The sequence below is a fragment of the Mycobacterium hainanense genome, from assembly GCF_041890355.1.
Taxonomy (GTDB): Bacteria; Actinomycetota; Actinomycetes; order Mycobacteriales; family Mycobacteriaceae; genus Mycobacterium; species Mycobacterium hainanense.
Window position 1 is genome coordinate 5641659 of sequence record NZ_CP169059.1, and the last position, 115343, is coordinate 5757001.

Annotated in this window: 100 protein-coding genes and 3 pseudogenes (1 of these 103 only partly in view); 50 read left to right on the forward strand and 53 right to left on the reverse strand. The window is 68.3% G+C overall.

Annotated features, from left to right (window positions below; genetic code table 11):
- The 5 genes in view from ACEL92_RS26590 to ACEL92_RS26610 are tightly spaced (at most 27 nt apart) and all read left to right on the forward strand, a layout consistent with a single transcriptional unit that may run on beyond the window.
- Window positions 1-1714 carry the 3' portion of a flavin-containing monooxygenase gene (locus ACEL92_RS26590; RefSeq protein ID WP_374023531.1) on the forward strand. Its footprint begins 134 nt before the window's first position, so 1714 of the gene's 1848 nt are visible here — the last part of the coding sequence; the start codon falls outside the window, past its left edge; the stop codon is at window positions 1712-1714.
- A complete protein-coding gene (locus tag ACEL92_RS26595; RefSeq protein WP_374023532.1) occupies window positions 1711-2661 on the forward strand; it encodes an SDR family NAD(P)-dependent oxidoreductase in 951 nt (316 codons plus the stop codon). The genes ACEL92_RS26590 and ACEL92_RS26595 overlap by 4 nt, the downstream gene beginning before the upstream one ends.
- Window positions 2654-3820: a CaiB/BaiF CoA transferase family protein gene (locus ACEL92_RS26600; protein ID WP_374023533.1), complete on the forward strand. Its 1167-nt coding sequence runs from the start codon at window positions 2654-2656 to the stop codon at window positions 3818-3820. Before ACEL92_RS26595 ends, ACEL92_RS26600 begins: the two co-directional genes overlap by 8 nt.
- A gap of 27 nt (window positions 3821-3847) precedes the next feature.
- Window positions 3848-5566 carry a thiamine pyrophosphate-binding protein gene (locus tag ACEL92_RS26605; protein WP_374023534.1) on the forward strand — a complete coding sequence of 573 codons (1719 nt, stop codon included), beginning with the start codon at window positions 3848-3850 and terminating at the stop codon, window positions 5564-5566.
- Window positions 5567-5591: 25 nt separating this feature from the next.
- The gene (locus ACEL92_RS26610) at window positions 5592-7028 is read left to right on the forward strand and encodes an aldehyde dehydrogenase family protein (protein ID WP_374023535.1); all 1437 of its coding nucleotides are present in this window, start codon (window positions 5592-5594) and stop codon (window positions 7026-7028) included.
- A 14-nt stretch (window positions 7029-7042) separates the two neighbouring features.
- Here the strand turns inward: ACEL92_RS26610 and ACEL92_RS26615 are convergent, their stop codons facing one another.
- Together ACEL92_RS26615 and ACEL92_RS26620 are read right to left on the reverse strand one after the other, a co-directional pair.
- Entirely contained in the window at window positions 7043-7504 is a 462-nt protein-coding gene (locus ACEL92_RS26615) for an SRPBCC family protein (RefSeq protein ID WP_374023536.1), read from the reverse strand.
- On the reverse strand, window positions 7501-8367 hold the full coding sequence (locus ACEL92_RS26620) for a rhomboid family intramembrane serine protease (RefSeq protein ID WP_374023537.1): 867 nt from the start codon (window positions 8365-8367) through the stop codon (window positions 7501-7503). Before ACEL92_RS26620 ends, ACEL92_RS26615 begins: the two co-directional genes overlap by 4 nt.
- 101 nt (window positions 8368-8468) lie before the next feature.
- On the opposite strand from ACEL92_RS26620, the gene ACEL92_RS26625 reads away from it, so the two are divergent.
- The gene (locus ACEL92_RS26625) at window positions 8469-8828 is read left to right on the forward strand and encodes a nuclear transport factor 2 family protein (protein ID WP_374023538.1); all 360 of its coding nucleotides are present in this window, start codon (window positions 8469-8471) and stop codon (window positions 8826-8828) included.
- 59 nt (window positions 8829-8887) lie between these two features.
- Window positions 8888-9112, forward strand: coding sequence for a hypothetical protein (locus ACEL92_RS26630; protein ID WP_374023539.1), 225 nt, complete (start codon window positions 8888-8890; stop codon window positions 9110-9112).
- Between the two features lie 100 nt (window positions 9113-9212).
- Here ACEL92_RS26630 and ACEL92_RS26635 read toward each other — a convergent pair whose 3' ends face one another.
- Both ACEL92_RS26635 and ACEL92_RS26640 read right to left on the reverse strand, forming a co-directional pair.
- Window positions 9213-9950 carry a DUF899 domain-containing protein gene (locus ACEL92_RS26635; RefSeq protein ID WP_374023540.1) on the reverse strand — a complete coding sequence of 246 codons (738 nt, stop codon included), beginning with the start codon at window positions 9948-9950 and terminating at the stop codon, window positions 9213-9215.
- 28 nt (window positions 9951-9978) lie between these two features.
- Entirely contained in the window at window positions 9979-10749 is a 771-nt protein-coding gene (locus ACEL92_RS26640; protein ID WP_374023541.1) for an SDR family oxidoreductase, read from the reverse strand.
- Window positions 10750-10896: 147 nt separating this feature from the next.
- On the opposite strand from ACEL92_RS26640, the gene ACEL92_RS26645 reads away from it, so the two are divergent.
- Both ACEL92_RS26645 and ACEL92_RS26650 read left to right on the forward strand, forming a co-directional pair.
- Window positions 10897-11853, forward strand: a complete 957-nt coding sequence (locus ACEL92_RS26645) for a sigma-70 family RNA polymerase sigma factor (protein ID WP_374023542.1) — start codon at window positions 10897-10899, stop codon at window positions 11851-11853.
- 150 nt (window positions 11854-12003) lie between these two features.
- Window positions 12004-16827: an HAD-IC family P-type ATPase gene (locus ACEL92_RS26650; protein WP_374023543.1), complete on the forward strand. Its 4824-nt coding sequence runs from the start codon at window positions 12004-12006 to the stop codon at window positions 16825-16827.
- 11 nt (window positions 16828-16838) lie between these two features.
- Here ACEL92_RS26650 and ACEL92_RS26655 read toward each other — a convergent pair whose 3' ends face one another.
- Window positions 16839-18404, reverse strand: a complete 1566-nt coding sequence (locus tag ACEL92_RS26655; protein WP_374023544.1) for an AMP-binding protein — start codon at window positions 18402-18404, stop codon at window positions 16839-16841.
- Window positions 18401-19294: an SDR family NAD(P)-dependent oxidoreductase gene (locus tag ACEL92_RS26660; protein WP_374023545.1), complete on the reverse strand. Its 894-nt coding sequence runs from the start codon at window positions 19292-19294 to the stop codon at window positions 18401-18403. The genes ACEL92_RS26655 and ACEL92_RS26660 overlap by 4 nt, the downstream gene beginning before the upstream one ends.
- 290 nt (window positions 19295-19584) lie before the next feature.
- Between ACEL92_RS26660 and ACEL92_RS26665 the strand changes: the two genes are divergently transcribed.
- The gene (locus tag ACEL92_RS26665; protein WP_374023546.1) at window positions 19585-20325 is read left to right on the forward strand and encodes a cutinase family protein; all 741 of its coding nucleotides are present in this window, start codon (window positions 19585-19587) and stop codon (window positions 20323-20325) included.
- A gap of 39 nt (window positions 20326-20364) precedes the next feature.
- On the opposite strand, the gene ACEL92_RS26670 is transcribed toward ACEL92_RS26665, so the two are convergent.
- Window positions 20365-21735: an aldehyde dehydrogenase family protein gene (locus ACEL92_RS26670; RefSeq protein WP_374026399.1), complete on the reverse strand. Its 1371-nt coding sequence runs from the start codon at window positions 21733-21735 to the stop codon at window positions 20365-20367.
- Between the two features lie 35 nt (window positions 21736-21770).
- Window positions 21771-22862, reverse strand: coding sequence for a phenazine antibiotic biosynthesis protein (locus ACEL92_RS26675; protein ID WP_374023547.1), 1092 nt, complete (start codon window positions 22860-22862; stop codon window positions 21771-21773).
- A gap of 283 nt (window positions 22863-23145) precedes the next feature.
- Here ACEL92_RS26675 and ACEL92_RS26680 point away from each other — a divergent pair, with 283 nt between their 5' ends.
- On the forward strand, window positions 23146-23580 hold the full coding sequence (locus tag ACEL92_RS26680; protein WP_374023548.1) for an SRPBCC family protein: 435 nt from the start codon (window positions 23146-23148) through the stop codon (window positions 23578-23580).
- A 46-nt stretch (window positions 23581-23626) separates the two neighbouring features.
- On the opposite strand, the gene ACEL92_RS26685 is transcribed toward ACEL92_RS26680, so the two are convergent.
- Window positions 23627-24595: an oxygenase MpaB family protein gene (locus tag ACEL92_RS26685; protein WP_374023549.1), complete on the reverse strand. Its 969-nt coding sequence runs from the start codon at window positions 24593-24595 to the stop codon at window positions 23627-23629.
- Between the two features lie 120 nt (window positions 24596-24715).
- On the opposite strand from ACEL92_RS26685, the gene ACEL92_RS26690 reads away from it, so the two are divergent.
- The 3 genes from ACEL92_RS26690 (at window position 24716) to ACEL92_RS26700 (ending at window position 27573) form a co-directional block, all read left to right on the forward strand.
- Complete coding sequence (locus tag ACEL92_RS26690) at window positions 24716-25312, forward strand: TetR/AcrR family transcriptional regulator (protein WP_374023550.1); 597 nt, start codon at window positions 24716-24718, stop codon at window positions 25310-25312.
- A gap of 40 nt (window positions 25313-25352) precedes the next feature.
- On the forward strand, window positions 25353-26729 hold the full coding sequence (locus ACEL92_RS26695) for an adenylate/guanylate cyclase domain-containing protein (RefSeq protein ID WP_374023551.1): 1377 nt from the start codon (window positions 25353-25355) through the stop codon (window positions 26727-26729).
- Between the two features lie 97 nt (window positions 26730-26826).
- Window positions 26827-27573: a methyltransferase domain-containing protein gene (locus ACEL92_RS26700; protein ID WP_374023552.1), complete on the forward strand. Its 747-nt coding sequence runs from the start codon at window positions 26827-26829 to the stop codon at window positions 27571-27573.
- 28 nt (window positions 27574-27601) lie between these two features.
- On the opposite strand, the pseudogene ACEL92_RS26705 reads toward ACEL92_RS26700, so the two are convergent.
- Window positions 27602-28064: pseudogene (locus ACEL92_RS26705) on the reverse strand (SRPBCC family protein).
- A 235-nt stretch (window positions 28065-28299) separates the two neighbouring features.
- Window positions 28300-29001 carry an SDR family oxidoreductase gene (locus ACEL92_RS26710; RefSeq protein ID WP_374023553.1) on the reverse strand — a complete coding sequence of 234 codons (702 nt, stop codon included), beginning with the start codon at window positions 28999-29001 and terminating at the stop codon, window positions 28300-28302.
- 84 nt (window positions 29002-29085) lie between these two features.
- Between ACEL92_RS26710 and ACEL92_RS26715 the strand changes: the two genes are divergently transcribed.
- Window positions 29086-29688 (forward strand): CGNR zinc finger domain-containing protein, encoded by a 603-nt coding sequence (locus ACEL92_RS26715; protein ID WP_374023554.1) that lies wholly within the window; start codon window positions 29086-29088, stop codon window positions 29686-29688.
- Between the two features lie 436 nt (window positions 29689-30124).
- Here ACEL92_RS26715 and ACEL92_RS26720 read toward each other — a convergent pair whose 3' ends face one another.
- The 5 genes from ACEL92_RS26720 to ACEL92_RS26740 form a co-directional block, all read right to left on the reverse strand.
- Window positions 30125-30976 (reverse strand): SDR family oxidoreductase, encoded by an 852-nt coding sequence (locus ACEL92_RS26720; RefSeq protein ID WP_374023555.1) that lies wholly within the window; start codon window positions 30974-30976, stop codon window positions 30125-30127.
- A 35-nt stretch (window positions 30977-31011) separates the two neighbouring features.
- Window positions 31012-31776, reverse strand: a complete 765-nt coding sequence (locus tag ACEL92_RS26725) for a DUF2127 domain-containing protein (RefSeq protein WP_374023556.1) — start codon at window positions 31774-31776, stop codon at window positions 31012-31014.
- A gap of 45 nt (window positions 31777-31821) precedes the next feature.
- Window positions 31822-33228: an MmgE/PrpD family protein gene (locus ACEL92_RS26730; protein ID WP_374023557.1), complete on the reverse strand. Its 1407-nt coding sequence runs from the start codon at window positions 33226-33228 to the stop codon at window positions 31822-31824.
- A gap of 92 nt (window positions 33229-33320) precedes the next feature.
- On the reverse strand, window positions 33321-34250 hold the full coding sequence (locus tag ACEL92_RS26735) for a LysR family transcriptional regulator (protein ID WP_374023558.1): 930 nt from the start codon (window positions 34248-34250) through the stop codon (window positions 33321-33323).
- Between the two features lie 9 nt (window positions 34251-34259).
- Entirely contained in the window at window positions 34260-35123 is an 864-nt protein-coding gene (locus tag ACEL92_RS26740) for a helix-turn-helix domain-containing protein (protein WP_374026400.1), read from the reverse strand.
- Window positions 35124-35270: 147 nt separating this feature from the next.
- Between ACEL92_RS26740 and ACEL92_RS26745 the strand changes: the two are divergent.
- From ACEL92_RS26745 to ACEL92_RS26765, 5 genes and pseudogenes are all read left to right on the forward strand, one after another.
- Window positions 35271-35378 (forward strand): annotated as a pseudogene (locus tag ACEL92_RS26745) (zinc-binding dehydrogenase); the annotation flags it as partial.
- 10 nt (window positions 35379-35388) lie between these two features.
- Window positions 35389-35802 carry a nuclear transport factor 2 family protein gene (locus ACEL92_RS26750; RefSeq protein WP_374023559.1) on the forward strand — a complete coding sequence of 138 codons (414 nt, stop codon included), beginning with the start codon at window positions 35389-35391 and terminating at the stop codon, window positions 35800-35802.
- On the forward strand, window positions 35803-36621 hold the full coding sequence (locus tag ACEL92_RS26755; protein ID WP_374023560.1) for an SDR family NAD(P)-dependent oxidoreductase: 819 nt from the start codon (window positions 35803-35805) through the stop codon (window positions 36619-36621). It begins immediately after the preceding gene.
- A 260-nt stretch (window positions 36622-36881) separates the two neighbouring features.
- Window positions 36882-38174, forward strand: coding sequence for a sodium:proton exchanger (locus ACEL92_RS26760; RefSeq protein ID WP_374023561.1), 1293 nt, complete (start codon window positions 36882-36884; stop codon window positions 38172-38174).
- Between the two features lie 35 nt (window positions 38175-38209).
- The gene (locus tag ACEL92_RS26765; protein ID WP_374023562.1) at window positions 38210-39046 is read left to right on the forward strand and encodes an SDR family oxidoreductase; all 837 of its coding nucleotides are present in this window, start codon (window positions 38210-38212) and stop codon (window positions 39044-39046) included.
- Window positions 39047-39057: 11 nt separating this feature from the next.
- Here the strand turns inward: ACEL92_RS26765 and ACEL92_RS26770 are convergent, their stop codons facing one another.
- From ACEL92_RS26770 to ACEL92_RS26790, 5 genes are all read right to left on the reverse strand, one after another.
- Entirely contained in the window at window positions 39058-40824 is a 1767-nt protein-coding gene (locus tag ACEL92_RS26770; RefSeq protein WP_374023563.1) for a SulP family inorganic anion transporter, read from the reverse strand.
- 15 nt (window positions 40825-40839) lie between these two features.
- Window positions 40840-41907 (reverse strand): sulfate ABC transporter substrate-binding protein, encoded by a 1068-nt coding sequence (locus ACEL92_RS26775; RefSeq protein WP_374023564.1) that lies wholly within the window; start codon window positions 41905-41907, stop codon window positions 40840-40842.
- 136 nt (window positions 41908-42043) lie between these two features.
- Complete coding sequence (locus tag ACEL92_RS26780; protein ID WP_374023565.1) at window positions 42044-43687, reverse strand: flavin-containing monooxygenase; 1644 nt, start codon at window positions 43685-43687, stop codon at window positions 42044-42046.
- Window positions 43684-45483: a flavin-containing monooxygenase gene (locus ACEL92_RS26785; RefSeq protein WP_374023566.1), complete on the reverse strand. Its 1800-nt coding sequence runs from the start codon at window positions 45481-45483 to the stop codon at window positions 43684-43686. Before ACEL92_RS26785 ends, ACEL92_RS26780 begins: the two co-directional genes overlap by 4 nt.
- 62 nt (window positions 45484-45545) lie before the next feature.
- Window positions 45546-46181, reverse strand: a complete 636-nt coding sequence (locus ACEL92_RS26790) for a TetR/AcrR family transcriptional regulator (RefSeq protein WP_374023567.1) — start codon at window positions 46179-46181, stop codon at window positions 45546-45548.
- Between the two features lie 143 nt (window positions 46182-46324).
- On the opposite strand from ACEL92_RS26790, the gene ACEL92_RS26795 reads away from it, so the two are divergent.
- Window positions 46325-46999 (forward strand): TetR/AcrR family transcriptional regulator, encoded by a 675-nt coding sequence (locus ACEL92_RS26795; protein WP_374023568.1) that lies wholly within the window; start codon window positions 46325-46327, stop codon window positions 46997-46999.
- On the opposite strand, the gene ACEL92_RS26800 is transcribed toward ACEL92_RS26795, so the two are convergent.
- On the reverse strand, window positions 46923-47372 hold the full coding sequence (locus ACEL92_RS26800) for a DUF417 family protein (RefSeq protein WP_374026401.1): 450 nt from the start codon (window positions 47370-47372) through the stop codon (window positions 46923-46925). The two genes, ACEL92_RS26795 and ACEL92_RS26800, sit on opposite strands and share 77 nt — an antisense overlap.
- Before the next feature lie 113 nt (window positions 47373-47485).
- Window positions 47486-47956, reverse strand: a complete 471-nt coding sequence (locus ACEL92_RS26805) for an SRPBCC family protein (RefSeq protein WP_374026402.1) — start codon at window positions 47954-47956, stop codon at window positions 47486-47488.
- Between the two features lie 139 nt (window positions 47957-48095).
- Here ACEL92_RS26805 and ACEL92_RS26810 point away from each other — a divergent pair, with 139 nt between their 5' ends.
- The 5 genes from ACEL92_RS26810 to ACEL92_RS26830 all read left to right on the forward strand — a co-directional run bounded on the left by ACEL92_RS26810 (window position 48096) and on the right by ACEL92_RS26830 (window position 53974).
- Entirely contained in the window at window positions 48096-48917 is an 822-nt protein-coding gene (locus ACEL92_RS26810; RefSeq protein ID WP_374023569.1) for a mycofactocin-coupled SDR family oxidoreductase, read from the forward strand.
- Between the two features lie 77 nt (window positions 48918-48994).
- Window positions 48995-49207, forward strand: a complete 213-nt coding sequence (locus ACEL92_RS26815) for a heavy-metal-associated domain-containing protein (protein WP_374023570.1) — start codon at window positions 48995-48997, stop codon at window positions 49205-49207.
- Window positions 49204-51444 (forward strand): heavy metal translocating P-type ATPase, encoded by a 2241-nt coding sequence (locus tag ACEL92_RS26820; protein ID WP_374023571.1) that lies wholly within the window; start codon window positions 49204-49206, stop codon window positions 51442-51444. The genes ACEL92_RS26815 and ACEL92_RS26820 overlap by 4 nt, the downstream gene beginning before the upstream one ends.
- 134 nt (window positions 51445-51578) lie before the next feature.
- On the forward strand, window positions 51579-52970 hold the full coding sequence (locus tag ACEL92_RS26825; protein WP_374023572.1) for an alpha/beta hydrolase: 1392 nt from the start codon (window positions 51579-51581) through the stop codon (window positions 52968-52970).
- 194 nt (window positions 52971-53164) lie between these two features.
- Window positions 53165-53974: a polysaccharide deacetylase family protein gene (locus tag ACEL92_RS26830; RefSeq protein WP_374023573.1), complete on the forward strand. Its 810-nt coding sequence runs from the start codon at window positions 53165-53167 to the stop codon at window positions 53972-53974.
- Window positions 53975-54054: 80 nt separating this feature from the next.
- On the opposite strand, the gene ACEL92_RS26835 is transcribed toward ACEL92_RS26830, so the two are convergent.
- Window positions 54055-55431 (reverse strand): FAD-binding oxidoreductase, encoded by a 1377-nt coding sequence (locus ACEL92_RS26835; protein ID WP_374023574.1) that lies wholly within the window; start codon window positions 55429-55431, stop codon window positions 54055-54057.
- 157 nt (window positions 55432-55588) lie between these two features.
- Between ACEL92_RS26835 and ACEL92_RS26840 the strand changes: the two genes are divergently transcribed.
- Window positions 55589-58498 (forward strand): AAA family ATPase, encoded by a 2910-nt coding sequence (locus ACEL92_RS26840; RefSeq protein ID WP_374023575.1) that lies wholly within the window; start codon window positions 55589-55591, stop codon window positions 58496-58498.
- Between the two features lie 5 nt (window positions 58499-58503).
- On the opposite strand, the gene ACEL92_RS26845 is transcribed toward ACEL92_RS26840, so the two are convergent.
- A complete protein-coding gene (locus tag ACEL92_RS26845) occupies window positions 58504-58773 on the reverse strand; it encodes a DUF4242 domain-containing protein (RefSeq protein WP_374023576.1) in 270 nt (89 codons plus the stop codon).
- 77 nt (window positions 58774-58850) lie between these two features.
- On the reverse strand, window positions 58851-59309 hold the full coding sequence (locus ACEL92_RS26850) for a MarR family winged helix-turn-helix transcriptional regulator (protein ID WP_374023577.1): 459 nt from the start codon (window positions 59307-59309) through the stop codon (window positions 58851-58853).
- Window positions 59310-59382: 73 nt separating this feature from the next.
- Between ACEL92_RS26850 and ACEL92_RS26855 the strand changes: the two genes are divergently transcribed.
- The 3 genes from ACEL92_RS26855 to ACEL92_RS26865 all read left to right on the forward strand — a co-directional run bounded on the left by ACEL92_RS26855 (window position 59383) and on the right by ACEL92_RS26865 (window position 62327).
- Window positions 59383-60330, forward strand: coding sequence for a PHB depolymerase family esterase (locus tag ACEL92_RS26855; RefSeq protein ID WP_374023578.1), 948 nt, complete (start codon window positions 59383-59385; stop codon window positions 60328-60330).
- 71 nt (window positions 60331-60401) lie between these two features.
- Window positions 60402-61691, forward strand: coding sequence for a lipase family protein (locus ACEL92_RS26860; RefSeq protein WP_374023579.1), 1290 nt, complete (start codon window positions 60402-60404; stop codon window positions 61689-61691).
- 69 nt (window positions 61692-61760) lie between these two features.
- Window positions 61761-62327 carry a TetR/AcrR family transcriptional regulator gene (locus tag ACEL92_RS26865; protein ID WP_374026403.1) on the forward strand — a complete coding sequence of 189 codons (567 nt, stop codon included), beginning with the start codon at window positions 61761-61763 and terminating at the stop codon, window positions 62325-62327.
- 3 nt (window positions 62328-62330) lie between these two features.
- Here ACEL92_RS26865 and ACEL92_RS26870 read toward each other — a convergent pair whose 3' ends face one another.
- Window positions 62331-62939 (reverse strand): TetR/AcrR family transcriptional regulator, encoded by a 609-nt coding sequence (locus ACEL92_RS26870; protein WP_374023580.1) that lies wholly within the window; start codon window positions 62937-62939, stop codon window positions 62331-62333.
- Window positions 62940-63006: 67 nt separating this feature from the next.
- Between ACEL92_RS26870 and ACEL92_RS26875 the strand changes: the two genes are divergently transcribed.
- Both ACEL92_RS26875 and ACEL92_RS26880 read left to right on the forward strand, forming a co-directional pair.
- Window positions 63007-63837 (forward strand): alpha/beta fold hydrolase, encoded by an 831-nt coding sequence (locus tag ACEL92_RS26875; RefSeq protein ID WP_374023581.1) that lies wholly within the window; start codon window positions 63007-63009, stop codon window positions 63835-63837.
- 31 nt (window positions 63838-63868) lie between these two features.
- A complete protein-coding gene (locus tag ACEL92_RS26880) occupies window positions 63869-64633 on the forward strand; it encodes an SDR family NAD(P)-dependent oxidoreductase (protein ID WP_374023582.1) in 765 nt (254 codons plus the stop codon).
- 126 nt (window positions 64634-64759) lie between these two features.
- On the opposite strand, the gene ACEL92_RS26885 is transcribed toward ACEL92_RS26880, so the two are convergent.
- Window positions 64760-65731 (reverse strand): hypothetical protein, encoded by a 972-nt coding sequence (locus ACEL92_RS26885; protein WP_374023583.1) that lies wholly within the window; start codon window positions 65729-65731, stop codon window positions 64760-64762.
- Between the two features lie 224 nt (window positions 65732-65955).
- Here ACEL92_RS26885 and ACEL92_RS26890 point away from each other — a divergent pair, with 224 nt between their 5' ends.
- Together ACEL92_RS26890 and fadD1 are read left to right on the forward strand one after the other, a co-directional pair.
- A complete protein-coding gene (locus ACEL92_RS26890) occupies window positions 65956-66090 on the forward strand; it encodes a hypothetical protein (RefSeq protein WP_374023584.1) in 135 nt (44 codons plus the stop codon).
- A gap of 530 nt (window positions 66091-66620) precedes the next feature.
- Complete coding sequence (gene fadD1, locus ACEL92_RS26895; RefSeq protein WP_374023585.1) at window positions 66621-68264, forward strand: fatty-acid--CoA ligase FadD1; 1644 nt, start codon at window positions 66621-66623, stop codon at window positions 68262-68264.
- Here fadD1 and ACEL92_RS26900 read toward each other — a convergent pair.
- The 10 genes from ACEL92_RS26900 to ACEL92_RS26945 all read right to left on the reverse strand — a co-directional run bounded on the left by ACEL92_RS26900 (window position 68203) and on the right by ACEL92_RS26945 (window position 79709).
- On the reverse strand, window positions 68203-68856 hold the full coding sequence (locus ACEL92_RS26900; protein ID WP_374023586.1) for a MarR family transcriptional regulator: 654 nt from the start codon (window positions 68854-68856) through the stop codon (window positions 68203-68205). The genes fadD1 and ACEL92_RS26900 overlap by 62 nt on opposite strands.
- A complete protein-coding gene (locus tag ACEL92_RS26905) occupies window positions 68853-69275 on the reverse strand; it encodes a Zn-ribbon domain-containing OB-fold protein (protein ID WP_374023587.1) in 423 nt (140 codons plus the stop codon). The genes ACEL92_RS26900 and ACEL92_RS26905 overlap by 4 nt, the downstream gene beginning before the upstream one ends.
- A complete protein-coding gene (locus tag ACEL92_RS26910) occupies window positions 69272-70441 on the reverse strand; it encodes a thiolase family protein (RefSeq protein WP_374023588.1) in 1170 nt (389 codons plus the stop codon). Before ACEL92_RS26910 ends, ACEL92_RS26905 begins: the two co-directional genes overlap by 4 nt.
- A 21-nt stretch (window positions 70442-70462) precedes the next feature.
- A complete protein-coding gene (locus tag ACEL92_RS26915; protein ID WP_374023589.1) occupies window positions 70463-70792 on the reverse strand; it encodes a hypothetical protein in 330 nt (109 codons plus the stop codon).
- Between the two features lies 1 nt (window position 70793).
- On the reverse strand, window positions 70794-73127 hold the full coding sequence (locus ACEL92_RS26920; RefSeq protein ID WP_374023590.1) for a CoA transferase: 2334 nt from the start codon (window positions 73125-73127) through the stop codon (window positions 70794-70796).
- A gap of 2 nt (window positions 73128-73129) precedes the next feature.
- Window positions 73130-74467, reverse strand: a complete 1338-nt coding sequence (locus ACEL92_RS26925) for an amidohydrolase family protein (RefSeq protein WP_374023591.1) — start codon at window positions 74465-74467, stop codon at window positions 73130-73132.
- A gap of 248 nt (window positions 74468-74715) precedes the next feature.
- A complete protein-coding gene (locus tag ACEL92_RS26930) occupies window positions 74716-75591 on the reverse strand; it encodes a DUF4436 domain-containing protein (protein WP_374026404.1) in 876 nt (291 codons plus the stop codon).
- A gap of 254 nt (window positions 75592-75845) precedes the next feature.
- A complete protein-coding gene (locus ACEL92_RS26935) occupies window positions 75846-76259 on the reverse strand; it encodes a Zn-ribbon domain-containing OB-fold protein (protein ID WP_374023592.1) in 414 nt (137 codons plus the stop codon).
- Between the two features lie 6 nt (window positions 76260-76265).
- Window positions 76266-77474, reverse strand: coding sequence for a thiolase family protein (locus ACEL92_RS26940; RefSeq protein WP_374023593.1), 1209 nt, complete (start codon window positions 77472-77474; stop codon window positions 76266-76268).
- A gap of 9 nt (window positions 77475-77483) precedes the next feature.
- Window positions 77484-79709 carry an acyl-CoA dehydrogenase family protein gene (locus tag ACEL92_RS26945; RefSeq protein WP_374023594.1) on the reverse strand — a complete coding sequence of 742 codons (2226 nt, stop codon included), beginning with the start codon at window positions 79707-79709 and terminating at the stop codon, window positions 77484-77486.
- 209 nt (window positions 79710-79918) lie between these two features.
- Between ACEL92_RS26945 and ACEL92_RS26950 the strand changes: the two genes are divergently transcribed.
- On the forward strand, window positions 79919-80500 hold the full coding sequence (locus ACEL92_RS26950) for a TetR/AcrR family transcriptional regulator (protein ID WP_374023595.1): 582 nt from the start codon (window positions 79919-79921) through the stop codon (window positions 80498-80500).
- Window positions 80501-80510: 10 nt separating this feature from the next.
- On the opposite strand, the gene ACEL92_RS26955 is transcribed toward ACEL92_RS26950, so the two are convergent.
- Window positions 80511-81095: a TetR family transcriptional regulator gene (locus ACEL92_RS26955; protein ID WP_374023596.1), complete on the reverse strand. Its 585-nt coding sequence runs from the start codon at window positions 81093-81095 to the stop codon at window positions 80511-80513.
- A gap of 61 nt (window positions 81096-81156) precedes the next feature.
- Between ACEL92_RS26955 and ACEL92_RS26960 the strand changes: the two genes are divergently transcribed.
- From ACEL92_RS26960 to ACEL92_RS26970, 3 genes are all read left to right on the forward strand, one after another.
- A complete protein-coding gene (locus tag ACEL92_RS26960; protein ID WP_374023597.1) occupies window positions 81157-82254 on the forward strand; it encodes a DUF1214 domain-containing protein in 1098 nt (365 codons plus the stop codon).
- Complete coding sequence (locus tag ACEL92_RS26965) at window positions 82251-83423, forward strand: sulfotransferase (RefSeq protein WP_374023598.1); 1173 nt, start codon at window positions 82251-82253, stop codon at window positions 83421-83423. The genes ACEL92_RS26960 and ACEL92_RS26965 overlap by 4 nt, the downstream gene beginning before the upstream one ends.
- Window positions 83424-83500: 77 nt before the next feature.
- Window positions 83501-84583: a DUF190 domain-containing protein gene (locus ACEL92_RS26970; protein WP_374023599.1), complete on the forward strand. Its 1083-nt coding sequence runs from the start codon at window positions 83501-83503 to the stop codon at window positions 84581-84583.
- Window positions 84584-84644: 61 nt separating this feature from the next.
- On the opposite strand, the gene ACEL92_RS26975 is transcribed toward ACEL92_RS26970, so the two are convergent.
- Both ACEL92_RS26975 and ACEL92_RS26980 read right to left on the reverse strand, forming a co-directional pair.
- Window positions 84645-85538 (reverse strand): fructose bisphosphate aldolase, encoded by an 894-nt coding sequence (locus ACEL92_RS26975; protein ID WP_374023600.1) that lies wholly within the window; start codon window positions 85536-85538, stop codon window positions 84645-84647.
- 114 nt (window positions 85539-85652) lie between these two features.
- Window positions 85653-85847: pseudogene (locus tag ACEL92_RS26980) on the reverse strand (cytochrome b); the annotation flags it as partial.
- An 829-nt stretch (window positions 85848-86676) separates the two neighbouring features.
- On the opposite strand from ACEL92_RS26980, the gene ACEL92_RS26985 reads away from it, so the two are divergent.
- The gene (locus ACEL92_RS26985; protein WP_374023601.1) at window positions 86677-88074 is read left to right on the forward strand and encodes a PPE domain-containing protein; all 1398 of its coding nucleotides are present in this window, start codon (window positions 86677-86679) and stop codon (window positions 88072-88074) included.
- A gap of 56 nt (window positions 88075-88130) precedes the next feature.
- Window positions 88131-89501: a PPE domain-containing protein gene (locus tag ACEL92_RS26990; RefSeq protein ID WP_374023602.1), complete on the forward strand. Its 1371-nt coding sequence runs from the start codon at window positions 88131-88133 to the stop codon at window positions 89499-89501.
- Between the two features lie 59 nt (window positions 89502-89560).
- On the opposite strand, the gene ACEL92_RS26995 is transcribed toward ACEL92_RS26990, so the two are convergent.
- Together ACEL92_RS26995 and ACEL92_RS27000 are read right to left on the reverse strand one after the other, a co-directional pair.
- Entirely contained in the window at window positions 89561-90139 is a 579-nt protein-coding gene (locus ACEL92_RS26995; protein ID WP_374023603.1) for a cytochrome b, read from the reverse strand.
- Complete coding sequence (locus ACEL92_RS27000; RefSeq protein ID WP_374026405.1) at window positions 90136-91158, reverse strand: catalase family peroxidase; 1023 nt, start codon at window positions 91156-91158, stop codon at window positions 90136-90138. Before ACEL92_RS27000 ends, ACEL92_RS26995 begins: the two co-directional genes overlap by 4 nt.
- A gap of 441 nt (window positions 91159-91599) precedes the next feature.
- Here ACEL92_RS27000 and ACEL92_RS27005 point away from each other — a divergent pair, with 441 nt between their 5' ends.
- Both ACEL92_RS27005 and ACEL92_RS27010 read left to right on the forward strand, forming a co-directional pair.
- The gene (locus ACEL92_RS27005) at window positions 91600-91977 is read left to right on the forward strand and encodes an STAS domain-containing protein (protein WP_374023604.1); all 378 of its coding nucleotides are present in this window, start codon (window positions 91600-91602) and stop codon (window positions 91975-91977) included.
- 56 nt (window positions 91978-92033) lie between these two features.
- Window positions 92034-92477 carry an ATP-binding protein gene (locus tag ACEL92_RS27010; RefSeq protein WP_374026406.1) on the forward strand — a complete coding sequence of 148 codons (444 nt, stop codon included), beginning with the start codon at window positions 92034-92036 and terminating at the stop codon, window positions 92475-92477.
- On the opposite strand, the gene ACEL92_RS27015 is transcribed toward ACEL92_RS27010, so the two are convergent.
- Window positions 92478-93560: a phosphotransferase family protein gene (locus tag ACEL92_RS27015; protein ID WP_374023605.1), complete on the reverse strand. Its 1083-nt coding sequence runs from the start codon at window positions 93558-93560 to the stop codon at window positions 92478-92480.
- Entirely contained in the window at window positions 93557-94687 is a 1131-nt protein-coding gene (locus ACEL92_RS27020) for a hypothetical protein (protein ID WP_374023606.1), read from the reverse strand. The genes ACEL92_RS27015 and ACEL92_RS27020 overlap by 4 nt, the downstream gene beginning before the upstream one ends.
- Window positions 94688-94765: 78 nt before the next feature.
- On the opposite strand from ACEL92_RS27020, the gene ACEL92_RS27025 reads away from it, so the two are divergent.
- The 5 genes from ACEL92_RS27025 (at window position 94766) to ACEL92_RS27045 (ending at window position 100311) form a co-directional block, all read left to right on the forward strand.
- The gene (locus ACEL92_RS27025) at window positions 94766-95386 is read left to right on the forward strand and encodes a TetR/AcrR family transcriptional regulator (protein ID WP_374023607.1); all 621 of its coding nucleotides are present in this window, start codon (window positions 94766-94768) and stop codon (window positions 95384-95386) included.
- 111 nt (window positions 95387-95497) lie between these two features.
- On the forward strand, window positions 95498-96634 hold the full coding sequence (locus ACEL92_RS27030; RefSeq protein WP_374023608.1) for a phosphotransferase: 1137 nt from the start codon (window positions 95498-95500) through the stop codon (window positions 96632-96634).
- 117 nt (window positions 96635-96751) lie between these two features.
- The gene (locus tag ACEL92_RS27035) at window positions 96752-98512 is read left to right on the forward strand and encodes an amidohydrolase family protein (RefSeq protein WP_374023609.1); all 1761 of its coding nucleotides are present in this window, start codon (window positions 96752-96754) and stop codon (window positions 98510-98512) included.
- Between the two features lie 10 nt (window positions 98513-98522).
- On the forward strand, window positions 98523-99881 hold the full coding sequence (locus ACEL92_RS27040) for an aromatic ring-hydroxylating dioxygenase subunit alpha (protein WP_374023610.1): 1359 nt from the start codon (window positions 98523-98525) through the stop codon (window positions 99879-99881).
- A gap of 52 nt (window positions 99882-99933) precedes the next feature.
- Entirely contained in the window at window positions 99934-100311 is a 378-nt protein-coding gene (locus ACEL92_RS27045; protein WP_374026407.1) for a hypothetical protein, read from the forward strand.
- Between the two features lie 16 nt (window positions 100312-100327).
- On the opposite strand, the gene ACEL92_RS27050 is transcribed toward ACEL92_RS27045, so the two are convergent.
- Together ACEL92_RS27050 and ACEL92_RS27055 are read right to left on the reverse strand one after the other, a co-directional pair.
- Complete coding sequence (locus ACEL92_RS27050) at window positions 100328-100990, reverse strand: response regulator (RefSeq protein ID WP_374026408.1); 663 nt, start codon at window positions 100988-100990, stop codon at window positions 100328-100330.
- A complete protein-coding gene (locus tag ACEL92_RS27055; RefSeq protein ID WP_374023611.1) occupies window positions 100990-102207 on the reverse strand; it encodes a sensor histidine kinase in 1218 nt (405 codons plus the stop codon). The genes ACEL92_RS27050 and ACEL92_RS27055 overlap by 1 nt, the downstream gene beginning before the upstream one ends.
- Before the next feature lie 134 nt (window positions 102208-102341).
- On the opposite strand from ACEL92_RS27055, the gene ACEL92_RS27060 reads away from it, so the two are divergent.
- Together ACEL92_RS27060 and ACEL92_RS27065 are read left to right on the forward strand one after the other, a co-directional pair.
- The gene (locus ACEL92_RS27060; RefSeq protein ID WP_374023612.1) at window positions 102342-102722 is read left to right on the forward strand and encodes a hypothetical protein; all 381 of its coding nucleotides are present in this window, start codon (window positions 102342-102344) and stop codon (window positions 102720-102722) included.
- Entirely contained in the window at window positions 102715-105576 is a 2862-nt protein-coding gene (locus ACEL92_RS27065) for an RND family transporter (protein ID WP_374023613.1), read from the forward strand. Before ACEL92_RS27060 ends, ACEL92_RS27065 begins: the two co-directional genes overlap by 8 nt.
- Here ACEL92_RS27065 and eccCa read toward each other — a convergent pair.
- The 6 genes from eccCa to ACEL92_RS27095 form a co-directional block, all read right to left on the reverse strand.
- A complete protein-coding gene (gene eccCa, locus ACEL92_RS27070; protein ID WP_374023614.1) occupies window positions 105557-109756 on the reverse strand; it encodes a type VII secretion protein EccCa in 4200 nt (1399 codons plus the stop codon). The two genes, ACEL92_RS27065 and eccCa, sit on opposite strands and share 20 nt — an antisense overlap.
- A gap of 3 nt (window positions 109757-109759) precedes the next feature.
- Window positions 109760-111247, reverse strand: coding sequence for a type VII secretion protein EccB (eccB, locus tag ACEL92_RS27075; RefSeq protein WP_374023615.1), 1488 nt, complete (start codon window positions 111245-111247; stop codon window positions 109760-109762).
- A 2-nt stretch (window positions 111248-111249) separates the two neighbouring features.
- The gene (locus ACEL92_RS27080) at window positions 111250-112080 is read right to left on the reverse strand and encodes a transglycosylase (RefSeq protein ID WP_374026409.1); all 831 of its coding nucleotides are present in this window, start codon (window positions 112078-112080) and stop codon (window positions 111250-111252) included.
- A gap of 230 nt (window positions 112081-112310) precedes the next feature.
- Entirely contained in the window at window positions 112311-113252 is a 942-nt protein-coding gene (locus ACEL92_RS27085) for a hypothetical protein (protein ID WP_374023616.1), read from the reverse strand.
- A 144-nt stretch (window positions 113253-113396) separates the two neighbouring features.
- Window positions 113397-114068, reverse strand: coding sequence for a DUF5631 domain-containing protein (locus ACEL92_RS27090; protein WP_374023617.1), 672 nt, complete (start codon window positions 114066-114068; stop codon window positions 113397-113399).
- Between the two features lie 614 nt (window positions 114069-114682).
- Window positions 114683-114817, reverse strand: a complete 135-nt coding sequence (locus ACEL92_RS27095) for a hypothetical protein (RefSeq protein WP_374023618.1) — start codon at window positions 114815-114817, stop codon at window positions 114683-114685.
- Window positions 114818-114980: 163 nt separating this feature from the next.
- On the opposite strand from ACEL92_RS27095, the gene ACEL92_RS27100 reads away from it, so the two are divergent.
- Window positions 114981-115178, forward strand: a complete 198-nt coding sequence (locus tag ACEL92_RS27100) for a hypothetical protein (RefSeq protein WP_374023619.1) — start codon at window positions 114981-114983, stop codon at window positions 115176-115178.
- Window positions 115179-115343: the final 165 nt, after the last annotated feature.

A 115343-nucleotide genomic window follows, 5' to 3' on the forward strand; every position in this document is an offset into this window, starting at 1 on the left:
CGAAGACGACTTCGCCGGCTACTACGAGGTGGACCCGTACACGCCCGTGACGCCCCGGGACCCGATCAACGAGGACATCGACGTCGCGGTGCTCGGGGGCGGCTTCGGCGGCCTACTGTCGGCGGCCTACCTGCGCAAGGCGGGCGTCGACGACGTGCGGGTCATCGAGCTCGGCGGTGACTTCGGCGGCGTCTGGTACTGGAACCGCTATCCAGGCATCCAATGCGACAACGAATCCTACTGCTACATACCGCTTCTGGAAGAGCTCGATTTCATGCCGTCGAAGAAGTTCGCCGACGGCGCCGAGATCTACCAGCACTGCCGCAACATCGGCAAGCATTTCGGCCTCTACGACTCGGCGATCTTCTCCACCCAGGTGCACGATCTGCGGTGGGACGAGGACATCAAACGCTGGCGCATCGGCACCAACCGCGGCGACGACATCCGCGCCCGCTTCGTCGTGATGGCCTCCGGCCCGTTTCACCGGCCGAAGTTGCCCGGAATTCCCGGCATCAAAGACTTCAAAGGACACAGCTTCCATTCGTCGCGGTGGGATTACGCCTACACCGGCGGCGACGCCCGGGGCGGACTGGACAAACTGGCCGACAAGCGCGTGGCCGTGGTCGGCACCGGCGCCACCGGCATCCAGATCGTGCCGTTCCTGGCGCGCCACGCCGGACACCTCTACGTGTTCCAGCGCACGCCGTCGACCGTGGACGCCCGCAACAACACACCGACCGATCCAGAGTGGGTCAAGACGCTCAAACCGGGCTGGCAGAAGGAACGTCAGCGCAACTTCCACTCGTGGACCTTCGAGGGCATGGCGCTCGGTCAGCCGGATCTGGTGTGCGACTTCTGGACCGAGCTCGGCCGCAACACCGCGGCCCGGGTTCTCGCGCTGGACGATCCGGCGGCCCTGACTCCCGAACAGTTCATGGCGATCCGGGAGGAGGAAGACTACAAGGTCATGGAACGGCTGCGCCGGCGCGTCGAGGCGATCGTCGAGGACGAGGCGACCGCCGAGGCCCTGAAGCCCTACTACCGGTTCCTGTGCAAGCGGCCGTGTTCCAACGACGATTACCTGGCGACGTTCAACCGGCCCAACGTCACGCTGGTCGACGTGTCGTCGAGCAAGGGGGTCGAGCGCGCCACCGAAAAGGGCCTTCTCGCAAACGGTGTCGAGTACGAGGTCGACTGCATCATCTACGCCAGCGGATTCGAGATCACCACCGAAATCAGCAGGCGCTACTCGATCGAGACGATCCAGGGACGCGACGGGCTATCGCTGTTCGACTACTGGCGCGACGGGTACAAGACGTTGCACGGCATGACCAGCCGCGGGTTTCCCAACCAGTTCTATACCGGGTTCACCCAGGTCGGCATTTCCGCCAACATCGCCGCCAACTACGAGGTGCAGGGCGAACACATCGCCTACATCATCGCCGAGGCCCTGGCGCGCGGTGTGAGCACCGTCGAGCCCAGCCAGGAGGCCCAGGATGCCTGGTGCCAGACGATCCGCGAGACGGCGGTCGACAACTCGGCGTTCGACGCTCAATGCACACCCGGCTACTACAACAACGAGGGCGGCGGGGGCGGAGAGGGAATCCGGTCCCACCTGGGTGAGCCCTACGGCCCCGGCTTCTATGCCTTCGACGACCTGTTGCGCGTCTGGCGGGACAAGGGCCACCTGGAAGGTCTGGTCCTGGGGACGTGAACGAGACCTTGTCCGCAGAACTGAGATTCGACGGCCGCGTCGCCGTGGTGACCGGCGCCGGTCGCGGACTGGGCCGCGCATACGCCCAACTGCTCGCCGCGCGGGGCGCGAAGGTCGTGGTCAACGATCCAGGCGGCGGCCTGACCGGGGAGGGCACCGATCCCGGCCCGGCCGAGCGCGTCGCGGCCGAGATAACGACGGCGGGCGGTACAGCGGTCGCCTCAACCGCGTCGGTCGCGACCCGCGAAGGCGGTGAAGCGATCATCGAGACGGCCGTGCAGCGCTACGGCCGCGTCGACATCCTCATCCACAACGCCGGCAACGTCCGCCGCGGGTCGCTCAAGGACATGAGCTACGAGGATTTCGACGCGGTGCTCGACGTCCACCTGCGCGGCGCGTTCCACGTTGTCCGGCCGGCCTTTCCGCTCATGTGCCGGGCGGGCTACGGGCGCATCGTGTTGACGTCGTCGATCGGCGGCCTGTACGGCAACCGGGGTGTGGCCAACTATGCGGCCGCGAAGGCCGGCGTCATCGGGCTGGCCAACGTCGCGGCGCTCGAAGGCGCCGGCGAGGGTGTGACGTGCAACGTCATCGTCCCGGCGGCGGTGACCCGGATGGCCGACGGCATCGATGTCTCCGCCTACCCGCCGATGGGCCCGGAACTCGTTGCGCCCGTGGTCGGCTGGCTCGCGCACGAGTCGTGCTCGGTGACCGGGGAGGTGTTCATCGCCCTGGCGGGTCGGGTGGCGCGGGCGGTCGTCGCCGAAAGCCCCGGCGTCTACCGGCCCTCGTGGACGGTCGAAGACGTCGGCCGGCACCTGGAGGCGATCCGCTACGTGGAGGCGCCGTTGATCTTTCCGGTCACACCCGACGGGCACGACCGGCACATTCGCTACAGCTTCGAATTGGCGCACCGCTCAAGCGATCAAGGAGCCCTGCATGGCTGATGCGACGGGCCCACTCGCCGGGGTGCGGGTGATCGACCTCACCGCCATGGTGATGGGACCGTACTGCACGCAGATCATGGCCGACATGGGCGCCGATGTGATCAAAGTCGAACCACCGGAAGGGGATAACACCCGCTACATCTCGGTGGGCCCGGCGCCCGGCATGAGTGGCGTGTTCGTCAACGTCAACCGCGGCAAGCGCAGCGTGGTGCTCGACCTGCGAACCGACACCGGCGCGGCAGCGTTGCGCGCGCTGCTCGAGACGGCGGACGTCTTCATCCATTCGATGCGCGCCAAGGCGATCGCCAAGCTGGGTTTCGGCTACCCCGAGGTCGCCGCGCTCAACCCGCGGATCGTCTACACCAATTGCTACGGCTACGGCAGGCGTGGACCCGAACGGGATCGGCCCGCATACGACGACACCATCCAAGCCGAGTGCGGCCTGCCCGCGGTGCAACAGCAGCTGACGGGCGAGGCCGACTACGTCGGGACCATCATGGCCGACAAGGTCGCCGGCCTGACCGCGCTGTACGCGACGACCATGGCGTTGTTCCACCGGGAGCGCACCGGGGAGGGGCAAGAGGTCGAGGTCGCGATGTTCGAAACCATGGCCTCGTTCATGCTCGTCGAACACGCCAACGGCGCCATGTTCGACCCCCCGCTGGGGCCGGCCGTGTATCCGCGCACCGTGGCGCCCAACCGCCGCCCGTATCGCACCAGCGACGGCTACATCGCCGCGTTGATCTACAACGACAAGCACTGGAACGCCTTCATCGACGCCGTGCAGCCGCCGTGGGCCAATGGCTCGTATTCGACGCTGGAGCAGCGCGCACGCCAGATCGACGCCGTCTACGGCTTATTAGCCGAGACGATGAAACAGCGCTCGACCGAGGAATGGTTGGCGCTGTTTCGCGACCTCGAGATACCGGCCGCACCGCTCAACACGCCTGGCGCGCTGTTCGACGACCCGCATCTCAACGCCGTCGGCATGTTCGAGACCGTGGACACCCCGCATGGTCCGGTGCGCTTCCCGGGCGTCCCCACCTGGTTTTCGCGAACGCCGGGCCGGGTCGCGGGCCCGGCCCCCGAGCTCGGCGCCGACACCACGCAGATCCTGGACGAACTGCGGCTCGCGACCGACGTGAAATCGACCGGCTGACCGTCAAACCACAGAGGAGTCTTGACCATGGGTGTGCCCGTCTACAAGCGCATTCTGGACCTGTTCGAGGCCGAGGGGGTCAATACCCTGTTCGGCATCCCGGACCCGAACTTCGTGCACATGTTCGCCGAGGCGGATGCTCGGGGCTGGTCGGTGGTCGCACCGCATCACGAACTGAGCGCGGGATTCATGGCCGAAGCGGCGTCGCGGATGACCGGTAACCCCGGCCTGTGCATCGGCACGCTCGGACCGGGCATGGCCAACATCGCGGGGGCCATCCAGTGCGCGAAGGTGGAGAACTCGCCGGTGATCTTCATCGGCGGCCAGCGGGCCCGCATCACCGAGCGCCGGGTCCGACGCGGCCGGATTCAATTCGTCCGGCAGGAACCGCTCTTCGCGCCCTCGGTCAAGTACAGCGCCTCGATCGAGTACGCCGACCAGACCGATGAAATCATTCACGAGGCGATCCGCCGGGCCATGTCCGGCACGCCCGGCCCGGCCTACATCGAGTACCCGTCGCACGTCATCCTCTCCGAGCTCGACGTGCCGGATCCGCTGCCGCCCAACAGGTATCGATTGGTCAACCAGACCGCCGGTGAGCGCGAGGTGGCCGAGGCGGCAAAGCTGATCCGGGCGGCCGAGAGCCCGATCCTGTTGGTCGGTCACGGGGTGCACACGTCGCGCACCGGCGCGGCGGTCCGCGAACTGGCCGACCTCATGGCGTGCCCGGCGATCCAGACCTCGGGCGGCACGTCGTTCATCGAGGGCCTCGAGGACCGCACCTTCGCCTACGGGTTCTCGCCCGCGGCCGTCGAGGCGGTGGTGAAGTCAGACCTGTGCGTGGCACTCGGCACGGAGCTCGGCGAGCCTAGCCACTACGGCAGGACACGCCATTGGGCGCAGAACGACGCGAAGCGCAAATGGATTCTGGTCGAACAGGATCCGGCGGCCATCGGGGTCAACCGCCCGATCGATGTCCCACTGGTCGGCGACCTTCGCGGTGTGGTGCCTCAGCTGGTGGACGCGCTTCGCGGCAACCCGCGTAAGGCTTCGGCCGCCGCCAAGGCCGACCTCGACCGCTGGATCGCCGACGACGCGGCGGAACTGGCGCAGCTCGCGGAGAACGCGCCGTCGGGACGGACGCCGGTGCATCCGGCGCGGTTCGTCGTCGAGGCCACCCGGGCGTTCCCCAAGGACGGCATCATGGTCCGCGACGGCGGGGCGACCGTGATCTTCGGTTGGACCTACTCGCAGGCCAAACCGCGCGACGTCATCTGGAACCAGAACTTCGGCCACCTCGGCACCGGCTTGCCGTACGCGGTAGGGGCCTCCGTCGCCGACGGCGGTAAGCGCCCGGTGATGCTGGTGACCAGTGACTCGGCGTTCCTGTTCCACATCGCCGAGTTGGAAACTGCCGCGCGACAGCGGCTTCCGCTGGTATGCGTGGTCGGCGTCGACCACCAGTGGGGCCTGGAGGTCGGCGTCTACAAGCGCACCTTCGCCCAGCCGTCGCCGCAGCCCGGCGTGCACTGGAGCAAGGACGTCCGTCTCGACAAGGTGGCCGAGGGCTTCGGCTGCCACGGCGAGTTCGTCGAGAAGGAGGAGGAGATCGGTCCGGCGATCGAGCGGGCCTATGCGAGCGGCAAGGCCGCCGTCGTCCACGTCTGCATCGACCCCAAGGCGAACTCCGAGGAGATGCCGAAATATGACGAATTCCGCACCTGGTACGCCGAAGGCACCCAGTAGTTGAAGGATCCCCGAAGGAGGAGCCATGCGCGATTACCTGAAGTTCTACATCGACGGGCAGTGGGTTGACCCGGCCCGGCCCAACAGTTTTGACGTCGAAAACCCGGCAACCGAACAGGTTTCGGGAAGGATCTCGCTCGGGTCATCCGAGGATGTGGATGCGGCGGTGAGCGCGGCCCGGCGAGCCTTCGCCGACTGGTCACAGTCCAGCCGCGAACAGCGGCTGGAACTGCTGGAGGCCATCCTTGCCGAATACCAGCGACGCGCGGGCGAGCTCGCCGATGCGGTGACCGAGGAAATCGGCGCGCCGCCGTCGTTGGCCGCAGGCCCCCAAGTGCAACTCGGGATCGGTCACCTGGTCACGGCGATCGATGTGTTGAAGAATTTTCCCTTCGAGGAACAGCACGGGGCGGCGCTGATCGCCAGGGAGCCCATCGGCGTCTGCGGGCTGATCACGCCGTGGAACTGGCCGCTGAACCAGATCGCCGTCAAGGTGTATCCGGCGTTGGCGACGGGCTGCACGATGATCCTGAAACCGTCCGAGGTGGCACCGTTTTCGGCCTACATCTTCGCCGAGATCCTCGACGCCGCAGGCGTGCCGGCCGGGGTGTTCAACCTGGTGAACGGTGACGGCCCCGGCGTGGGCATGGCGATTGCGGGCCACCCCGACATCGACATGGTGTCGTTCACCGGCTCCACCCGCGCCGGGATCGAGGTGGCGAAGACCGCCGCCCCGACGGTCAAGCGGGTGACCCAGGAGTTGGGCGGCAAGAGCCCCAACATCGTCCTCGACGACCCCGGCTTCGCCGACAGCGTGCGGGCCGGCATCGCCAACATGATGCCGAACTCAGGACAAAGTTGTAATGCGCCGTCGCGCATGCTGATTCCGAACGCACGCATGGACGAGGCCATCGCGATCGCGCGGGAGACCGCCGGGCAGGTGAAGGTCGGCGACCCCGGCGACAAGACCGCGATCGGGCCCGTGGCGTCCAAGGCGCAGTTCGACAAGGTGCAACGTCTCATCCAGAGCGGCATCGATGGGGGTGCGACCGTGGTCGCCGGCGGCCCGGGCCGGCCGGACGGGCTGACCAACGGCTACTACGTTCGGCCGACCGTCTTCGCGAACGTCACCAACGACATGACGATCGCACGGGAGGAGATCTTCGGGCCGGTGTTGTGCATGCTCGGCTACGACGACCTCGACCAGGCCGTCGATATCGCCAACGACACCGATTATGGCCTCGCGGGCTACGTTTCGGCGGCCGACCTCGACAAGGCGCGCGCGGTGGCGCGGCGTATCCGGGCCGGCTGGGTGACCATCAACCACGCGTTCGACATGAGCGCGCCGTTCGGCGGCTACAAGCGCAGCGGCAACGGCCGGGAGTGGAGCGAGTTCGGGTTCCACGAGTACCTGGAGGTCAAGAGCATCTTGGGCTACGCGCCGGAGAAGGGCGGCCAGTAGCGGCGCCGCGCTGATCAGCCGGTCTGGAAGTGGCGGCGGATGCCGGCCAGCATCGCGATGTGCGCCTTGACGGCTTCGCGAGTGGTGATGGGCGCCAGCGGCCGGGGCGCCGCGATCCGGATTCGCTCGGTGACGCGCGTGCCCGTAGCGGTCGGTTCGAAGCTGACCCGCCCGCGCAGGCGTACCCCCGGCGACTGGTCCGCCTCCGTCAGCACGTCGCCCTTCGCCGGCACCTGCAGCCGAGCCCGGTAGGTGATCGTCATCCTTAAGGCCCCCAACGGGATCCGGTCCCGCACCCGATAGCTGACGGTGACCCCGTCGGGGGTTTCGCCGCGCGACAACATCTCCACGGACACGATCAGCGGGTGCACCAGCTTGATGTTGTCCAGATCCACATAGAAGTCGCGGACCTCGCCCGGGGGCGCGGGCACCTCCTCCGTCAACGTGCGCTCCGCGTGCGCGACCCACCAGGTCATGCCGAGAACTCTAGGAGCAGCTGCCCCGTCCGCCACCAGATCAGCACGGCGAACGCCGCCAGCACGATGATGGTGACCGCGGCCTGAATCCCGTTGCGGCGCTCCCTCGGCGGGTAAACGTAGGCCGCGGCGACCAGCACACCCGTGACCAGCCCACCCGCGTGCGCCTGCCAGCTGATGCGTTGCGAACTGAACAACGGCACCAGGAACGTGTAGGCCAGGTTGACCGCGATCACCGCCGCCACCCAGCGGACGTCGGAGGCCAGCCGCTTGCCCACCACGAAGGTGGCGCCGAACAGGCCGAAGATCGCGCCCGAGGCGCCCGCCGTCGCAGTGTCGAGCGGTGATACCAGATAGACCAGCACCGAACCGCCCAGCCCGCTCAGCGCGTACAGCGACCCGAAACGCAGCCGGCCCAGCGACATTTCGAGGGGCGGGCCCACCACATACAGCGCCCACATGTTCAACAGCAGATGCGTGGCGCCATAGTGCAGGAACGCCGACGTCACCAGGCGGTAGAACTGGCCGTCGGCGACGGCCGCGGGCCACAGCGCGAGCTGCTTCTCCAGGTTCCCCGACGCCATTTGCGCCACGAAGGCCAGCACGTTGATGCCGATCAGGACGAAGGTGAGCACCGGGGTCGCCGACCGCTGCCGCCCGCCGAACCGGGTGCGGGGCTGCCGCACCGTCCGCGCTCCAGCCCGGACGCACGCCACGCACTGGTGACCGACGGCGGCGCTGCGCATGCAGTCGCCGCAGATGTAGCGCTCGCAGCGGTTGCAACGGACGTATGTCGGGCGGCCCGGATGCCGATAGCAACTCGGAGCCGCGGGCGGCGAATCCGGTGTGCTGGGCGCGCTCATCGCCCTATTCTGGCCCGCGCCGCCGGGCCCGGCGCAGCGCTTTGGCGAACCTGTTTTCTACGCACCCCCAGTGCGCCTACTGTTTTCTGCGTGGAGTCGAGATGAGCGCCGGAGTGGTCGAGCGCTACCTGGAGTGCTTGGCCGCACACGACTGGGACGGCCTTGCCGCGACGATCGCCGACGACGGGTTGATCCGCGAGGGCCCGTTCTGCGATGTCGTCGAGGGCAAGCAGCACTACGTCGCCTATCTGCGCAAGGTCCTGACCAACCTGGATGGCCACCGGCTGGAGGTGCAGCGGGTCTCGCATGTCGACACTCACCTGTCGTACGTGGAGCTGACGGAGTCATTCGTGATCGACGGCGACGACAAGCGGTGGCCCGAGTGCATCCTCTTCGAGCGGGGCGACGACGGACTCATCTCTCACGTCAGCGTCTTCTTCAAGCAGCCCGCCGCGCGGTGAATCGCCCGGGCGAACCGAAACTATTCCCTCATCCGCGAATTTGACCTAGCGTGTGATGGGTGGAATCAAACGGAAGCCCGGAATTGGTGCCCGTCGAAACATTGCACTCAGGTGATCCGATCATGGATCGCGGCCAGCGGTACATAGTCCTCGAATCGAAGGCCGTCGGCGACAGCTGCGTGGTGCTCGAGCTCGAATCCAGGGTGGACCACCAACTGCAGGTCATCGAGAAGTCCTTCCCCGCGGGATACCACGTCAACAGGGCGAACCACCGAATCTTATAGCCTGAATTTGCTCGGCCGAATATTGCGCGAGTAGCCGTTGGACGGCTACCGCGCATTCGTGTTATTCGGGCTCAAAACGACGAATATCGGTCGGGCGTATTTAGCGCCCGCGCGCCGGCCGCGGGTCGTTGGGATTGTCGGGATCGGGATCGCCGAACCACCGCGACGGCGGCCGCTCGCCGTACGCGTCATGCCATTCCCACCACTCGTACGGCGCGGTTTGCGGGTACCCGTCGGGCGAGTCCTCCCACGATTCCTGGCGCCCGAGCGCGGTCATGTCGAGGTAGCTCCAGGTGTTGCCCAGCGCTTCGTCACCCCGGTTGTTGATGAAGTAGGTGCGGAACACGCGGTCACCGTCGCGGATGAACGCGTTCGTGCCGTGCCATTCGTCCACGCCGAAGTCGGCGTCGAAGCCATCGGTGATCGTGTACCACGGCATCTGCCAACCCATCCGCGCCTTGAGCCGGGCGATGTCGGCTTGTGGCGCCCGGGAAGCGAACACCAGGGTGGTGTCGCGGGCGTTCAGGTGGGCGAGGTGCCCCACATGGTCGGCGATCATCGAGCAGCCGCGGCACGCGTGGTCGGGCCAGCCGTCCACGCCCGGCTCGAAGAAAGCGCGGTAGACGATCAGCTGACGCCGGCCCCCGAACAAACCCAACAGGCTGACCGGGCCTTCGGGTCCCTCGAACGCGTACTCCCGCTCGACGGCCAGCCAGGGCATCCGCCGCCGGGCCGCCGCCAGGGCGTCGTGGGCCCGCATCACTTCCTTTTCTTTCCCCAGCAGCTGTTCGCGCGCGGCGGCCCAGTCCCGGGCCGACACGATAGGGGGCGTGTGCATGTCGTTGTCCTCCTTGGGTTTCGCGGTCTCAGGCCACCGCAGCCAGGCCGGCTGATGTGAGCAGGTACGCGTCCGGTGTCGCAGTGTCCTCGGTGGCGATGGCCAGCACCGAGCGGCCCACCTGCTCGGCGGTGAGCGCGGGCCCGGCGGTCCGCACGAACGAGTCGACGTCAACCCCTTGCCGTTCGGCGTACGCCGCGACCGCTTTGGCGCCCAGGTCCGTCGCCGGCGTCAACCGCGGCAGGACGGACACGAAACGGATGCCCAACCCGGCCCGCTGCGACTCGATGGCCGCGTAGCTGGCGATGAACCGGACCGCCGCCTTCGCCCCCGCGTAGCCGCCACTCAGGGGTGACCCGGCGAGGGCGGCACCGCTGGACATGACGATCACCGAGCTGCCCGGGGCCAGTGGACGTCGCAGCGCGTGGCGGGTCCAGTGAAAGGCTTGCGCGACATCGACATTCCAGTTCTGGCTGAAGCTGTGCCAGCTTTGCTCCTGCAGCGGGCCCATGTGGGGCGCGGCCCCGGCGCAGAGAACCACCGTGCGCGGCAGGTATTCGTCGATGAGCTGCTGCGCCGTCGAAGGGTCGGCGGCGTCGGCGGCCACCGGGACGAAGCCGTCGCCGAGCTCGGCGCGCGCGTCCTCGAGGCCGGAAACGCTGCGCGCGACGCCGACCACCTCGGCCCCGGCCGCCGCCAGGGCGCCCGCGATGGCGCGGCCAAACCCGCGGCTCGCCCCGGTCACGACTGCCGTGGTGCCGGCCAGGCCACCCGATGGGAATGTCAGTGGCTCGTTCATGTTCGTCCTCGCTCTCAACCAAAGGTGCGTTCACCAATTGAGATGCGGCGCGGCCCGCGAATTCATCGCCGCTGTGCCGATGATTTTCGGCCGGGCGCGGTCTCTGTACTGGAGTAGCGTTCGAACTCAGCCCAGACAGGAGGGGCCGTGCCGGCCCAAGAGGACTTCATCGCGCAGGCGGCGCCGTTTCGTGCCGAGCTGATCGCACACTGTTATCGCATGCTCGGGTCGGTGCACGACGCCGAGGACCTCGTCCAGGAGACCTATCTCAACGGCTGGCGCGGCTACCAGGCGTTCGAGGAACGCGCGGCGTTGCGGACGTGGCTGTATCGGATCGCGACGACCGCGTGCCTGCGGGCGCTGCAGAACCGCGCGCGCCGGGTGCTGCCGGCCGGGCTCGGCGGCGGATCGATCGATCCCGACGCCAGCCTCGACGCGACCGGCGGCGTGCACGAGTGGCTCGAACCCATCCCCGACTCGTTGACGTTCCCTACCCCCGAGGACAACGTCGCCGCACGACAAAGCCTGCGGCTGGCCGTCATGACCGCGCTGCAAGAGCTGCCCGCCCGTCAGCGCGCGGTGCTCATCCTGCGCGACGTGGTGCAGTTCAGCGCCGCCGAGGTCGCCGAGCTGCTGGAGACCACACCCGCCGCGGTCAACAGCTCGCTGCAGCGGGCACGGGGCCGCCTCGCCGAGCTCTCCCCCACCGAGGAGGGCCTCTCGGAGCCCGACGACGCCGAGCGCCGTGCGCTGCTCGACCGCTACTGCGCGGCATTCGAGAACGCCGACATGGCCGCCCTCACCGCGCTGCTGCAAGCGGATGTGAAACTCGAAATGCCACCTCTCCCTGTCTGGTTCGCCGGTCGCGACCCGGTGTTGCGCTTCCTCGCGGCGCGCGCGTTCGCCGAGCCCGGTGAAATCGCGATGATCGCGACGGCCGCGAACACGCAACCCGCGGTGGCCGAGTACCGCTGCGACGCGGACGGGACGATGCGCGCCCACTCCATTCACGTCCTCACGGCCGGCGCCGACGGGGTCGCCACCATCACCGTCTTCCTGGACCCCGGCCTGTTCAGCAGGTTTGGATTTCCACCCAGCCGGTAACCTGTCCGCAGGGACGCGACGGCATCGCCGGCTAGGAGAAAGAAGGCCCAACCCCCGGAGTCCCCGGTGTCGCCGCAGCGTCCAAATGTGGACAGGTCCCCTGCGCCCCAGGATCATTAGGCGCGGTAGACGCAATCGAAGGGTGACTGAGTGAGGATTCCGGGCGTTGCCAGCGTCGTCGCGGGCGTGACCGACGGAGCGGCGCAGGTGGTCCGAGCGGGCGTGTCCACCGCGGCCGGGGCCGCGGGTGCGCTGCAGACGTTGGCCAGCCCGGTCGCCGAACTGGCGGTCCCGGTGGTGCAGTCGGTGGCCCAAACGACCGGCCGGGCAATCGGTTTGACCGGTTCGACGAACGGTTCCGGTCCCGCCGTCACCCCGCCGATTCGGTGGCAGAGCGGGCGGCGGGTGCATCTGGACCTCGATCCCCTGCTGCCGTTTCCGGGCTGGCACGAGCACGCGCCGGCGGTGGAGGAACCGGTCCGCCGGGTTCCGGGAGTGGCCTCCGCCCACGTCGAGGGGGCCCTCGGCCGGTTGGTGATCGAATTCGACAACGAAGCCGACGTCGACGCCGCCCTGGACCGGGTCCGGGACACGGTCTGCGGCGTGGCGGCGGATCTGAGGCTGGTCACCTCCAAGGACGCCCCCCGCACCGCGCCGTTCGCCGATCCCGGAAACCCGTTGGCGATCCTGGTTCCCTTCAGCGCCGCGGCGATGGACGTGGCGGCCGTCGGCGCCGCGGTGACCGGCTGGTTGGGCCGGCTCCCGGTCGCGCCGCGCAGTGCGCGCGCCGCCGCCGCGCTGCTCAACCACCAACCGCGGGTGGTCGCGGTGCTCGAGTCGCGGCTGGGCCGCGTCGGCACCGACATCGCGCTCAGCGCGTCGACCGCTCTGGCCAACGGGCTGACGCAGGCGGTCGGCACACCGTTGCTGGATCTGGCGCAACGCAGCCTGCAGGTATCCGAGGCGGCGGCGCACCGCCAGCGATGGCGGGAACGCGAACCGGAGCTGGCCTCGCCCAACCGCCCGCAGGCCCCGGTGGTCCCCGTCATATCGTCGGCCGGGCCGAGATCGCAAGCGCCGCGGCATAATTCGGCCGCCACCGCCGCGGGAGAAGCGTCTCATGTGGTGGTGGGCGGTGCGATCGACGCCGCCATCGACACCGCGAAGGGGTCGATGGCCGGGCCGGTGGAGGAGTACGCCGACCAGGCCGCCAACGCCTCGTTGGTGGCCGCCGCGGGTGCGCTGTTGGCCGGCGGCGGCACCGAGGACGCGGCCGGCGCCCTGCTGGCCGGCGTGCCCCGGGCGGCGCACGCGGGCCGGCAGGCCTTCGCGGCGGTGTTGGGCCGCGGACTGGCCAACGCCGGTCAGTTGTTCCTCGACCCGGGCGCCTTGCGGCGGCTGGACCGGGTCAAGGTGGTCGTCGTCGACGGCGCCGCGCTGCGCGGCGACAACCGCGCCGTGCTGCAGGCGCGGGGCGACGTACCCGGGTGGGACGAGGACCGCGTCTACGAGGTCGCCGACGCGCTGCTGCACGGCGAGGAGGCGCCCGAACCGGATCCCGACGAGTTGCCGGCCACCGGCGCGCGCCTGCGGTGGGTCCGGGCACAGGGCTCGTCGGCGACGCCGGCGCAGGGTCTCGAACATGCCGACCTCGTGGTCGACGGGGAGCGCGTCGGCAGCGTCGATGTCGGCTGGGAGGTCGACCCGTTCGCCGTCCCGCTGCTGCAGATCGCGAACCGGACCGGCGCGCGGGTGGTATTGCGCCACGTCGCCGGCACCGAGGACCTGACCGCCAGCGTCGCCGTCAGCCACCCCCCGGGCACGCCGCTGCTGCAGTTGGTGCGCGACCTGCGCACCGACCGCGGGCCCGTGCTGCTGATCACCGCGCTGCACCGTGACTTCGCGTCGACCGACACCTTGGCCGCGCTGGCCATCGCCGATGTCGGCGTCGCGCTCGACGACCCCCAGGCCGCGACGCCGTGGACCGCGGACATCATCACCGGCACGGACCTGGCCGCCGCGGTGCGCATCCTGTCGGCGCTGCCGGTGGCCCGGGAGGCAACGGAGTCGGCGGTGCGCCTGGCCAAGGGCGGCAGCACCCTGGCGGGTCTGTTGCTGGTCACCGGCGACCCGCGCACGCTGAGCCCGTTCGCCGTGCAGCGCTGGCTCAACCCGGTCAACGCCGCCGCCGCAGCCGCGCTGATGCAGGGCACGTTCGCGGCCTCGCGGGTGCTGCGGCTGGCCGACCCGACACCCCAACCGCTGACCGCGTGGCATGCCCTGGACCCGGAGATTGTCTACTCCCGGTTGGCCAGCCGCACCCGGCCCCTGGCCGTCGAGCCCGGCGTCGCGCCCTGGCGGCAGCTCCTCGACGACCTGTCCTACAACCCGATAGTCGCGCCGCTGCGCGGGCCCGCCAGCCGCGTGGGGCGGCTGCTCACCGCGACGCGCGCCGAGCTGGCCGATCCGCTGACGCCCATCCTGGCCGTCGGCGCGGCGGCCTCGGCGATCGTCGGCAGCAGCGTCGACGCGCTGCTGGTGGCGGGCGTGATGACCGCGAACGCGGTCGCGGGTGGAGTGCAGCGGCTGCGGGCGGAGGCCGCCGTCGCCGAGTTGTTCGCCGAGCAGGACCAGTACGCCCGGCGCGTGGTTCTGCCCGCGGTCGCCACCGCGAACCGCCGGCTGGAGGCCGCCCGCACTGTCGAGCGGACGGTGTCGGTGAGCGCGAAGTCGCTGCGGCCCGGCGACATCATCGACCTGGCCGCCCCGGAGGTCGTGCCGGCGGACGCGCGCCTGCTGGTCGCCGAGGACCTCGAAGTCGACGAGTCCTTCCTCACCGGCGAGTCGCTGCCGGTGGACAAGCAGGTCGAGCCGGTCGCCGTCGCTGACTCCGACCGCGCCAGCATGCTGTTCGAGGGCAGCACCATCGTGGCCGGGCACGCCCGGGCGATCGTCGTGGCGACCGGTGCGGGCACCGCCGCGCAGCGCGCGATCTCGGCCATCGCCGACGTCGACTCGGCGGCCGGGGTGCAGGCGCGGTTGCGAGAGTTGACCAGCAAGGTCCTGCCGCTCACGCTGGCCGGTGGCGCGGCGGTCACCGCGTTGGCCCTGTTGCATCAGGGATCATTGCGCCAGGCCGTCGCGGACGGGGTGGCCATCGCCGTGGCCGCCGTCCCCGAGGGCCTGCCGCTGGTGGCCACCCTGGCCCAGCTGGCCGCCGCCCAGCGGTTGTCGCGGCGTGGCGTGCTCGTCCGCACGCCGCGGGCGGTCGAAGCCCTGGGCCGGGTCGAAACCGTGTGCTTCGACAAGACCGGCACGCTCACCGAGAACCGCCTGCGCGTCGTCCGCGGCGTCCCGCACGACGCCAGCGCGGACGGCGCGTTCATCGAGGTCACCGACCCGAAGTCCGCCGCGGTGCTGCGGGCCGCCGCCCGCAGCAGCACCCAGCCGCACAACGGGGGCGGACACGCGCACGCCACCGACGAGGCGATCCTCAACGCCGCTAATTCCGTTGACGCTCAATGGGCGTCGGATTGGACCGTGCTCGCGGAGGTGCCGTTCGAGTCCAGCCGCGGGTATTCGGCCGCGATCGGTGTGGTCGGCGGGGACGGCGGGCCTATGCTCATGCTCAAAGGCGCGCCGGAGGAAGTCCTGCCGCGCTGCCGGTTCGCCGATGGGGCCGGCGGGCCGGACCATGCGGAGTCGTTGGTGTTGCGCCTGGCCGAGCAGGGGCTGCGGGTGCTCGCGGTGGCGCAGCGCCGGTGGGAGCACGGGACCAGCGAGGAGGACACCGACGTCGACGCCGTGGACGCCGCGGCGCACGACCTCGAGTTGATCGGCTACGTCGGGCTGGCCGACACGGCCCGCGCGTCGGCGCGCCCGCTGATCGAGGCGTTGGTGCAGGCCGGCCGGCGGGTGGTGCTGATCACCGGCGACCACCCGGTGACCGCCCGGGCGATCGCCCGGCAACTCGGACTGCCGGCGGACGCGCGCGAGATCACCGGCGCGGAGCTCGCCGCCTTCGGTGAGGAGGACCGCGCCAAGGTTGCCTCCGACGTCCAGGTCTTCGCCCGCGTCAGCCCGGAGCAGAAGGTGCAGATCGTCGCGGCGCTACAGGACTGCGGGCAGGCGGTCGCCATGGTCGGCGACGGGGCCAACGACGCGGCCGCCATCCGGATGGCCGACGTGGGCATCGGCGTGAGCGGTCGCGGTTCGTCCGCCGCCCGCGGCGCCGCGGACATCGTGTTGACCGACAACGATCTGGGCGTGCTGCTCGACGCGCTGGTCGAGGGCCGCGGGATGTGGGGCGGGGTACGCGACGCGGTGAGCATTCTGGTCGGCGGCAACGTCGGCGAAGTGCTGTTCACCCTGATCGGCACCGCCTTGGGCACGGGCCGGGCGCCGGTGGGCACCCGCCAGCTGTTGCTGGTGAACCTGCTCACCGACATGTTCCCCGCGCTCGCGGTCGCCGTCACGCCGCAGTACCCCGAGCCCGAAGAGGCCGAGGACGGCGCCGACCGCGACGCCGAGGAACTGCATCGCGCGTTCCAGCTGGCGACGCTCTCCGGGCCGTCGCCCTCCCTCGACGCGCCGCTGATGCGGCAGATCGTCACGCGGGGCGCCGTCACGGCCGCGGGCGCGACGGCGGCCTGGGCCATCGGTCGCTGGACGCCGGGCACCGAACGCCGCACCTCGACCATGGGGCTCACCGCGCTGGTGACCACGCAGCTCGCGCAGACCCTGCTGACGCGGCGTCACAGCCCTCTGGTGCTGGGCACGGCGCTGGGCAGCGCGGGCGTCCTGGTCGCGATCGTCCAAACACCGGGCGTCAGCCACTTCTTCGGCTGCACACCGTTGGGTCCGGTCGCCTGGACCGGCGTCGTCGGCGCCACCGCGGGCGCCACGGTCGTCTCGGTGCTGGCGCCCAACTGGCTGGCGCAGCGGGTCACCGCGCTGGAACCCAAGCAGGACTGAGGCCTTCGCCGCTAGCCGGACAGCTCCTTGCGCACCACCTTGCCCGCCGGGTTGCGCGGGATGCTGGCCACGAGGTTGATGTCCCGGGGCTGCTCGAATCGCGAGACTTTGCCCTTCAGGTACTCCCGCAGCGCGGCCTCATCGGTGTCAGCGCCCGGCCGCAGGACCACGAACGCCGCCAATCGGTGGCCGAATTTCTCGTCGGGAACGCCGATGACCGCGTTGTCGGCGATGGCGGGGTGCTGGGCGAGGGCGTTCTCGACCGCGCGCGGATACACGTTCTCGCCGCCGGAGATGATCATGTCGTCCTCGCGGCCGACGATGTAGAGCCGGCCTTCGTTGTCGAGGTAGCCCATGTCGCCGGTGCTGGTCATGCCGTCGACGACAGCCTTCGCCCCGCCGCCGGTGTAGCCCTCGCTCGCCAGTTCACCGCCGACGAAGATGCGCCCGGTGACGCGCGGGCCGACGGGCCTGCCGTTCTTGTCGAGGATGCGCACCGGGCAGCCGGCGACCGGTCGGCCGACGGTCTCCGGCGCTTCGCGCAGCTCGGCGGGTGTCGCCAGGGCGCCGATGCCGACCTCGGTGGAACCGTAGCCGTTGTAGAGGATGTCGCCGTAGGCGTCCATGAACCTTTGCCCCAGGGTGGGGTCGAGCCGGTCGCCGCTCGACATCACGACCCGCAGGTATGGCACCGGGTTGCGCGCCCGCACCCGGTCGGGCAGGGCGAGGATGCGCGCGAGCACCACCGGCACGGCGGTGAACGCGTCAGCGCGATGCAGCGACGCCTGCGCGAGCGCGGCCTCGGCGTCGAAGTGGCGATGGGTGAGTACGGTGCCGCCGAGGGCCGTGGTGAGCATCAGCATGCCCAGCCCCAGCCCGTGAAACATGGGCATGGCCACCGAGATTCGCGACCCGGTGCGCAGGCCGGTGCGGTCGAGGATCGTCACCCACACGCCCACCGCCGATCGCAGCTGCGGCGAGCGGGGAACCCCCTTGGGCGTGCCGGTGGTGCCGGACGTGAGCAGGATGATCCGGCCGGGTGCCGCCACGTCGGGCCGCGTGTCGCCCTCGTCCGTGGTGGCCGTCGCCGCGTCGATCAGGGTCACCGATTCGTCGGCGGCCCGGACCCGCTCGCCGAATTCGCCGTCCGCGATCATCGCGGTGATCCGGTGCGCGCTCACCGCGGACGCCAGGGCGTCGCTGCGAAACTCCGTATTGACCAAGACCACATCGGCGCCCACGAGGGCGGTGGCGAAGACGCCTGCGATGAAACCGCGTCCGTTGCGGCACATGACGCCCACGGCGTCGCCGGGTCCGACACCGTCGTGGGTCAGCCGGCGCGCCAGCGATTCGGTCGCCGCCCGCAGCTCGCGGTAATCCCAAGCACCGTCGTCATCGACGATCGCCGCCCGGTTGGGCCAGCGCGTCGCGGTGACCGCCAGCAGCGTGTACGGATTGGTGCCGCCCCGGCGCGCCTCCCGCAGCACCCGCAGGGTCGCCGGCGGCGACGGCGGTGTCAGCAGTCGCGACCGCAGCAACGCGCGCGCGGCGGTGCCAACCACACCCTCGTTGCTCATTGCCGCGCCTCCGCGGCGCCGGAATCGGAGAAGAACCGTCGGTACCACAGCCGGGCGGCGCGTTCGGCCGGGCCGGCCAGCAGCACCGAAGCCACCTCGGCCGGCAGCACCCAGGGCGGTTCGTTGCTGCGCGGCCGCTCGATCACCGCTTTGGCGATCGCGTCGGCCGCGTGGTCGGCCGACATGCCCGGGAGCCGGCCCAGCACGGGCGTGGGTTCGATCATCCGGGTGCGCACCAGCGCGAAGTAGACCGAGGTGACGTCCACCCCGTCGGCGTGCAACTCCGGGGCGACGCTGCGCAACCAGCGGTCGAAGGCGCCCTTGGACGCCTGGTAGGCGCCCCACTGCGGCCCCGGCACCACGCGCACACCCACGCTGGACACATTGATGATGTGCCCGCGGCCGCTTTCGCGCATTGCCGGCAGTAGCCCGAGCAGCAGCCGGATCGGCCCGAGATAGTTGATGTCGATGGTGCGCTGAAAGTCGTGCGGCCGGTCGTATTGGTGATGCAGGGAGCGGCGCAGCGACTTTCCGGCGTTGCTGACCACGATGTCCAGCGCGCCGTGTTCCTCGGTGATCTCCTTGGTCAGCGCGCTGACGGCGGCCTCGTCGGTGAGGTCGGTCGGGTACGCGATCGCGCGGCCGCCCGCGGCGTTGATCGACGCCGCCAAGTCGCCGAGGCGCTCCTGGGACCGGGCGACCGCCAACACCGTGGCTCCCCCGGCAGCCAGCCGGCGCGCCGTCGCCTCCCCGATCCCGTACGACGCGCCGGTAACCAGGACGGTCTTACCGGTGACGGCGCCGCGCAACCTGTCGGGATCCGATACTCGCGCCGGATTGGCCACGTAGTCCGTGACCTTGTTGAGGGCCTGCACAATCACGTTCAACATCGCCGCTGCGTCCACTTCGAGCCGGATGTCGAGAATCGGCGGGTGGCTTCACCGTGCACTCGACGTCATAGCTAGCAGACCACATCGCGGTCCGCCGGTGCGCCCCGCCCCGCCGCTCTGCGACCCACCGGCGCGGCCGCCGGATCGGTGGGCGCCGCAACCGCCGGATGGCCGCCGCGCGCAAGCCATCTCGGCCCGGCCACCGCGGGGTGAACGGTGTTGTGTGAATTCGCAGTAATTTCCCGGGTTCAGCCTGTTTAGGCCGACGCTTCTCTGGGCACAATTGCGGCATGATCGCACGTCAAATAGCTCGTTTTCTCGGTCCAGCAGTAGTAGCCGCGTCCGGCCTCAGCGCGTCGGCCGTCACCGGCTCCCTCCTCCCCTCCGCGTCCGCCCAATGTCCGGACGTGCAGGTGGTATTCGCCCGCGGCACCGGTGAAGCCCCCGGTGTCGGCCCCACCGGCCAGGCCTTCGTCGACGCCCTCCACTCGCGCATCGGCGCGCGATCATTCGACGTCTACCCGGTGAACTACCCCGCCAGCGACCAATGGGCCACCGGCATCGACGGCGTCAGAGACGCTGGCGCCCACGTCGTTTCGATGGCCCACGACTGCCCGAACACCAAAATGGTGCTCGGCGGCTACTCCCAGGGCGCGGCCGTGATGGGTTTCGTCACCTCACCCTCGGTGCCCGACGGCATCGACCCCAACACGGTGCCCAAACCCCTGGACAGCTCGGTGGCCAGCCACGTGTCCTCGGTCGTGCTCTTCGGCATGCCCAACGTGCGGGCCATGAACTTCCTTGGCGAACCCCCCGTCGTCATCGGCCCCACCTTCGCCGACAAGACCATCAAGGTCTGCGCCACCGAAGACCCGGTCTGCTCCGACGGCATGAACTTCGCCGCCCACAACACCTACGCCGACGACGGGGCCATGATCGACAAGGGCGTGGCCTTCGCCTCCAGCCATCTCGACGCGGGTACCAGTGGCGCCTCGACGGTCTCGAGCTCGAGAGGTGGCTTCGGCAGCTGAGCGATGAGGGGCGCGGCGGCGCCGGTCATCACCACGTCGTCAAGGGGTGTCAGCGACGAACCCCTTGTTGCGCATCAGGGCATCCGCCAGGAAGCCGTCGTGCGGGATGCCGGGCGCCGCGTGCCACGTCGGGTGCGGGCCGACGTACACGTTGCCGATGGTCGGTTCGGCGAGGAGCTCGTCGACCAACCCCTGGTCACCCGTGATCGCGGTGACGACCAACGACCGCCGCAACGGCTCCAGGCCGGCGGCGGGCGACCACGGTGAGACCCAGACGCAGGGGAAGGGCAGCTCGACGTTGAGCGTGTCCGCGACGGGCTCGGCCAATAGATGCACCGCCGGGCGCAGCGCGGCGTGGCCGTCGCCGAGGTCGGCCACCACCTGATCTGCGCCCAGCACCGGTGTCGAGCCGGCGGCCTTGGCCGCCAGGTAATCCGCCAGGGCCCGGGCTTGGTCGAGGCGCTGGGTGGGCAGGATCGCCCGTTCGTCGTCCGTGGGGAGGGGCTCGATCTCCGCCAGCCGCCGGGCGATCGCCGCGGCCAGCGGGGCGGGATCACCCTGACACAGCACGGCGGTGGTGTTGACACAGGCCATGCCCCCGAGGTTGGCGATCGAGTCGACGATGACGTCGATGTGGACGCGCCAGTCCCGATCCGCCGTGATGAGGATCTTGGCCCGGCCCGGCCCGTTGACGATCACCGCCGAGTCGGCGGCGTACTTGTCCACCACGTCCTGGCCCCCGTACACCATCGCCAGGTCGCCCGACCGGATGATCTCGTCGGCGCCGGCATGATCGGTCGGTAGGTAGACCGCGTCCTCGGGGCGAAAACCCGCCTGCCGCAAGGCGTGCACCAGGCGGTGCGCGGTCAGCGGCTCTCGGCGCGACGGGCGCACCGCGACGCGGTAGCCGAGCGCCAGCGCTTGCGGCCACAGGCCGTGCACGCCGGGACCGTTCCCGGCGGCGTGCACGGCGAACACCTCTCCCCGCCGAGCCCACACCGCGCCGCCGCCGCGGATGGATTCCTCGCGCCAATCCAGCGCCGCCCCCACCGGCCGGGCCGCGCGGACCGCGTCGAACGCGCCGCCGACGGCGTCGGCCACGCCGCGCGCCCCGGCGCGGGTGACCGCGATCGGCAGCCCCGAAATCCGGCTCGCCAGGCCGACATACGCCTCGAAGTCCAGGCCGGCGATCACCCCGCCGGTGAAGACGTCGGCGGCGTCCGACAGCGCCGCCGCGCGCCGCCCGACGGGAAGCGGGGTCACGTTGCGTTGGGCCGCCAGGGTGCGCGCGACATACAGCGGCGGCACCAGACTCAACTCGGCAACCGCCGCACCGGCCGTGCTGGTGATGACCTCGCGGCGACGCGTCCGGTACTCGCCGTCGGGGCCGAGCGCATCGATCGCCACCAAATCGGTTGCGACACCGGTCCGTTCGGCCGGCATGCTCAGTACACTCCCTCGATGACGGCCTCCCCCTCGAAGGCCGAGACCGGCCGCACCGCACTGACGGAATCGCTGAGCTCGGCGGCGGGCCCGGGCATCCTGGCCGCCAGGTCGCGCTCCAGGTTGTTCGGGATGAACATGCCTTTGCTGACGTGGTTCATCACCACCTGACCGGTCTGGCCGTACGGCACCCGCTCACCCGTGTCGGGATCGACCACCCAGAACACCACGTACGGTGTCCGCGGGTCGAACACGAACGCGTCGCCATCGGTTCGGGTGACCGCCTGCGAGAGCACCATGGTGCTGCCGAACGCCATCGTGATCGTCGTGGCGGGAAAGAGGTCGCGGAGCAGGTCGAGGGTGTCGGCGTCCACGTGCGCGCCGCTGAGCAACAGGTAGCGGATCTTGGCGTTCAGCAGATCGACCACCCGGTCGTCGCGGGCCATGGCCACGACCAACGGCGGGGTGGTGTGCAGGTTCGCGACGTTCTGCGTCCGCAACACGAAGAGGGCCTGCTCGACGACGTGGTCGACGTAGGCGGTCACCTCCGACGCCGCGCCGCGGGCGGCGATCTTCTTGACCCAGCGCGGGTCGATGTCGACGCCGTGAAAGGCCGCGCCGAGGCGCTCGGCGACCAGCCGCGAGAAATAGCCCACCCCATGCGGCCCGCTCGGCATCATGCACAGGAGGCCCTGCCCCGGCCGGAACCCGCCGGTGGCGAAGTCCTCGGTCTGCCACCGCACCACCTGTGCGACCCAATCCGGCAGTTGCACAGTCCTTTTCGGTGCGCCCGTGGTGCCGCCGGACTCGAAGATCTGCGGCACCGGCGGCGGCTGCCCGTAGCCACGCGGGATGAGGTCCTCCACCGGCACGCTGCGCAATTCGTTCACGAGGTTGGGAAACAGCCGCAGATCGGCGAACGTCTTGACGTCGGTCCTCGGGTCGAAGTCCAGCGTCGCAGCGACCCGCAACCAGAACGCGGACCCGGTGTCCTCCCCGAAATGCCAGGCGATCGCCGCGCGCAGATAGGCCTCCGGATCCCCTATCGGTTCCGACCGCGGAACGTCCAACAACGAGAAATCGACCTCGGCCATATCAAGAGATCCTGGCCCATCGCCAACAGATCGCCAAGCGCCCGCCGTCGGATTGGCTTACTTCGCAGTGAATTTCGGCGCCGTGTACCCGCCGTTCACCTTGGCGCCCCGGGTCCGCGACCCCGCTCGGCTGTTTGGGTGAGTTGACTCGTGCGCCGGCGGAGGTGTGTGCGACCTTTATCCGCTGCCGGCCATCAGGCTATGTTCTCTGTAACGAGAGGGGACGGGTCATGGCGGCGAACAACTGCATGCCGGCGGGGCGTATCGGCACCACGGGGTGCGAATGATCGAGTTCACCCTCACCCGGACCTCCACGGCGCCGATCGAGACCGCCTTCGAGGCCATCACCGACCACCGCGCGATCGCGGACCACGTCTGGGCAATCCGGCGCAGCACGCTCGATCGCGAGGGCACACCCGCACCAAACGGTGTCGGCGCGATCAGACGCCTGGTGGCGATCGGACCGCCGTTCGTCGAGGAGATCATCGAGTACGAGCGACCCACCCGCTACGCGTACAAGATGCTCTCGGGCGCACCGACCCGCAACCACATCGGCACGGTCGAGCTGCGCGAAACGGGCACCGGAACCGAGATCAGCTGGCATCTACGGTCAACGCTGAAGGTTCCCGGCGTGGACCGGCTGATGCTGCCGGTGTTCAAGAAGGTGATCGACGAGCTGCTCAAAGGCGGCATCGCCGCCGCCGAACGCCGCTCCTGACCGAGTTATCCGCGCACGGCAACGCCGAACGGCTGCTGCGCATCGCCTAGTTCGGGCGGTTGTACAGCCGGCGCGGGTCGACGCCCGCGCGCCGCCACGCCGTCGCCGCCCACGGGGTATAGATCAGCCCGACGGGCAACCGGTTGATCAGTGGGTTGAGCGCGCGCATGGCGGCGGCGAAACGCTGAAAGCGCTTCTCTTTCCTCGCATTCCACTCCAGCTGGCAGACCTCGCGCATCTGCGGCGGCAGGGTGCCGACCAAGACCAGGCGGGTGTAGGCATTGAGCGGCGCGGACACCACCTTCCACACCGGCTCCGGAATCCAGCGCGGGCCCGGTATCCCCTTGCGGATGTAACCGGTCCCGTACAAGACGGTCTTATGCGGGACGAACCGCTCGAGCATCTCGTCCCAGTAGGTGAGGAACTCGTCGTAGGTCTGCGGCTGGCCGCGGTCGCTGACGCCGTAGAGGCTGTACCACACCTTGCCCTCGTCGAAGATCTGCTCCTTCTCCGCGTGCGACAGGCGGCGGATGAACGTGTCGGTGTTGTAGATGACCTGATCGACGAAGCTGGCGTGCGCCCAGTAGAACAGCTCGGGATTCAGCGCGTGATACCTCGAGCCGTCGCTGATGGTCCCCTTGATCGTCTTGTGGAAATCCCGCACCTTGCGGCCCCACTCGCGCGGTTCGTCGGAGTAGACCGTCTTCATCAGCGGCGGCGCGGTCCGTTTCGCCCGGCCCAACGTGTCGCTGAAGACCACCGAGTGGTCGAGCACGCCCTGGGCGAGTTGTTCGATGCAGTTCTCCACGCCCGCCGTGCGTTGGAACCCGAAGAACTGGGTGCGGTTGTCGCCGTAGAACTTCCAGATCAACGACTCCGGTCCCAACCGCGCGACGGCGTCGGCGTCGGGCCCGTCGACCGGCATGGGCACCGCCTCCCGCACGCCGGCGTCGAAGCGGGATCCTGCCGTGGAGGGGGCGGTGGCGGCGGCCAACCCTTCGTGGTGGGCGGTCATGCTCCCCTCCCCGCGCGGCTCACGCCGGCACGTCGCTTGCGAATCAATGACACAGATCCGTATCTTTGTGTCACACAGCCTACCAACCGCGCGGCGAGATTGCAGTGAGGGTCGTGATCCATGCCGAACCACAGCCTTGGCGGCAATCTCGCGGCGGGGCTCAGCGACCTCGACCGCACCATCCTGGACACCGCGCGCACCGTCTTCGAGACCTACGGCGTGCGCCGGGCCAACATCGAAGACGTCGCCGCCCGCGCGGGCGTCAGCCGCAGCACGGTATACCGGCGCTTTCCCACCAAGGACGACCTGTTCGGACACGTGGTGCGGCGCGAGGCCGAAGCCTTTTTCAGCACGCTGGACCGGGCCACCGCCGGCTGCGACCCGCAGCAGGCCGTGGTCGAGGCGTTCGCGCTCGGCGTGCGCCTGGTCCACGACTCGCCGCTGTACTCACGGATCGCCGACAGCGAACCCGAGCTGTTGGGCATGTTCTCCCGATCGCAGGCCTTCCCCATCGGTCAGTTTGCCGACGGCATCGCCCACACCCTGCGCCGCTGCGGGGCCGACATTCCCGACCGCGACCTGGCCAACATCGCCGACATCCTGCTGCGCGTCGCACTCGGCATCATCGTGTTTCCCACCGACCGACTCGACACGTCGGACCCCGCGGCCGTCCGCGAGTACGCCGCCCGCTACCTGGTGCCGATAATCCGCCGCTGAGCGGTTCCTTCATGTCGGTGACCTGCACTAGCCTGGGTGCGTGGCTGGGAGTTCTGCGACTCCGCGGACCCGGTACGCCAGTTGCGGCGAGATCGACATCGCCTATCAGGTCTTCGGCGATGGCCCGATCGACCTGCTCGTGCTGCCGGGCCCGTTAATCCCGATTGATTGCGTCGACCTCGAGCCGTCGATGTATCGGTTCCATCGCCGGCTTGCGTCGTTCTGCCGCGTGATCCGGTTCGACCAGCGCGGCATCGGCCTGTCGTCGCGGATCGCGTCGCTGGACATGCTCGGCCCGGAATCGTGGGCCCAAGACGCGATCGCTGTCATGGACGCGGTGGGATGCGAGCGCGCGACGATCTTCGCCCCGGGTTTCACGTCGCTGGCCGGCGTCGTTCTCGCGTCCGACCATTCCGATCGGGTGAACAGCCTAGTGATAGCCAACGGGGCGGCGCGCACGCTGCGCGGTCCCGATTACCCGATCGGCAGCGACCTCGCCGACGCCGACCGCTTCACGTCCGTCGGCATGGAGCCGGACGCCGTCGAGCAGGGTTTCGACATGCTCGGCATCATCGCGCCCTCCGTGGCCCGCGACGCCGCGTTCCGCTCGTGGTGGGACATGGCCGGCAACCGGGCCGCGTCGCCCAGCATGGCCCGCGCCTTCATCAACAAGATCCGGGAGGGCGACGTCCGCGACCGGCTCCCCCGAGTCGCCGTGCCGACACTGATCCTGCATCGCGACAACCCCGGCTTCAGCCCCGTGGCGCACGCCCACTATCTGGCCGAACACATCCCGGGATCGCGCCTCGTCGAGTTGCCGGGCGGGGATGCCCTGTACTGGGTCGGCGACACCGCACCCGTCCTCGACGAGATCGAGGAATTCATCACCGGCGTCCGCGGCGCTTCCGACGCCGAGCGGCTGCTCACCACGATCGTGTTCACCGACATCGTCGGCTCCACCGAGCGCGCCGCACTGCTCGGCGACCACCGCTGGCGCGACCTGCTCGACAATCACGACACCCTCGTCCGGCACGAGCTGCTCCGGTTCTCCGGGCGGGAAGTCAACACGGCCGGCGACGGCTTCGTCGCGACATTCAGCAGCCCGAGCGCCGCGATCGCCTGCGCCGACGCCATCGTCGACGCGGTCCGAGTGCTGGGCATCGAGGTGCGGGTGGGCATTCATGCCGGTGAAGTGGAGGTGCGCGGCAAGGACGTCGCCGGGATGGCCGTACACATCTGTGCGCGGGTGGCCGCCCTCGCCGGACCCGGCGAGGTGCTGGTGTCCTCGACGCTGCGCGACATCGTCACCGGCTCGCGACACCGCTTCGGCGACCGCGGCGAAACGGCGCTCAAGGGCGTGCCGGGCCAGTGGCGGCTGTACTCGCTGGTGCGCGAGCGCGCAGTCGTCAGGCGGTGACGCGCCTGGCCCGGCGTAGGCTTGGGAGAAGCCCCCTCCGCCCGGCCCGGCCTTCGAGTTCCGGCGCACCGCTTGGCTTTTCCTTCAAGGAGTACGCATGACCGACGTGCACGTCTCGCTGCCCCCCGCGCTGCGTCGAGCGCTCGAACTGCTGGCCGATCCGCCGGCGGATCCCGATGTGAGCAAGGGTTACCTCGATCTGCTCGGCGGCGGATCCGACGGCGGCGACGGCGTCGCGAAGAACACCGGCCCGATCCAGGCGGCGTGGGCATCACCGATCGGGTCGATGCTCTACGACAACGCCCAAGCCCTGTCGCGCCGGCTGATCGGCGCGTGGCAGACGCCCCTCGAGTGGTTGAAAATCCCGCCGGGCGGCATCGCACTGGACGTCGGTTCCGGCCCGGGCAACGTGACCGCCTCGCTGGCACGCGCGGCGGGCCCGGACGGGCTCGCCCTCGGGGTCGACATCTCCGAGCCCATGCTCGCGCGCGCCGTCCGCAACGAAGCTGGACCGCAAGTCGGCTTCATTCGGGCAGACGCACAACGGCTTCCGCTGCGCGACGACACGGTCGACGCCGTCATCTCGACGGCCGTGCTGCAGCTGATTCCCCATCCGGCGGCCGCGCTCGGCGAGATGGCGCGGGTGCTGCGACCCGGCGGCAGGCTGGCCGTCATGGTGCCCACCGTCGGTCCGGCCGCCCGGCTGTTCCGGAGGCTGCCGAACGTCGGGGCGCACGTCTTCGACGACGACGAGATCGGCGACATCCTGGAAAGCCAGGGTTTCGCCAGCGTGCGGGTGAAGAACTACGGCACCGTCCAGTGGGTGCGCGGCAAGAACGGCTGAATCCGTCCCGTCTCAGACTGGCCTTGCCTCATGAGTCCGGGTTTTGCGCGACCGCGGCGAGCCGGTCCATGGACTCGCGCAGCATCTCCGGCGTCGTCGCGCGAGCGCGCTCGAGGCGGCTGGGGTCGGTCAACGTCGTCCCAATCGTAGGTATGGGTCACCGTGGTGAGTTCGGCGTTCACCGGGTTGAGCTCCCAGCGCCACAGGTGTCCGGGCGGCTGCTTCCTGGGCTCGGCTGGGCGCCACGCGATCTTGCTGCCCTCGACGAATTCCACGACGTGGTTTTCCCGCACAGCGCCATTGGTGAGTTTCGTGGTGAACACGTCCCCGACCGCGCGGACTCGTTGGCCCGGAGCCGACGAGGCGAGGTTGTTGTTGCCGTCCCAGCTCGGCTGGCGGGCCGGATCGGCGATCAGTTCGAAGATCCGCGCGGCGTTGGCCGCGATGACACGCGTGGCGCTCACGATGCCTTCGATTTCCATGTCGGACATATCGCTATCCAAACACGTCAACCGTGAGCGCCGCCGCAGTGTGAAGGTGACCTTCGGCCGAAGCGTTGAGGACCTTCGACCGTCGAGCCACCGGCCGGCGGGTGCGACCGTGGTGGATGCCGGGGCAACCCGGTGGTCTGCCCGAAGTGCAGCAAGCCCATTTTTGGGCGAGGCCATCCGCAAGGGCCTGATTGACCCACCGTCTTGAGACGGGGACCTGCCTTCGGGCAGACCCTCATCCCTGGGGCATCCGCGGCAGCGCCTCGACCGGCCCGGACAGCGCCGCCTTCACGTAGCGGGTGTCGTCGTCGGCCAGCACCTCGGGGTCGTCCCCTTCGATGCCATCGACGATCGCGCGCGCCACCTGGCGCGGGTCGTTCTTGGGCGCGTCGAAGCCGGACGCCATCTCGGTGTCGGTGAAGCTGAGGTGCGCGGCGACCACCAGCGTGCCCTGCTTTTCGAGCTCGATCCGCAGCGAATTGGTGGTCGACCACAGTGCCGCCTTAGAGTCCCCGTATCCGCCGGAGCCGGGCATCCAGGACAGGATCGAGGCGATGTCGACCAGGGCGCCGCCGCCGTTGCCCGCCAGGATCGGCGCGAAGGCCTTGGTGACGCGCAGCGCGCCGAAGTAGTTGGTCTCGAACACCGCGCGCACTTCCTCGATGTCGCTGTCGAGCAGCTTCGCCGCGCCGAGCACACCCGCGTTGTTGATGACGATCTCGGCGTCCGAAGCCGACGCCGCAAGTGCTGCAACGGAATCCGCATCCGTCACGTCCAGCTCGGCACTGACCACCCGGGGGTCCGCGCTGGGCTTGGGTGCCCGCGCCGTGGCGTAGACCTTCGCCGCGCCCCGCTCCAACAACTCATCCACGATGGCCTTGCCGAGCCCGCGCTGTCCGCCGGTAACCACGACCGTCGACCCCTTGATGTTGACCATGATCCGCACTCCTGACATATGCGAAGTTATTTTGCCTCTGTCACCGTAGTTGCCGGTGACGACATAGTCAAGTACATTTTGGTTATGTCTATTTCATGGGCTGCATCACAGCGGTACGGCACCGCCCCGGCGCCCGGCGGCCTGGGGTTGGTCCAAGACTTCCTCAACACCAGGGCAGTCGCCGGATACGGCCCCGACCTGCTCGCCGACACCGCGCTCGCACGGGACTGGGTCGCGGGCGCGGTGCGCAACTGGTCGGCCGCCCGAGGCGAGGAACTATCGCCGCCGAAGCTCGACGACGCGGACCTGACCAAGCTGCGCTCGCTGCGGGACACCATCGATGCGCTGGTCTCCGGCGAAATGACCGGCGGGCCAAGCGCCGTCCCCGCGGCCCTCGTGGTTTCCGACACCGGCGAGGTCCGGCTGGAGCCCAGCGGCACCGGATGGCGCTGGCTGGCATCGGCGCTGTGGGCCGAGATCCTGCTCAGCCAGCAGGCCGATACCTGGCGGCGCGTCAAGCGGTGCCACAACCACCATTGCGGGTCGACGTTCTACGACCGCTCGAAGAACAACAGCGGGGTCTGGCACGACGTCAAGACGTGCGGCAACGCCGCCAACCTGCGGGCTTCGCGGGCACGTCGACGGGAACGCGAGCGGGCGACTGGCTCAGCGGTTTCGCCACAGTAGGCAGTAGCGGTAGTAGAGGCCCCGCCGGATGGTCACCCCGGCAGCACGTCGGCGGCGTGCCGCGCGGCGATGCCGGCCGGCCAGCCGTGATACGCGGCGTTGTGGTTCCAGTAGTCGTGCGCGCGGTCGGCCCTCAGCAGCGCTCCGCGCCCCGACGCATCAGCGTCACGCCGGCGCGTGCGCGGCTTGGCCGGCTTCTCAGCACCACCCGCAACGCGTAACCAGCGCGCGCCTTGATCGGCGTCACGACATTGGTAGGGCTCTGGCTAATCCAGGAGGGCAGTGTCGCCACGGTTTCGATCCTTCGTCCGTTCGGCCTGTGCGCCAATTCATTGAATTGCACCGGGGCCGCTTTACGGGCGCGCCGCGCCGGGGTAAACGCCACGAAAAGCCGCATTGTGGCCCTACACACAGGCGGCTGTGCGCTGGAGCGCCGTCACAGATTCCTCGAGTGGCCGGCCTTTCGCAGGTAGGCCGGCAGCCCGCGCGCCGGTGGCGCTTTGGGCCAATCGTCGGCACGGAAATAGGCGTCGGTCCCGCCATCGACGAAGATGACGCTGCCGCAGAGGAATTCGGCGGGCTCGGACAGCATGAAACACATCCACTCGGCCATGTGCCGCGCCTCGCCGAAGCCACCGAGTGGCACTGGGAAGGACCGGATTGCTTTTGCCTGCCGGGGCGTCGCCAGCTGCTCCTGCAGCAACGGCGTCATGATGGCCCCGGGCGCCAGCGCGTTCAGGCGCACCCCCGCGCCCGCCCATTCGGGCAGCACCGCGTGTCGCCGCACCCAACGGCTCAGGGCGATCTTCGACGCCGCGTACATCATCGTCGGCGCGGCCGGGCCGAACGGTCGCACCGACCGCCGGGCCTTGTCGGCATCATGCGCGAGGAACGCCTTCACCGCACGCCGCGGGACGAGGGGCACCGTCGTCGTCGAGTTACTCGCTACCACAACCACTTTCGCGTTTCCGGTCGCGGCCAGCGCCGGTCGCCACGCGACCAACGGCTCGACGACACCGAAGAAGTTGACCTCGCCGATCTGGCGTAATCGCTCTCGACCGGGGCTGGGCCCGAGCCCGGCGGCCAGCACCGCGCCGTCGAGTCTGCCGCCCGAGGCCGCCAGCACGCCCTCGGCAGCCTGCTTACGCCCTTGCGGTGTCGACAAGTCGGCGACGACGTCGGCGTCTTTGATGTCGACACCGATCACGGTGTGCCCGTCGGCCTTGAGCCGCTGCGCGGTCTCGTGACCCATGCCGGATGCCGATCCGGTTAGCGCATAAGTGCCCATCGCTCCGTTCTTACCAGCCGCGGTGGCCTCGGACCTCAGGTTTTGCCGGCGGCCTTCTCGACATCGAGTAGCTGCTCGCCGCGTCGTTCCCGGTCGTACGCTTCGCGTCCGCCCCGCAAGCCGAACAGGCGTTTCGAGAACAGCAGGTAGATCACGGCGGCCACGTTGATGGTGAAGGTGACCACGCGGGTCATCGTGATGCCCTTGGCCAGGTCGTGAATCTCCAACGGCAAGAACACCGACGTGGCTATCACCGCGAAGTACTCACCCCAGCGCTTCAGCAACCACAGGCCGACGCCCTCGACCACCTCCAGCAGCGCGTAGCCGGCCAGCATCAGGGTCAGCAGCGCCAGGGTGGAGGGCTTGGCCGCCAGCGCCTTTTCGAGTTCGTGCACGATCGTCATCTGGTCGACCCTGAACCCGGCCGCCCGGAAGATCGGCAGGTCACGGTCGAGGGTGGCCTGGATGGCGCCCCGGGCGCCGCGGAACTTCCACACCGCATACGCGGCGAGGGCGATCACCACCGCGCGGAACAGGCGTTCCACCGCGAGCGCGCGGATGATGATCGCTTGGCGTAACGCCTTGCCGCGCATGATCATCGGCGCATCTTCGGCTCGCCCCCGCCCATGCGGCGCGCCGACGGTGAATTCACCGCAACGCAGGCACCGCCACACCTCCCCGAGCCCGGTGGTGCCGCTCAGCCGGGCGGCGAGATCCTCCTCGCCGGGCGCATAGGTGGCGTGTCCCGCGATCGCGCAGGTGACCAACTCCCACCGATTGACGCCCTGATCTTTGCGCATGGCCGATCATCGCACTGCCCGCGGCGGGGCACGCAAGAGGGCGCGTCAGAACCGCGGGTTGGCCCGCGGCCGTTGCGCGCGGGGGCTCACCGCCCCCAGCAGAGCGGTGAGTTCAGAGACCGGTATCTCGTCAAGGTGATCGACCGCCGCGACGATCTCGGTGCGCAGCGCTGCGGCGCTGAAGGGTTCAGCGAGCCATTCGAACTTGTCGACGACGCGCTCCCACGACATGGGCCGGGTCGGCGAACCCTCGTAATCGGCTTGCTCACGGTCGAATTCGCGCCCGTCCCGGGTCAGCAGGCGGACCCGGGCGGCGGTGCGGTTGGGGTAGTCGGCGGTCAGGTCGGCGGCCGGCTCGACGTCGACGCGGGTCAGCAGGTCCTGCACGTCGGCGCGCATGACCCGCTCGGTGTCCAGCTGTTCGGGGCCCACCCCACCGTCGAGGAGCGCAACCGCGACGAGGTACTTGAGGTTGTAGTCGGCCTGCTCCTTGGTGCGAGGGTCATCCTTGGCTCCGTAGGCCCCGCCGCCGGCGAAGTCATAGGCGCCCTGGAAGACCTCGAGGGTCACCCGCGCGATGTCCTCGCCGCGCAACGCGTGCTCGTCACGCAACCCCAAGATCGCGTCGATGACGACCTGTCCGTGGATCAGCGAGCAGTACTGCTTCAGGTAGGTCCGCTCGACGCAGGCGAGCTCGCGATCGGCGGTGGTGAGGTCGATGGGCTGCTCGAAGAGCTGGACCAGGCCGTGCGGACCCTCGAACAACGACCTGGGGCCGGTTACGCCGCGGGCGGCCAGCAGGGTCGCGTAGACGGCGCGCATGCCGGTGATGGCCGGTGAGATGCCCTTCCAGTTCGAGACCGGTTCGGCGTGCACGGTGGCCAGCGACACGTTGTCGGTCGCGGCGGCCGCAATGGCGTTGGCGGTCTCGTCGACGCCCAGGCCGAGCAATTTGGCCGCGCCCGCTGCGACCGACATTGCCAGCTGCAGCGCATGATTGAGTCCCCGCGCCATCACGGGCACCTGGGCGCTGAACCGGCATTGCACCTCGTAGGCGACCGCCAGGGCCAGCAGGAAATCGGCTCCGCTGGAGCCGGTGTGCTCGGCAACGGCCAGGATCGCGCCGAAGTTGTCGGCGGGATGGCACAGTCCTCCGACCGTCAGATAGGTGTCCAGCAGGTCGGGGTAGCGCACCAGCACCGCGTTGAAGAACGCGGCCTGGTCCACCGACGCCCGCCCGCCGCCCACCAGGGTCGCGGTGGGGACGCCACTGAACTGAGCGGTGTGCTCGCGAATGATCGCAATCAGCTCGCCGTCCAGGGAACCGACGGCGCAGGCGATGCTGTCGAGCACATTGCGCTTCAGCAGCGCCCGTGGCCGTCCCGTGAGGTCCGCCGGCGCCGCCCCGACGACGAATCCGGCCAGTTGATCGACAAGGTAGGTCTCTGCCATGAGTTTTCGCCTTCCGGGCTGGTCACTTCACTGAAGCGCGGCGCCGGATCGCCGTCCAGGACCGTTCTCTTACCAGTCTTCGGGGCGTGTTCTTACCGCAGGTGGGGATCGCCGGCCGGGACCCACCACCGCCCGGCGGGCGGGTCCGGCCAGCCGCGGGTGCGCGCGATCGCCAGCAGCGCGTCCACGGCCTCGCGCACGCTGGTGCGGTCGTCGTCTCGCCGGTACAACAGCGACCATGTCCACAGCGGTATCGGCGCGGCGACGGGACGCTGTCCCAGACTCGGTGGCAGCGCCGCGGTATGGCGCTTCGGTGACGCGAGCACCGCCGCGCCCACCTTGCGTACATGCGCGTAAAACGCGTCCCCGGTGATGCCGCCGTCGTCGATGTGCACGACGCGCGCACCGACTGTCGCCGCGAACTCGGTGGCGTAGCGGTTCCACGACGACCATGCCGACTCGTCGGCGTCGACGAGCACGCTGAGCCGTTGCGCGGCAACGGGTTCCGCCGAACTGGCGCCGGGCAGAACCGCGCGCAACGGCTCCGCTCTCAGCAGGTGCGCGATCAAACCACGCTCACTGACTTGCTCGGCGGTGACCCACGCCAACGCGACGTCGAGGGTGCCGTCGGCCACCCGGTCGGCTTGCGTGTGCGACGGCAGCACCCATTCGTCGAGGCGCAGGTCCGCGCCAGAACCCACCAGGGCGGTGATGTCCTCGGGCAGCCAACTGACGTAACCCAGGCGCACCGGCGTGCTGCGCGCGGCCGCCTGCTTCAGCCGGCGCTTGGCGTCGTCGGCCAGCGACAGGATGTGGCGTGCATCCGGAAGAAACGTCCGCCCGGCCTCCGTCAGTCGAACGCTGCGTCGGTCCCGCGCGAGCAAGTCGGCGCCCAGTTCGCGCTCCAGCGCAATGATCTGTTGCGAGAGCGCCGGCCCGGAGATGTGGACGCGTTGGGCGGCCCGGCCGAAGTGCAACTCCTCGGCGACGGCCACGAAATAACGCAGCTGCCGCAATTCCATACGCGCAGCCTAGACGGCGCGATCGACCGCGCCGGGCCGCCGCGATCCCACGCTGACGGCCGTCGTTTCGTCGGTCAGGTGCTTACCGATCTGCCGGATCTGCCGCGCGGACAGCGGGCACAGCGGGTGCACGGCCACCATCAGCGCCACCTGGCGCTCGTCGAAAACGGGTGCCGCGATGGTCACCACGGGTTGCTTGCGCCGGCCCGGATTGTCGTCGGACAAAAAGCCGATGGTGGTGAATTCGACGCGCAACTGATCCATGATGTGGCGCACCGGCAGCGGCATGTCAGCGCTGTCCAACGTGCCGACCACCTGGGCGGCCTGCGCCAGCGCCGGCGTCGTCCAGTCGACGTCGAAGCCGCGCTCACGCGTGCGCGCCAGCACCTGCTCCAGGCGCCGGATGCGATCGGGGTTGTCGCCCGCGCCGCGGCGGATCCACGCGCGTTGTTCGTCCTCCTCGTCCCAGGCGGCCAGGGCTACCCCGAAGGGCGGAGCGTACGGGATACGATCGCCCGGTATCCCGGACGGTTGGGTGGCGGGCTCGCCCTCAAAGGCGGTGACCACCAACGAATCCCCGAACCGCTCGACGACGGAGCAGGCGTAGCCGACCTCGCGGGACAACCGCAGCGCCGCGGAGCGCGCCGCGTGGGCCAGCGGGCGGGCGGTGTCCGTTCGCGCCGCCACGACGGCCAGCGCCGGGCCCAGAGTGAACGTCTTGGTGACCGGGTCTCGGCTGGCCCACCCGCGGTCGCACAACGTCTTCAGGATCGCGTGCGCCGTCGCCTGGGTGAGATCGAGCTCGCGTACCACGTCGGAGAACCGCAGCCGCGCATTCCCGGACCGGGCCAGCAGCTCGACCACGTCGAGCACCCGGGCCGTCGGCGCAGACGTCGCTCCGCGAATGGCTTGACTCCTTCGCCGCACGATTTAGAGTTGAACGAACATTCGAGATCTTATATCGATTATTCGAGAAAGCCACGCGTATGCGCGCTGCGGTGTTGAGAAACGGCCGGTTCGAATCCGCTTCCCAGCGCGGGCAAGATGATCGGCCTCGACGAAATGCCCGATGCGCTCGAACTGGCCCGCCGGTCGGACGGTTCACCGCGCATTGTGGTCCATCCGACGGAGGCCTGTCATGACCGAACGCGAGGACCGCCAGGACATTTGCGAGCTGCTGGTGCGCTACGCCACCGGGATAGACCGGCGCGACTGGCCGCTGTTTCGCACGGTGTTCTCGCCGGACTGCCAGCTCGACTCCGGGGAGATCGGATCGTGGTCGGGCGTCGACGCCGTCGCCGACTTCATGGAGCAGGTGCACGCCTTGGCGGGGCACACGCTGCACCGGCTGACCAATCAAGCGATCACCGTCGATGGCGACAAGGCGAACGCGCGGACCTACATCGACGGGCTGATCATGGCCGCCGACAACAACTCCGGGGTCAACGCGATCGGTTTCTACGACGACGAGATCGTGCGCACGACGGACGGCTGGCGGATCGCCCGCCGGCGCTACACCCAGCTGCGGCTGACGACGGTCGGGGGTTCCTAGATGACGTTCGCAACCAAATACGGGCCGTGGGCGCTGGTGGCCGGCGCCTCGGACGGGGTGGGCGCGGCATTCGCGCGCGGGCTCGCCGAGCGTGGCGTCAACGTCGTGCTGATCGCCCGCCGGCGGGCCGTTCTGGACGACGTCGCGGCCGAGATCCGCAGTGACACGTCGGTGTCCACGCGCACTCTTGCCATCGATCTCGCCGAACCGGGCGCGGCGGCGGCGATCGCCGCGGCGACCGGCGACCTGGAGATCGGCTTCCTGGTGTACTGCGCGGGCGCCGACCCGAACTTCGAGCCGTTCTTGGCCAATCCGATCGAGGTGGCCGAAGCGATGGTGCAGCGCAACTGCATGGTGCCGATGCAATTGTGCCACCATTTCGCCGCCCCGATGGTGGAGCGGGGCCGCGGCGGCATCGTGTTGTTCGGTTCTGGCGCCGGCCTGGCCGGCGGCGCCAACATGGTCGCCTACGGCGCGACGAAGGCGTTCGACATGGTGTTCGCCGAAGCGCTCTGGGCCGAGTTGCACGACAAGGGTGTCGACGTCCTGGGCCTCATCCTGGGCAAGACCGACACGCCCGCGTTGCGGCAACTCGAGCACAGCCGCGGACAGATCGGCTCGCTCCACGAGGTGCCGCCGGGCGCGGCGGCCGTGACCGACGTGATCGCCGAGGCCTTCGAGAACCTGGGCAATGGGCCGACGCTGATGGTCGGCGACATGATGCGCGCCGCCGAACAAATGCTGGCCTCGCTAACCCGCAACCAGGCCGTAGCACTGTTCGCGCAGGCCGCGGCGGCGGCCATGGGTCCCGGCAATTAGTGGAACCTTCCCCGCTGCCGGGCCGTCATACTGCGCAGGGACGAACCTCACGGTGGAAGGTTTGCCAAACTTCAAAATCAGGCCAACCTAACTTTGCCGGTGCATAGTTCTGGCCAGCAAAGATGAGCCGGAGCGCAACGACACTCCGTCGGCCGACGACGTTGCTGGCGGCGCGCCTCCCGGGTACTTTAGGGAGGCGTTAGGCACGGCTATCCACCCGGGAGCAGCCGCTCTTAGTCGCCACCCCTGCCAATCGAAGGATGATGATGCTCGCCACCGACAGGCCCGCGGGCGCCACCGCGACGGCAGAGCGGTCACGGCGTCTCACCCTGACTCGTTCGGGATTGATCACCGCGGCATTCGTCGCCCCCGCCGTGATCATCCGCATCGTCGGCCTGCACCCCGACGCGGTCTTCGCCCTGCTGATCTACGGGGCCGCGGTCGTCTCGGCGAGCTTCTTGCTGGCCTGGGCTGCGGAAACCGCCCACATCGATGTCTCCGGCGGTCTGGCGACGGCGATCCTGGCGTTGATCGCGGTGCTCCCCGAATACGCCGTCGACCTGTACTACGCGTATGTCTCCGGCCACAACGCCGACTACACGCAATACGCCGCCGCCAACATGACGGGCTCGAACCGGTTGCTGATGGGTCTGGGTTGGCCCGTCGTGGTGTTGGTCAGCATCGTCGTGGCGCGCAAGGCCGGGGCGAAGAACGCCACCGGTTTGGCGCTGCAGCCGACCAATCGCGTCGAACTCGGGTTCCTGCTGATCGCCGGTGTCGTCGCCTTCGCGATCCCGGCGAGCGGGCAGATCCATTTCGGCCTCGGGCTGGCGCTGCTGGCGTGGTTCGGCTTCTACCTGTACAAGATCAGCCACGGCGACGTCGAGGAGCCCGATTTGATCGGGACGGCCGCCGCCCTCGGGGAGCTGCCCGATCGCGGGCGGCGCATCGTCGTCGTCGGCCTCTTCCTGGTGTCCGGCGCGGTGATTCTGCTGTGCGCCAAGCCGTTCGCCGACAACTTGGTCGCCGCGGGAACTGAGCTGGGCATCGACCGGTTCCTGCTGGTCCAGTGGCTCGCCCCACTGGCTTCCGAGGCCCCCGAGTTCATCGTCGCCACCATCTTCGCCGCCCGGGGCAAGGGCACGGCGGCCATCGCCACCCTGATCTCCTCCAAGGTCAACCAGTGGACGCTGCTGATCGGGTCGCTGCCGGTCGCCCACCTGCTGGGCGGCGGTGGATTCTCGCTGCAGCTCGACCCGCGTCAGGTGGAGGAAATGCTCCTGACGGCCACCCAGACCATGATGGGCGTGGCGCTGCTGTTGGCGTTGCGATTCCACCGCGCCGCGGCGTGCACGCTGCTGGGGTTGTTCATCGTGCAATTCCCGATCGCCTCGACGCACGGCCGGCTGCTGCTCTGCGCCGTCTACGCCGTGGTGGCCGTCGTCGCGCTGATCCGCTACCGCCGGCACGTAACCGCCACCCTGCGCGCGCCGTTCTTCGGGACGGCCATCCGGCACACCGGTCACCCCCACCATCCGGTACCAGAGCCCTAGCATCCGGCGATCGCCGGCCGTATACGGTCCACGGTATGAATCGAATTTCGGTGATCACCGGCGGCGCCGGCGGCATGGGTCTGGCCACGGCCAGGATCGTCGGCCGCGACCACACCCTGGTCCTGGCCGACGTCAGGCAGGACCGGCTCAAGGCGGCGGCAGCAGCGCTCGAAGAGCTCGGGATGACGCCGACAGCCGTCGACTGCGACGTCACCGACCGGGCTGCGGTCGATGACCTGCTCGAAACGGCGCAGGGCCTTGGGACGCTCGCCTCGGTCATCCACACCGCTGGAGTCAGCCCCAGCATGGGGTCCGCCGACTACGTCATGCGGACCAACGCGCTCGGCACGCTCAACGTCAACGAGGCGTTCTACGCCGCGGCCGGCGAGGGCGCAGTGATCGTCAACGTAGCCTCGATGGCGGCCCACATCCTGCCCGCGGAAATGGTTCCGGTGGACCAATTTCCGCTCGCGCTGCGCGACGCCGACGCCTTCCTGGACGCCCTGATGACGACGTGCAACATCGTGCCCGAGGAAGCGCGGTCCGGCATCGCCTACGCGGTCAGCAAGAGCTTTGTGAAGTGGTATAGCCAGTCCCAGGCGGAGAGGTTCAACGGGCGCGCGCTGCGCATCGTCTCGGTTTCGCCGGGCTCGATCGACACCGAGATGGGCAGGCTCGAGGAGCAGGCGGGCGCGGGCGCAATGGTCACCAACGCCGCAGTCCCGCGGTGGGGCAAGGCCGAGGAGATGGCCGAACTGCTCGCCTTCTGCGCCAGTGACAAGGCGGGCTACCTCACCGGCACCGACATCCTCAACGACGGCGGCGTCATCGCCTCGATGACCGAGCGTGCCCGGGCGGCCGCCGCCGGCTGAGTCCGCCGGCGTCAGACCAGGTAGTAGAGCTCCGGGTGCGGAGCGATTTCGGCCGGCGTCGTGAGCGGCGCCGTCCCGTCGATCTTGTGGTGTGCGTAGCGCACCGCTTTGAGTGTGGCCGAGAATTCCTCGTCCTCCTCGGGGAAGACCTGCTCGGCGGGGAACCAGCTTTGGAACCCGACATTGCTCAGGACGCCGAGCGTATCCGGTCGCACCCCGGCCAGCAGGATCGTCACCCCTCGGGCGGTCTCGTCGCGCAGGAAATGCTCGATGCGTTCGATGCAGACCACGTCGGGATGCCGCACTCGCTTGAGCCGCAACACCACGAACGTGATGCCGTCCTCGGCGACCCGCCGGCTGATTGTGGACAGGTAGCGGTCCAGCTCCGGCGCGGCCCCGAAGAACAACTCCCCTTCCAGGTCGTAGATGACGATCGATGGATCCGCCGCGTCGCCCGGGATACGCTCGCGCACAACACGTTCGGGTGTGACGATGAGCTCCCTCGCCTTGAGCTTCGCCGCCCGCGGGACGAAGAGCAGGATCGAGAGCACCACACCGAGCAGCACCGACTTGTCCAGGTCGACCGCCACGCCGGTGAACGCGGTGACGATCACCAGGCCGGCGTCGTACTTCGACGCCTTGAGCGTGTAGACCAGGCGCCTAAAGTCGACCAGCCGCGCCGCGGTCACCAGTAGCAGCCCGGCCAGCGCCGCCTGCGGGACGTACCTCAGCAACGGTGCGAACAGCAGCAGCGCCGCGGCCACCGTTGCGGCGGAGACGATTCCGGAGAATCGCGTACGGGCGCCGGCCTGGAAGTTGATGGCCGACCGCGACAGCGAACCCGAGCCCGGCAGGCTCTGAAAGAAACCGCCGGCAAGGTTGGCCAGGCCTTCGGCCATGATCTGCCGGTTGTAGTCGATCTGTTGGTTGGTCTGATAGGCAATGGCTTTGGCGATCGATAGCGCCTCGATGATGCCGACGAAGGCGATGGCCAGCGCACCCGACGACAGGTGCGGCAGCCAGTCGGCGTGTACCTCGGGAACGTGCGCGCTGGGCAGGCTGCGCGGGATTTTTGCGGCCACCGCGACCGCGGTATGTCCGTTCGAGCCCGGAACCGACCAGCCCGCCAAATACGCGATCAATGCGGTGATGATCAGCACGGCGAGCATGTCGACCTGCGGCCACCGATACCGCTGCACCAGCTTCCGTAAGACCACGGCCAGCACCACCGCCGCGGCGCTCAGCGTCAGGGCGCGGTAGTTGACGTGGTCACCGTGGGTGAGCGTCAGCCACACCCGGCGCAGCACCTGCATGTGGCCGTTGCCCTTGTCCCGCACGCCAAGCGCGTTGCCCAGCTGCCCGATGGCGAGCAGAAACGCAGCCGCCACCATGAAGCCGATGATCACCGATTCGGAGATGTAGCGGGTCAGATTGCCCAGCTTGAACAAGCTGATCAGGATCTGGAATGCCCCCACCAGCACGGCCAACAGGAACAGTCCCTCGAACAGTTCGGTCGCGTTCTCCGAGTCGATGAACGCGAGCGCCGTGAACACGAGCAGCGAGATGGCGCTCGTCGGACCGTTGATCAGATGCGACGAGGATCCGAAGACCGAGGCGACGATCGTCACGACGATGGCCGAGTACACGCCGAACCGGGGATCCACCCCGGCGATCAGCGCGTACGCCATCGCCTGGGGAAATGAAATCGCGGCCACGGTGAGCCCGGCGATCAGATCGTGCCGACCCTTCACCAGGTCGTAATTGAAGGCGATGGCCACCGTGCTCGTCTTCCGCTACGTTCCCGATACCGCGCCCGGCGGCGCGGAGATCGCGTCGAGGATTCCGTTGGTGCCGAAGAACTGTTCTCGGGCGTCGGCCCAGTCCTTGGCTATCGCTCCGACCGGGAAGAGGGTCAGCGGCGGCAGCCAATCCGCGTGCCGGGCAAGGATTTCTGGCTTGAACGGCCGATAGCCGTACTGCGCCACCTGCTCTTGCCCCGCGTCGGTGAACAAGTAGTCGAGGTAGGCCTTCGCGTAGCCGGCCGTCTTCCCGTCCGTGACGTTGGCATCCACCCACGCCACCGCGGGCTCGGCAAGGATGCTGACCGGTGGGTAGACGAGCTCGAGTTCGTCCTTGTTGGCGGCGACCTCGCGCAGCGCCTCGTTCTCCCAGGTGAGTTGTACGTCACCGACCTTCGCCAGCGTGAAGCTGTCGCCGGCGCTGCGCGCGCCGGCGTCGGAAACCGCAACGTGGCGCAACAGCGTCCGCACGTAGTCGGCCGCCTGGGCGTGGCTGCCGCCGCGGGTGGTGACCGAACCCCAGGCCGCCAGCACGCTGAGCTGGCCGTTGCCCGAGCTGCGCGGGTTGGGGGTCACCACGGACACATCACTCTTGATCAGGTCGGGCCAGTCGTGGACGCCCTTGGGGTTGCCCTTGCGGACGACGAAGGCGATGGTCGAGGTGTACGGCACCGAATGGTTCGGCAACCGCCGCTGCCAGTCGGCCGCGACGAGGCCCCGCTTGCTCAGCGTGTCGATGTCACTGATCAGCGCCAGGGACACGACGCTGGCTTTTTGGCTGCCGTCCAGGACGCTGCGCAGCTGTCGTCCGGATCCGCCGTGAGATTCCTTGATGTCCAGGGTGATTCCGGTTCGGGCCCGGTATTGCGCGACGAATGTCCGATCGATGGCGGTGTACAGCTCGCGCGTCGGGTCGTAGGAGACGTTGAGGATCCGATTGGCCCCCTGGGGAGATGCGTTCTTGACCGCGATGGCCCCGGCCGCAACCAGTATGGCCACAACGCCGAGGACGGTAAGCCAGTTGACCCGCAGCCGCGGGGGGCTCGGACGCGCGTCCAGCATCGAGGCGTCCTCCCGCGGCAATGGCTCCGACGGGTTCGTCTGGCGCCAAGACTTTTAAGCATGTTAACGATCGGCTCACCCGGGTGCAGCGGTGAGAATCAGCCTGAAAATAAGTGCGCGTCATCGGTCGGGCCAGTTACTCCTCGACCAGATGATCACCGAGCGCTACCGGCTCGACGACATCAACGACGTGTACGCCGACCTGACCGCCGGCCACCTGATCCGGGGTGTCATCGACTTCGGGCTGCGCTGGCATCGCCGGCTGGTTGCCGCTGCGGTGCGACCAGTCCCGCCTCTTCAGCCGCCAGGTGCGCCGGGCGTACTCCAGCTCGGTGTACGGCCATTGCGTGACGATCCGGCCGGTGGGCGAACGGAAGTAGCTGTCGCACTGGGTCCAGATGGTGCGCTCCAGGTCCGCGGAAAGTTGGTCGTTATAGCGCTTTTCGGCCTCCGGGCGGACGTCGACGTAGCCGCCCTTGCGCGCCACCCTGCTGACCGCGCTGGCGATCAGTCGCGCGCCGGCTTCGAGGATGTAGACGATCGAGTTGCCACCCTGGTTGGTGTTGGGGCCATAAAGCATGAAGAAGTTCGGGAAGCCGCTGACCGCGACGCCCAGATACGCGCTCGGATCCTCGCCCCAACGCTCGTGCAACCGGCTTCCACCGGGTCCGACGACCTCGATGCCGGAGAGATAACGGGACGTCTCGAACCCCGTGGCCAGCACGATCGCGTCGGCTTCGACCCTGCGCCCCGCCTCGGTCAGCACGGTTGATGCATCTATCCGCTCGATCGGGTCGGTGACCAACTCCACGTTGTCGCGTTGCAACGCCCGATAGAACTCATCACCCAACAGCACGCGCTTGCAGCGAAACGGATAGTCCGGCGTCAACGCCCGGCGCAGCCGCTCGTCGTCGACGGTGCGTTCCAGAAACGACGTCGCGACCCGCGTGCGCGCCGTCACAACGGGGTCATCGGCGAAGGTCGCGGTGTTGTCGTGCTGAAACTTCCAGATTTGCCAGCGGGTACGGCGCACGGCCAGCGGGTTTCGGCGGAACCGCGCCAATTCGGTGGCGCTGTAGGGGCGGTCGTCCTTGGGCACCATCCACGGCGGTGTGCGTTGGAAGACGCTCACGCGGCCGGCGATCGTGGCCAGTTCGGGGACCGCCTGGACCCCGCTCGCGCCGGTGCCGATGACCGCCACCTTCTTGCCCGCCAGATCGGCATGGTGATCCCAGCGCGCGGTGTGCATCAGCGCGCCGCTGAAGTCGCTCAGGCCCGGGATGTCGGGAAGCTTTGGGGCGCCGAACAATCCGACGGCGCACACCACCACATCCGCGGACAAGCTGGCGGCGTGTCCTGCGCGGTCGAGCTCGCATTCCCAGCTCCCGTCGTTCCAGCGCACCGAGCGCACGCGGGTGCCCAGCATGAGATGCCGGCGCAGGTCGAAATCGTCGGCCACCGATTCGAGGTAGGCCAGGATCTCGGGCTGCCGCGCGTAGGTACGGCTCCACGACTTGTTGGGCGCGAACGAGAACGAGTAGAGGTGGCTTTGGATGTCGCAGGCGGCGCCCGGATAAGTGTTGCGCCGCCAGGTGCCTCCGACGCCGTCGTCGCCCTCGATGATCACCAGATCGTCGATGCCGGCCCGGCGCAGTGCGACGGCGGCGCCGAGGCCACCGAAGCCGGCGCCGATGATGGCCACCCGGGGCGGGCGCCGGCGCCGGGTCGCGGCCCGCAACCGCCCGACGCCGTAGCGCCACCGGGCCCGCGGACTGGTCACGGCCCGGCCGTCCCGCCGCGAATCAGGTAGCCCTGCAGGTCGCCACCCACCCGCCACGCGCGCAGTAAGTCGGCGTACTCGGTGGGTCCGCCGAAGAAGAAGCTGCCCTGGCGAGTCTTGGCGTCCGCCTTGCCCTCCCGGTTGTAGTAGCCCGGGGTGCACGTCTGGGCCCGCTCGGCGCTGGCGGCCGACCGCGCGACAACCGTGTCGACCCACGCGGCCTCGGCATCGGGTGCGGCCTCCACTTCGGCGACGCCGCGCTCGAGCGCCCACGCGATGATCCACGCCGCGTGCGTTGCCTGGACATCCAGCAGGTAGGGGAAATTCACCGTCAGCCCCGCCTGGGCGATGCTTTCGATGAAGCAATTGGGAAACCTCGACGTGCACAGGCCCTGGAACGTGCGCACCCCGCCGGCCCAATGTTCGGTCAGCGAGACCCCGTCACGACCGATCAACTCGAACCCGGTGCGTCGGCAGTAGTCGGTGCCCACCTCGAACCCGGTTGCGAAGATCAAACAGTCGAGCTCGTAGGGCACGCCGTCGACCACCACACCGGACTCGGTGATGCGCTGGACCCCGCGGCCGCGGGTGTCGACCAGCGTGACGTTATCGCGGTTGAACGTCTGCAGGTACTCGTCGTGGAAACACGGGCGTTTGCAGAAGTAGCCGTACCACGGTTTGAGCGCCTCCGCGGTGGCCGGATCGGTGACGAGGTCGTCGACTCGCGCCCGGATCTCCTCCATCTTTGCGAAGTCGGCGATCTCGATGTCGCGTCCGCGTTGCGTGGGGTCCACGACGCCGTCCCCGTCGTGGCGCATCACGGGCAGCTTGCGCGTGATGCTCGTCCAGGCATCGGCGACGAGATCTTCGTCGGCCTGGCCGCCGGCGGTCAGGATCTGGAAGTTCTCGATGCGCTGACGCTGCCAGCCGGGCCCCAAGGTGTTGGCCCACTGCGGATCGGTTTCGCGGTTCGCGCGGACGTCGACCGATGACGGCGTGCGCTGGAACACGTAGAGCCGCCGCGCCGCCCCGGCGAGGTGAGGAACGCACTGGATCGCCGTGGCACCGGTGCCGATGATGCCGACGCGCTTGCCGGCCAAGTTCTCCAAATTCTCGCCGGTGTAGGCGTAGTCCCACCGGCTGGTATGGAAGGCGTGCCCGCGAAAGGCGCCGAGGCCCTCGATGCCCGGCAGCTTGGGCTTGGCCTGATAGCCGTTGGCCATGGACACGAACCTGGCCCGCATCTCATCGCCGCGGTTCGTGCGAAGGATCCACCGGGATTCCTGGGCGTCCCAGCGGATCTCGTGCACGTCGGTCTGCAGGCATGCGTCGCGGTAGAGGTCGTAGTGCCGGGCGATGCGCTGGCAATGGGCGAAAATCTCCGGCCCCTTGGCGTACTTCTCGGTCGGGACGTAGCCAAGCTCCTCCAGCAGCGGCATGTACACATACGACTCGACGTCGCAGGCGATGCCCGGATACCGGTTCCAGTACCACGTCCCGCCCACGTCGGCCGCCCTGTCGATGAGCCGCACGCTCTCCACGCCGAGCTGACGCAGCCGCGCCCCCGTCAGCAGCCCGCCGAACCCGGCGCCGACGACCGCGACATCGACCTCGTCGGTCAGCGGCTCGCGCGTGAATTCACCGTCCGCCCACGGGTCGTCGGCGAAGCGGGCGAATGCGCCCGCCGTCTCCACGTACTGTGCGATGCCGTCCGGGCGCAATCGGCGCGCGCGCTCTTCGGCGTACCTGCGTCGCAGCGCGTCGACGTCGAACGTCGCGCCAACGGTTTCAGTCAAGGCCCGGTCCTCTCGGCCCGACTATATAATCAATCGCTTGATCATATCAACGCCTCCGGCGACTACCTGCGGCTATCCCGTCCGCTGACGAACAACGTTCCCCTGATCATCTTCTTGGCCGCGTCCAGCGCGGCGTGGTAATCGCGCGCCGGCGAGGTGGCCGCCAGCTCGACCAGCCCGTAGACGAGCGCGTAGACGGCCTCGACGACGCTGTCCCGGTCGGGATGCTGCGCCAGGTCGCCCCGCCGGTAGCCGTCGTCGACGACGCTCTCGATGATCTCGCGGAAAGCCTGAAATCCCGTGCGCCCTTCGACTTGTGGGTCGGTGCCGACCGCTCCTTCGGCGCGGATCACCCACTCGAAGGCCGCGAGGTCGGGATACTCGCGCATGAGCCGGCCCGATTCGTCGAGTACCGCTTCGATCCGGTCGACCGCGCTCCCGGACCGCGTGGCGGCCGCGCGCAGCCGTGGCAACGCGACATCGGTGCGCGCCGCGATGGCGGCCTTGATCAGCTCGGCCTTGTTCGGGAAGTAGTTGTACAGGTTGGCGCTGGTGACGTCCGCGGCGCGGGCGATTTCGCGAATGGTGGCTCGCGAGTAGCCCACCATGGCCACGCAGTGCATGGTGGCCGCGATGATCCGCTGGCGGGTCTGTTCACCGCTGGCGCCGACGGGCCGTCCCCGCTGCGCCCGCGTCACCGCATTGTCCCCACTCGCGCGTCCTGTCCGCCGGCTCTCGGTGCCTGACATGGTCGAATATAATCGAGTGATCGATTAGTTCGGGGTTCCCTGCGGAGGTGCACGGTGCGTGAGGGGCTGCGCCGCGACGGGTACCTTGCCGCATGAGCGTCCCGCCCTCGCAATTGGGACGCCCGGTGGGTGCGGACGGTGAGCAGACCCGCGCACGCATCATCACCGCGGCCATGCGGTGCGTGGCCGAAAGGGGCTACTCCCGCACCACAATCCGCGAGATTGCCCGCGCCGCCGACATGACGAGCGGCAGCCTCTACCACTACTTCCCGAACAAGTCCGAATTGCTGAGCGCCGCCGTCGAGGACATCGAGCGGATCGCCGTCCGGCGGCTGCAGGACGCCGCCGCGGGGGGCGACGGGGTAGTCGATCGGCTCGCGGCGGTACTGGATGAGGCGAGCCGGATGATGCGCGAGCAACCGCACCTGGCCGCGTTCGATCGCGCGGTGCGCGCGGAGAGTAATGAACATCCGGTTCCCGGCCGACCGAAGCATCTCGGGCTCAACGCGTTGCGCCGCAACATCGTCGAGATCCTGCGCGACGCCCGGGCCGACGGTGCGCTGCCTGCGGGCACCGACACCGGGGCCGCCGCCGACGCGATCCATGCGCTCGCGCGCGGTCTCACCGAGCGCGCAGCCGTCCTGGATGCCGACGCCTACGCCGCCACGCTGGCTTCGGCGAAGGAGTTGATCAGCGGGGCGCTGTTCGCGCCGCCAGCGAATCACCCCAGGTCCACAGCGCGACGCCGATCAGCACCAAGTCCTTGAGCAGGAACTGCCCCGGCAGCGCCGACAGCACCGGAATGCCATGCGCATGGGTCGCGACCACGCCGGGCGTGGTGAACAGGAAACTCAGTGTGCCAAGGAACAGCACGACCGCCAGCGCACTCCCGAGCGCCGACGCGCGCGGCCACACCGGCCTCAGGGCGATCAGAATCGCGGCGACGATTTCCATGGTGCCCAGCAGTCGCGCGACGGTGGTGACACTCAGCACGTCGTAGATCCAGCTCATCAGGGGGCTGTGGTCAATCAGCACACGGGATTCCATCTTCACGTACTTGCCGAATCCGATCCAGGCCAAGACGATGACCAACCCGTACCGGCTGATCAATCGGCCCGACAGCGTCAACGGCTGCGCCAGGCGGGAACCGGTGGCGACGGGGGCTGGGTTGCGGGTGATCACGGATGATTCGATTTTGTCCACAGAGCAGCCACGAGTGGCCATCCGGTTTTGTTCACCCGCCGGGAGAACCGTTATCCGGCGTAGCGATCCCGCAACTGGGCCAGCGTCGCCTCGATGCCGGCGGCATTCGCCTTCACCGCGCCAATCAGCTGGTAGTAGTTCAGCGCATTCTTGACCGCACCGGCGCGGCTGTAGTCGAACGTCTCCGTGACCCGCGTCCGGGTCGGCGAGAGCGCCTCGAACTCCCACCGCCAGCGGTGTCCCAGCGGATGACGCCATTCGATCAGTTCGTTGGGTTTGAGCGCCGTCACCGTGCTGGTGATCCGATACGGCAGGCCGTACATCTTCATGCTGGTCGAAAACTTCGATCCCACAGCCATTTCCGCGGGAACCTTGATGTTGTCACGCACCGTGCCCGACCCATCCAATTCGCTGTGCCGCCGCGGATCGGCGGCCATCGCGTACAGCTCAGCGGCTGGGGCCGCCACCTCGACCGACCGGCTCACCCGCCGCGGACCCGCGTCGACAACGTTGGTCATGATCTTTCCTTTCGGCTGTCCGGCAGCGTCAGCTCGACGCTACGCTCGCCGAGTCGAATTCAGAACAGGGAAGTGCCCCGCCTCGCCAGGGGCCGCGATGCGCGTGACCGGGCGCCCACCCCGAGAGGAGCCGAAACCACCTATGAGTCAATCTATTTCGGGAAAGGTGGCGCTGATCACCGGCGCCGCGCGGGGGCAGGGTCGGGCGCACGCCGTGCGCCTGGCCGCCGAAGGCGCCGACATCATCGCGGTCGACATCGCCGGCCCGTTACCGCCGAGCGTTCCCTACGATTCGCCGACGCCCGAAGACCTGGCGGAAACGGCAAGGCTGGTGAGCGCCAACGGCAAACGGGCCATCACCAAGGCCGTCGACATCCGCGACCTCGACGCGCTGAAGGCGGCGGTCGACCGGGCCGTGGGCGAGCTGGGCCGCCTCGACATCATCGTGGCCAATGCCGGGATCTGCAGTCCCGCGCCGTGGGACCAGATCACCGCGGAAGCGTTCCGCGACACCATCGACACCAACGTGACCGGCACCTGGAACACGGTGATGGCCGGCGCCCACCACATCATCGACGGCGGCCGCGGCGGCTCGATCATCCTCATCGGCTCCGCTGCCGGCATCAACATGCAGTCGTTCATGATCCACTACACCGCGAGCAAGCACGCCGTCGTCGGGATGGCCCGCGCCTTTGCCGCCGAGCTCGGCCGGCACAACATCCGCGTCAACAGCCTCAATCCCGGAGCGGTGGCGACGCCGATGGGCACGGGCCGCATGCGCGACGCCCTGAGGACGGCCGCCGACACCTACCCGCACCTGCGGGGCCTGCACAAGCCGCTGCTGCCCGAGGGAATCGCCCAGCCGGAGGACATCGCCGACGCGGTCGCGTGGCTGGCCTCCGACCAGTCGCGGCTGGTCACCGCCACCCAGGTTTCGGTCGACATCGGCGTCGGCTACGTCTGATTCCGGTCGACGACCGACACTGCCAAACCTGGATGCGATCCGACCAGGCAGAATTGTGGGGTACCGGAAGGGAGACCATGACGACGAGCGAATACCGGGTCGACGGGATGAGCTGCGGCCACTGCGAATCCGCCGTGCGAGACGAGGTCGGCCGCCTCCCCGGCGTGGAGCGCGTGGACGTCAGCGCCGACACCGGCAGGCTGGTGATCACGAGTTCTGCTCCGATCGACGCGGACGCCGTCCTCGGCGCGGTCGACGAGGCCGGCTACGAGGCCGTCTTGGTCGCATGAGCGCAGTGCCGGTGAGCCATATCGAGCTCGAGATCGCGGGGATGACGTGCGCGTCCTGCGCCGCCCGCATCGAGAAGAAACTGAACCGGCTCGACGGCGTCGCCGCCACGGTCAACTACGCGACCGAAAAGGCCGTCCTGACGGTTCCCTCGGGATACGACCCGCAGTTGCTGATCGCCGCCGTCGAGCAGGCCGGCTACACCGCCGCCCTGCCGCAACGCCGGGAGGAGCCGGCCCCCGGGGAGGGCGCCGACACCGACCTGGCCGCGCTTCGCACCCGCCTCATCACGTGCCTCATGCTCGCCACCCCGGTGATCGCCATGGCGATGATCCCCGCCCTGCAATTCCGCTATTGGCAGTGGGCGTCGCTGGCCCTCGCGGCGCCTGTCGTGGTGTGGGGTGGCCGTCCCTTCCACGCCGCAGCCTGGGCCAACCTCCGGCACGGCGCCGCCACGATGGACACCCTCGTCTCGGTCGGCACGCTGTCGGCCTTCCTGTGGTCGCTGTACGCGCTGTTCCTCGGCACGGCCGGAGCTCCGGGAATGCATGACCGCTTCGAACTGACCATCCGACCCTCGGACGGTGCGGGCAACATCTACCTCGAAGTCGCCGCGGGCGTGACCCTGTTCTTGCTGGCCGGACGGTACTTCGAGAAGAGGTCCAAGCGGACGGCGGGCGTCGCGATGCGCGCCTTGCTCGAGCTCGGCGCCAAGGACGTCGCCGTGCTGCGAGACGGCGTCGAGACCCGGATCCCTGTGGACCGCCTCACTGTCGGGGACCAGTTCCTGGTGCGGCCCGGGGAGAAAGTCGCCACCGACGGCGTCGTGGTCTCGGGTTCCTCCGCCGTGGACGTCTCGATGCTCACCGGAGAGTCCGTGCCCGTCGAGGTCGGCGAGGGCGACAGCGTCACGGGCGCCACCGTCAACGTCGGCGGACGGCTCGTGGTGCGCGCCACCCGGGTCGGCGACGACACGCAACTGGCGCACATGGTCAAGTTGGTGGAGGAGGCGCAGGCGGGCAAGGCCGACGTGCAGCGGCTCGCCGACCGCATCTCCGCGGTGTTCGTCCCCGTGGTCATGGGGGTTGCCCTGGCGACGCTCGGCGCATGGCTCGCGCTCGGATTCCCGGCCACGGCGGCCCTGACCGCGGCCGTCGCGGTGCTGATCATCGCCTGCCCGTGCGCGCTCGGGCTGGCCACCCCGACCGCCCTGCTGGTCGGAACCGGCCGAGCGGCCCAGCTCGGGGTGCTGATCAAAGGGCCCGAAGTCCTCGAATCCACCCGCAATGTCGACACGATCGTGCTCGACAAGACGGGCACCGTCACGACCGGGAAAATGGCGCTCGTCGACGTGATCGGTGGCGAGGGGACGGACCGCGCGACGCTGCTGCACTACGCCGGGGCGCTCGAGGATGCCTCCGAGCATCCCGCCGCCCGCGCCATCGCCAAGGCTGCCAAGGAGGAGCTCGGCCGGCTGCCTGCGGTCGACAGATTCACCAACTTCGAGGGCCACGGCGTGCGTGGCCTCGTCGACGGCCACACCGTCGCCGTGGGTCGCGTGAGCCTGCTGGCCGATTGTGGCCAGCCGCTGGACCATGAGCTCTTGGCGGAGAAGGAGCGGGCCGAGGCCGAGGGCAAGACCGCGGTCGCCGTCGGCTGGGACGGCCGGGCCCGCGGGGTCCTGGTCGTCGTCGACACCGTCAAACCGACCAGCGCGGAAGCGGTCCGGCGGTTCAAGGACCTCGGCCTGACACCGATCCTGCTGACCGGCGACAATCGGGGCGTGGCCGAGCGCGTCGCCGCCGAGGTCGGCATTGCGCAGGTCATCGCCGAAACCCTGCCCGCCGACAAGGTCGCCGCCATCACGCGGTTGCAGTCGGAGGGCAGGGTCGTCGCGATGGTCGGCGACGGCGTCAACGACGCCGCCGCCCTGGCGACCGCCGATCTCGGGGTGGCCATGGGCACCGGCACCGACATCGCGATCGAAGCCGCCGACCTCACCGTCACCCGCGGTGACCTACGCGCCGCCGTCGACGCGATCCGTCTGTCCCGGCGGACCCTGACCACCGTCAAGGCCAACCTGTTCTGGGCCTTCGGCTACAACATCGCCGCGCTCCCGCTCGCGGCGCTCGGCATGCTCAACCCGATGCTCGCGGGCGCCGCGATGGCGTTTTCCAGCGTTTTCGTCGTCGCCAACAGCCTGCGGCTGCGCTCCTTCACCAGCGTCACAGCCTCCTAACGGCCACGCCCACACGCCGCGATGGCAGGCGGGCCCGTGGGGCCGGTGTGGGATAGTTGTTGCCGACCCACCGCGTTCGAACTGACCACGGGTCCGCCCCCGCGCAGCGATCGACTCAGCAAAGGCAACGACCGTTGGACCAATTCTTCGGACGACTGTCCTTGCTGCACGGCTGGTTTCCGCCGACCGTGCAGGCACTGACTCTGCTGGTGGTGATCATCGCGATCCAGTGGCGTGCCCGGCGGTGGCTCAAGCGGGTGCTGCCCGTGGCCGTGATCGCGGCCGCCGCAACGACCGCTCTCGCATATTGGTACATCACGTCGCTCGGCGTGGCCGGCGACCCGGCGCCGACGACGCTGTGGCTGTGGATCGCGGCGACCGGCCTGGCCGCCGCGGTTTTCCTGGTGGGCTGGCCGGGCGCACGGTGGTGGCGCCGGGCAGTGGCGGTGCTGTCCATCCCCCTGTGCGTGCTGTGCGCGAGTCTGGCCCTGAACAGCTGGGTGGGCTACTTCCCGACGGCGCTCGCCGCGTGGAACCAGCTGACCTCGGTCCCGTTGCCCGACCAGATCGACCGCCTGCGCGTGACCGAAATGCAGGTCGCCGGGACCAGGCCGAGCAAGGGCGTGGTGGTGCCGGTGGACATCGACGACAACGCCTCCCACTTCCGCCACCGCCGGGAATTGGTGTACCTGCCGCCTGCATGGTTCAACAGCAATCCGCCACCTCGCCTGCCGGCGGTCATGATGATCAGCTCGGCCTTCAACACCCCGGCCGACTGGCTGGGCCCCGGTGGCGCCTTCACCGCCATCGACAACTTCGCCGCGGCGCACCGCGGCTTCTCCCCCGTGCTGGTGTTCGTCGACCCCACCGGTTCGTTCGACAACGACACCGAGTGCGTCAACGGCAGCCGGGGCAATGCCGCCGACCACCTGACCAAGGACGTCATCCCTTTCATGGTGTCCAACTTCGCCGTCAGCGCCGATCGAGCCAATTGGGGCGTCGCCGGATGGTCGATGGGCGGCACCTGCGCGGTCGACCTGGCCGTGATGCACCCGGAACTGTTCAGCGCGTTCGTGGACATCGCCGGTGACCGCAGCCCCAACGTCGGCCCCAAGGACCAAACGATCGCTAAGCTGTTCGACGGCAACCGGACCGCCTGGGCCGCGTTCGACCCGCTCACCGTGATCGCGCGGCATGGTCGATACACCGGGCTGTCGGGATGGTTCGACGTCCCGGGATCGTCCGAACCGCGCAACGTCGCCGAGGAAGCCAATCCGACGTCCGGCGCGGTCGGCACGGACCCCGCCGCCAACCCGGAAGGCCAGGACGCCGCCGCGAACGCGCTCTGCGCGGCCGCCTCGGCCAACGGCATCAGCTGCGCCGTGGTCAGTCAGCCGGGCAAGCACGACTGGCCGTTCGCCGCCCAGGCGTTTACCGCGGCTCTGCCGTGGCTGGCCTCAACGCTGGGTACGCCGGCAGCCGAGCCGGTGCAGCTGCCTGAGCGGGGCGGCGGCGAACCACATTGACCACAAAATTCACAGCTGACCCTCCCGTAACGCATCCGGAATGTTCGCCCTGGTAGTGGTACGGTTCGCTGCTGATGGCTGACGACTTTGTGCGCGACGGACGACCCCTCCGCGGGTCGGACCGGCGCGCGCCGCGGCGAAGCCACCGACGGGTCCAGTCCGCCGCCTTCGCTCCGGGCCTTCGTCTGCCCGCGATGAATCGTCGTCAGTTCCTGGGTTCGCTTGCCGCCTCGGTTGTTGCCGGTGTGGGCGCCGCGCGGCTGGTGGTCGACCCGCAGCCGCGAACCTTCGCGGACGTACCCGCGGATTCCGCGGCGACTTCGGGACCCGCCGCCCCGGCGGCCCTGTTGCCACCGCCGCCATTGAGCGCACGCATCCCGCTCCCCGGCGGCGGCGCGCTGACGAAGATCCCCGGCGACGGCGACCTGCTCGCCCTGACAGTCGACGATGGCGTCAACAGCGAGGTGGTGCGCGCCTACACGCAGTTCGCCAAAGACACCGGTGTGCGACTGACCTACTTCGTCAACGGCACCTATGAATCCTGGACCGAGAACGCGGACATGCTGCGGCCCTTGGTCGACAGCGGTCAGATCCAACTCGGCAACCACACGTGGTCGCACCCTGATCTGACGACGCTGACGAAAGAGCAGATCGCCCAACAGCTCACCCGCAACGACGAGTTCCTCAAGAAAACATATGGGATCGGCGCGAAGCCGTACTGGCGGCCGCCGTACGCAAAGCGCAACGCCGTCGTCGACGGCATCGCCGCCGACCTGGGTTACACCACGCCGACGTTGTGGTCGGGGTCGCTGTCGGATTCGACGTTGATCACCGAGGAATACATCGTCCAGATGGCGGATCAGTACTTCACGCCGCAAGCCATCGTCATCGGGCACCTCAACCACCTTCCGGTGACGCATGTCTACCCGCAGCTTGTCGACGTCATCCGCTCCCGCAACCTGCGCACCGTCACGCTTAATGACGTCTTTCTCAAAACACCTTAGCCCGCGAATTCGCTTGCGCCCGAGACTAACCCGGTCCGACGCGCCAGGCCCGGTCCGTCACTGGCGGCAGAAGCGGCGCGCTAGCTCGCCGGCCGGATGTTCTGGTTGATGTGGAAGACGTTGTCCGGATCGTATTGCGCCTTGATCTCGGTGAGCCGCTGGTAATTCGGGCCGTAGGTCGCCCGCACGCGCTCTTGGCCCTCGTCCATCATGAAGTTCACGTAGGCACCGCCGGCCGAGTACGGATGCGTGGCGTCCCAGTAGTCGACGGTCCAGCGTTTCAACAGCTCCGCATTCGCCGGGTCCGGGTCGACCCCCGCGATCACTTGCGAGAAGTTCACGTCCCGGTACGCCCAAGCCGTATCCGTTTGGCCGACCCGGTGCACCGCGCCGTCGATGGGGTACAGGTGCATCGTGGAGTGCATGGTCGGCAGCTCCTCGGTGAAGCGGGCGTGGGCCCGCACCGCGGCGTCGGGGAGGGTTCGGACGAAGTCGCCGCGCCAATACCATTGCAGGCCTTTGGCATACAGTCCATCGAAGGTCGACTGCAGCGCGGGGTAGCGGGCTGCGCCCAGGCCGTCGAAGGCGGGTTCCATCTGGCGGATCGGCGCGAACGCCTCTTCGGCGCCCGCGGGATCCCCCGTGTAACACCACATCACGGCGCAGGCCTTGTGCAGGTGGAACGCCTCGGGGAACGGCGCCACCGGCGGGACCGTCATGGCCGCGAAGAATCCGTAGAGGTCCTCGTCCTGCGCGGGCATGAAGTCCCGGTACCACGACAGGATGTCGGCGGTGTGCGCGGAGGGCCACGCCGTGGGGCCGCAGATCACCGTGTGGACCGGGTGCAGGCGGAACGTGAACGCGGTGACCACGCCGAAGTTCCCGCCGCCGCCCCGCAGCGCCCAGAACAGCTCGGGGCGCTCGGATTCCGACGCGGTCACCACCTTGCCGTCGGCCAGCACGACTTCGGCCTCCAACAGGTTGTCGATGGTAAGGCCGTGCTTGCGGGTGAGGTACCCGTGGCCACCGCCGAGCGTCAGGCCGCCGACACCGGTCGTGGAGATGATGCCGGTCGGCGTCGCCAGACCATACTCGTGCGTCGCGGCGTCGACCTGTGCCCACGTCGCCCCACCTTGCACCCGGGCGGTGCGCCGCTCGGGGTCGACGTCGACGCGGTTCATCGGCGACAGATCGATGACGAGGCCGCCGTCGACCGAACCGAAGCCGGGACCGTTGTGGCCACCGCCGCGGACGGCCACCGACAGGTTCGACCGTCGGGCGAACTCGAGTGCCTCCGCGATGTCGGCGGCCGACCGGCAGCGGGCGATCACCGCCGGCCGCTTGTCGATCATCGCGTTGTGCAGGGCGCGTGCGTCGTCATACTCCGGGTCGTCCGGCACGATTACCTGCGAGCCGAGCCTGGCCCGTAATTCGTCGGTCGCGGTTGTGAGGCTCATCGCCCACACCTCCTTGTTTGCTCGGCGGTGTTGATGCCGCGACGTTACGAGGCCCGTGAGCCGCGTGTCATGACCACAACCGAGCATTTCCGAGGCATTCCACGATAGTCACATCTGACTATCGACCCACCCACATCGCCGCGGTTACCTTGTTTGCATGGCGCTGTGGGTGCCACCCCCGCTCCCGGCCGAACTCATCGCTCGTCGCCGCGGTCCGCTCGTGGGCCGCGACGCGGAACTCGCGGTATTCGAGCAGGCCTGGGCGCGGGTCGAGGCGGGCAACCGCCAGGCGGTGTTCATCGGCGGCGAGCCCGGCGCCGGTAAGACGCGCCTGGCCGCGGAGGTGGCCGCGACGCTGTTCGACCACGGTGTCGCGGTGCTGGTGGGCAGTTCGACCGCCGACGAGGATCTGCCCTACGCGCCCTTCGCCGAGGCGCTCGATCGGCTGCTGATCGCGGCTCCTCCCGGCTCGATGGCCGAACCGTTGGCCGATGTGGGGCCACAGCTGCGGCGGCTGTCGCCGCAAGTGGGCCGGCACTTGTCCGACGACGGGACTGCGCCGGATGTCGGTTCGGCGCGGCAGGCCCTCTTCGACGCGCTGACCGGGTTCCTGCGGCGCCTGGCGGTCGACCGCCCGGTCGCGCTGATCCTCGACGACCTGCACTGGGCCCAGCTGCCCACCCTCGCGCTGCTCGAACACGTGCTGATCGGCTGCGCCGACGTGCGGATGCTGGTGGTGGTCACGTTCCGCACCACCGAGCCCGACCGGTCCGACGACCTGGCGACGCGGCTGGCCGAACTGCACCGGTTCGACGGCGTGCGGCGCCTGGATCTGGCGGGGCTGGACACCGAGGCGATCGCCGAGTTCGTGGCCCGCACCCAACAGCTGGCGCCGGCGTCGGCGCGCACGGCCGCCGCTCTGCTGCGGGAGCGGACCGGCGGCAACCCGTTCTTCCTCACCGAACTGGTCAACGACCTGGAAATCCGCGGCGGCCTGGCCACTTTGAGCACGCAGCAGACGGTCCCCGCATCGATCGGGGATGCTATCGCCCGCCGCCTTGCCGGGCTGGGTACCGCCGTGCGGGCGGTGATCGAGCAGGCCGCGGTCTTGGGCCAGACTTTCGACCTGCCGGCGCTCATCTCGACATGCGAGACGGAGGTCGGCGCAACGCTGGCGGCGATCGATTCGGCCGAGGCCGTGGGGCTTGTCCGCGCGGTCCACGACTCCGACGGTGAATTCGCGTTCGTGCACGCGCTGACCCGCGAATCGGTGCTCGGCGGGATGGCCGCCTCGCGGCTGCGAATCATGCACGCGCGCGCAGCCGAAGCGCTCGAGGGACGCGCCGACCCGTCGCTCGTACCGCGCCTGGCCAACCACTTTCTGGTGGCGCACGTGCTGGGCTATCACGAGCAGGCGTTGCGGTACGCGCGCCAGGCGGCCCGGATGGCCGAAAAGAGCCTGGCCTACGAGGACGCGGCGAAGTGGTTCGAGCGGGCGGCGTCGCTCCCCGAACTCAACCTCGCCGACCGCGCCAGGCTGCAACTCGACGCGGCCGCCAACCACGTGCGCGGGGGCTCGTTCGCGCGGGCGCGGGCCATCTACGAACGCATCGGCGGAATGGACGACCCGTTGATGCGGCTGGAGGCGGCCGTCGGTTACGAGGAAGCCAATTGGCGTCCCGGGCAGTCGAATTCGAAGGCTGCGGACTTGCTCGCGTCGGCTCTGGAGACGTGCGGATTGCACGCCGAGGACCCCCGCTATGTGCAGGCGCTCGGCAGCTTCGGCCGGGCGCTGGCCTTCGCCGGCGAGGCGGCGCGGGCCCGGGAGGTCGGCGCCGACGCGATCGAGCGCGCGCGGGACATCGACGACCCGGCGGTGCTCCTGCACACGTTGAAAACCAGTCTGTGGCAAGGCCTTACCCCGGAAATGAGCGCACTCCAGGCGCAGCGTTCGGCGGAGGTGTCGCGCCTGGCCATGGCGCGTCGCGATTACGAATCACTGGGCGCGGCGTCACACTTTTACGCCATGGTCAGTTACTTGGCCGGCCGCCCCGACGGCTTGGCCGCCGCGACCGCCGACATGCGGCGAGCCGCCCAGACCTGCGGACAACCCGCCTTCGGCTTCGTCGGCGCCTGCATCGAGCAGGCGCTGGCCTATCTGCGCGGTGACTTCGCCGGCGCCGAACGCTGGGCCGACATCGCCTTGCGCACAGGCGATTTGTTCGGCGCCGACGACACCGAGGGGTCCAACGGGGTACAGATGTTCATGATCCGCCGCGAGACCGGCGACCTGAAGCGGTTCGGCGAGTTCATCGACGGCAGTGAAACGTTCACCGGCCGCTGGGTGCCCGGGCTGCTCGCGCTCTATACCGAGCTCAAATGCGAGCGGGGCATGACCCGTGCGCTCAACCATCTGCTCAACCGCAACCTGAGCGACCGACTCGAGGACGCGCAGTGGCCGATGGAGCTGGTTTTCATGGTCGAGGCGGCGTTGGAGCTTTCCCACCGCGAAGCGGTCCACGCGTTGCGCCCCTTCGTCTCGCGTTATGCCGGAAAGAATTTGGTGGCGGGGCAGTTCGTCGCGCTGTTCGGCAGTGCGGACCGGTATTTGGCCCGCATTGCGGCGCTCTGCGGGGACGGCGCCGCGGCCGAGCGGCACTTCGCCGCCGCCATCGAGATGGACCGCCGGATGGGCTCGGTGGTCCATATCAGCGAGACGCTGGCCCGGCACGCGTTGTTCGCAGCATCGTGCGGTCGTGCCGACGACGCCCGGTCCCTGGCGGAGGAGGCGCGCGCAATCGCTGGTGCGATCGGCCAGAGCAGGGTCGTCGACTTGGCCGATGCGATGCTGACCGGCTGGTCCCTGGGGCCCGACGGGCTGACCGAACGGGAGGTGGAGGTGCTTCGGCTGCTCGCCGAGGGGCTGAGCAATCGCACGATCGGCGAACGCCTTTTCATCAGCACCAACACCGCCGCCAACCATGTGCGCAATATTTTGATCAAAACGGGCGCCGCGAACCGCACGCAGGCGGCGATGTACGCCGCCGATCACGAGCTCCTCGGGTAGCGCGTTCAGATGTCGGACAGGGCCCCGTCCGGCATCAGTCGGTCCTTCACTTCGACGACGGCGTCTACGGGCAGGCCGGCCCGCGCGGCGGCGGACCTGATGGCCTCCGGTGACGGTGCCTCATACAGGCAGTAAGTCTTTCGTTTGTCCGCCGAGAGGAACGAGTACATCCAGCGGACACCCTCCTGGTCGTTGATCCGGTTGATGCCGTCGACGGCCTCGAGGCCTGGCTCCAGTTCCTGGGCAAAGTTGCGCTCGACCATGAAGATGGGCACTCGGGACTCCTGTTCACTGTCTCGGCTCGAGCCTAGGCTGTCAGCGGCGGTCACGACATGGCATTTTCCGACGGGCGTCAATCCCCGGCGGCCCCACCTTGGTCGGCGAGCAACATCTGCAGCGCCTCGCGCAGGCCGGCCAGTCGCTCCCGGCCCAGTACCTGTTCCCACCGTTGCTCCAAATCCATAGCGTTCGAACGCATTACGTGTAACGCCTGGCGGCCGCGCGGTGTCAACTCGATGATCCGGGCCCGCGCGTCGGCGGGGTGGGGGGCCCGGGTGACGTAGCCGTGGCGCTCCAACCCGGCAACCGCCTGGGCCACCGCCTGACGGCTCACTTGGAGCCGATCGGCCAGATCCGATGCATGCAGCCCGCCCGCGACCAGCGGGACGAGCGCCACCGCTTGCGCGGGGCGGATGCCGTCGAGGCCCGCGGCGGCAAACGCTGCCCGCAACCGCGGCGCCCCGGACGCCGCCACCAGGTTGACCAGCGCGGGCACCGTGGGCTGCCAATCGGGGGCCAGGGGGCGTCGCATGGGGAAAGTGTGCCACCCGAGCGAGAATGACAAGCACCTTGTCAAAAGCTGTTCCGGCTGCCACGATGACGGCATGCGATCGCGCCGCTCCCGGGCCGCCGGCTTGTGCCTTCTCGCCCTCTCGGTGATCGTGCTCGGCGGCTGTCTGGGCGGCGGCGGGCACGCGCTGGGAACGCCCGGCTCGCAGTCGATCCCGGTCGGTCAGTCCGCCCAGAGCATCGAGTCGGGTGGCGTCAGCCGGACGTATCACCTGTACCGGCCGCAGGGATTGACCGATGGCGCCCCGCTGGTGGTGATGCTGCACGGCGGTTTCGGCAACGGTGAGCAGGCCGAGCGCGCCTACCACTGGGACGCCGAGGCCGATCGCGGAAGGTTTCTGGTCGTCTATCCCGACGGCCTCAACCGGGCGTGGAACGCCGGCACCTGCTGCGGTGAGCCGCAGCGCGTCGGCGCCGACGACGTCGGGTTCATCACGGCCATGGTCGGTGCCATCGAACAACAGCTGCCGATCGACCGCGCGCGCGTCTACGTCACCGGCATGTCGAACGGAGCCATGATGGCGCTCCGGTTGGGCTGCCAGTCCGACGTCTTCGCCGCAATCGCTCCGGTGGCGGGCACGCTGCTGACCGACTGCTCCCAGGCGCACCGGGCCTCGGTGCTGCAGATTCACGGCACGGCCGACGACCGCGTGCCCTACGGCGGCGGGCCAGGAAAAACGTTCTCGTTCAACGGGACTGCCCGCGTCGACGGGCCGTCGGCGGAGTCCGTCAACGCCACCTGGCGCGCTATCGACGCGTGTGGGCCCCCGAACTCGAGCACCGCCGGGGACGTGAGCACCCAGGTCGCCGGCTGCCCGGACGGGCGGACCGTCGAATTGATCTCGGTGGCCGGCGCCGGCCATCAATGGCCGGGTGGCGAGCCGAGTCCCCTTGCCGAGAAGCTCGCGGGCATGCCGGCGCCCTCGCCGGCGCTGGACGCGACTGACACCATTTGGCAGTTCTTCGCCCAGAACCATCGCTAGGATTCCGGAGATCTCTAACAAATTAGAGAATTTTCCTTCCGTTGTTGCTCCCCAATTGTTACCGTTCCGCAATGCGCCGGGTTGGGGGAGCTTTCGCCGTCCTGTTGGTCATCTCCTCGGCGCTGGTCGGCCTCGGGAGCGCGCACGCCGACGGCGGGGACGAACCGCAATATGCCGAGTTCTACACCCCGCCCGACCCGCTGCCGCCCGGCCGGCCGGGCGACCTGATCCGCACGGAGCCGTCGCGGCTGGTGTTGGAGCCGTCCGGCCAGCTCGGTGCGATCATGGCCACCGGGACTCGAATCATGTACCGCAGCACCGATACTCGCGGTAATCCGATCGCGGTCACCGGCACCTACTTCGAGCCCTACAACGCCTGGCCCGGCAGCGGACCCCGACCCCTGATCAGCTACGCACCGGGCACGCAGGGCCAAGGCAATCAATGCGCCCCGTCGCGGATGTTCAACCAGGGCATCCACTATTCGGGCGGCTGGGACATCATGTTCAACTACGAGGAACTGTTCGTCGCCACGATGGTCGCGCGCGGCTTCGCGATCGTGATGACCGACTACGAAGGCCTGGGCACTACCTCGATGCACACTTACGTGGGGCGCGTGGCCGAGGGCCAGGCCGTGCTCGATGCCGCCCGGGCGGCCATGCGGCTCCCCGGAACGTCGCTGGATCCTGGTGGGCCGGTGGCGTTTTGGGGCTACTCGCAGGGCGGCGGCGCCACCGCGTCGGCGGCCGAGCTGGCCCCGGCGTACGCCCCTGAACTGCATATCGTCGGCACCTACGCGGGGGCCCCGCCGGCCAACCTCAAGGAGCTGTTGCCGTACGCGGACGGCAGTGCCCTGGTCGGCGTCGTCGGGTACGCGCTCAACAGCGTCATGGCCGCCTATCCCGAGTTCGCCGACGTCATCCGGTCCAAGATGACGCCGCGGGGGCTGGCAATGCTCGAATCGGTCTCGCGCCAGTGCGTCGGACAGACCCTGTTGGACTTCATGTTTCGCCATATCCAGCCCTATTTCACCGAGGACATCAATCAACTGGTCAACGAGGAACCCTTCAGCACGCTGTTCGAGGACCAGCGGCTCGGGCGCTACAAGCCCAACGCGCCCGTGCTGATCAACAGCAACCGGTACGACCCGCTGGTGCCGTGGACCGCGGCCAACCAACTCGGCCGCGACTGGTGCGCCCAGGGCGCCGACGTCGAATTCCGCACCAACGAGGAACCCCCGTTCCTCAACAAGCTGGTCATCAACCACGCCCTGCCGATGCTCGTCGACGGCGAACCCGCCATGCAGTGGATCGCCGCGCGCTTCAACGGAGAACCCACCTCGCGTAACTGCGGTCAGTTCTAAACTGGGCGCATCGCTGCACGTAGAAAGCACAACGCCCCCGAGCGGCGCCGCCAGCTCGCCGACGCTGCGATCGAGCTGCTGGGCACCAACGGCGTCCACGGCGTCAGCCATCCCAGGGTCGACGATCACGCCGGCGTGCCGGCAGGCACCGCGTCCTTCTACTTCCGGACGCGCAAGGCGCTGCTGCACGCGGTCGCAGCCCGGGTGGCCGAACTGGATGTGGCCGACTTTTCCCGGATGGCTGAGCTCGCCGACGATCCGGCAACGCAATTCACCGGAACCGCCGGGCTCGCCCGCATCGTCATGTACGTCAACAGCGAACCCTGGCTGACCCGGGCCAAGGCGCGCTACGAGCTGGCACTGCTCGCCGGGCGGGATGCCGAACTGGCCGCCATCCTCGACGAGTCCGCGAAGCGGCTCTACACCTTGGCCCGCAGCGTCGTCACTCAATGGCATGCCGCCGAGGGCGCGCCCGATCCGACGCGAGTGGAAGACCAGGCGATCGCGACCCTGGCGTTCATCAACGGGATCATGCTGACGTTCGTCGCGGGGCAGCCGGCCGTCGACAGCGCCGAACACCTCGACCGGCTCATCCGGGGCGTCATCGCGGGCGTCGCCGCCGTTCGCGATCCCTGACTCCTATCGCAGCGCCAGCATCCCGTCGATGAGCATGTGCAGCACCTGCCGGGTCTCCCGGCGGGTGCGTTTGGGGTCCTCCGCGGTGGCGATCAGCATGGCGGCCTCATCGAGCGCACCGATCAACACGTGTGCCAGCGGCCGCACCGGTTGCTCGGGCAACTCGCCGGCCCGGATGGCCTCGGAAAGCAACTGTTCGGTCATGCCCAGGCTGTACCGCTGGGCGACATCGCGAAAACCCGGCCAACCCAGCACGCTCGGGGCGTCCAGCAGCATCAGCTGGCGCACTTCCGGATCACCGGAAACCTCGAGCCACGCGTCGACCGCGGCGCGGATCGCGTCGGCCGGCGTCGTCGCTCCCGACTCGGCCACCAAAGTGCCCATCCGGGCCATCACGTCCTGCTCCACGGCCTCGACCACCTCGCGGAACAAGGCCGCCTTGTCGGCGAATTGGTGGTACATGGCGCCGCGGGTCACCCCGGCGGTGGCCGCGATCTCCGGCGTGCCCACGTCCACGTAGCCGCGCAGCCCCCAGAGCTTGCGGGCAGCCGCGATCAACGCGTCGCGGGTCGCCGCGGAGCGTTCTTCTTGGGTCCGTCTCTTGCTTTCCATACAGCCTGTTGGTAACTTACGAACAGACAGCCTGTTTGTAAGTGTATCCCGAGGTAGGAGTTCTGTTATGTCGACGATCGACATTAGTGCCGGAACCATCCATTACGAAGCAACCGGACCCGAAAGCGGCAGGCCGGTGGTCTTCGTGCACGGGTACATGATGGGCGGCCAGCTGTGGCGCCGGGTCAGCGAGCGACTGGCCGGACGGGGCCTGCGTTGCATCGCTCCGACGTGGCCACTGGGGGCGCATCCGGAACCGCTGCGCCGCGGCGCGGATCGAACCATCACGGGCGTCGCCGGGATGGTCGCCGAAGCGCTGACCGTGCTTGGACTCGAGGACGTGGTGCTGGTCGGCAACGACACCGGCGGGGTTGTCACCCAGCTCGTGGCGGTGCACCACCCGGAGCGGCTCGGCGCGCTGGTACTCACGAGTTGCGATGCGTTCGAACACTTTCCGCCGCCGATTCTCAAGCCGGTGATCCTTGCCGCCAAATCGAAGACGACGTTCAAGGCCGTGTCCCAGGCCATGCGGGTGCCGGCGGCGCGCAAGCGCGCGTTCGACGGCTTGGCGCATCGCAACATCGACGACCTCACCGAGGCATGGGTACGCCCGGGGCTATCCGATCCGCGCATCGCCGAAGACCTGCGCCAGTTCACGCTGTCGATGCGCACGGAGGTGACGACGGGCGTGGCGGCCCGGTTGCCCGAGTTCGACAAGCCCACCCTGGTCGCCTGGTCGGCCGACGACGTCTTCTTCGAACAGGAGGACGGCGCCCGACTGGCCGCCACCATCCCCAACGCCCGCCTCGAGATCATCGAGGGCGCGAGAACATTCTCGATGATCGACCAACCCGACCGGCTCGCCGACCTGTTGTCCACGATCGCGGTGCGCACGTAGCGTCTTTCGCCTTCGCGTTACGCTCGCGGGCATGAAAGACGTGCTGCGGGGACGGCGGATTCTGGTCACCGGCGGAGCGACCGGCATCGGCGCGGCGGCCGTGGGAACCCTCGGCGCGGCGGGGGCCGAGGTTGTCGCCACCTATCACCAGACACCGCCACCGGACGGTCTCGCGGCCAGCTGGCTGCAGTGCGATGTGCGCGACGCCGACGCCGTCTCGGCGCTGGTGCGCCAAGCCGCCACACTGCTGGGTGGCGGGCTCGACGTGTTGGTGAATGCCGCGGGACTGTGGCAGGCCGGCATCCCGGGCTACATCGGCGTGGACGAGATCTCGTTCCTGTTGGACACGAACGTGAAGGCCACCATCCTGACCAATCAGGCCGCGTACGCCGTGATGAAGGATCAAGACCCCAAGGGCGGCCGCATCATCAACTTCGGATCATCGGAAGCTGTTATGGGCAGCCCGATTTCGGCCGTCTACGCCGCGACCAAGGGCGCCGTCCAGGCCTGGACACGGTCGGCGGCCAAAGCCTGGGCGGCGGACAAGATCACCGTCAACGCTTTGGCCCCTGCGGTGCAAACCGCTGGCGCCGACCGGCTGCGGGCGTTCCTCGGCCCTGACGCGAGCGCGCTGATCGATCAGCAGATGCAAATGATGATCCCGTTGGGTGGGGCGCTGGGGGATCCCGCCCGCGACCTCGGCCCAATGCTGGCCTTTTTGGCCGGCACCGGTTCTGGGTTCATCACGGGTCAGCTGCTGGCCGTTGATGGCGGCCTGATGATGGTGGGCGGATAGCCGGAACGCCTGCGCGCGACCGGTATTGGACAGCAAGGCGAACGTGCGATCCGCGTCGGCGACGAAATCCAACGACACCGAAGAAACCTGCGTGGTGTACTTCGATCGCGGCGCCGTTAATCGGGGCTATGGAATCGAATTTAGCGGTATCGACGGGCTGACGAGCCGGAACTTCGATTTGCTGCGTTCCATGAACCGACGTTCAAAACTGCCCTTGATCTGCCTGCCGTCCAACTCGCGCGATAGCACCAGATGATCATTGTCCGGCTGGGTCGCGCGCAGCACGACACCGGCTGAATCCCACTCGTGCTTGCGCAATTCGAGCCGATTTCCCTTGACCTTGAGCAGCCAGATGGTCGTGTAACCCGCCGGCACCTGGCTGACCAACTTGACCACCCGCAGCTGAGGGACCTTGTTTCGGTCCACGATCGCCACGTTAGCCCACGGCTGCGGGTTCGTCTGGGTGAGCGTAGCTTCACGCTTATCAACGGTGAATGACGTTGCGCGCCAGATGCCATCGAGAGTTGACGTGGGAGTATGCATGGCCGTGTACACCATGGTGTTCTGCATCGCGGTGACCGCAAGCAACGACCCGGCGATGCCGAACTTGGCGCCCACGCCAGTTCGCCGCAACCAGGGTTCACCCGCCCCCACCGGCAACCAGCGCTCTACGGGGCGAGCCTCACCGTGATTCAACACCACGCGCATCAAGTTCGACCAGTACGGCGACGTGAGACCGACTGCTACCAAGAATAATTCGCCAACCGCCAGCTTGACTGGCACGTCGTAAGTCATGTTCAGGATCAACACCTGCGCCATGGCCATCGCTGACCCGAGTGCCCCGAGTAGCTGCGTACGGTTCCACAGCAGCAGCAAACCCGACACCAGTTCAACCATCCCGGCGGCGACCGAGTACGGCTCAGAGGCCCCCATGAAGCCCCACAGTGTCTCGAACAGGGTGGTATCGCCCACCAACTGCAGTTGGTGATCCGGCCACGCCATGAAGCCCATTTGGACCGGGATCACCTTGCCCAGACCGTAAACGATCATCACCACGGCTAACCCGAATCGGGCGAACACCATCAGCGACGCGGCCAATCGTCGGTAGTTGGACCGACGCCGGTCCATGACTGTCCAAACAGCGGTGATCAGTAGTGCGACAACAACCCAGCCGAGGTGTAAACACCAGAACCACAATGTGTCTGAGCCAGCCGACTTGGCAATCTCGACACCGCGAACTTGAGTCGGATAGCTGCCGATTTGCGCCAGTAGCCAGATAATCGGTTCCAGTGGATTGCCGACCCACGTAATCTTTCACCACAGTGCCAACCAATGACGGCAACGAAGAGCAACCCACCACCGACGGTGAAAAGCAGCCGGAAGCCGACCTTCTGCAGCGACGTCCAGTCCGCGACGACTTCGGCGGGATCGGGTGTTCCCGCGGCCAGGGCCGGTGAATCCGAGGCTATAGTCACGGCAGTCATCATAGAGTCGCCGACTCCCGAATATGTTGAAAATCAAGCATAATTCGATCGCCGTCGATGGGTGCCGCTAGTCTGGACGTCATGAGAAGCCGACCTGCCGACGGCACTGGCCGTCTCACGGACTGCCCGGCTGGCCGAACAATCGGAAGCGGTTACGATTTACACGCCCGAGTCGCCTACGTGGTAGCGATGCGCGAGCGGGGGCTGCCCGCCGCCCGCAATGGTCCGCCTCGCGGCGAAATTCCCGCGCTCGATTCCTGAGCAGGACGAGTGACCTGTGCAATTCAAACAGCATGCCGCAAGGATGCCTTCTCCAGACGGGTCGTTCCGCTATACACACGCTCCCCGGTAGAGAATCCCGGGCGAAATAGGCATGACGATTTCTACAACACTGCGGTGCGCACCGCCTGGGGCTGCCGGCGCCGCCGGTTACGGCGACCCGCTACGATAAGACGGACCGTCTCGTCTCGTAAGGCTGGGCATAGTGAAGGTGAATCCGACCGATGACTGACGACACCATCCAAGCGTTGCTCAACGCGCGCTTGTCGGACCCCGGGACCGCGGTGAAACACCGCGGCCTGCAGTGGAGTTGGAGTCAGTACCTGGCCGGTGCGGCCACGCGGGCGGCGGCCCTGATCTCCGCCGCCGATCCCGGCCGGCCGATGCACGTGGGCGCCCTGCTGGGAAACAACCCCGAGATGCTGAGCCACATGGCGGCGGCCGGGCTCGGCGGTTACGTCCTGTGCGGCCTGAACACCACCCGGCGCGGCGAGACGCTCGCGGCGGACGTCCGGCGCGCCCATTGCCAGTTCCTCATCACCGACGCCGAACACCGACCACTGCTCGACGGCCTGGACCTCGAGGGAACGCGCGTCCTGGACACCTCGACACCGGAGTGGGCCGAATTCCTCGAGAGCCCCGGCGAACTGATGCCGCACCGGCAGGTCACCGCGATGGACCCGTTCATGATGATCTTCACGTCGGGAACGAGCGGGAATCCCAAAGCGGTTCAGGTGTCGCACCTGATGGCGGCGTTCGCCGGCATCAACCTGGTCCAGCGCTTCGCACTGACCGAGCGGGACACCTGCTACGTGTCGATGCCGCTGTTCCACTCCAACGCCGTCGTCGCCGGCTGGGCGCCCGCGGTGGTTTCCGGCGCCGCGATCGTGCCCGCCAAGTTCTCGGCAAGCAGCTTCCTCGACGACATTCGGCATTACGGCGCGACCTACATGAACTACGTCGGCAAGCCGCTCGCCTACATCCTGGCCACGCCGGAACGCGACGACGACGCCGACAACCCCCTGCGGGTGGCGTTCGGCAACGAGGCGAACGACAAGGACATCGAGGAGTTTGCGCGGCGCTTCGGCGTTCAGGTCGAAGATGGGTTTGGCTCCACCGAGAACGCGGTCATCGTGATCCGCGAGCCTGGCACGCCGAAGGGCTCGATCGGCAAAGGGATCGACGGGGTGGCGGTCTTCAACAGCGACACCGTCACCGAGTGCGCGGTGGCCCGCTTCGACGCCGACGGCGCCCTGCTCAACGCGGACGAGGCGGTGGGCGAGTTGGTCAACACCAACGGTTCGGGCTTCTTCACCGGCTACTACAACGACCCGGACGCCAACGCCGAGCGCATGCGCCACGGCATGTACTGGTCCGGCGACCTCGCCTACCGGGACGCCGAGGGCTGGATCTACCTGGCCGGGCGGACCGCCGACTGGATGCGGGTGGACGGCGAAAACCTGACCGCCGCCCCGATCGAGCGGATCCTGTTGCGGCACAATTCGATCAGCCGTGTGGCAGTCTACGCGGTTCCGGACGAGCGGGTCGGCGATCAGGTGATGGCCGCGATCGTCCTCAACGAGGGGCGCACCCTCGACCCCGACGCGTTCGAGGCTTTCCTCGACGCACAGCCGGACCTGTCCCCCAAGGCCCGCCCGCGCTACGTCCGCCTCGCCGCCGACCTGCCCAGCACCGCCACCCACAAGGTGCTCAAGCGCCAGTTGATCGCCGAAGGCACCGGCGTCCGCGACGGGGAGGTGCTCTGGGAGCGTGAACCGCGCGGCACCGCCTACGCCGTCGCGACGCCTAGCCCGGGCTCTCGGGTGCCCGGCGGCGGATCAGGCCCTTCGGCCGTCGCACCCGTTTGACCGGGTCTTGCGTTGTGCCGGAAGCGATCTCGTCGCGCAACTGGGTAATGTTGGAGAGCTCCGCGTACAGCCCGCGGATCGCATAGTCCAGGACGGCGAACGAAAAGCGCTGGCTCGGATCGTCGGTGATGCCGAGTTCGCGGGACCGCTGCCGCGACCACAACGCCTCGTCCAGCCGGGCCCGGGTCGCCTCGAGGTGCCGGTCCAACGTGTCCACGATGCGCTCGGGGTCCTCGCCGCGGGAGAGCCAGGTCTTGAGGATGACGGGGTGCTTGATGACGACCTGATCCTGGCCCGGGAAGTGCTGCACCCACCGGCGCAGTGCGTCGAGCCCGGGGTCGGTGGTCTCGTAGAGCGTGACCGCCCGCTTGCCAAATTGGGCACCGATCTCACGGACCATGCCGCGGGCCAACAGCCGATTGAGTTCGCGCCGAACGTGGCTGACCGATGGCGACCAGTAGAAGTGGCCGACCGATAGTTCGGCGCGCATCTTGATCTCCCCCGCGGTCAGCTGCTCGTCGTTGGCGGCCAGCACGCCCAGCACCAGGTAAGCGGTTACCGGGAGGCCGTCGCTGGTGCGCCGGGGCGTCATGGCGATTCGGTGAAGTAGGGCAGCGTCACCTCGGGGCCCACCGCATGAAACTGCACCTGCACGCGCATGCCAATCCGCAACTCCTCCGGCGCCACACCGACGACGTTGGTCAGCATTTGGTAGCCCTCGTCCAGGGTGACGATGGCGGGCGCGTAGGGCGGCTCGAATTCCGCCGTCACCGGCCGGTGCACCACAGTCCAACTGTAGATCTCGCCGCTCCCGCCACTGCGCTCCCAACCGACCTGCGCCGCAAGGCATTCGCGGCAGTGCTCGGTTGGCGGGAAGTTCGCCAGCCCGCAGGCTTCGCAGCGTTGATACCACAATTCGCCGGATTGACAGCCCTCCCAGAAGGGCGCGCTAAGGTGGCTGACGGCGTGGGGCACCGGACCCGTTTGGGGCCGCAACGGATCGGAGGTCACCGCGGCTCGTCCCCCAGGATCAGCAGCGTGGTGAACAAGGCGCCCGCTCCCCCGTTGCTGCACAACGCGATATGCGCACCGGGGACCTGCAGCTCGCCGGCCTGACCGCGCAGCTGCTGGACGGCGCGGATGGCCCGCTGCATCATTTGCGGATTGGAGCCGGCGTGACTGAACGACATGGTTCCTCCGTCGGTGGTGATGGGATGGGTGCCGTCGATGGCGATGTGGCCGTCGGCGACGAACGGTCCCCCCTCGCCCTCGCCGCAAAACCCGAACGCCTCGAGCTGGCGGATGATTTCGAATGAGAACGGGTCGTAGAGTTCCAGCACGTCGACATCGTCCGGCCGCAGCCCCGCGTGGGCGAATGCGCGCTCGGCCGCGCGCCTGCCGACCACTCCATTGACATATCCGCCGTGTCCGTCCCGCCGCCCGGCGAGGTCCCACGCCGGCGGGTGCTGATAGGAGGGGCCGTGAAAGTCGGCGCCGCTGCCCAGCACGTAGATCGGTCGGCTTGAACCCTCGGCCTTTTCGACGTTCGCGACTACCAGCGCACAGCCGCCTTCGGATGTGGTGGCGCAATCAAGCAGATGGAACGGGTCTGCGATCGGCCTCGACGCGGTGATGTCGGCGGGCGTGAAAGGGCCGCGCTGGTAATACACCGCTTCGGGGTTACGTGATCCGTTGTTGCGGACGGTCGCCGCGACCATCGACAGCTGTTCGCGCGTGGTGCCGTACACGTGCATGTGGCGACGTGCGATCAGCGCGAACTCGGCGGCGGTGAACATGCCCCACGGAGCGACGAATTCATTTTCGGGCCGGGTCCATGGTGCCGTGGCTTCGTGGTCGCGGTACTCGCCGGCCTGGGCGGCGACCAGGACCACCACGTCGGCCATGCCGTGCTCGATGGCGGTGACCGCCTCGGTGATCATGCCGACGCCGAAGGCCAGCCCCTGCCAGGCCGGGCCGAGGCGCAAGTCGTAGATCAACGCGGTGGACAGCGCGCCCGCGCTGACCCCGTCGACGTCGTCGAGGCGCAGGCCCGCGTCGTCGAGGGCGCCCCGGATGGCCGTCAGCGCCAGGCTGCGGGACGTCTCGCCGTCCAGGCGCCGGCCCTGCCGCGTGTTGTGCACACCGACGATCGCCGCGGTGCGTTTCGTGGCCGCCACTCTGTGATCCTTTGCTCTGCTCTAGTTTTCGTCCGCGACAACACCGAGATAGGCGCCGACGACGTCGCACTGGCGCCCGTCGCGGGTGACCGTGCCGATCTTCCTGGTGCGGGCGGCGGCGGGTGCCGCGCCGGCAGCGACGACATCAATCCGCACATCCACGGGCCGCGCCGTCTGCGGGTCGGTGATCTCCACGACCATGACCACCGCATGCTCGCCCTCGTCCCACTCGACGCTGGTGATCCGGTGTCGGGCCGTCAATTCGATGACCACCGAGTCCTGCCGCAGCAGGAAGCGGACGGGGGCGCACAATTCGCCGGCGCGAGGCGGCACGCACAGGGTGACCGCCATGTCACAGTCCCGCCGGCCGCGGGGCGATGGTTCCCGACTGCCGCAGGGCGGCCAGGTCATCGTCGCCGCGCCCCAACAGACCCGTCAGCACCTCGCTCGTGTGTTGGCCGTACAGCGGCGGGGGCCGGCGAATCCAGCGCCGCGGCCTGCCGCGGAACGCGAACGGCATTCCGGTGCACAAGAAGGAGCCGGCCACCGGGTGGTCGACGGACTCCCAGAATCCGCGGGCCCGCAGGTGCGGGTCGCGCAGTAACTCGGGGGCCGGCGTGACGCGCGCCGCCGCCACCCCCGCGGCGCGCAGCGTGTCGACCGCCTCGGCAGTCGAGCGCCGTGCGGTCCAGTCGGAGATCAGCTTGTCGATCTCGTCCGGTTGCTCCCACCAGTCGTTCGGGGTGAGGTCCGGCCGCTCCAGCAGCCCGGCCAGGGCCGTCCGTGCGGCGTCGTCCATCGCGGCCAACGCCACCCACTCGTCATCGCCGCGGCAGCGGTAGACCCCCTGAGGGGCAGCTCCGGGACCGCGGTTCCCGTTGCGGCGCATGATGATTCCGTTGTGTGAGTACTCCACCAGCATCTCGGCGGCCACGTTCAGCGCCGCTTCCACCATGGTGGATTCGACCTGCATCCCGCTCCCATCACGGTCGCGAACCACCAGGGCGGCCACCGCGGCGAAGGCGGCGTGCAGGCCGGCGATCGGGTCGCACACGCCGCGCGGAATCACCGGCGGTCCGTCGGCGTGTCCGGTCACCCAGGCCATGCCGGTCGCCTGCTCCATGGTCTGGGCGAAACCCACGCGGTCGCGCCAGGGGCCGTCGAGGCCGAAGGCCGGCATCCGCACCATGATGGCGCGCGGGTTGGCCGCGCGCACGGCATCCCAGCTCAGGCCGAAGTTCGTCATGACCCGCGGCGAGAAGTTCTCGATCACCAGATCGCTCGCCGCGATGAGCTCCAGTGCGATGGCCCGTCCCGCGTCGGTGCTCAGTTCGACGCTGACGCCACGCTTGTTGCTGTTGCTGCACAGGAAGACCGGGCCCCATTCCCACCACTGCTCCCAGGTCGGTTTGCGGCCGGCGGAGAACCTCATGCCGTCGGGCCGGCGGACGCCCTCGACTTTGATCACGTCGGCGCCCAGAGCGCCCAGCAGTTGCGTCGCGACCGGCCCGGCCCAGAAGGCGGTGAAGTCGGTGACCCGAGCGTCGGCCAATGGCAGTGCGTCGGCGTCGGTGCCGCAGACCGGATGAGCTCGGGGCGCCCAGTGGACTTTGCCGTTGTCGGCGCCGAGTCGGGGGACCCGCCCTGGCGGCCTGGTCGCCATCGCCTCGCTGCGATAAGGGACCCTCGGCTGCAACATCCCCGCCTCCGCGTGAACGAACACGCGCCGCTGTTCGAAATGGTCGATCGCAGACAGCATTTCCGGTGTCGCGATCGGGGCCACCGGGATGCGGAAGGCGACGGCGAGGTCGACGATCTCCTGCGTGGTGCGTGACCGGGTCCACTGCGTGACCATGTCGAGGAATTCGTCCCGGCGGGCGACGCGCCCGTCGAACGAGGCGAGGTCGGCGTCGTCGAGCAGATCGGCACGGTCGATCAGCACGAGGAAGTCCTGGAACTGCTGCGCGGTGATGGTGCAGAAGCCCACCAGTCCGTCGGCGGTGGGGACGATCGACGGCAGCTCCAGACTACGTTGCCCCAGAAGCGAATCCGTGCCCAGGACGCTGGCCGACATGGCGGACAGGCCACCCACTGCGATCACCATCGCCTCGTACGTCGAGACGTCGATGATCTCCCCGCGGCCGCTTCGCGCGGCATGCCGCGCGGTCGCCGCCGCCACCGCCGCCGCGAACGTGCCCGCCAACCACTCGCCGAGCTGACCGCCGGCCTGCACCGGTTCGTCCTCGGGCCAGCCGCGACCGGCGGTCGAGCCGCACAGCGCCTGCAGGATGAACTCGTTGGCCACCACGCGGTCGTCCACATAGGGGCCCGCCGTCCCGAACGGTGTCACGGCGACAACCACCGCCGACGGGCCGGCGTGGGCCGTGACCTTGTCGAGCGTCCAACCGTCGCTCAGGTCGGTCAGCACGATGTCGGCGCCGGCCAGCAGGGCGGCGATCTCCGGCTGGCCGTCATCGGTCACCGACTTCTTGCCCGCGGCCAGGTAGGCGAACAGCGCCCCGGGAGGCCCACCGGCCGTCCGGGCGCGCACCGAATCACCGCGCGCCGACTCGATTTTCACCACGTCGGCACCGGCATCGGCGAACATCTTGCCGCAGTAGGACACCGCGATTCCGTTGGACAACTCCAGCACGCGCCAGTCCGCGAACGGCGCTCGGGCTACCACGTTCAGTTGCCCAGCGTGGTGGCGCGCCCCGAAATACCGGAGGCCTCCGCCGTCACCTGTGACTGCAGCGCGAACTGGGTCATCCTCGCCCACGCGTCGCGGTCACGCTGGCTGGCCCGGCGGCCGACGTGCGTGACCACGTCGACGTCCGTCGCCTGGGCGCGCAGATGACCGGCGCGGGCGTGTTCCTTGGGGATGTGCCCGAACGGATCGAAAGAATAGGCGGCCATGGCGTTTTCGTGGGTGATCTTGTCGATGGTGGAGTCGTCGAGATGTCCCATGGTCGCCATGACGTCTTCGGGAGCGAAGGGCCAGTTGCTGTCGGAATGGGGGAAGTCGGACTCCCAGCACAGCATGTCCTCATTGAACCAGTCCATGTTGCGCACGCCGACCTTGTCGCTGATGAAGCAGGTGTAGAAGTGCCGCTTGAACACGTCGGCCGGCCCGCTGTAGCCGGGCGGGAACTTCGCCAGCGTCCATCCCGAATGACGGCTGTAGACGTGCTCGGCGCGCCAGAGGAAGTACGGGATCCAGCCGACGTCCCCCTCGGTGAGCGAAAACTTCAGTTGCGGGAAGTCCGCCCAGAACTCGGCCCAGATCAGCTCGGTGAAAGTGAACATGCTCATCATCGACGAGGCCGTCATCTGCACGCTGGGCGGGGCGTCGGTGGACACCTGCGGCGACCGCGACGCGGAGCCGACGTGCGTGCACAGCACCGTCTTGTTCTCACAGACGGCCTCGAACAACGGATACCAATACTTCGTGTGAATGCTGGGCATCTGCAACGCTTCCGGGTTTTCCGAGAACGTCACCGCGTGGCAGCCCTTGTCGGCGAGGCGTTTGACTTCCTTGGCCGCCTCCGCCACGTCGAACAGCGGCAGAATGCCGCAGGGTATGAAGCGGCCCGGATAGGCGGCGCACCACTCGTCGATGTGCCAGTCGTTGTAGGCCTTGATCATCACCAGGTTGACGTCGCGGTCGGGGCCCTGGTTGAGCACCTGCCCCGAGAAGCCAGTGAAGTTGGGGAAGTTGAGCCCGGCCAGCTGACCGCCGGCATTCATGTCGCGAACCCGCTCGTCGACGTTGAAGCAGCCCGGCCGCATCTCGTCGTAACGCGAGGCGTCGATGTTGTACATCTCGCGCGGCTTTCCCGCCACGGCGTTCAGGCCCATGTTCCGGCCGCGCACCTCGCCGTAGTACCACTGCTGAACACCGTCGGGTTCCATGACCACCCGAGGGGCGCGGTCCTTGTATTTCGCGGGAACGTGCGCGTCGAACATGTCGGCGGGTTCGGCGATGTGGTCATCCACGCTGATCAGGATCAGGTCGTCCTTGTGCATGCCACACTCCTCACCGAGATAGTGACTAGTAGATAATGGCGTACGTCACAGTGTCAACCGCGTTCGCTGGTTACGGTTGCACGTCTAACGGCCTGCGTACCAACGCCGAATTCCTGCCAGCCCTCGAGCGCCGGCCGATCCATCGCAGTTCGATCGTGGCTTAAATGGCGACTATTAGTCGCTTCCGCGGCGGGGCGCGATCATGTGCCGCCGGCCGGTCCAGCCGGCCACATGCGGTAGGTCCAACGCTAACGGGAAGGTGCGGCGCCCTCGGTTGCCCTGTGCTCTGCCGGGGTCTCGCGGCCCGAATCCGGACGCAGATGCCGCCACCACGACGCGATGTACAGCAGCATCGAGACCACCAGGGCGACGAGCACCCACAAAACGATCGTCATATCGATCCAGCTTCCGAACGCCGGCGAGCCTGGGAGGGCGTTTCTCAGCGGGACCACCGCGAACAGCATCGCGGCGTACCAGGCCACCATGGGCGACTGGAACTTTCGTCGATCCCGCAGTGTCTGAACCGCGACGAAGACCGCCGCCCCTGCGATCGCGAGAAGGATGCACAGAATGATGATCGCGAACACCATGGTGCTCGCTGAGCGTTCCATGGTCACCTCGTAGGGTGCGAGCGGTCTGGCCTGGTCCGGTCCGGCCGCATGGATCTTCCACCCGGGCAACCGGTCAACGATCATCATCCTGGCGCGCTCGGGTGTTTGCGCACCGCCGACAAACAGTTCCACCGTGATCGGTCCGGTGTAATAGCGGTCGAACGGCCACCGCTCGGTGTCGCGTGACAGCGTCAGCGGTACCGGGAACACGCCGGGCAGCGCACCCTTCGACCAGGTGCGTTTGACCGGCGTCGCCACTGAAGTCACCTCGACGGTGAGGTCTTGCTTGAGGCTGTTGCTGGCCGAATCGAGTAGCGTGGATCCGGGCGAAACCACAAGGTTGCCCCGAAGAACGCTGTAGTCAGACTGGACGCTTTCAATGTTCAGCGTCACGACCGTCCCACTGCCGGCCGACGGTCCATCGATTGAAACCCGGCGATAACCAGCACCATCGATGTAGAGCACTATCGACGTGATCATGGCGCTGACGACGACGACGAGCAACACTCCCATGCCGGCTCGCATTTGCGAATTCTCACCGCTGACTGCCGGTTCGGGTTGCGACCGTCCGGTCGGCCGGAGACGCACCACTCACCCCCAATTGAACAACTTTCGGCTAATGGTAGTCGGGCAGAGGCGGCGCACATGGCTCTCGCAGCGCCTTCCAAGCAGCCCGACAGGTTTCGCGTGGTTGCGGAGCTATGGAGTCGCCGCCTGAACCGGGGGCTCCCGAATGCCCGAGCGGTTGAAGGTCGGATCGGGCACCGTCAGTCGGCCGGTGCGTATCGCAGCATCGTGACGTCGTGCTCCGGATAGTCGAAGAACACCGGCCGCACCCGCATCCCTACCCTCAGTTCGGCGGGGTCGACGTTGACCATCTCGGTGGAAAACCTTGGCCCCTCGTCCCATTCGACGATAGCCAGCAGCTGCGGAACGGCGTCGGCGAAGTGCGGGCTAACCGGCCGGCGCGCGACGGTGTAGGAGTACAACGTGCCCATGCCGGAGATCTCTCGCCATTCCAGGTCGTCGGCCAGCGTGCGTGGCGCCCGCACCCGCGGGTAGAAAACGTAGCTGCCCAGCGAGGGCGAATACTGGATGGCGATGCGATGCTGCGCCAGCGCATCCCAAAAGGGCGTGCTGGTCGGCGTTTTGACGGGCATCGGGCGCTCGAAGGTGGCCATGTTCAATCAGTCCCCCTCGAGGATCAGCGTGGTTTGTTCCGACAGGATCCCGCCGTTGCCGGACACGAAGGCGCGGTGACAGTCGATGACCTGGGCCGCGCCCGCCCGGCCCATGATCTGTCGGGTGGCGTCGCAGACGTGATGCATGCCGCCGGCCAGCCCGGCCTGGCCGAAGCCGAGTTGCCCGCCCGCGGTGTTGAGCGGGAAGTCGCCGCGGAAGGTGAGGTCATGGTTCGCGACGAACTCCATGCCCTTGCCCTTCTCGCAGAACCCGGCGTCCTCCAGCGACAGCAGCACGGTGATCGTGTAGCAGTCGTAGATCGACACCATGTCCATCTGCTCCCGGCTCAGCTCCGTCATGGCGAACGCGGTGTCGGCGGCCTCGGCGATCGGGCTGTGCAGTAGATCCTTCGCATAGGTGGGTGTCTTGAACGGCACGTGCTCGCCAAATCCCTTGATCCACACCGGGCGGTGGCGCGTGCGTCGCGCGAGATCGGCATTGGCGACGACGAGAGCCGCGCCCCCGACGCAGGGCATGACGATCTCCAGCATGTGCAGCGGGTCGGCGATCACCGGGCTGGCCAGGACGTCGTCGACGGTGAGCGGCTTGTCCTTCCAGATCGCGCCGTCGGTGTGGTTGGCATTGAACCGTTGATCGACGACGATCTTGGCCATCGCCCTCTCGTCATAGCCATACACGGCCGCGTAACGCTGGGCGACCTGCCCGTAGGGCCCGTTCTGGCCGAGGTTGCCGTAGGGGATCTCGAATTCCGCCTGGGGAGAGCCGTATTGATTGCTCGATGAACCGAAGAACATCGCGTCGACCATAGGCCTGGGCTTCTTCTTCGATGACGGGGTGATGTAGCGGGCCGGCAGCGCGCACAACACCGCGTCACAGATGCCGAGTTCGATCGCCGCCGCCGCCCGCCAGACCATGGCGGCGGCGCTGGCGCCGCCGAGGTCCACGTGTTCGGCGAATCGCGCTCCGACGCCCAGGTATTCGGCGATGGTCGACGGCACGAAAATCTCCGACTCCGCCAGGTGCGACGCCACGATTCCGTTGACGACGTCGCCGGGCAGGGCGGCATCCTCGAGAGCGGCCGCGGACAGCTCCGCCCATTGTTCGATCACGAACGGCGCGGGCGAGGCCTTGTTGAGCCGTTCGGGCGGGAGCTCGACGTAGCCGACGATCGCGGCTTCTCCGCGTAATCCCATGGGCGGGTCCTACTTTCGAGGTAGTCCGAGGATCATCTGTGCGATGATGTTTAGCTGGATCTCGCGGGTTCCCCCGCCGATCAGCTCGGCGGGCAGGTGCAGGTAGCGCTCCACGATGTCGGGGTCGGCGTCGGCCACCATGGCCGCGCGCCCGGTCAACCGCAGGGTGGCCTCGAACGTTCTGCGTAGCAGCTCGTTCATCGCCACCTTGGCGATGCTGGACGCCGGGCCTGACGCCTGGCCGTCGAGCAACCGGATGGTTTCCCGCACGCCCAGCGCCTTGATGGCGTTGGTGTACGCGTCGAGTTCGCCGAGCGCGCGCAGCGCGTCGTCGCGATCGGGCCCCGGTTCGGCCGCGAGCCGACGCAGCGCGGCGGCCCGGTCGAACTTCACGTAACCGCTGATGGCCGAACGCTCTTCGGCCATGGTGGCGATCGCCAGGTTCCAGCCGTCGCTGGGGGCGCCCAGTAACATCTCGTCGGGCACGAACACGTCGTTGAGGAACACCTCGTTGAAGTGCGCCTGCCCGGTCGCCGTTTTGATCGGCTGAACTTCGATGCCGGCCGATCGCATATCCAGGATGAAGTAACCGATCCCCCGGTGCTTACTGGCTTCGGGATCGGTCCGCGCCAGCAGCGCGCCGAGATCGGCGTACTGCGCCAACGACGTCCAGATCTTGTGGCCGTTGATCCGCCAACCGCCGTCGACCTTGGTCGCCCGGGTGGCCAGCGACGCGAGGTCTGAGCCGGCACCCGGCTCGCTGAACAGCTGGCACCAGTGAATCTCGCCGCGTTGGGTCGGCGGAATCAACTTCTCCTGCAGTTCTTTTGGCGCGGCGGCCAGCACCGAGGGCAGGATCCACTCGGCGATGTTCAGCGACGGCCGGACCAGCCCAGGTCGCTTGGCGAACTCCTCGTCGATGATGAGCTGTTTGAGGGGACCCGCATCGACGCCCCACGGCGCCGGCCAGTGCGGCGCGATCAGGCCGGCATCGGCCAGCAACGTGCGCTGGGGACCGGAGGCCTGGTCCGGGTAGTCGCCGTGCGGTGCCGGCGTGTCATTGCGCAAGCGCATTGCGCCGTCCAGGGTTTCGGCTACCCAACAACGGAAGTCGGCTTCCGCGTCGCCGAGATCAACCGACATGTCGCGGTGCTGGGCGCAGGTCAGCCGCCCCAGGCGCCGGGCCCAGCGATTCACCGGACCGATCGAGGCCGCGAGACCGATCGCCCGCCGCCAGTACAGGTGCAGGTCATGTTCCCAGGTAAAGCCGATGGCGCCGAACATGGTCAACGCGTCGAGGACCAGGTCGGGCACCGGGGCGATCGCGATCACGGCCGCGGCGGCGGCGGCCATGCGGTGCTGGTCGATCGGCTCGTCGGCGGCCCGCACGGCATCCCAGGCCGCGGCGGTGGCCAGCTCGCTGCTGACCAGCAGCATGGCGGCGTTGTGCTGCAACGCCTGGAAGGTGCCGATCACCTTGCCGAACTGTTCGCGGACGCGCAGGTGTGCCGTGACCGCTTCAACGCACCACTGCACGATGCCGGCCGTCGTGCTGGCCAGCAGTCCCATCGTGACGCACCGCGCGCGGTCGGGATCGATCCCGGTGAGCACCTCCGTGCCGCCCGCGGGGTAGGCGTCGAGGCGCAAGATTCCCGCGTCGGATACCAGGTCGGTCCCGTTCATGGGTTCGGTTGTTACCGTGCCGCTTTCGGTGTCGACGACCACCCAGACCACGTCGTCGTCCTCCGCGCGCGCGGCGACGAGGATGGCGGTCGCCGCACACACGCCCGCGGTGACCTCCGACGCGCCGGTGACCATCCATCCGCCATCGTCGGCGCGCGCGGTGAAGGCACCGTCATCCGGCAGCACCACCGCCGCGGTGCGGCCCGCGGCCAGGTCGCGCACCAGCGCCTCGGCGGCCGGAGAGGCGTCGGCCAGCAAGGCGACGGCTCCCGCGGCGACCGTCGGCAGCAGTGGGCCGGGCAACAGCGCCTTGCCCGCCGCCTCCAGTACGCACGCGGCGTCGATCAGGCGCCCACCCTGCCCGCCGAGGCTTTCGGGCAAGTGGACCGCGTGAAACCCGTTGCCGACGAGGGCTTCCCACCATTCGGGCCGGCGCCCCGCGGCGAGGTCGTCGAAGCGGTCGCGGGTGGCGGAGATGGGCGCGTTCCGGGCGGCGAACTGCCCGACGGCGGCGCTGAGTTGTTGTTGCTCCGGGCTGAGTCCCAGGGTCACGATGGCGGCCGAGAGGTGGCTGACGTTGGCCGCACGGACTGTTACCCTTCCGAGCCTGATGGCGCCGACCCGCTGCGCCCGGCTTCGCCGCGCTCGCGATCGCCGCTACTTCGATGGCAGCAACAAGACGAACCGTCTCGTCTTGTGGCAGACTACCGGGATCGGTCAGGCGATGTAAAGCGGGCCACGGCGGCAGTGAGGATCACCAGATGCCAAGCGATCTCACGCAGGTGAGCGCGCCGCGGCGCCGCAGCGAGAAAGCGCGCACGGCGATCGTCACCGCCACCCGCGAACTGCTTTTGGAGCGCGGCTTCGACGGCCTGACCATCGAGGCGGTCGCCGCCCGCGCGGGGGTGGGCAAGCAGACCATCTACCGGTGGTGGCCCAGCCGCCCGGCGCTGGTCGCCGACGTCATGCTCGAGGACGCCGACAAACTGCTGGCCTCGGTATCACACACCGACGACCTGGCCGCCGACCTGGTGGGCTGGGTCGGCAAGCTGGTCACCAGCCTGACAACCGACCGCGGTTCCGCCATGTTGCGAACCCTGACCGTCGCCTGCATGGAGCACGAGGACACCGCCGTGCGGTTGCGGGCCGGCTTCAGCGCGCCGCTGCACGACAGCGTGCGGGACCGGCTGCTCGCCGACGGCATCGCCGCCACCACCGCCGAGTCGGCCGCGGATGCGATCGTCGGCGGCGTCGTGTACCCGATCCTTTCCGGCGCCCAGTCCTATTCGCGGCGGCGAGCCGAACGCACGACCCGGCTCATCGTCGCGGCGCTCATCGGTTGAGGCCGGCCGATCAGCCGACAGTGATGGCCGCCAGGCCCTCACGCACCCGGCCCGGCAGGGACCCCCCGTGGCTGAGCCAGTCATCCAGCGCGATGCGCACGGTCGCCATCGCCAGCGCACCAATCAGGCGTGGCCTGGGGTCCTGCGGAGCCAATCGTGGCAGGCGCGGCGCGATCAGGTCGGCGATCGCCCGCTCGTACCGCACGTAAATGTGCAGCGTCCAGGCGTCCAAGGTGTCGGAAGACCTTGTCAGGATGGCCAATTCACGAATCTGATCCTCGATGTCGGCGAATCCACCGGCGAGCTCGGTGAAGGCGCCGATGACCGCATCGGTGGCGCTCAGGCGCTCGGGCTGGGCCGCCAGGGCGGCGGTGATCCGATTGAGCCAATGAACGGTCATTCCCTCGGCGACGGCGTCTTCCTTCGAGTTGAAGTAGCGAAAGAATGTCGCGCGCCCGATGTCGGCCTCGTCGGCGATGCGGTCCACCGTGGTGCCGGCCAAACCGCGATCGGCTACCAGCTGCGCGGCGGCGGCGGCGATGCGCTGACGCATCGCCGTTCGCTTGCGTTCGGCCAACGATGTCGTGGCAACCATTCCCCCGCCTTTTCCCGCGAATCCACGTCCGAGTCGTAAGACATAGTCTTAGCATGAGACGATGTCTCAAGACATCGATTCGTCCGATCAGACCGGCGCGAAGGCGCGGACCGCGTGGCAGTTCCTCCAGCAGATGGTCGCCGACGTCACCAAGATCGTCACCGAGGACGCCGAGTCCGAGCGCGAACTGCTCGAGGGGATGCGGATGATCGCCCGCGTCTCGTCGCTGTGCGCTCAGATGTCGGTCGAGGCCGATTCCCAGCGACCCGCCTTCTTCGATATGTGTTCGGAGAACCGCATGGTCGGCGGCCCCAATCCGGACGGCAACTACTACCTGGCGATGATCCGCGGTGACCGGACCTACCGGATCACCGGCTCCCGCGGCACCAGCGCCTACCTCGGGCTGCAGATCCTGGCCGGGACGGGCCTGACCCCGCGGCGCATGGCAGGCTATGTCAGCGATGTCGATTTGGCTTTGGCCGCAGGCGAATTCGCGCTCGTGCTGTCGGCGAACCAACCCGCCGACCTCGCCGGTGCGCAGTGGGTACAGATCCCCGACGACGCCTCGTCGGTGGTGGTCCGCGAGTACATCGGCGACCGCGGGCGCGAAGAACTCGCCGCCCTGCGCATCGAGGCGCTGGACGCCGCCCCACTTGCCCCGCTGACCGACGGCGGGCTCGCCGATCAGTTCACCGCGATGGCCTGGTCACTGATGAAGTTGACGACGCTGCACCGCACCATCAAGCCGGAACTGCTCGACCTGCCCAACACGCTGCTGACCGCCGAGGCCGCCAACCTGGGCGCCGCGGACACCACCCCGGACAACCTGTACATGATCGGGACCTTCCGGTTGGAGCCCGACGAGGCCTTGCTGCTCGACATCGCTCCACCTGACACCCGGTACTGGAACGTCACCCTGGAGAGCATCTGGCATGAGTGCCTCGAGCCGCGGGCCCGGCACAGCTCGGTGACCAACCGCGGCGTGGTACCCGACGGCGACGGCCGAGTGCGGATCGCCATCTCCGCGAAGGACTTCGGGCTGGGCCACTGGCTCGACACCGGTGGCCGGCATCGGGGCTTCGTCGTCCTACGGTGGCTGGACAACCCCAGCCCGCCCGACGTGGGTGTTTCGGTGCGCCGATGTGAGGAGGCGGTATGACACTGCAGGATCGCTTCGCCCCCGAGCGGCTGATCGCCACCGCCTGCGAGGAAGCCGGCAGCGACGACTTCGGCGCCGACGGCTGGCGGCCGGGGCTGCACCGCCTGACCGACGGGCTGATCCACGACGCGCGGCTGTCGGACATCGGGGTGGAGATCGCCCACCTCGACATCATGCGTGCACTGAAGAACCGGCTCGGTGTAATCGCTTGGCGCAATGCACATCCCGAGGTTCCCGCCAAGCCGGTCACGGCGCCGATTTTTATCGTCGGACAGCCCCGCACCGGGACCACGATCCTCTACGACCTGCTCGCCCAGGATCCCCAGCTGCGCGCCCCGTTGACGTGGGAGGTCGACGAGCCCTGCCCGGTTCCGCAACCGGACACCTATCACGACGATCCGCGAATCGCGCAGACGCAGGCCAGCATCGACATGTCCGAGCAGATCATGCCGGGCTTCCTGGCCTTTCACCCGATGGGTGCCCTCGTCGGGCAGGAGTGCGTGCGCATCACGGCCGGTGAGTTCGTCAGCATGATCTTCTCCGTGCAATACCGCCTGCCGAGCTACTATCGCTGGCTGCTCTACGAGGCGGACCACGCGGGCGCCTACCGCTATCACCGAATATTCCTGCAGCACTTGCAATCCGGGGTGCCCGGTCAATGGCTGCTCAAGTCGCCCGCACACCTGTGGCAGCTGGACACGCTGCTGGCCGAGTACCCCGACGCGCTGATCGTGCAGACGCATCGCGACCCGCTCAACGTCATCTCGTCGATCGCGGCCCTGACGCACCACCTGCGCCGGATGTGCAGCGACCAATCCAGCATCGCCGAGTGTGCGGCCCAGTCCTACGAGGAGATCGTCGTCGGCCTCGAGCGCGAGATGGCCCTGCGGAGCAGTGGCGCCGTGCCGGCCGACCGCGTGATCGACGTGCAGTACAGCGACTTCATCACCGACCCGTGGACCACGATCAAGGACATCTACCAACGGCTCGACCGCGAGCTGCGCCCCGACGCCGAGCAGAAGATGCGCGCGTTCCTCGCCGCCCATCCCGGTGACGGGGGCCGCGGCCGCTACACCTGGTCGGACACCGGCCTGCATGCAGACGAGGTGCGCGAGCGGGTGGGCGCCTACCAGGACCGCTACGCGGTGGCGAGCGAGACGCTGCGGTGAGCCGGTTCCGTCGAACACCGTTGCGACGCTTGGGGTCTGCAGCCGGGTAGGATCGCCGCAAAGCGACGGGAGCGGCCATGGACGAGGACTGCCTCAAGCTCACCACCTATCTGGCCGAGCGTCGGCGGACCGACGCAGGGTTTGTCTCCGACGTGCTGCTCGACCTCTACGCGCGGCACCGCGTCGCGTGTGGCGTGGTGCTGCGGGGTGCCGGCGGCTTCGGTTCCGGTCGTTACCTGAGAACCGACGAGTCGCTGACGTTGTCCGAGGATCCGCCCGTCGCCATCGTGGCGGTCGACACCAGGAGGAAGATCGAGGCCCTGCTCGACCCCGTGCTCGCCATCAAGCAGCGCGGCCTGGTCACCCTGGAGCGGGCGCGGCTGCTGCGCGACGTCGGGCCCTTCCCACGGTCACTCCCCGGCGAGTTGCGCGAAGCCGTCAAGCTGACCGTCTACGTCGGCCGCAAGGAACGCGCCAACGGCACCCCGGCCTACGTCGCCGTCTGCGATCTCCTGCATCGGCGCCGGGTTGCCGGCGCGTCGGTGCTGCTGGGGGTCGACGGTGTCAGCCAGGGGCAGCGGCATCGTGCCCGCTTCTTCGGCCGCAACTCCAACGTGCCGATGATGCTCGTGGCCGTCGGATCCGGTGAGCGCATCGCGGGGGTACTGCCGGAGCTCGCCGGGTTGCTTCGGGAGCCGGTGTTCACGCTGGAGCGGGTCCGCGTATGCAAACGCGACGGCGAACTCCTGGAAAGGCCGCACGCCCTGCCGGGGGTCGACGAACGCGGTTTGTCACTGTTCCAGAAGCTGACCGTCTACACGTCCGAGTCGGCCTTGGTCGACGGCGTGCCGATTCACCGCGCGATCGTGCAGCAGCTGTGTCAGCGCGCCGCACCCGACGGCGCGACGGTGTTGCGTGGCATTTGGGGATACTACGGAGACCACCGGCCCCACGGCGACACGTTCCTCTCGCTGCGCCGCCGCGTCCCCGTGCTGACCATCCTCGTTGACACCCCGGCCAGCATCGCCGAATCCTTCGACGTGATCGACGAATTGACCCGGGCCGACGGGCTGGTGACGAGCGAGATGGTGCCCGCAGTGGTGTCGGACGAACACGACGCCGGCGGCGGCCCGCCGCGCATGGCCCGCCACCGCTATTAGCGGCGATCGCAAGCGCGGCGAAGCCGGGCGCCGCGGGTCGCCGCCATCGCTATCAGCTAGGTCAGCCGGCGACCGAGGCGTCGTAGATGGACTGGATCGCCTTGTCCAGCGTGGCGTTGAACTGCTCGTCGGACTGGTCGACCGAGAGCCCCTCGGTGAGCGCGCGGCTGAAGCTGGCGATCAGCCCGGTGTTCTTCGCCAGCAACTCGTTGGCTTCCTCGCGGGAGTAGCCACCGGAGAGGGCGACCACCCGCATCACCTTCGGGTGCTCGATCAAGGGGCGGTAGAAGTTGACCTCGGTGGGCAGGCTCAGCTTGAGCATCACGCGCTGCCCCTCGGGCACGTTCTCGAGTTGCTTGGTGATCTCGTCTCGCAGGATGCCTTCCGCCTCCGCCTTGTCCGAGATCGAGATGGTGACCTCCGGTTCGATGATGGGCACCAGACCGTGCGAGAGCACCTGGTGGGCCAGCTCGAATTGCTGGGCGACCACGGCGGCGATGCCGTTGGCGTTGGCGCCGCCAATCACCGACCGTTCCTTGGTGCCGAAGACGCCCTTGCTCACGGCGCGCTCCAGCAGCTCGTCCAAGCCCGGGATCGGCTTCATCAGCTGCACGTCATCCGACGCCTCCGCCAGGCCCTTGTCGATCTTCAGAATGGGCACCACGCCCTTGGTCTCCCACAGGTAGGTGGTCGACGGCTTGCCCTCGATTTCGCGGTCCATGGTCTGTTCGAACAAGATCGCCGCCAGCACGCGGTCGCCGGTGAAGGCGGGCGACGTGATGATCCGCGAACGCATCTGGTGGATGAGGTCGAACATCTCCTCCTCCGAGGAGTACGCGTTGTCCTCGATGCCGTAGAGGCGCAGCGCCTTGGGCGTCGAGCCGCCGCTCTGGTCGAGCGCCGCGATGAATCCCTTCCCCGACGCCATCCGGTCCGCTTGCTTCTCGTTTGGCATGGAAGTTCTCCACTCCTTCGTGGTCCCGTACGGTCACGGCCTGTGCGGTGCTCGCACCCCTCAAATAATCGTGCCGATCATATTCGGCCGATCAAAGCCCCAGAAGTCAGGCCGTCAGAGCTCGGCTCGATCCGTCTGCGGGGCGGCGGGTCTGACGCGCCACAGCGCCATGCGGTCAAGGAGCCGGTCGCGCAGAACGAGCGTGTGGAAGAGTACCGCGCACATGTGGGCGGTAAACGTCGCGAACAGCAGGAACGCGAACGCGCCGTGGCACTCGCGGAGCACCGCGAAGGCATCGATGCTGTCCGGATCGCCGTAGATCTCGCCCCGCGGGGCCACCCGCGGCGCTTCGCTGCCGGAGACCAGTGAACCGCCCGGGCGACATCGAGGACTCCGCTGCGCCGGAGCATGAAATGGACGCGAGCCGCCAGGCGCGATGCGGGTGACTCGCCCGGAGGCACTGGGAAATCCCGTACGAAGTCCTGGAAGGAACCTGGCAATTTGCCGGATATCACCCTGCTGGGGTGAGAGCGCGCCGGTCAGACCCTAAACTGGCTCCCGATCATCCAACCCCGCGAAGAAGACGCGGGGAGGTTGCCTCGGTGAACCTGAGAAATACTGAGGATTAACCTGAGCGACGTTCGTGATTGGTGCAAATCGGGAGCTTTAAGGCGCGCTGCCATTTGTATATCGGGGAGGTTTCAAGGCGCGCTGCCATTTGTATATCGGGGAGGTTCTAAGGCGCGCTGCCATTTATATATTGCCTGTTCAATGCCGATTGTGGCGTGGTATAGCGACCTGCGGAGCCCGTCGGTCTACGCGTGATCAGCACCACCCAGAGCCACGAATTGGGCGGCTTAATCGAGCATTGCTGGAAAGGGAAGCCATGCTTTCGGGGACCGCTGCACCCGAATGCCGCGATCACCCAAAGGAGGCCTTATCGGCGCTCGGCACGGCTGACAACGCAGGCGCACTCAATCAGCCCGCGACGATGACTCTGTCATTAGCTGAGTGCGCACCGCGGGCTGAAGCGACAAGGGTCACCATGCGGGCGACGCTTAACTCATCGGTCGATGTCATGCCCGGGGCGGGATGCACTGCTGACTCGACCGCGCTGATTTAAAGGGGTTTGCTAGCGATGGATTTCGGAAGTAGTCCGCCGGAGATCAACTCGGCCCGGATGTATGCCGGTGCCGGGGCGGGACCGATGCTCGTCGCCGCCGAAGCCTGGGACGCACTGGCCGCCGAGCTTCACGCGACGGCCAACTCGTATCAGTCGGTGGTGTCGGGGTTGACCGCCGACGCATGGCAAGGCCCGGCGTCGGCGTCGATGAGCGCGGCGGCCGCGTCCTACGTGAGCTGGTTGCAGGCCACCGCCGCACAGGCCGAGGAGACCGGCGCCCAGGTTAGATCGGCGGCAGCCGCCTACCAAGCCGCCTTCGCAGCGACGGTGCCGCCGCCGATGGTCGCCGCCAACCGCGCGCAGCTGACGACCCTGATCGCGACCAACTTGTTCGGCAGAAACACCCAGGCGATCGCGGCGAATGAAGCACAGTACGGCGAGATGTGGGCCCAAGACGTCGCAGCGATGTACGGCTACGCGGCCTCCTCGGCCACTGCGACGCAGCTGACGCCGTTCAACACTCCCCCGCAGAACACCAACCCCAGCGGCGCGGCCGGCCAGTCCGCCGCGGTCGGCCAGGCCACCGCAACCGCCGCCGGCGACGCGCAAACCACCATCCAGCAGGCCTTCTCCGCGGTGCCGTCCGCGTTGTCCAGCGCAGCTGCCGCCCCGGCTTCCGCCAGCGACTCGCTGGGCACCATCAGCGACCTGATCGCGATCTTCCTGGACGCGCCGGCGTCCCTCGCGACCTTCTTTGCCGACATACCGTTCGCCGCGATCGGCGTGACGGCGTTCCCTTTGGACATCGTCGGTGCCGGCACCGGTCTGAACACCGACCGGATCGTCAGCCACTGGAACGGCGAAGAAACCTGGCCGAGCAACCAGAAGATCCCTCCGACCAATTTCCCAGCCCCCATCACCGGGCCGATCAGGCCTGCGACGACGGCGCTGTCAGCGGGGCTGGGCGAAGCCAACGCGGTCGGGGCGTTGTCCGTCCCGCCGACGTGGACGGTCGCCACCCCTGCGGTACGACCCGTCTCCTACTCATTGCCCGCGTTGGCGCAAACGTCGGCCAGTGCCGCCCCGGCCGCAGAAGCCGGTTCGTCGAGCACGTTCAGCGAAATGGCTCTGGCGGCCATGGCGGGACGCGCCATGGCGGGGACCGTTAGGGCCGGCGTCAGCCGCACCGGCAAGGCGGCCAACCGAACACAGGCGGCGGCTCGCCCGGCGGGGGCGTCGGGAACCGGCGGCAGTGCGGCCACCGGCGCCAGCGACGAAGCGCCTCCGGACAAACCTCGCGCCGTGGTCACCGGCGTCGCGGCCGAATTGCGCGACTTCGCCAAGCTGCGTGACGAAGGAATTCTGACCGACGACGAGTACACCGAGCAGAAGAACCGCCTGCTCGGTCGTTAAACCCTGCCCGCCGCCGCGCGGCGGAAGTCTTGTGTCTGGAAAAGGAATGCGCAGCAATGGATTTCGGGATGTATCCGCCGGAGATCAACTCTGGCCGGATGTATGCCGGTCCGGGATCGGGGCCGATGCAGGCAGCGGCGCAGGCCTGGAGCAGCCTTGCTGACGAGCTGTACACCTCGGCGTCTGCCTACCAGTCGGTGGTATCGGAACTGGCCTCCGAAGCCTGGTCGGGCCCGTCGTCCACGGCGATGGCGGCCGCCGCGCAGACCTACGTGGCATGGCTGAGCGCCAGCGCCGCCCAGGCCGAGCAGACCGCCGCACAAGCCCAGGCCGCGATCGCCGGTTATGAGGCAGCGTTCGCGATGACGGTGCCGCCAGCGGAGATCGCAGCCAACCGAAGTCTGCTGAGCGTGCTGGTCGCGACGAACTTCCTGGGAATGAACACGCCGGCGATCGCAGCCACCGAGGCCCAATACGCCGAGATGTGGGCGCAGGATGCGGCTGCGATGTACGGCTACGCAGGCTGGTCAGCCGCAGCGACGACGCTCACGCCGTTCAGCTCACCACACCAGAACACCGATCCGGGCGCGACCGGCAGCCAAGCGGCCGCGGTCAACCAAGCCGGCAGCGTCGCCGCCGGCGACGTCCAGAACATGATCTCGGCGGTCCCGCAGGCGTTGTCGGGGGCGGCGGCGCCGGCCCAGGGTAACGGGCTGAACACGTTGGCCGACTTGATCAGCATCTTCCTCAGTGCGCCAGTTGACTTGTTGGTTTTTTTCTATTTCATTCCGCTGGATGCCCTGGGGGGCCCGGCGGACTACCCGTTGGCCCTCATAGGCACCGGGACTGGTTTGCACACCGATGACATCGTCGCCGACTGGGCAGGACAAGAGTCGTGGCCGAGCACCGGCCTGAAAATCCCCGAGGAATTCCCCGCGGTCATCACCAACCCGGGCCCGCTGGCGGGATCGGCGCCGAGCGTGTCCGCCGGTGTGGGCCGGGCCGGCACTATCGGGCGGTTGTCGGTGCCGTTGGGGTGGACCGCGTCCGCGCCCGAGATACGCTCCGCCGCAATGACATCGCCGCTGCCCGGCGCGACTCCGGCAGCCGCGGCGACGCCACTGGAGGCGGGTTCGGCGAGTAGCTTCAACCAGATGGGCATCGCGGGGATGACCGGGCAAGCGATGGCCGGTCCGCCCGCCGCGAACGAAACTGCGCAGGACGGCAGGCCGGTTGGCCGGACCGGCCGCTCTGACGACACCGCGGCCGCCGATGACGTCGAGGCGATACCCGCACCCCGCACCGTCATGACCGGCGTCGCGGCCGCGATTCGCGACATCGCCAAGCTGCGGGCGCAGGGGCGGCTATCCGAACAGGAATACAACGAGCAGAAAAAGCGACTACTCCAGATCTCGTTCGGACAGTAGGTCAGTCAGTCGGCGATCGGCAGCACGACGCCGAAAGCCCTCGTGACGTCCGCAGGCCGTCACAGCTCGGCTTGGTCTGGCTGCGGGGCGGCGGGTCTGACGCGCCACAGCGCCATGCGGTCAAGGAGCCGGTCGCGCAGAACGAGCGTGTGGAACAGTACCGCGCACATGTGGGCGGTAAACGTCGCGAACAGCAGGAACGCGAACGCGCCGTGGCACTCGCGGAGCACCGCGAAGGCGTCGATGCTGTGCGGCGCGATGCCGGGCAGCCGCAGCTGACCCACCATGGTGACCGGGAACCGCGCCGCCGACAGCATCGCCCACCCGGTCAGCGGCTGCACCAGCAGGAGGGCGTAGAGCAGGCGCTCCGACCACGTCGCGATCCGCCGTTCCGCGCCGCTCATCGTGGAAAGGAACGGCGGGGGCCGGTGCCTGAGCCGATTCGCCAGCCGCACCACGGCGAAGACGAGGATCAGCACTCCCAGCGGCCGGTGGATGGCGAGCAGCAGCGGGTAGTAGCTCAGGGCCGCGACCATCGTGACGCCGATCAGCAGTTGCGCGATGACCATCGGCGCCATCAGCCAGTGCAACAGGCGAGAGGGCAGCGCGAACCGGGGCGCGGCGGCGCCGGCGGTCACCGCAGCACCCGGGACACGTCGACTTCGCTCGGCCTCTTGGGTTCCTCGGCGCGGCGCGTGAACGAGCGGGCGTAGACGGCGGACCTTGCCGCCAGCAGCGGGTCGTCGGAGGCGGTGATGCCGTCCGGCAGGACCAGCGGGTCGAAGTTGACGTCGCGGGCGTTGCCCGGCGCTTCGGTCTGCACGCCCGTGACGGTGATGGTGCCGGCCTCGATGGTGCGCCGCGCCGGCGGCCATGGCTTCGTGGCGTCGTGCGTCGGATCGCTCGGCTCACCGATCGTGAGCACGAGCCGCCAACTCAGCGGTCGCTGTGTGAGCGCGTGAATGAGGTCGTCGAACAGGTAGTCCTTGCCGTCCCGTGCCGCCGGCGCCGCCGGCGCTTCCTGAGGGACGGCGGCCCAGCGCACCGGGACGGTCGCTCCGGCGCCGTTGGTGAATTGAAACGCGTTCAACCCATAAAACGTGCTGTCGCCGAAGCCCGCGCTCGGTGGCGCTGCCTTGATGACCTTCATGGCCGCGACGGTCTCCGGATGGCGATCGAGGAAGGCGGCCATCTTTGCGGGGTCCGGCTTGCCCGTCTCCGGCACGGGCTTGGACGCGAGCAACCGGTCGTAGAAGCCCTGCGGAGTGCTGTCCGGAAAGACGGGGATGTTGATCATCGCGGTGCGCCATTGCTCACCGCCGGGACCCTGGAAGAGCAGGCCGAGTCCCCGGACCGTGGACGGCATGTCCGGCTGATCCGGTAGACCGCCCGACAGGGAAAACCGGCCGACCACCGGCACGCTCCCCGGTCGGAAGACGCCGGCCCGGCAGACCGCCGCCCCCGCCCCGGTGCTGGAAAAGGTTCCGACCGCGCTGAGCCCCTTCGCGTGATTCCGCCGGAAACCCTCGTGGAGTCCGTAGACGCGCTCGAAGCGGTCGGTGAATCGGGGCGGCGTCAGGGCCCCGGGCCGCAGCCAGCCGCCGGCGTAGGCGAACCCACCGACATCGACCGCGGCGATGCCGGCCACGGCTCCCATACCCAGCAGTGCGCCCCGCCGGGTCAGGGCTTCGGCAAGGGACCGGGTGGGCTTATCGGCGCGGGGCGGCTCGTCCTGCCGGCCTTCGTGATCACCGGACTCCACGGCCACCGCCCTTCCGCATTCGTGCAGGCCACACGGCCACGCAATTCACGCACGGTCCGATCCCCCGCCGCAACTTTTGCGGTGACCGTCGCACACACTCACAGGACGGCGCGGGGGTGCTATTCGTTCACTCGTTTTGGGGGTGGTTCGTGACGTGTCATACCATCTACTGAGAACTTGCGGCTGCATCTGTGGCTAGCAGCGCAGATCGACGGAGTGTGTCTCCTCCGACGGGCAAGCGCTTTCCGGTGGGTTGAACAAGCAGCCCCCGGGCTTGGCAGTGGCTGTTTTGAGAGCTAACGGGTCCCGCACGGGACCGAATGTGGGTGATAGACCATGGGCGAACTGACCGGTGATCCAATCGATCCGACCGCTTTCTCAGTAGGAAAACAGCAGATTGAACAGGCTGTTGTGCTGACCGTCTCGGGCGAGGTGGACATGCTCAGCTCGCCGCATCTGGCCGAGGCGATCCAGACCGCGCTGGCGACCAAGCCTGCCGCGCTGATCGTTGACCTGTCGAAAGTGGACTTCTTGGCGTCCGCCGGGATGACGGTTCTGGTCACGGCGCAGGCGGAGACCGAGCCGCCCACCCAGTTCGCGGTCGTCGCCAACGGCTCGGCGACAAGCAGGCCGATCAAGTTGATGGGTATTGACAGCGTGCTCTCGCTCTACAGCTCGCTCGACGACGCGCTGAGCGGCATCGCTGGTGGGTGAACCTCGAGATGGGGGCACAGCTGGAGACGATGGGGCGCTTCGATCAGTCGCATAACGTGCCACACACCGACGACGGGTCGCGCTTCGCGCGCAATCGCGTCGCCGCCGACCCGCGCAGCGCGGCTCGGGCCCGAGCCGAGTTCGGCAGCTGGCTCGCGACGCACTTCACCCTCAGCTCCGAACGGTTCAGCGACGTCCTGCTGGCGGTAAACGAAGCCATCGCCAACGCCGCGGAGTTCGCCTATTGCGACGCCTCGCAGCGCGGCACGCTCGACGTGACCGCGGCGTATGACCGCCGGGCCGACACCCTTGCCGTGACCGTCGGCGATCGCGGTCGCTGGCGCCAGAAAGTCCCGCACCCGCAGCGGCAGCATCTCCGGGGACGCGGCATCCCGTTGATGGAGGTCCTCGCGGACCACGTGACCATCGACCGCACCGCCCGCGGCACCCGCGTCACGATGACATGGACCGAACTGACGCGGCGACTCGACGCTTTATAACTACGGCGCGTGCGCCAGGACCTGCTGAATGCGGTCCTCGCGCGGCAGGACCGGACCGTCGTCCAGGGTGTCTTCGATACCCAGCTCCGCAAGCCCGGCTCTGGTCAGCAGCGAGGTGCCATACGCGGCCAGGACCAACTTCTGATCCTCGCTGTGCCCCTCCTCGACGAGCATCGCCCCGATGAGGCAGATGACCGCCATCTTGTACGCGTTGAAGGCGCGGTACCACCCGCGGTTCTGCAGCTTGATGCCGCTGGTCCGCTCGTAGTGCTCCAGCAGGGCGTCGATCGGCAGCGCCGCCGGATGGCTGTTGATGCCGACGGGTTGCGCCCACAGCATCTCCAGCCAGCCGATGTCGGTCAGGGGATCGCCGACCGTGCTCATCTCCCAGTCGAACACCGCGCTCACCTCCCCGTCGGTGAAGGCGAAGTTGCCCGGTTTGGCATCGCCGTGCACCAGGGTGACCCTCGGGTATGCCGCCGGCCGGCTCTCCCGCAGCCCCTGGTGTAGCCGTTCGAGCGCGGGCAGCGAACCGCGCTTGACCCGGTCCGTTTCCGCGGCCCAGTGGTCGAGTTCGCGGTCGAGGTGGGCGGCCCCGTCATCGAGCGCGTCGAGGCCGGTCCGGGTGAGGTCCACAGCATGGATGGCGGCGAGTTGCTCGACCAGGCTCCGGCACATCCGCATTACGGTCTCGTCCGCGGCCTCGGGCGCCTTCATCTCGTAGACGTCGCCGGCGACGCATTCCATCACGAGGAACGGCCGGCCCAACACCTCGCCGGTCTCCTCCAGCCATAGCGCCCGCGGCACCCGGACCGCGGTGTCCTGCAGTGCGCGCAGGATCCGGAACTGGCGGGCGAGATCGTAGGGTTCCAGCAGCGCGGGCGGCCGGGGCCGCAGCCGCAGCACCACGTCTTGGCGTGTGTGCCGGCCGTCGCGCTCGGTGACCACGGTCAGCATCAGCATCTCGGCCGAATGCCCGAAGCTCACCCGGTCCAGGCCCTCGACACGGACGTCGTCGCAGTCGGGCAGTCGGGTGCGGAGCCAGCCCGTCAGGCGCTCCTCGAACTCGGCGCCAGCGGTCACTGCCGGGCCCCCTCGGTCGGCAGGCGCTCCACCGGAGTCTTGTCCTGGGTGAACGCCGACATGTCCATCGCCGCCCAGTTCGGGTACCGGCGGTAGCCTGCACCCCCGAGCAGCAATTCGAAGACTCCCCAACCGGTGTGGCCGTCCCGCTCGAAGCGCATCAGCTGGTCAAGCGCCATCGACTTACCCTCCGTCTCGGCGAGCTGTTCGGAATCAGCGCTGTCCCAATGGAAATGGATGAAGTAAGCCCCGGCGCCGAGGTCCTCGTAGTGGCAGTGCGCCATTGGCAGCCCGTAGTAGGCGTTGACGTGTTGGTGCGGCGAGTCGGCGGTAACTCGATGGATCTTGCCGTCCTCGTCGGTGAACACCAGCACAGCGCGAGCGGGCCGCTTGCGCTCGCGGTCGAATTCGACGTCATGTTCGATCTTGACGAACCGCTTCGACAGCGTTCCGTCCGCATAGGTAATGCCACCGTCGACGTATTGCACTGTCCCGTCGGCTGTTTCGATGACCCATGCCTCGATCGCGTGGTCGCCGAAGCCCGCGTCGAGCCAAAGCCAGAAGTCGATTTTGTCGGACACGCGCACGCCGAACGTGCGATCGCGACCGCCGCGAAATCCGTCTACGCTGATCCGTTCGCCGTCGATCCGCACCCAACCGGTCCACCGGCCCGGTTCCTTCATGTGGTACATGTCGGCCAGCACCCGGCCGTCGTCGCCCATCACCTTCATGGGCAGTAACTCCCACATCGGCGCGCTGGGTTCGTAGTAGAGCTCCCACTCGATCCCCGAACCATTGGGTTCCACGTCGAGTCGCCACTTCTTCAGTGGCTCAACGCAAGTCCAGCGCATCGGCCCCGAACTCAGGTCGGCGCGGTCACCGCCGCCGACCGGCCGGCCCGACAACAGATCCCAGTGCCGGCCGTCGGCAAGGCTCACCTTGACATAGCCCAGCCCGCTGCCGGTATTTGGATTGTTGCCGTAACCACTGGCCAACAACATGGTGCCGTCGGGCGACGCCGCGAAGAAGTAACAACGATCCGACCACGTCGGGTCGTTGTCGTGCACCGCGTCGAAAGTCACCGGAAGCTGGTGTGTGAACGACTCGTCGGCGGCGGAGTACACCATGGTTGTCCTCTCGGGCGATCTGCTTGATTCGCAATAGAATTCGTTGTCTTGCGCGACGGATCCCGTAACATCTGCGCCATGGAACCGAGCCGCCGGTGGGGCGACGATCGCGCGATCCTCGATGACGAGGAGGCCCGCAGGCGCATACTGGACGCCGCGGGCCGCTGCATCGTGCACCGCGGCAACACACAGTTCCGGATGGGAGAGGTCGCCGACGAGGCCGGGGTGTCGCGGTCCACGGTGTACCGGTATTTCCCGGGACGCGACGACGTCCTGCTGGGCCTGATCCTGAAGCGGGTCGACCACGCGCTCGGCGAGTTGGTGCGCTCGCTGGCCGCTCCAGACGATCCCGTGCGGTCGGTGCCCGAGATGGTGCTGGCGCGCGTCGAGTCGGTAGACGGCGATCCGCTGAACGAGGCGCTGTTCGCCGCCGAGAGCACCGCCGTGGCGTCGGCCCTCGAGAAGGGATCGGAGCCCATCGTGGAGACACTGTTGCGGCACTACCAACCCTTGCTGGATCGGTGGAAGTCCGCGGGCCGTCTGCACGCCGACCTCGATGCGCGCTCGGTAGTGCAGTGGCTGCACGCCACCACGCTGTTTCTCCTGGCGCCCTCCTGGCGGTACCGCACGGCCGCCGACAAACGCCAGTTTGTCGAGCAGTTCGTGGTGCGAGCCCTGGTCCCACAGATCAGACAATAGCTAGCTATTGTCTGATGTCGAGACGTTCGGGTATTTTTGTCTGACCCCGTGCCGCGACGTCCCCACGGCTCGCGGCGCGGGTGACACGTCCGCACCGAGAAACGAACATTGATGAACAACCCCGTGACGCAGGCCCTCTCGGTGGCCGGCCTGGCCGCTCACCTAGGGCGTGGCATGGGCCGGGTGGCCACCGACGCGGTGGTGGGTGGCCGCTTCGGGCTGCCCCGCCGGGTCCAGGACATCGACGCGGCAGTGCTGTCCAGAGTCATGGGCACCACCGTCAGATCGGTCCGCGTCCTGGGCAGCGACGCCGGGACGTCGGCGCGGGCGCGGCTGGTGCTGACCGGAAAGAACGTCCCCGATTCGGTGTTCGTCAAGCTCGCTGCGAAGACCGCGGCCACCCGGTTGATGGGCGAGCTCGGCCGGCTCGGCCACACCGAGGTGCGGTTCTACCGCCAGCTCGCCCCCCAGGTGGTCGGCGCCCCGTACTCCTACGGGGCGGCGTTCGATTCGTGGACCGGGCGCTACCTGGTGGTGCTGGAAGACCTCCCGGTCGAGTCGTGCGAGTTCCCCGACACCTTGCACCCGCTTTCGCCCGACCAGGCCAGCCTGATCGTCGAGCTGCTCGCCGACCTGCACGCCACGTTCTGGGACCGACTACCCCGTGACGGACGGGGTCCGCTGGGTTGGCTCTACACACCGTCCGGTGACGTCACTTCCCTGCTGACCGGCTCTCTGATGCACGCCTCGATCAAGCGGCTGTCCGAGCGCACCGAGATCCCCGTCGAGAACGGCGGATTCATCGCCGACAATTACCGCGCCGTCGCTGCTCTCATCGACACTCCCCCGCACACCGTCATGCACGGCGACGCCCACCCCGGCAACATGTACTTCGACGGCGGCAAGGCCGGGCTGCTGGACTGGCAGGCGGTACGGCGCGGGCACCCGTCGCGGGAACTGGCCTACACGCTCATCACCAGCCTCACCCCCGAGGACCGCCGAGCCTCCCAGCGCGAGCTGCTCGACGACTACCGCCGCGCCCTGGCGGCGGCCGGCGGCCCCACGCTGGACGGCGACGACCTGTGGCTGCGGTTCCGCCAAGCAGCGCTGTACGCCTACGTTGCCCCCCTGATCACCGCGGGAATGGGCGGCATGCAAGTCGAAGGCATCGCCATGGAAGGCCTGCGGCGGGGTGTCGCCGCCCTCGACGATCTGGAGACGGTCGCGGCGCTGAAGCGTTCGCTCTGACAAAAGATTCCGCCCAACCCTGGTGTGATGTCCGCCGCAAGAGTTACGCTACTTGCCGTAGCGTAATGCTGCGGGTCTCGTCGCGCCTTCGGCCCATGGCGGCAAGGAGAGAATCACATGTTCGACTTGAAAATCGTTGGTGGCACCGTCGTCGACGGCACCGGCGCCCAGCGCTACCAAGCCGACATCGGCATCAAGGACGGCAAGATCGCCGACGTCGTCCGCCGCGGCGCCGGGGACCCCGCGCTGGGCGGGGAGGCCGCCGAAACGATCGACGCCACGGGGCATGTGGTGGCCCCCGGCTTCGTCGACATCCACACCCACTACGACGGTCAGGTGAGCTGGGACGGCCTGCTCGAACCGTCAAGCGGTCATGGCGTCACCACCATCGTGACCGGCAACTGCGGCGTGGGCTTCGCCCCGGTGCGGCCCGGCACCGAGCAGTGGTTGATCGAGTTGATGGAAGGTGTCGAGGACATCCCCGGCACCGCGCTCACCGAGGGCATCACCTGGGGCTGGGAGACCTATCCCGAATACCTCGACGCGATTGGCAAGCACAAATTCTCCGTCGACGTGGGCAGCCAGGTCGCGCACGGCGCCATCCGCGCCTACGCGATGGGCGAGCGCGGGGCCCGCAACGAACCGGCGACGCCCGACGACATCGAGGCCATGGGCCGGCTGGTCCGGGAGGCGATCGAGGCCGGCGCGCTCGGTTTTTCGACGTCACGCACCATGGGCCACCGCGCCATGGACGGCGAACCCGTCCCCGGCACGTTCGCGGCCGAAGATGAGCTGTTCGGCCTCGGGCGGGCCATGGCCGCGGGTGGTCAGGCCGTCTTCGAGTTGGCGCCGCAGGGATCCGCGGGCGAGGACATCGTCGCGCCGAAGAAGGAGCTTGACTGGATGCGCCGGTTGAGCGGTGAGATCGACCGGCCGGTGTCCTTCGCGCTCATTCAGGTGGACGCCGATCCCAACCTGTGGCGCGAGATGCTGGACCTGTCCGCCGACGCGCACGCCGAGGGTGCCCGCCTCTACCCCCAGGTCGCGGCCCGCCCGTTCGGCATGATGATCGGGTTCCAGGGTCATCACGGGTTCAGCCACCGGCCCACCTATCGCCGGCTGGCGGCCGAGTGTAGCCGCGAAGAGCTCGCGCAGCGCCTGGCGGACCCGGCGGTGAAGGCTGCCATCCTGGCCGACGAAGACCTGCCCGCCGATCCGACACTGCTGTTCGACGGGATGTTCGCCCTGGTGCAGCATTCGCTCAAGCGGCTGTATGCGCTTGGCGATCCGCCCGATTACGAGCCGACCCCGGACCGCACCGTCGCCGCCATCGCCGCATCCCGCGGCGATGACCCGCTCTCCACGCTCTACGACCTCATGCTGGAGCGGGACGCGACCGCCATGCTGATGCTGCCGCTGTTCAACTACGCCGACGGCAACTGCGACGCGATCCGGGAGATGCTGCTGCACCCGGCCGGCGTGCTCGGGCTTTCCGACGGCGGCGCCCACTGCGGGATGATCTGTGACGCTTCGTATCCCACGTTCCTGCTGACGCACTGGGCCCGGGACCGGCGCCGAGGAGATAAGCTGTCGCTGGAATACGTGATCCGCAAGCAATCCCGCGATACCGCCCACCTGTTCGGCCTCACCGACCGTGGGACCATTGAGAAGGGCAAAAAGGCCGACATCAACGTCATCGACATGGACGCCCTGACGCTGCACCCCGCGGCGATGGCGTTCGACCTCCCGGCGGGCGGTAACCGGATTCTGCAGGGAGCCAGCGGTTACGCCGCCACAATCGTCAGCGGCACCGTAACCCGGCGCAACGACGTCGACACCGGGGCGCGGCCCGGCCGGTTGGTGCGGGGAGCACGTTAAGGCGGCACGCATGAACGCGCCCGCCGGCAACCCAACCCGCACCCGCTCGCACGTCCAAGAGGACGCGATCGGGACTCCCCCGGACAGCCCCACCCTGGTTCCCGCGCGGCGGTATTACTCCCCGGAGTTCGCCGCGCTCGAGATCGACCGAATGTGGCCGAAGGTCTGGCAGCTCGCGTGCATGGTGGACCACGTCGCTGAGCCCGGCGACTACTTCGAATACCGCTGCGGGCCAAACGGGGTGCTGATCGTTCGTGACGGCGACGGCGTGCTGCGCGCGTTTCAGAACGCCTGCCGCCACCGCGGGAACTCGGTGTGCGTGGGCTCCGGCTCCGGGCTGCGCGAGCTCAAGTGCGGCTATCACGGGTGGACCTGGGACCTCGCCGGCGCGCTCAAGCGGGTGCCCCACCGCAAGGGCTTCGGGTCGCTCAAGATGTCGGAATTCCCGCTGGTGCCGGTCCGGGTGGACGCCTGGGAGGGATTGGTCTTTGTCAATCTCGACCTCGATGCGATGCCGCTGCTCGAGTATCTGGAGGAGGTGCCCGACGACATCGCCTGGTGCCGGCTGAGCGACTTCCGTTGCTACGCCACGCTGACCGTCGAGGTCGAGGCCAATTGGAAGACGATCGCCGACGGATACAGCGAGACCTACCACATTCAGACGCTGCATCCGGAGTTGCTGCGCTGCGTCGACGACATTCATGCGCCCCAACAGATTTGGGGTCACACTGGCAAATCGGACCAGCCCTACGGCGTGCCGAGCCCCCGCTTCGAGGGAGCGCTCAGCGACGAAGAGGTCTGGGACGCATACGTTTACACGCAGGGCGCGCTGATGGGCGCCGCCGAAGGCACGCCCTTCCCCGCTGGGGAGCGCCGTCCGGGGCAGACGGTCCAGGACCTGATCGCCGAGCACACCCGGGCGTTTGCCGCCAGTCGCGGGGTGAACCTCGATTGGGCGGACACGGACCGCATCACCCGGTTGCACCAGTACAACGTCTTCCCGAACATGACTTTGCTGGCCAACGCCGACCACCTCACCGTCATGTGCTCCCGGCCCGGTCCCGACCCCGATCACGGCGAGTTGGTCATGTTCTTGATGACCCGGATGCCGCCGGGCTCACCGCGCGCCAAGCCGACCGACGTCCGGATGACCGCCGGTGAGGCCCAGCCCGGCGTAGTGCTCACCCAAGACATCGAGGTGCTCGCGGGCCTGCAGCGCGGCCTGCGCCAACCGGGTTTCACCCACTTGGTGCTGTCCGGCGAGGAGCGCCGCGTGATCAACTTGCACCGCAACCTGGAGCGCTATCTGGACCTATCCCAGTCCGAGCGGATGAGCAGTGGGGAGGCGAACCAATCGCCCACAACATAGTTCGTGTAGACACGCCGTAATCGGCCCGATGCGATCTAGAATCCATTTCGTGATGACCCCGTCAAACCCGTGGGGGGACGACAGAGGGCAACTCGCGCATCAGCTGCAGATGCGATACGAACCACTCGCGCGAAGACGCGCGCGCCGAATGTGTCAGAACTTCGAACGCGTCGGCGTCCGGACTGCGCCAGACCGTGTCCGGGAGATGCTGGCGGGCGCGCCCCTCGCGGCTCACGAAGTGATGGACGTCAAATTCGCGCTCATCGCCCTGCAGCTCGACCGCGAAACGCGGGCCGCGCGGTTCAAACGGCTGAAGCGACAAGGCGCCCGCTCACTCATGTTCGCCGGGCTGGTACTGGTGGTACTGAACTTTCTCATGTGCATGGCTTACGCCGTGCTGAACCTGGCGGAGCAGGGCGCGACCCTCTAACTCGCTGAGATGATCCCTAGCGGGGAACGACGATGCCGTTGTCGTAGGCGTATACGATTGCCGCCGCCCGATCCCGCAGCTCGAGTTTTCCGAAGATCCGGCCGATATGGCTTTTGACCGTTACGCCGGAAATGCAGAGCTCGTCCGCGATCTCGGCGTTGGATAGACCCCTACCGATCAATGTCAGCACGTCGAGCTCGCGAGTCGTCAACTCGGCGATCGCGGTGCCGCGGGGGCCGGGGGCGGCTTTGCGGTAGGTGGTGAGCACGCGTGCAGTGACCGCAGGGTCGAGGTAGCTGTCGCCCCGGGCGACCGCACGCACGGCGCGGATCAGTTCCTCGGCGGACGAGTCCTTGAGCACGAACCCGGCCGCCCCGGCGCGCAACGCCTCGGACAACAACTCGTCCTCGTTGAAGGTGGTCAGGGCCAGAACCGGCGGCGTCCCCCCGAGCCGGCGCGTCGCCTCGATGCCGTCGACTCGACGCATGCGCAGATCCATCACGATCACGCCGGGTCGGTGCGCGGCAACCGCGGCGGGCACCTCGTCTCCATCGGCGCATTCCGCGACGATGACGAAGCCGTCCTTGCGGCGCAAGATCCGGCGCAGCCCGGATCGCACCAAGTCCTGGTCGTCGACGAGGAGGACGGTGATCTCGGGGACTTCTGCGATATTCGGGATCACGCTTTGCACCACCACGGGCGCCAGCCGGTGTCACCCTCGTGCAGCGGTATATCCGCGCGCACCGACCAGCCGTCCTCCGTCGGGCCGGCGTCGATGGCCCCGCCCAGCAGCTCGACGCGCTGACGCATGCCGCGCAACCCGCGGCCCTCGGCGGATTGCGGTGCGGCTATCGCGACCGGTACTCGGTTGTCGACCGAGAGGCTTGCCGATGTTGCTGAGATGTTCAGCGTCACCGTCGATTTCGAGTCCGGGGCATGTTTGGCGATGTTCGCCAGTGATTCTTGGGTGATGCGGTACAACGCGAGACCGATCGCCGCCGAGACGCGGTCGGCGCATCCGTCGACGCGCAGCGCGGCGTCCAGCCCGGCGCGCTGAAAGTCCGCGACGAGGACGCCGATGTCGTCGATGCCTGGCTCGGGCGCCGTCTGCGTGGCCTTCGTGGGTGAGTTGTCCAAAAGTCCGACGGTCCGCCGGATGTCGGCCATCGCCTGCCGGCCCAGGCGCTCGGCTTGTTTGAGCGCCTCGACAGCGTCGTCGATGTCGCGGTCCTGCTGCAATCCCCGACGCGCACCTGTCACGTGCAGCAGGGTGATGCTCAGCGAATGGGCGATGACATCGTGCACTTCGCGGGCGATGCGCCGCCGCTCGTCGGCCGCCGCGTGCGCCGAAAGCATCTTCTGCGCCTCGATCTGTTCGGCGAGCAGCAGCCGTTGGGCGCGCATCAGGTAGCCGAGTAGCCAGCCTGCCGCCACGAATCCCAAGTACAAAACCACCGAGTCGAGGCGGTGCAGTGCGGACGCGGCGAGCAACAGTGCCACCGCCGACATTGCGGACCGCAGGCCGGCCGCGATGGAACTCAACGTCGTAACTGACAGCACCATGAGCACCATCAGCGCTGGGGCGACATCCGCGCGAATGGGGGTCGACGTCCCGAACAGCAACATGGCGGTGGCCGTCGACCAGGTCGCCCACATCAGCACCGGGCTCAGCTTCATGTTCAGGAAGAAGAACATCAGCGTCGGTGCGATGCACACCGCGAACGCGCCCAGCGCGACGGGCAGGTCGGCGGAGGGGCGCTGCAGGATCGCGATCACCCCGCAAACCACCTCGGTGGCATCGACGGTGATCAGCGATGCCCAGGTGATGCCGACCGGTATCAGTTCGGTTCGGCGGCGAAACTGTTCGCGCAGGTATCTCGTTGCAGCACGCAACATCGGCCAATCGTAAAAGAGTGCGCCGCGTGCGCACATCATGCCGTGGGCGGCAATCGCCTCCGCCCGTGGTAGGAGGCAAAGACTGCACTTTGGCACGACGCGCGGGGGGCGACCGTTTTCCTAGCGTTTCAGTCATGACTTGGACACTGCTGCACGACCGGATGGCCTTCATGGCCGAAGTGATCAAAGCCGCCGAGAGCGACCCCGACGCGGCGCTCACGTTGGTCGCCGACTCTCCCGAGGTGCCCCGGCTGTTCGGCGACGAGGAGGGGTTGCTGCTGTCGCTGGGACAGCGTTGGATCACCATGCTGGTGGCCAAGCTGGACCAGGCCGCACACGAGGGTGTGGCGGCCGAGCAGGTGCGGGCCGATCTCGAAACCGCCGAACCCGGCCTGCACGCACTGGTGCGGATGGGCTCCGGGCGGTCACTGCGGGTGCGTGCCCTGACGCGCGGCGAGCACGTGGCGGTGGGCCTCTTCGGCGGACCGAGCGGCGATCGGCAGACCGTTGCATGACCGGCCGGGACTGATCTCGCGATTCGCCGGTCGATACGCGGTCCTCATCGTGGTGCTGTGGGTCCTAGCGGCCGGTGCCGCCAACCTGGCCGTCCCCCAGCTCGAGCGTGTGGTCGGTTCGCATGCCCGATCCTTCATGCCCACCGACGCGCCGAGCGCCGTCGCGGCCTCGCGCGCCGCCCGGCTCTTCGGTCAGGCGCCGAGCAATAACTTCGTTTACGTTGTGCTGGAACGCAATCAGACGCTGACCCCACGCGACCGGCAGTTCTACGACGCGATGACGGCGGCGCTGGATTCTGACCGGCGGCACGTCTATGCGGTGACGGATTTGTGGTCGCAGCCCGCGACGGCCGCCGGGGCGCAAAGCTCCGACGGGCGAGCCGTGAGCGTCATGGTCCGGCTGGCCGGAATGTTGGGCACCGCACAGGCGAGCGATTCGGTGAACGCTGTCCGCGCCACCGTCCGCAGGCTCTCGCCGCCGGACGGCCTCGACGTCCATGTCACGGGGCCGGGCGCCACGATCGTCGACGAATTCGCCGCGATCGACCGACAGATGCTCGGAATCACCGCCGCCACCATCGGTCTCATCCTGCTTTTGCTGTTGGTGGTGTACCGGTCACCGATCGCGGCCACGATTCCGCTGATCTCGGTCGGGCTCGCCTTAGCCTTGGCCCGCGCCGTCGTCGCCGCGCTCGGCCAAGCCAATACTGTTGAAGTATCGCTGTTTTCGGTCGCCCTGATGGCGGCCATGACGCTGGGAGCCGGGACCGACTACGCCATCTTTCTGATTGGGCGCTACCACGAGGCCCGCCGCGGCGGCGTCGCGCCGACCGAGGCGTTGGCGCAGGCCTACCGGTCCATCGCCCCCGTCGTCATCGGATCGGCCCTGACCGTGTCGGTGGCCCTGGCGTGCCTCGTCTTCGCCAATGTGGGGTCGTTCCGCAGCGCCGGTTTGCCCTGCGCCATCGGAATTTTGGCGACCATGGTCGCGGCACTGACACTGACGCCCGCGCTCATGAGCCTGGCTATCAGGCGCGGCTATCTTGATCCGCGGCCGTCGAGGACGGCGCGGCGCTGGCGCCGAGTGGGTACGACCGTCGCGCGCTGGCCGGGCCCGGTCCTGGTGACCGCGGGCGGGTTGACCCTGCTGGCGGCGTTGCCGCTGGCCGGCATGCGGGTCGGCTTCAACGAGCCCGCCGCCACGCCGGCCTCCGCCGACTCCAACCGTGGCTACGTCAGCGCCGACCGGCATTACGCGGTCAACGCGCTGTTGCCCGACGTCGTCGTGATCCAGGCCGACCACGACCTGCGCAACCCGGCCGGCCTGATCGCCATCGAGCGCATCACCCGCCACATCATGGCCGTACCGGGTGTCCGCGCAGTGCAGTCCGCCAGCCGGCCCGACGGCAAGGTTCCCGAACAGGCGACGTTGACCTATCAGGCCGGCGTACTCGGTCGTCAGGTCGGGGACACCGTGGACTCGCTGACCCAGCGCCTGAAGCGAGTCTCTGAGCTGGACGGCGCGCTGGCACAGACGCAGCTCGCGGTGGACGGCCTCGGGAATGGCTTGCGTGGCGGCAGCGCGGGATTGGCCGGCATGTCCGGCGCCGCGGAAGACATGCGCGCCGGTATGGACGGGCTGCAGCGCAACGTCACGACCGTGTCGGGCTATCTCGACCCGTTGCGGGACTTCGTCGGGCGCACCCCCGACTGTGCGACCAATCCCATCTGCTCGACGGTCGACCGAGTACTGCAGCCCGTCGACAGCCTGGTGCAGACATCGTCGCGCCTGGATGCGGGCGCCGTGAAGCTGACCAGCGGCTCGAACACGGCCGCCGCCGCGATGGCCAGCCTGCCTCAGAGCGTCGCGTCAATGAAAGACGCTTTGACGCAGGCACGTTCGGCCACCCATGACCTGCTAAGCCTGTCTGACGCCCTCGGACCACAAATGCGCCAGCTGACCGACTACCTGGAGGAGATCGCGACGCAGTTTCAGGGCAGCGCGGCGGCGGACTTCTACATGCCGCAGCGGGCATTGACGGACCCGCGCTACACCGCCGCGTTGGGCCACCTACTCTCCGGAAACGGCCGCGCCGCTTACCTACTGGTCTACGGCGAAGGCTCGGAGTGGGGCGGCGACGGCGCCAAGCGGGCGGACCTGGTCCGCGCCGCCATCAAAGAGGCCACCAAGGAAGGCACCCTGGCGCCGGTGGAGGTCGACCTTGCCGGCGTCGGCCCGGTGACTGCCGATCTACAACGCTTCGTCGCAGCAGACACCAAGCTGCTCGTCGGCGCCGCGTTGGTCCTCATCTTTGTGATCGTCACCGCAATGCTGCGCAGCCCGGTGGCGGGTTTGGTCGTCGTGGGAACGGTCGTCACCTCCTACGCGTCGGCAGTCGGCGCCAGCGTGCTGATCTGGCAACAGCTGCTCCACCACGATCTGCACTGGGCTGTCGCGCCAATCGCCTTTATCGCGCTGATCGCCGTCGGCGCGGACTACAACCTGCTGCTGGCCCTGCGTATCAAGCACGAAGCGTCGGCGGGCCTCAAGACCGGCATCATTCGCGCCTTCGGCGGGACCGGCGGCGTGGTCACCGTTGCCGGCATTGTCTTTGGACTCACCATGTTGGCGTTGCTCAGCAGCAGCGTGCTCAGCATCGCGCAGATCGGCAGCACCATCGCGATCGGGCTGTTGCTGGACACCCTGGTCGTGCGGGCGTTCATCGTGCCGTCCATCGTGGCGCTGCTGGGCCGCTGGTTCTGGTGGCCGCGCGGGCTACCCCGAAGGGCCAGCGTTGCCGTGAAAACCCCGGCGCCGCAGCCGGTTACGGCCGCTACTGCTGCAGCGCCGTAGCCGGCATCCCGACCAGCACCCCTTCGACGTCGCCGTCGGCGCTCACCATCAGACCGCGTCCCGGCGGCAGCGCCTGCGCGCGCACCGACCGGTTGATCCGGTTCTGCGGGTCGTTGTCCATGTAGAGCTGCGCGACCTTTGCCGAGTTCTGGAACCTCATCCACGGATCCATCTGCAGCGTCGCCCAGTTCGCGCTGTTGCGGGTGGTGAACACGTGCAGACCGATCTGCCGGGCGCGTTCCATCAGCTTCCACAGCGCCGCACCCACCGGCGGTTTGGGCGGGTAACTCTGGTCCGGCCGCAGGTCTTGGACATCATCGATCAGCACGAAATGCCGTGGGCCCTCCCACGGCTTGAGCGCGCGCAGCTCCTCCTGGCTAAGGCCCTTGGGGGGCAGCCGGGGCAGCAAGACCTGTTGGGCGAGTGCAGTGATCACCTCATCGATCTCGTCTTGGTCATAGGCATACGCGCGCACATATCCCGGTCCGCTCAAATCCCGCAGACCGTGCGGTGCCGTCTTCGGGTCGATCAGCGTCAGCTGCGCCTCCTCCGGGCTGAACCGGCTCATGATCGCCTCGCCGATGGCCACCAGCGACAAGGTCTTGCCGCAGCCCTGCCGTCCCAGAATCATCAAGCCGGGGCTTTCCCGCAGCTTCAGTGGAACGGGGCCCAGTTCGTGGCGCTCGCCGATCGCGAAGGCGATGGACAGGTCGTCACCACTCGGATACGCGGCGGCGTACTCCAGAATCGCCCGCAACTCCACCCGCTGCGGAAGTCGCTGCAGGGTCGCGTGTTTCGTCACGCCTGCCACATCGGCGATCCGCGCGCCGACGTCGACGATGTTCACCAGCGTGCCGGTCGCCGGGTCGGTAAGCGCCGGCACCCCGACGCGCAGCTCGTGCAAGCTATCGGTCAGTCCGAAGCCCGGACGGTTCAGAGTCCGCCGCGCGGCGTCGCGCGATTCGAGCGACGAGTGCCCCATCTGGCTCTCGCTCGGGTCGGCCAGCCGCAATTGGATTCGGGCCGTGGCGTTTTGCAACAGGCTCTGCCGCTGGCCGTGGATCCACCCGCCCGCGCTGCACATCACGTGCACGCCGTACTCGGGACCGCGGCTGCTCAGCGAGATGATCCGATCGCCCAGGATGGTGTCTTTCGAGTACACGTCGTCATAGTCATCGACCACCACGAAGACGTCACCGAACGGGTCGTTGGGGTCGGTGCCGCCCAGGCCGTCGCTGCCCGGCCCGAACCGGCGCTCCCGGAAGCCGTCAAGGTCAATCCTCAGCCGCCGGAACGAGTCCTCGCGCGCGTCGATCAGGGCGTCCATACTGCTCAGGATCCGCTCGATGCCCTCGGCGTCCTTCGGGGACACGATGTCGGTGACGTGCGGCAACGAGGCCACCTGCGCCAGGGTCGCGCCGCCGATGCAGAAGAACGTCACGCGCGCCGGCGTGTACATCGTTGCGGCAGAGGACATCAGCGTCATCAGGGTCGTCGTCTTGCCCCGCTGCTTGGCGCCGACCACGATGACGTTGCTGCGCAGCGCATCGACCGCGTGCACCACCTGCTTGGATTCCTCGGGGATGTCCATCACACCGACCGGGAACATCAACCCCGGATTGTCGCCGTAGTCGACGTGCCACGGCTTGCCGCGGTAGGCGGCCACCAGAGTGTCGATGGGCTCGGGGTCCTCCAGCGGCTCCAGCCACGGTCGCCGCGGTGACCGATGCGGGACCTGATGCAGCGACTCGCGCAGGACGTCGACGATCTTCTTTCTCTTAAAACCGTCGTCATGGTAAAGGAATTCGTCCGGCTCGGCGTCGACGGCGGCGGCCGCTTGGAGCGCCGCGGCGTCCGATTCGTCGAGCGGCTGGTACTGCCAGTTGTAGAGCCGGGGCTTGGTCAACGTCATGTCGACCGTGGTCGACACCTCCTTGGCCTTGGGCACCACGAAAGGCGCCGAGAGGTAGAAGCACCGGAACGGTTCCAGGTCGCGGGGCCCCACCTTCAATAGGGCGAAGCCGTTCTCCTTCGACGGAAGGTGGTAGGCGGCATCCGAGCCGATCACCTCGCGGCTGTCGTCGCCGGACTCCGCACGCAACGCGATGCGGAACGCGATGTTGGACTTGACTTTCTGCAGCGACGACAGATCCAGGCGCTGCCCGCCCAACATGAAGAAGACGTTGGCGCCGCGGCCTTCCTGCCCGATGTGGATGATCAGATTGATCCACTTCTCGTGGTTGGCAAACAGTTCCAGATATTCGTCGACGATGACCAGCAGGACGGGCACCGGAGGGAGGTCTCGGCCGGCGAGCCGGATCTCCTCGTAGTCGTTGGCGTCGCGGGCGCCGACCGAGGTGAACAACTCATAGCGCTGCTTGATCTCGCCGTCGATGACGCGGCGCATCCGCTCGGCCAGATGCCGCTCGTCCTTGCCGAGGTTGGAAAGTGCGGCCACCACGTGTGGGATGCCCAAGATGTCCTGCGCCGCCGATTCGAATTTCATGTCGACGAAGATGACGTTGAACGTCTCCGGGGAGTGCGTCAGCGCGATGCCGTAGACCAGCGAGAGGAAGAACTCCGACTTACCCGATCCACTGGTGCCGATGACGACGGAGTGAAAACCGAAGCCGCCGAAGTCTTTCGCGCGAATGATGATGTTCTGCAACTCGCCGGTGGGCTTCGCGCCGACCGGGATTTCGCACCACCGCTCGTCGCCGCGGCCGCGGCGCTCGGCCCACAGCCGGTCGACGTCCAGCTCTCGGGGGTCGACGATGCCCAACCCGCGCAGCAACTCGGCGGCGCCGCCGGCCGCGTCGGCGATCTCGCTACGGCTCGTCGGCGACCACCGCGCCATCGCCCGCGCATACCGGTAGGCGCGGTGAATCGAGAGCTGATCGGCGTGGGCGAAAAACTTGTCGCGCACCCGCAGCAGGGGCGCCGGGCGCCCATCTTCACCGTCGGCATCGAAGCCGTTGCGGCCGAATCTGACTCCGCCGTTGGCGGTTGGGCCGTGCCGCTCGGTCATTTCGAATACCTGGTCCTGCGCGAATCCCACTCCGGTACCTACCCGCGATGCGATGCGCAGCAGGGTGATCCCCGCCTTACCGACCTGGCCGACCACGCTCTCCCACGCGTCGGGGCTGCCGGTGTTGTCGTCGACGATCACCAGGTGCGGGCCCAGATCCACGGTGGTGGAGCCGCTTTCGAGCGCCGAGCCCATGGCGGTCGGGCTAGCCGCCGCCAGCGGCGCCCAGGCGCCGCGCTTGCCCTTCATGTGCAGCTCGGCGCCGAGGGTCTCCTCCAGCTCCTCGGGGGTGGCGAAGACCAACCGCCGCCAGCCGCACGCGTCGAACAGCTCGTCGTGCAGGTTGTGCGGCAGCCACACCATCCACGACCACGCCTCCGGATTACGGGTGACGACCATCAATTTCAGGTCGCGGGGGTTGTGGAACACCGCCAGCGAGCACAGCACTGAACGCAGCAGCGAGCGCAGCCGGTCCAGGTCCTCACCGACGAAGCTGAAGCCCGGCGCCGACCGCAGGTTGACCACCTTGGCGATGTCACGAATCTTGCGCTGTTCCAGGATGAAATCGCGCAGCGCCTGTCCGGTGACGGGTTCGAGCTCCTCATCGGAGGCGATGTCGGGCCAAGTCACCGACAACACCGAATCCGGCGCGTGCTGCACCCCAGTGCCAAGCCGCACCTCCAGGAAGTCCGTGTCGCCACGCCCCCGTTCCCACATCCGCGGCCCGCCGATGATCGCTCCCAGCCCGCGAGGATCCGAGTGCACCGCGTTCTGCCATTCGCGTTGCGCGCAGACCGCGCTCTGGATCTCGTCGCGGTTGGTATCGAGGTCGCGCAGGTAGCGGCGGCGACCCTTCTCCATTTCGCCCCAGGTGATCTTGCGAGCGCGCCCGAAGCGTCCGGAGAACGCCAGCATGCTGAACGCGCCGATGCCCATCAGCGGGAAGAACCCGGTGGACAGGCTACGCACCCCGGAGACGTAGAGCATGACGATGGTGCCGATCAGCGCGACGATGAGCGCCGGCACCCCGATCATCACCCAGATGTTGCGCGGCTCCCGCTCTGGCAGCGCGATCGGCGCATTCGGTGCTACCCGAACGGGTTTCGGTGGTTCGATCTTGACCCGGTTGATGGGGAACGCTTTCTTGGACATCGCCTAACCTCCCACCTTCGCCGATGTCGTCACGACAGCCGCCTTGCCCAGCGCCGGCACCGTGTCGCGAGCCACGAGCGCGGCCTCCCGCGACAACGCCGGGCCCGCAGCGAAAGTGCGCAGCAACGGCCACGGCGCCTGCACCGCCGAGGCCGGATCGAGCCCGAGTGCGCGCATCGTGTCGTCGTTGGCGGCGATGCCGAACCGCACACCGTTGTCGGACACCCAGAACAATGATTCGCGCGAATCCGACGTAATCACCCCACTGGTCGACGTGACGAAGTTCGCCGCGCCCGGCAACATCAGCACCTGGTTGGCGACCACCGACGCCGGGTCGCGGTCGTCGCGTACCAGGTGCACGATCCGGTCGTCCAGGTAGGAGTACACCGGAAGCCCCCGCCCGCTATAGACGACGATGCGGGCCTGCGGATCCGTCGAGCCCTTCTCCCAACCGACGCATGTGGTCGGATTTGCTGCGGTATCAACGAAATTCAGGCGCTTGGTCGGGTAGTAGTCGACGGGCAGGGAATTCACCTGGGGGATGTTGACCAGAACGTCGGGGGTTACCACGCGGGGTGCCGTCGACCCGTAGGAGTTGGCACTGCGGAGCAGATCGGCGACGAAGGCCGTGATCTTCTGCACCCCATCGGGCAATAGCACGTAGAACTGCTTGCCGCCGCCGGCGGTTTGGGCCTGCAACACCGCACCCACCTGTGAACCCGAGACCCAGGTCGACGGCGAGCCCGCCTGGGGAACGTCGGGGATTCGCAGCGGCTCGGTCGCCGGCAGCCCGTCATACAGGGCGCGCGAAATCTCCACCGGCGACGTCACTCCGGGGTCCAGCCCGAGGCTCAGAGTGATCGCCCTGCTGGCCGGGTCGACCTGAGAGCGTTTGCCGCCCCAGATCACGTACGTATTGCCCTCGAACGTCGCGAGCACGCCGGCGTCCTCGGCCAGCGGTGCCGCGCGGTCTCCGCCGTTGAGCGGCCCCGCGATTGATGTGACGACCGGCTTCTCCCCGGTGCGTGGGCGGCCCGCCGTGTCGCACACCGCCCAGGCCGAAATCGCGCCGCGGTTCACCGGCATCGCCGCCGGAGCCCCTGGGATGCCGATCAACGGACCGGTCGGATACTTCGCGATCTCGCTGCGCTTTACCCACGTCGGCGGGTTCGCCGTCCCGGTGGCCAGCCTGGCGGATGTCAGGTTCAGGGCCGGGTAGAGCCGGCCATCGATGCGGGCGTAGATCGCGCCCGAATCGCGGTCGCCGATGATCGCCGATTCACCCACGGCGCCAGTCGGTTTCAGCACGTTCAGCAGCATCATCCACCCAGCGGCGATGGCCACCAACAGGACCGACAACATCAACGCGGCGGTCTGCTTCCGGTCGTCGTGCTTCATCCGCACCGAGAACCGGGTCGTCGCGGCGCGCAGCCGCCGGTTGTAGAACAGGTGACCGGAGTTCTGGTCGCGGTTCGACAAGCTCAGCGGCATGCTCAGTACCCCTTGGGTGCTCGGCGAGGATCGGCCTGCTGAATCCGATCGGCCAGATTCGACGCGTCGGCGGAGACGCCATAGCGGCCCATCGCATAGTTGATGAACGCGCAGGCCTGCGCCAGGAGATTGTGGATGTCGCGGGACGTGCCCGGCTCGTGATAAGCCGCGAACGTTGGCTCGATGAACTGCCAGGCCCCCTTGCTCGGCGTGCCCTGTGCGGCGTTGGAGTCCCAGTCGTTGACCGCGCGGGCGTTGTAGTTGGACTCGCGACGAGCCACCAGATCCATGCCGCGTTCCCAGCGGGCCCGCGCCGCCGGGTCGTGAATGCCCTTGATATCCAAGGCCTTACGAATGGCCGCGATGACCGCTGCGCGCCCGCTGCCCTGCCCGCCTCGCATTGCCGTCCGCCTCTGTCGATAGCGCAGCCGCCTCATTCGCAGGGCCAGAAGCCGCGCGCGCCAGCGCGCGTTCAGGATGTGCCGGTGCTGGGCGCGCAACCTGGCGGCCATGCGGGCCATGGCCTCGCGCCGCGCCAATGGGGTGTCTGCGGGCGTCGTCGTGTCGGCCTTGGCGTCCTCCAAGACCCTTCGCGTTGCCATGCTCGCGTGCCCATGGTCGGAGTGCGCCGTCGCCATGATGCGGGCGAGCACGAGGTCGGTGTCGGCCGCTCGGCGGAGCGTGGTCAGCGTGTCCGTCGACCTCGTCGCTGCGGCGGCGGGAAGGCCGTCGGTCCTCACGTCGGGGCGTTCGTGCGCGCCTGCGACAGGAGCGGCGATGGTCTCGCCCGCGAACAGGCCGTGGCCGCGAGCCAGTGCCGTCACCGCTTGCATCGTCAGCGGATCAGTCACCGACTGCCCCACCCTGTTCCCCTTTGCGCCCATCCGTCCTGGACACCCGAGTACTCCCACACCCTCCGGTCGCGAAAACCCGTGTCAATAGCATGCACGAATCCGCGGTTCCGCTGTCAATAACGAGTGACCCGAACTCGCATGATTACGTAGCGACCCTACTGCTGCACGCATGACCCAACCACTCACCTCGAGGCTGAGTGGGAATGGCGCTATTCCTTGGCCTCGTCTTCGGCGGGCATGATCACGATTCGCCGATTGGGCCGGTTGGTGACGACGGTGGGTTTTTCTTCGCCCGGCTTGGGCCCGGGAGCGCTGGGCGGCATCGTCAGGCGGCCCTTGACGGGCTGGCCGTTGGGCACACCGGGGGCCGAAATTCGCTTCTCGGGTGGCTTCTCCTTATTGCCGCCTTCGCCGCCCGCGCCCATCGCGCCCGGTGGCATCATCCCCATGCCACCCATGCCCGTCTGCCCCGACGCGGTCGGGGCGCCACTGACCGGTGGCACCATGGCGGCCTTGGCGGCACCGGCTGGGCTCGTCGGCGGGGAGGAAGTCGGCACCGGAGGCGGCCCCAGCGAGCTGGCAGGGGTTGTGCCCCCGCCGCCGCCCAGACCCGCGCCGCCGCTGCCCAATCCTGCGCCGCCGCCGGCTCCGGGGCCGACGCTGTCGACCAGATGCGACTCGTCGGCCAGGGCGGCACCGTGAGCGCCGCCCTGAACCGCGCTCATCAACGGCTGGATCGCGCTTTGGCCGGCCTGCATCGCCTGTTGCGGCAGCTGCGTCAGCGGACCCATGATGCCGCCGACCGCGCCACCGAGCGCTCCCGTGATGCTTTGCAGCATTTGTTGCATCATCTGCGGGGCTTGCTGGCCGATGTTCTGCATCTGCTGCTGCGATTCAGCTTCGTTGGCGGGGAATTTCGCGGCTGCGTCGGCGGCGTGGGCGCGGCGATCTGCGTCGGCCGCGGCCGCGTCGGCGGCGTCTTTCGCGACACCGCCGTTGGCAGCGGCTTCAAGTGCGCCTCGTTGGACGTCGGTCGGGCTGGTTCCGCCCACGGAAACGGGGAACGGCACCGGCGGTGGCGCTTCTGGCGCGCCGACTAGTCCTCCCAATACCGCTGGAGCGCTTTTGATGGTGCCATCACCACCCGCCATGGCTTCACCTCCACCCCGCTCGCAGAACCGACGATCACTTAATGTGCGCTCACGCACACGCGATCGGTTATCCAATCAGTTTGGCACAGCTGCCTAGAAACGGTATTCACCTTGCATTTCCTGCCCGCGCATTCGGGAGCCGCGCTAAGCGCAGGTCACGTCGAACCATGCCATGTGGTAGTTCGCGAGATACTGATGCCCATCGATCAGGGCCTCGATGGCCGCCAGCAACATCCAATCCGCGACGGCAGCCCCGTCGTGGTCCGGATACGCCGACAGGACCGAGTTCTGCAGATCGGCGATGCACCTGCGTAAGAGCTCAGTCTCGTTGTCAAGCACGCCGGTATTCCGCACCGCCGGCGCCGCAATAGCCTGCGCGATTCGCGGGAGGCCGTCGCGTCGGCGCACAGCTTCCACGAGTGCTGGTCCCAGTTCGTCGACCTGCGGCGCGGCCGAACGGGCCGGTCGGTCACCGCTCAGCGTGGGTGCCTCGGGGTCGGATTCGGCGACATAGGTGTTGTGCTCGTGCGCCGCGGCGACCACGACAGCTCCGAGCAAGTCCACCACGCTCGCGTCGTGACGGCGTACGGCTGGCTCGAGCAGGGTCACATGGGCCGGCAGTCGGACATGCGGCGGTATCCATCCGCCGGCGAGGTCGGTGACGAGCAGACTCGTGGTGCCGTCATCACGTAGACCGGCCGCCCATGAAATTCGCGGTTCTTGGCGAGCTACCGCGTCGACGAGCCGTTGCAAGCGCTGCTGCTCGGCAGCCCTAGTGGAAACCGCGCCGGCCGTCCCACCGGCCGCGGCTGACATCGCGGATGCGCCCACCATGCTGGACGAATTCGCGCCCGCGTGCCCAGCAGCGGTCGCCGCCGCTCCGCGTTCCACTGGCGAAACCAGCGGGCCACCCGCGGACGGGGACGATGCCGCCGAGGGAGCGACCGGAGCTCCCGAGACGGGCCCCGTCGGAGCGGATGGCATCACAGGCGGCGCCGCGACCGGCGGTCGTAGGTCAGAGCCGTATGCGGGCAGTGAGCCAGCCGGGATGCTCGGACCAGCAGATACCGCCGGTCCCGACCATGCGCCTCCCGTGATAACCGGCGTTACGGGAGCAGCTCCTCCGGCGGTCGGTGGCGGCGCCGGAGCGACAGGCGGAGGAGTGTCAGCCGGCGTGCCTGTCGGGATGAAAACTCCGGCGCTGGGTGCAGCCGGTGTCACAGGCGGCGCCCCCGCTGGCGGTCCTGCCTGCGGCGGTGACTCCATCGCATTTATCGCCCCCGCCGACAATCCTTGTGCGCCCGCACCTGCCGGTTGACCGGTGGCCATTCCCGAGGCGAACGATTGCGCCAAGTTGGGCGGGGCGCCCTGGCCGAGGGCGGCGGGCGACATGCTCACCGGGCTTGCGGGAGCAGCAGGCGTCGCAGGACTTATCGATCCACCACCGCCGGGTACGTGGACTCCGGGCGACGGTGCACCGCCGGCGCCTGGAACACCCGGATAATCAGCACCACCCACGCGCGGTCCAGCAGGCGTACCCCCACCAGAATGTGGTCCGCCGCCATGCAAACCAGCCGCATTGACCCGGGGGCCTGGTGCAGGTGGGGTTGATAGGTTCTGCCCGCCTTGCGTTACACCCGTATTCAGCCCCGCGCCGCCGACTCGCGGTTCCGTCGGCGGAGGACCTCCCCCTGGCTTCAGATCCTCACCAGTGATAGGGGGTGGTGGTTGAACATTGTCGGTGTTGAAGCCATTTTCACGCGCCCATGTCCTTGCGTCGCCACCAATTCCTTCAGCGTCGAGAACTTTTTGAGTTGCCGTGATGAGTTTGTCGCCCGCCATAAGGCTCGCATTCGCGGCATCGCCGTTGCAACGCAACTGGACGGCCTGTACCTCCACGACCTGCTCGGGCAGTGGCTTTTTTGATGCAAGAATTTGGTCTATTTCGCGATTTCCCATATCCGCTATGTCGGTCAATCTACTTCGAAGGTAATCAATTGCGTCAGCGCCCGAGTTAAAGGCTGCCGACTTCGCCTGGTACTTCTCGGCAAGATCCAAATGAAATTTTTCGCCTTGCTGGTATCTGGATAT

Excerpts from the sequence above, each read along its gene's own strand:
- ACEL92_RS26625 (WP_374023538.1), top strand. The coding sequence starts at position 8,469 with ATGAGCGCCGGAGTGGTCGAGCGCTACCTGGAGTGCTTGGCCGCACAC.
- ACEL92_RS26635 (WP_374023540.1), bottom strand. The coding sequence starts at position 9,950 with ATGCACACGCCCCCTATCGTGTCGGCCCGGGACTGGGCCGCCGCGCGC.
- ACEL92_RS27060 (WP_374023612.1), top strand. The coding sequence starts at position 102,342 with ATGACTTGGACACTGCTGCACGACCGGATGGCCTTCATGGCCGAAGTG.
- ACEL92_RS26720 (WP_374023555.1), bottom strand. The coding sequence starts at position 30,976 with ATGGGCACTTATGCGCTAACCGGATCGGCATCCGGCATGGGTCACGAG.
- ACEL92_RS26870 (WP_374023580.1), bottom strand. The coding sequence starts at position 62,939 with ATGGAAAGCAAGAGACGGACCCAAGAAGAACGCTCCGCGGCGACCCGC.
- ACEL92_RS26765 (WP_374023562.1), top strand. The coding sequence starts at position 38,210 with ATGAATCGAATTTCGGTGATCACCGGCGGCGCCGGCGGCATGGGTCTG.
- ACEL92_RS26700 (WP_374023552.1), top strand. The coding sequence starts at position 26,827 with ATGACCGACGTGCACGTCTCGCTGCCCCCCGCGCTGCGTCGAGCGCTC.
- ACEL92_RS26735 (WP_374023558.1), bottom strand. The coding sequence starts at position 34,250 with ATGGAATTGCGGCAGCTGCGTTATTTCGTGGCCGTCGCCGAGGAGTTG.
- ACEL92_RS26685 (WP_374023549.1), bottom strand. The coding sequence starts at position 24,595 with ATGACCGCCCACCACGAAGGGTTGGCCGCCGCCACCGCCCCCTCCACG.
- ACEL92_RS26655 (WP_374023544.1), bottom strand. The coding sequence starts at position 18,404 with ATGAGCAACGAGGGTGTGGTTGGCACCGCCGCGCGCGCGTTGCTGCGG.
- ACEL92_RS26880 (WP_374023582.1), top strand. The coding sequence starts at position 63,869 with ATGAAAGACGTGCTGCGGGGACGGCGGATTCTGGTCACCGGCGGAGCG.
- ACEL92_RS26710 (WP_374023553.1), bottom strand. The coding sequence starts at position 29,001 with ATGGTCAACATCAAGGGGTCGACGGTCGTGGTTACCGGCGGACAGCGC.
- ACEL92_RS26820 (WP_374023571.1), top strand. The coding sequence starts at position 49,204 with ATGAGCGCAGTGCCGGTGAGCCATATCGAGCTCGAGATCGCGGGGATG.
- ACEL92_RS27025 (WP_374023607.1), top strand. The coding sequence starts at position 94,766 with ATGGAACCGAGCCGCCGGTGGGGCGACGATCGCGCGATCCTCGATGAC.
- ACEL92_RS26760 (WP_374023561.1), top strand. The coding sequence starts at position 36,882 with ATGATGATGCTCGCCACCGACAGGCCCGCGGGCGCCACCGCGACGGCA.
- ACEL92_RS27040 (WP_374023610.1), top strand. The coding sequence starts at position 98,523 with ATGAACGCGCCCGCCGGCAACCCAACCCGCACCCGCTCGCACGTCCAA.
- ACEL92_RS26690 (WP_374023550.1), top strand. The coding sequence starts at position 24,716 with ATGCCGAACCACAGCCTTGGCGGCAATCTCGCGGCGGGGCTCAGCGAC.
- ACEL92_RS26935 (WP_374023592.1), bottom strand. The coding sequence starts at position 76,259 with ATGGCCACCTTCGAGCGCCCGATGCCCGTCAAAACGCCGACCAGCACG.
- ACEL92_RS26620 (WP_374023537.1), bottom strand. The coding sequence starts at position 8,367 with ATGAGCGCGCCCAGCACACCGGATTCGCCGCCCGCGGCTCCGAGTTGC.
- ACEL92_RS26900 (WP_374023586.1), bottom strand. The coding sequence starts at position 68,856 with ATGACGCCCCGGCGCACCAGCGACGGCCTCCCGGTAACCGCTTACCTG.
- eccB (WP_374023615.1), bottom strand. The coding sequence starts at position 111,247 with ATGCCGCTGAGCTTGTCGAACCGCGACCAGAACTCCGGTCACCTGTTC.
- ACEL92_RS26725 (WP_374023556.1), bottom strand. The coding sequence starts at position 31,776 with ATGCGCAAAGATCAGGGCGTCAATCGGTGGGAGTTGGTCACCTGCGCG.
- ACEL92_RS26855 (WP_374023578.1), top strand. The coding sequence starts at position 59,383 with ATGCGATCGCGCCGCTCCCGGGCCGCCGGCTTGTGCCTTCTCGCCCTC.
- ACEL92_RS26950 (WP_374023595.1), top strand. The coding sequence starts at position 79,919 with ATGCCAAGCGATCTCACGCAGGTGAGCGCGCCGCGGCGCCGCAGCGAG.
- ACEL92_RS26985 (WP_374023601.1), top strand. The coding sequence starts at position 86,677 with ATGGATTTCGGAAGTAGTCCGCCGGAGATCAACTCGGCCCGGATGTAT.
- ACEL92_RS26600 (WP_374023533.1), top strand. The coding sequence starts at position 2,654 with ATGGCTGATGCGACGGGCCCACTCGCCGGGGTGCGGGTGATCGACCTC.
- ACEL92_RS26930 (WP_374026404.1), bottom strand. The coding sequence starts at position 75,591 with ATGGGAGTGTTGCTCGTCGTCGTCGTCAGCGCCATGATCACGTCGATA.
- ACEL92_RS26850 (WP_374023577.1), bottom strand. The coding sequence starts at position 59,309 with ATGCGACGCCCCCTGGCCCCCGATTGGCAGCCCACGGTGCCCGCGCTG.
- ACEL92_RS26940 (WP_374023593.1), bottom strand. The coding sequence starts at position 77,474 with ATGGGATTACGCGGAGAAGCCGCGATCGTCGGCTACGTCGAGCTCCCG.
- ACEL92_RS27095 (WP_374023618.1), bottom strand. The coding sequence starts at position 114,817 with ATGGCGGCGGACCACATTCTGGTGGGGGTACGCCTGCTGGACCGCGCG.
- ACEL92_RS26750 (WP_374023559.1), top strand. The coding sequence starts at position 35,389 with ATGACCGAACGCGAGGACCGCCAGGACATTTGCGAGCTGCTGGTGCGC.
- ACEL92_RS26815 (WP_374023570.1), top strand. The coding sequence starts at position 48,995 with ATGACGACGAGCGAATACCGGGTCGACGGGATGAGCTGCGGCCACTGC.
- ACEL92_RS27085 (WP_374023616.1), bottom strand. The coding sequence starts at position 113,252 with ATGGCGGGTGGTGATGGCACCATCAAAAGCGCTCCAGCGGTATTGGGA.
- ACEL92_RS26730 (WP_374023557.1), bottom strand. The coding sequence starts at position 33,228 with ATGGCAGAGACCTACCTTGTCGATCAACTGGCCGGATTCGTCGTCGGG.
- ACEL92_RS26810 (WP_374023569.1), top strand. The coding sequence starts at position 48,096 with ATGAGTCAATCTATTTCGGGAAAGGTGGCGCTGATCACCGGCGCCGCG.
- ACEL92_RS27035 (WP_374023609.1), top strand. The coding sequence starts at position 96,752 with ATGTTCGACTTGAAAATCGTTGGTGGCACCGTCGTCGACGGCACCGGC.
- ACEL92_RS27055 (WP_374023611.1), bottom strand. The coding sequence starts at position 102,207 with ATGTTGCGTGCTGCAACGAGATACCTGCGCGAACAGTTTCGCCGCCGA.
- ACEL92_RS26965 (WP_374023598.1), top strand. The coding sequence starts at position 82,251 with ATGACACTGCAGGATCGCTTCGCCCCCGAGCGGCTGATCGCCACCGCC.
- ACEL92_RS26830 (WP_374023573.1), top strand. The coding sequence starts at position 53,165 with ATGAATCGTCGTCAGTTCCTGGGTTCGCTTGCCGCCTCGGTTGTTGCC.
- ACEL92_RS26860 (WP_374023579.1), top strand. The coding sequence starts at position 60,402 with ATGCGCCGGGTTGGGGGAGCTTTCGCCGTCCTGTTGGTCATCTCCTCG.
- ACEL92_RS26795 (WP_374023568.1), top strand. The coding sequence starts at position 46,325 with ATGAGCGTCCCGCCCTCGCAATTGGGACGCCCGGTGGGTGCGGACGGT.
- ACEL92_RS27000 (WP_374026405.1), bottom strand. The coding sequence starts at position 91,158 with ATGGGAGCCGTGGCCGGCATCGCCGCGGTCGATGTCGGTGGGTTCGCC.
- ACEL92_RS26755 (WP_374023560.1), top strand. The coding sequence starts at position 35,803 with ATGACGTTCGCAACCAAATACGGGCCGTGGGCGCTGGTGGCCGGCGCC.
- ACEL92_RS26915 (WP_374023589.1), bottom strand. The coding sequence starts at position 70,792 with ATGGCGGTCACCCTGTGCGTGCCGCCTCGCGCCGGCGAATTGTGCGCC.
- ACEL92_RS26955 (WP_374023596.1), bottom strand. The coding sequence starts at position 81,095 with ATGGTTGCCACGACATCGTTGGCCGAACGCAAGCGAACGGCGATGCGT.
- ACEL92_RS26665 (WP_374023546.1), top strand. The coding sequence starts at position 19,585 with ATGATCGCACGTCAAATAGCTCGTTTTCTCGGTCCAGCAGTAGTAGCC.
- ACEL92_RS26840 (WP_374023575.1), top strand. The coding sequence starts at position 55,589 with ATGGCGCTGTGGGTGCCACCCCCGCTCCCGGCCGAACTCATCGCTCGT.
- ACEL92_RS26680 (WP_374023548.1), top strand. The coding sequence starts at position 23,146 with ATGATCGAGTTCACCCTCACCCGGACCTCCACGGCGCCGATCGAGACC.
- ACEL92_RS27090 (WP_374023617.1), bottom strand. The coding sequence starts at position 114,068 with ATGTCAGCCGCGGCCGGTGGGACGGCCGGCGCGGTTTCCACTAGGGCT.
- ACEL92_RS26975 (WP_374023600.1), bottom strand. The coding sequence starts at position 85,538 with ATGCCAAACGAGAAGCAAGCGGACCGGATGGCGTCGGGGAAGGGATTC.
- ACEL92_RS26775 (WP_374023564.1), bottom strand. The coding sequence starts at position 41,907 with ATGCTGGACGCGCGTCCGAGCCCCCCGCGGCTGCGGGTCAACTGGCTT.
- ACEL92_RS27030 (WP_374023608.1), top strand. The coding sequence starts at position 95,498 with ATGAACAACCCCGTGACGCAGGCCCTCTCGGTGGCCGGCCTGGCCGCT.
- ACEL92_RS26960 (WP_374023597.1), top strand. The coding sequence starts at position 81,157 with ATGTCTCAAGACATCGATTCGTCCGATCAGACCGGCGCGAAGGCGCGG.
- ACEL92_RS26970 (WP_374023599.1), top strand. The coding sequence starts at position 83,501 with ATGGACGAGGACTGCCTCAAGCTCACCACCTATCTGGCCGAGCGTCGG.
- ACEL92_RS27045 (WP_374026407.1), top strand. The coding sequence starts at position 99,934 with ATGACCCCGTCAAACCCGTGGGGGGACGACAGAGGGCAACTCGCGCAT.
- ACEL92_RS26610 (WP_374023535.1), top strand. The coding sequence starts at position 5,592 with ATGCGCGATTACCTGAAGTTCTACATCGACGGGCAGTGGGTTGACCCG.
- ACEL92_RS26615 (WP_374023536.1), bottom strand. The coding sequence starts at position 7,504 with ATGACCTGGTGGGTCGCGCACGCGGAGCGCACGTTGACGGAGGAGGTG.
- ACEL92_RS26660 (WP_374023545.1), bottom strand. The coding sequence starts at position 19,294 with ATGTTGAACGTGATTGTGCAGGCCCTCAACAAGGTCACGGACTACGTG.
- fadD1 (WP_374023585.1), top strand. The coding sequence starts at position 66,621 with ATGACTGACGACACCATCCAAGCGTTGCTCAACGCGCGCTTGTCGGAC.
- ACEL92_RS26605 (WP_374023534.1), top strand. The coding sequence starts at position 3,848 with ATGGGTGTGCCCGTCTACAAGCGCATTCTGGACCTGTTCGAGGCCGAG.
- ACEL92_RS27005 (WP_374023604.1), top strand. The coding sequence starts at position 91,600 with ATGGGCGAACTGACCGGTGATCCAATCGATCCGACCGCTTTCTCAGTA.
- ACEL92_RS26640 (WP_374023541.1), bottom strand. The coding sequence starts at position 10,749 with ATGAACGAGCCACTGACATTCCCATCGGGTGGCCTGGCCGGCACCACG.
- ACEL92_RS27080 (WP_374026409.1), bottom strand. The coding sequence starts at position 112,080 with ATGCAAGCGGTGACGGCACTGGCTCGCGGCCACGGCCTGTTCGCGGGC.
- ACEL92_RS26875 (WP_374023581.1), top strand. The coding sequence starts at position 63,007 with ATGTCGACGATCGACATTAGTGCCGGAACCATCCATTACGAAGCAACC.
- ACEL92_RS26715 (WP_374023554.1), top strand. The coding sequence starts at position 29,086 with ATGTCTATTTCATGGGCTGCATCACAGCGGTACGGCACCGCCCCGGCG.
- ACEL92_RS27020 (WP_374023606.1), bottom strand. The coding sequence starts at position 94,687 with ATGGTGTACTCCGCCGCCGACGAGTCGTTCACACACCAGCTTCCGGTG.
- ACEL92_RS26925 (WP_374023591.1), bottom strand. The coding sequence starts at position 74,467 with ATGCACAAGGACGACCTGATCCTGATCAGCGTGGATGACCACATCGCC.
- ACEL92_RS26835 (WP_374023574.1), bottom strand. The coding sequence starts at position 55,431 with ATGAGCCTCACAACCGCGACCGACGAATTACGGGCCAGGCTCGGCTCG.
- ACEL92_RS26675 (WP_374023547.1), bottom strand. The coding sequence starts at position 22,862 with ATGGCCGAGGTCGATTTCTCGTTGTTGGACGTTCCGCGGTCGGAACCG.
- eccCa (WP_374023614.1), bottom strand. The coding sequence starts at position 109,756 with ATGTCCAAGAAAGCGTTCCCCATCAACCGGGTCAAGATCGAACCACCG.
- ACEL92_RS26990 (WP_374023602.1), top strand. The coding sequence starts at position 88,131 with ATGGATTTCGGGATGTATCCGCCGGAGATCAACTCTGGCCGGATGTAT.